The sequence below is a fragment of the Verrucomicrobiota bacterium genome (genome assembly GCA_016200005.1).
Lineage (GTDB): Bacteria > Verrucomicrobiota > Verrucomicrobiia > Limisphaerales > PALSA-1396 > PALSA-1396.
In genome coordinates, this window is sequence record JACQFP010000022.1 from 173,015 (window position 1) to 288,357 (window position 115,343).

The following is a 115,343-nucleotide window of genomic DNA, read 5'->3' on the forward strand; positions in this document are numbered from 1 at the left end:
CGTGGCGATCGGCGTGATGTCGCCGGTCGAAGCACGGCAGGTCACCTGACTGCTCGCGTGTTCGCAAGCCAGAACATTTCCCGCCCGGTCATACGCCAGCCCATTCGCCATGTTCGACGGCTTGCGAAAAGTGGTGACACCATCCCGCTCCGACCAGCGCTGCAATTGGTCGCCCGCAATGTCGCTGAAAAGAAGAAGGTGCTCCTTGGGATGCCACAGTGGTCCTTCGGTAAAGCGAAAACCCGTGGCGATTTTCTCGAACCGAACTTCCGCGCCGACGACCGACGTGAAGCGTTGGTCCCGAATTTCAACGCTCACTGCGGTTTCCTTTCATCGGAGTGGGGTTCCAGTGCGGAGCGATGGGTTTGCTATTCGTAAACTTGCGAGCCGGGTTGAGCAGTCTTTTCCTTGACCGGGCGTTCCCGCACCATATTCTTCCCGTTGTATGACTCATAGAATGCGTTTCCAAATTTAGTTGCTAAGAGTCATAAAATGTTTCAACCCATATCTTAAATCCAAATAGAAAGGAAAACGCATTATGAATAGTCAGTTCCCGGAAATCAAGGTTGGCGGAGCGCCAGTGAATGCTAAGATGCACATCGAGGAGGGCACTGGTTTGGCGGTGTTCGGTGCATTCTTCTTCGCGATCATCGGAACGCTCTTCGGGATTCTTGTTTCGTACGGCATACTCCTCATTATCCTGCTCTTCTACCCATTGTTCGCATGGTACCTCCACAAAAAGGCAACGGCGCTGATCCACGGTTCAGGTATCCGCGTGAGTGAGACGCAATTTCCGATGATTCACCATTGTGTGAAAGACCTGGCTGATCGGCTTGGTCTCAAAAAAGTTGTCGATGTGTACATTGTCGAGGCAAACGTCGCTAATGCTGCGGCAGTGAAGTATGGCAAGAAGAACGTCGTCATTCTCACCGACCACCTGATTCACGGATGTCTTGCCGCCGGACATCCCAATGCGCTTGCGTTTGTCATCGGCCACGAACTCGCACACATTACCCTCAACCATAACGGCGTGTTTCGATCGTGGATGGCTCAACACATGAAAAAGCTCGGACGCCTCGACGAGTATTCCGCAGACTCAGTCGCCTCCGCATTGGTCGGTGAGAGGGAGGTGGCATTCCACGGTCTCTTGCTGCTTACCGTCGGCTACGCCTTGCTGCCGTATGTGGACCCGGAAAGCATTGTTCAGCAAGCCCAGGAGGTCGCTTCCAATAAGTACTCAAAGAAAGCTGAAAGGACACTGACGCATCCACTCCTTCTGAATCGGCTTCATCGAGTATTGCAAAAATAGAAAGAGGCCAACAGGCGAAGGCAGGCGACAGGATGGCATGACAAATCGTCAAGCTCACGCCATTCTGCTTCAACGGTGAGATCCGGAACAATTCCGCTTGGAACGGTCGCCAGAGTTCCAACCCAATAACGTTCTGGTTTCCCATTGTAGGTTCGCTGCGACCAGCCGAAAGCAATCCACATAATCACGGCAAACACAGCGATCAGGAAAACGCTCAACTCAAGAAGGATGCGTTTCTTCATAAAGCAGCGGGCTGGTTTCTCGCGTGGGTTTTAATGTAGTGGTAATGAAACACAATGACGCCCGAGAGAATGAAGAGGATTACATAGTAGATGCTGAACACCATTTCATTCCACACCGTGGGCGGGCCGGTCACCAGTTGAGCGAGCACATTCTGAATTATCAGCACGAGCCAGATGAGCCGGTAGGCGTGCGGAAAGACGTCGCCTTGATAACCTTTCGGCAGGGGACGCAGTCGAATGCGCACGGCCAACGCCACCAGAGTCAAGAGCATCAAGGGAGCGATGATGTTCCAAAGGACGCGTTCCCAATGATTTTCGTTTATGCCTTGAACGTAGATGTTGGCACATCCTCGGATGCCGTTCTTGATGGAGTTGCCCAGACCGATCACCAGTCCGGCGTAAGCGCCAAAGCGTTCGAGGTTCGGGCGTTCATTGGTCAATGGCGCGCCTTGTTGAACCGCTCGCTCAGTTTCGGAGAGCCTGCGGTTTGCAAGAAAGAAGGCGAGGCCGTAAGCGATCCCGATGCTGATGCCGCCGGAGGATTCCCAGCAGCGCCAAAAGTTAAAGCTCGCGTTCGGCCAGAGTCCGTGCGCCCATTTCCAGTTTTGAAACAGCGACCATCCCAACCCATTCACCACGCCAACGGTTGAAATGAGGGTCACGTTCTTCCAATCGCGACGGCAGATTTCATAAAGCAGGAAACCGAGGTAGAGACCAAGGTGCATAATCGCGGCACGGCAGTCGCCGATAAGCCGTCGAAGATTGGGGTTCGCTTGCAAGTCCGCGTATTGCGCGGTCATGGATTTGTACATCGGCAGGAAAATTTCCGGAAAGTGGTTGTAGAGAAACCTGGCCAGGTAGGCCATGCCGATGCCGCAGGCGATGCGGAGTCCCCACTGCCAGCAGCGGGTGGGACGTTGCGAGCCGCACCAGGCCAGCATACACGCGCCGAGACCAGCCCACGGCACGCCCGCGATGAACAGCCAGAGAAATCCATAAGCTCTCGCGATGTGGACGAATTCACCCTTCGCGGTGTTGGTCTGGAGATGGCCTTCAAAGAAACTCGGCCACTGCATCCAACCTCTCGCGCCGGAGATTCCAATGCCGATGGTGAGCGCGAGGATGATCCATCCCGATGTGTAGCGCCGGGATTGCTGCCCACTTGGATCGCGCGAAATGAACCACCAGGCCGTACCCCACGTCACTCCGGCGAAGATGCATCCCTTCATCGCGCCGAAACCGGAGCAACCGCGAATGGCCCAGGTCATCGCGCCCAAGGCGGCAAAGAGAATCGTGGGAAGGAAAAGGTCATGAGCCAGGTCGCGGCGATTGTTGTTGGTCATGGTTGAATCGTAACTTCAAGACAGAAACAGAATCAAACATCTTCGAATTGGAATGAAAAAGGAGCGCAGCCGCCTCGGCTGCATTTCGCCGCGCCCTCGCGGCGAAACCCACTGCGAAAAGCGCATCATTGGGTTGCGTTTTCGCAACCAAAGACCAACGACGAGGGCGTCGTGGGTTGCGCCCGTGGCGGGCGCGCTCCACAATCCGCATTTTTGCATTGCGGAAGGGGAATGCCTGATGCAAAAGGATGGCATGAACAAATCCATTTTAATCGTGGCCGGCCTGCTCGCGTTCGGACTCCGGGAAGCCAGGACAGAAACCAAGGTTGATTTCGCCAAGGACATTCAACCCATCTTGCAAAAATCATGCGTCGAGTGTCATGGGCCAGAGAAGCAAAAGGGCAAGCTGCGTCTCGATTCCAAGGAAGCCACGTTCAAGGGCGGCAAGGACGGCGCGGTCATCGAGCCGGGCAAGGCGGACAAGAGCGAGGTGTATCGCCGCATCAACCTGCCCGCGGGCGACGACGATGTGATGCCGAATAAAGGCGATCTGCTCACCAAGGCGCAGATCGAGTTGATCCGCGATTGGATCAATCAGGGCGCGGTGTGGCCCGACGGAGTTGTGATCGCGAGCATCCCTAAAAAAGAAGACAAGTCTTCAGAAGCGGCGGCGCCCGTGATCCCCAAACTCCCTGATTACAAACCTTCCGCCGCCGAGTTGAAAGCCATCACGAAGCTGGAGTCGATGGGCGTGGCCGTCCGACCCATCGCCATGAACGTGAACTGGCGGGAGGTCAATTTTCGCGCGCAAGGCGCCGACGTGGTGGAGAAGGCGCTCGTGCCGTTGAAGGATGTGTTGGGATTGGTTGATCTCAATCTCGGCGGCACGAAGATCAAGGACGCCGACCTGGCGAACATCAAGAGCTTGGTGAACCTGAACCGATTACATTTGGAGAACACACCGATTACAGACGCCGGTTTGGCGAATCTGAAAGGTTTGACCAATCTGAATTATCTCAATCTCTACGGCACGGCCGTCACCGACGCGGGTCTCAAGCAGCTCGAAGGGTTGACCAAATTGAAACATCTTTATCTGTGGCAGACCAAGACGACCGAGGCTGGCGTGGCGAACCTCAAGAAAACGTTGCCGAATGTTGATGTTTCCACCGGAGCAGAGTTCAAGGAAGTCGCGAAGAAAGAGGAAAAAAAAGAGGAAAAAAAGGATGAGAAGAAGGAAGAAAAGAAGTAAGCCAACGACTAATGCTGCAACGCCGTTTGAATGATTCGGCGGCATCTTGACCTCACCGAAATGGATGGAAACGCCACCCAAAGTCAAACCGGCGAAAAGTCTCCGGGTCGCTGGTCTGCTCAATTTGCTGCTGCCCGGCGCGGGGCAGTGTTATCTTGGTCAACGACTCTTTGGCCTGGTTCTGCTGGTACCGTTCATCGGCTGTTTTGCGGGGGCGCTGGGCATTTTTCTGATCGGCTTCAATCAGTATCTTGAACTGGCGTTGAACGGAAACATTTTGGAGGGGGATCGTCTCGAACGAATCGGCCTGGTCATGCATCCGCGCTGGTTGATCGGGCTGGCGGTTATGGGCGCGGTTCTCTACCTCGTTTCATTCATCGGGCTTTCTTTCGCGCCGCGAGAAAATACATCGGACAAGCCAGGCAACCGCTTGTCTTAGCGCGTCACCACTGCCCCTTCCAGCTCGAAGGGTAATTTTCGTGGCGCGCGCAGCGAGTTTGATGGCATGACGACCATCGGAGGATCAAAACCGGCGCTTTGCATCACTTCGGTGTTGGCGCCAGAAAGGACTTCGACTCCGTTGGCGAGTTCGGTGAGGAGGTTCTCGAGCCGGGTCCGCTGGGCTTGTTGTTCGGTGAGCCGTTCTTGAACGAACAGCAACGCGGCCTTGTAACTCTCGTTCCGGGTCGTTAACTCCTCGATTTCATCCGACAAGCAGGCAACCTGCGATCGGAGCGGAGCATAACTGGAATTGTCGCGCATCGCAGCGCGCACCCGCCGTCCAAGAGCGACGAGTTCCGCGATGTTGAGATTTCCCAAGTGTAATCTGATTCTGGCCATAAGTAGATTTTGTCTGGGTAGTTCATGGGACTTTACTGTCTCTCCGTACAACCATCGGGCATCTTACGGTTGCAAAAAATGAGGCGACCCGAAACCACGAACCCGGTGAGACATGGCCGTGAAAATGAAGTCGTGGCGTCGGTGAATCAAGAGAAACGTATTCACATCTTATTAACAACTTGCCAACAACTGTCTGTTGGCGGGAGCGGATGGCTAATAGTTATTTCCGCGACTGCACGAACGCCATCAGGTCGCGAAAATCCTGGAGGGTCATTCCTTTCTCCAATCCTTCCGGCATGAGCGAAACGTTGGAGGGCGTGTCCGAGACCACTTGCGCCGCCGGAATCCACACGCCTTTGCCGTCCGCCATGATCAGCGTTAACGATCCGTCCGGTCCCTGTCCCGGGCTGATGCCGTTGAAGGTCTGGTTGTCCTTCGTCTCAACCGTGTGCGACACAAACTGCGGCGCGATCTCTTGCGACGGATGCAGGATCGATTGCATGAGTCTTTCCCGATCTGCTCCGCGCGTGATGACCGACAAGTCCGGCCCAACCGCACCGCCGTGATCTTCAATCCGATGACACTTCGCGCAACCGACGACCGGACTAAAGAACACGCGACGACCTGCTTCAACATCACCGGGCTGTGCCAGTGCGCGTCGCCATTCGTCGTCGGACCTGGGTCTGTCCATCCCTTGTAGGCCGTGCAGAGCGAACTGCAACTGTTGGGTCGAATCGGTTTCACGTTGATCGTTGCGGATGGAGTCGAGTTTCTTTTCGAGCGCCGTGCGCACGCGAGACTCCGAAGCAGCCAGGCGCAACGCCCGCGCCGTTTCAACTCGCACAGCCGATGACGGATCGTCGAGCAACGGTGTGAGGGAAGCCACGTCTTGCGGCGATTGGCTGGCCATTGCAACAATCGCCTCGGCCCGCAACTCAGGTGGATTTTTGTTGTCGCGCGCAACCGCGTTCAAAACCGCTGCGACATTTGTATTCGTCGTCCCGGCAAGGCTTCTCACAGCTTCTATGCGCAGTTGGGTTTCGCCCTTGTGCGCCGGGTTGGTGAGCAAGTCGATGAATTGTCCTTCGTCCGGTTTCGTTTCCAGCTCGATGATCTGAATGCTCTGGCTTCCGTCAGTCCGGCTGCCGGTTGCGGGCAACGCGAACGAATTTGACCCGCCGACCGCAGGTTTTGCGCCGGTCAGAATTTGCGAGGCCGCCGTGTACGCGCGCAGCAACGAAGGCGAGACTGGACCAGCAGACAAAGCTGGATTCAGCCGGTTTGTCAGCGGCGACAGATTATCTTCCCCCGCCCAAATCAAGGCCATCAACCGGATCTGTTGATCCGGGTCGGCTAGATATTTGTCGAGTAACAGAATGGCGTCGCGGTACTTCGCCTGACGCAGCGCCAGCAATGCGCCGAGCCGGGTTTGCGGATTTCTGGAATCGAGCTCGCGCAAAAGCATTTCGCGATGCACGGGCTGGGCGAGCGTGCTGATTGCAGCGGAGCGAATGAACGGATCGCGGTCAGCCAACGCGCGAATTAGCTCGGAGAATTTCGCGTCGGCGCGAAGCAGGCGGTTCATTCGTTCACGGTCTGCGTTGTGAACGTCCTTGGACTTCTCGCTTGGTTTCGTCTTGATGTCCGCCTTGGTAGTCAACCGCCAGATACGTCCTTTCTGATGGACGGAGTAATTGCGATCCACCCAGTCTGTGAAATAAATGCTGCCGTCCGGTGCCGCGGCGATGGCAACGGGCCGAAACCATTCGTCGCCTTCGACCAGCGCTTCGCGGTCCGCCCGCAGCGAAGCGCCAAAGGGTGTTGTCCGAAAGAGTTCCAGCCGATGATCGCCCCAGGATGTGACCAGCAGCGCGTCGTGGTAATCAGCCGGCAGCCGCGCGTGCGCGCAATCGAGAATGCCCGACGGCGCTTCACCCGTGCCGGCGATCATTGGCAACGTACCGGGCAGTTCGCCGTTCCACGCCGTGAACGGATGCAGCCCGCTCCGCCCGTATCGAAACTTGAAACCGTAGTCGCCGTGTATCACCACGTCCAACAAACGACACGGCGGACGCGAGTCGGGATCGTTATCGACTGCGAGGAGAAAATCGTTCTTGTAAAACGCGAGCGCGAACGGATTCCAAAAGCCGGTGGCGACGTGTTGGAGCTTACTGCCATCGGGGCGACAACGAAAAACATTGCCGCCTTCGCCGCCTCCGGTGTGCGAATTGCCATCGCTTCCTTTGAGCGTGTATTCCACTCCGAGATTCTCGCCCATGCCGACGTAGAGCCAGCCGTCACTCGAAAAGGCGATTCCGCCGAGGCCGTTATGGGGATAATCACCGGGCGTTTTCATTTCGAGGATGGTCGTGCGCGACTCGCTGACCCCGTCACCGTCCTTTTCGTGCAACGCGATCACTCCGTTGCGATGCGTCAGATAAAGTTGGCCGTCCGGCGAGAATGCGAGATTCATCGCGTGGTGGAAACCGCCGGCGAAGATGGACGGTGCATTGCTCGTGGCGGTTGCCGGCTGAAACAGTTTCACGCGATCGAATTTCGGGCCGGGGTAATCGGCGGGTGGGAAGTGCGTGTGCGATTCGAGGACGAAGATGCGCCCGCGCTGATCAATCGCCAGTCCAACGGGCGTCATGATGTTCGGTTCAGAGGCGAACAAACTGATTTCGAGCCGAGAATCGTTGACCGTCGGCGTTTTGATTGGCGCGCCGAGGCTAAGGCTAGGTAACAAACAGGCCAACAGCGCTATAGCCAATGCGAACCGTCGCGGAGTCATACGCGAAGTATTAAGAAGACAGCGACGAATGTCGATGCTTTGGAGAGTCAGTCTATCGCTCTTGCTAAGACAAGTCGCATTGTGAATCACTTGTTTGCGAAGTCTCGAATACTGGCCACCCAATAAAGTGTCAGGGGCGTCATAATCATCAGGGCAATCAGCCAGAGCACTGCAACGTATGTTTCGACGACTCCCATCTCGTCAATGTCCAGCACCGCGTTGACGGCGCACAGCAAGCCGATAACCATCGCGGCTGCAAGCATCAATGCTCCGTCGAAAGTCACGGGGATGCTGCTGACACAAACGGCTGCTATAACCACGAGCATCGAAATCCAAAGTTCGCGTCGGTTTGCGGCGACAACCTTCATATGCGCGTCCAGTGCGGCAAAGCTGGACCAACATCGCGGCTAAATCAAGCTGACTGTCGAGCTTTCTCTCACAGAGTCCAGACCCGATTCGCGCCGTCTGCTTCACCCATGAACCCAGCCGCGTTCCACCAATATTTCCTGACCAGTGATCGCGCGGCTGGCATCACTTGCCAGAAACACCACCACGTTGGCGATTTCCTCCGGCTGAATCAGGTCAGGAATGGATTGGGATTTGCGAACGAATCGCTTGATGGCAGGCGTCACGAATTGCCGCAACTGGCGTTCGGTCATCACCCAGCCGGGCGAAACGGCGTTGACCCGAATGCGACGCGGGCCAAGTTCGCGCGCTACCGAACGCGTGAAGCCAATCACGCCTCCCTTTGTCGCCACGTAGGCGCTCATGTTGACGGGCGAGTTGCGAAACGTGATGGAAGCGAGATTGATAATTGAACCGCCCCGGGGCATGAACCGAACAGCTTCACGACAGGTCAGAAAGTAAGCGCGCAGGTTTCGCGCGAAGAGACGGTCCCAATTTGCCACCGATGTTTTCTCCAAGGCCATCCGCGGGTCTTTGGCCGCGTTGTTGATCAGCACATCGATGCGTTTCCAGCGCGCGCCGATTTGTTTGACCCAACGGCAGACTTCGTTTTCCTTCATCACATCGACTTTCTGGAAAACGATTTCGCCGCCCAACTCCTTCGCCAAAGCCCGGCCCGCCTTCACATCCACGTCACAAAAGCAAACCCGCGCGTCCTGTTCGTGAAAGGCGCGGACGATGGCTTCGCCGATGCCGTTCGCACCACCCGTCACGAGGACAATTTGATTTCCAAGTTCAGAATACTTCGCCATAGACGATTGGTTACGCCTGTTTGATTTCGTCGTCAGCAACATTCTTCTGGAGCGGACAACGGGTGGATGCTATGAAATCCAGCCATGACAAAAGTGTTTTATCCCGTCCAGCGATTGGCTTCCCGTTTTGCTTTCCTGATGTTGTTTGTCGGAATGTCAGCGTGCGCCCCCATGGAACTCGATGCCGCACAGAAACCGTTGAGGGGGCTTTTCCTCACCGGAGGCGGTTATCATGATTACGAAAAACTTGCTCCTTACTTGACCACCAACATCAGCCAGTTGGTCAATGTGTCGTTTGACGTGAGTTTCGATCTGAATGTTTTGAAAGATGAAAAGTTCGCGGATGCCTATGATGTCGTGGTTTATGACGTTTGTTTTGACGAGGCGGATTCCGCGCTGCTGGAGAACGCGCTCAAGGTCACGCGCGCCGGCAAGCCGACGGTCATGATTCATTGCGCGGTGCACGCCTTCCGCCGTTCCGACAAAGTTCGTGAATGGGAGAATTGCTGCGGCATGAGGTCCAAGGTGCACGATCCCTATCAAGCATTTGCCACGGAGAAACTTGATAAGAATCATCCGCTGATGAAGAACTTTCCCGACGATTGGAAAACTCCCGGCGACGAATTATATCAAACAATCGAATTGATTCAGGGTTCGCATCCTCTGTTGAAGGCAAAGAGTCCGCGTGACGGTCGCGAGCATATTGTCTGCTGGACGCATGATTATGGCAAAGGGCATGTTTTCGCCACGACGCTCGGTCATGACATGAAGACCGCGCAATCCCCGGACTATCTTCGTCTGCTCGCCAACGGAATTCTGTGGGCCTGCGACAAACTGGACAAGGACGGGAAACCTGCGGCAGGTTTTTCCGTGTCTAAATAATGGCGCTGAACCTTCGCTGTGACGCCACTCAGTCGTAACGATGCAGACACACGAACCCATCACCCATGAACCTGCACCCACCGACCCACCCCAGACCCCTCCCAAGAGGGGAACAATCCACCGTGCGCTGCTCCCCTCCTGGGAGGGGTCGGGGGTGGGTTCATGGGCCGATTCGCGTACTCTAGTTCATGGAATCTCACTCCGGCAGAGCGGAGAGTTGCCCAAGAGAATTATGAAAAGAATAAGCTTATACCAACAGTGGGTGAAGAGCGGTAGAATGAACGACCAGCCCCGTACCCGACCTTCGACCACCCGCTCCCCATCGGATGGGGAGAGGGACAGGGTGAGGGGCCGCTTGACTGGTTTTACCGACAATCACAGGCAATTGATATTATTCCTGTCGGTCCTTATGGCGCTGTTCTCGCTGAACTCGCTTCCACAAAACGTACTGGCCGCGCCGCGCAACATTGATGCTCCGTTTCTCGAATCGGAAATCATTTTCCCACTCGAACACTGGCACAACCATGGTTCCTGCATCGTCGAAGCGCCCAACGGCGATTTGATCGTGTGCTGGTTTCACGGTTCAGGTGAGCGCACAGCCGACGATGTGAAGATCGAAGGCGCGCGCAAACGCAAGGGCGCCAAGGCCTGGAGCAAACGCTTCACGATGGCCGACACGCCGGAGTTTCCCGACACCAACTGCTGCATGTTCGTTGACCCGCAAGGCCGCCTCTGGTTGCTCTGGCCCGCGATCCTCGCAAACCAATGGGAATCGGCTTTGATGCGCTACCGGATTTCGTCGGACTATCGTGGCGACGGCCCGCCGAAATGGAATGTCAATGAACTGATGCTGCTCAAACCCGGCAAGGAATTCGGCGACGCCGTGACCAACTACCTGCAACAAGCGGAGGAAAAGCTTTCATCGCAACCCGAAGCCGCTCGTCAGCGCATCCAGGCCTACTTCAACCGGATGCGCGAACGCACGAACGACAAACTTTCCAGACGCCTCGGCTGGTTTACGCGCGCCCATCCGTTCGTCCTCGATGGGAAACGATTGATCGTGCCGCTCTATTCCGATGGCTTTTCGTTTTCATTGATGGCTATCACGGATGACTGGGGCGCGACCTGGCACACGAGCGCGCCGTTGATCGGCGCGGGCAATATTCAACCCAGCATCGTGCAGCGCAAAGACGGTTCGCTTTACACGCTAATGCGCGACAACGGCCCGCCGCCCAAGCGTCTTCACCAAAGTGAATCGCATGATCGCGGCGAAACGTGGAGTCCGGTGACCGACAGCGAGCAGCCGAATCCCGGCTCCGGTGCGGAAATCAATTCGCTCAAGAACGGCCACTGGATTCTCATCAGCAACGACACCGAACGCGGACGCAACAGTCTGGCCGTGCAGATTTCTGACGACGAAGGCAAAACCTGGAAATGGAAACGCCATCTCGAATACGACCCGCCCGGACCGGACGCCGGTTCATTCCACTACCCGAGCATCATTCAAGCAAAGGATGGCACGCTGCACGCGAGCTACAGTTATTTTCTTGGCAAGAAGGAAGTCGGCAAAGACGCCGACGGCCAACCAGCGCGCAAATCGATCAAGCACGCACACTTCAACGAAGCGTGGGTGATGCGGGGCGACGCGCGCTGACCGCCACTTCGCCGGTCGCCGGAGCGCGGACAGCCTTGTCCGCGTGATGACTTCAAGCTTTCGAGAACTTGCGGACAAGGCTGTCCGCGCTCCGCAGCGACATGGGCACGATGCCCGGCAACGAGCCGTGGAGTTCTCCTCAAGAACGGGCTTGACGCCGGCCTTTCGAGGGGCGCAGGCTGCCGGGTAGAATCCTGTGTCAGCAGATACTCAGACGAACCTGGGACCTGCAATTTTCGCCACAACGCACTGGAGCGTCGTGCTGGCGGCGCAGGCGGCGCACACACCGCATGCGGCCGAAGCCTTGGAGCAACTTTGCCGGACCTATTGGTATCCCCTCTATGCCTACGTGCGGCGGGAGGGTTCCAGTGCCCCGGATGCCCAGGACCTGACGCAGGAATTCTTCGCCCGTTTGCTGCAGAAAAACTATCTCGCCCAGGTCGAACGCCAGAAAGGCAAGTTCCGCTCATTTCTCCTCGCGGCGTTGCGCCACTTTCTCGCCGATCAACGGGACCGCGCCCGGGCCGTGAAGCGCGGCGGCGGAGCCGACTGCCTTTCCCTGGACGCGCAAACCGCCGAAGAGCGCTATCGCCTCGAACCGGTGGACCGCATGGACGCCGAGAAAATCTACGAGCGCCGCTGGGCGATGACCTTGCTCGAGCAGGCGCTGACCCGGCTGCGCGACGAAAATGTCGCGGTGGGCAAAACCGAGCAGTTCGGGCGCTTGAAAGATTTCGTGGCGGGCGAAAGCGACGTCTCGTGTGGTGAGGCTGCCGCTCAACTGGGACTCACGGAGAGCGCGGTGAAATCCGTCCTGCACCGCCTCCGGCAGCGTTATCGCGAGTTGGTGCGCGAGGAGGTTGCGCACACCGTGGCTGACCCCGCACAGATTGACACCGAGCTTCGTTACCTGATCGCGGTGCTGAGCCAGTAAATTCGCGCGCAACTTTTCGTCCGATTTGCCTCTGTAAGAGAGTGAGGCGGCTGACTGAGTCGCCCAAACAGTTATGCCGAAGAACCGAACCTGTCCCAACTGCGGGCAGCCTTTGCCCGAAGACGCACTGGACGGAGTTTGCCCGGTGTGCTCGCTCCGCAGCGCGCTCAAGTTCGGCTCAAGCGTCGCCCCAACTGAAGTCCACCGTCAACCCTCAACCCTCAACCCTCAACCCTTCACCCGCGATTTCGGCGACTATGAACTCCTAGAGGAGATTGCGCGCGGCGGGATGGGCATCGTCTATAAGGCCCGCCAGAAAAGCCTCGACCGCATTGTCGCGCTCAAGCTGCTCCTGTTCGGACCGCAGGCCAGCCCGGAGTTCGCCAAACGCTTCCGCGCCGAAGCCGTCCTCGCCGCCAGCCTGCAACATCCCAACATCGTCGCCATCCACGAAGTCGGCGCGCACGAGGGCCAGCAATTCTTCGTCATGGACTACGTGGCGGGACCGAGCCTGGCCCAACTGGTCGGCCACCAGCCCTTGCCCGCCCGGCGCGCGGCCAGCTACCTGAAGACCGTTGCCGAAGCGATTCACTACGCCCACGAACGCGGCATCCTGCACCGCGACCTGAAGCCGTCGAACGTCCTCATTGATGCCAATGACCAGCCGCGCGTGACCGACTTCGGGCTGGCTAGGCAACTGACCGACTCTCAACTCTCAACTCTCAACCCTCAACTCACACTGTCCGGCCAGGTGCTCGGTTCGCCAAACTACATTCCCCCGGAGCAGGCGCTGGGCAAACGCGGCAAGGTCTCCCGGCAAAGTGACGTGTATGCGTTGGGCGCGATGTTGTATCACCTGCTGACGGGCCGGCCGCCGTTTCAGGGCGAAACGCTGACGGACACGTTGCAGCAGGTGCTGAACACCGAACCGCTCGCGCCGCGCCTGTTGAATCCCAGCGCGCCGCGGGACTTGGAAACGATTTGCCTGAAGTGCCTGGAGAAGGAGCCGGTGCGCCGGTATGCGACGGCTCAGGCGCTGGCGGATGAACTGGAGCGTTTTCTAAACGGCCATCCGGTGCTTGCGCGGCCCATCGGCCTTGCCGGCAAGGCGTGGCGCCGGTGTCGGCGGCAGCCGGTGCGGGCGGGGTTGGCCGCCGCCTTGGTCGTGGTGTTCGTGGCGGGAATCGCCGGTGTGCTCTGGCAATGGCGGCGGGCGGAACACAATGCCGAAGCGGAGGCTGTCCAGCGCCAGGCCGCCGTTGACGCCAGAGGCGATGCGGAGCACCGCGAATATGCCGCCAACATCGCTCTGGCGCAGGGCTTGATTCAGGCTCACCAGTTTGGTCGTGCACGGGACACTTTGCTGGCGCGCACACCGGAGTCTTATCGCGGTTGGGAATGGGGCTGGCTCCTGCGAAGCTGCAATCAAGACCTGATGACCCTGTCCGACAATCCCTCCCTTGGGATGACGGCGTCGTTCAGTCCGGACTCGCGATTCCTGGTTACGGCGAGTCTCCATCCGGTGATTTGGATTTGGGACCTCACGACCGGCAAAGCAATCCGCTCGCTCCGCGGCCACACCGGCGTCGCCGACATCACGCCGTTCAGCCCGGACGGCCGACACCTGTGTAGCTTCGGATGGGCGGGCGGCGACACGACGGTCCGGGTCTGGGAAATGGAAACAGGCCAGCCGGCGTTCGCGCCGCTGGTGCATCCAGACGCTGCCTTTTATGCCGCCTTCAGCCGGGACGGTCGGCGTTTGGTTACGGCTTGTGCTGATGGCCAGGTGCGCGTTTTCGACGCCGCGACCGGCGCGGACACCGGTTTAACCAACGACTATGGCGATGCGGTCTATTGCGCTGAGTTCAGCCCGGATGGCCGCCGAATCGCCTATGCCGGCGGCTCCCATTTGTGGACCGGGAGCCAGGACACCACGATCCGCATCTGGAATCTCCCCACCGGCGAGACCAGACGGTTGGTGGGTCATGCGCAGGAGGTTTCCTGCGTGGCTTGGAGTCCGGACGGCTCCCTGCTCGTCAGTTGTGGCTGGGAGGGAAAGATCAAGGTTTGGGACCCCGAGTCCGGACGCGAACTGCCACCCTTTGAGGCTTCGCCGAAACAACGCGTCATCCCCCACGTTGCGTTTAGCCCCGACGGTCGGCTCCTCGGCGCGGTGGGTGTGGATGATCCGCTTCCGACCGCGCGCGCGACCCTGTTCGATGTGCGGACGCGGCGGGTCGTGCGGGAGTTGGCCGGACATTCGCTGGTCGTTTTCAACATTCGTTTCAGCCCGGACGGCCAGTATGTCGCCACGGCATCGTTGGATCGCACGGTCAAAATCTGGCCGGTAGCTCCGCTGCCGCCCTTCGTCACCTTGGAAGGCCACGGCCAAACTGTCTGGGCGGCGGCGTTTTCACCGGATGGCCAGCGCGTCGCGACGGGCAGCCTCGACCAGACCGCCCGGATCTGGGACGCGAAGAACGGCGCCCTGCTGCGCACGTTCGTGGTTCGCTTCCCGGTGGTGAGCCTGGCTTTCAGTCACGACAGCAAGCGGCTGGCGACGGTCGGCCCGGACAACACCGCGTGCGTATGGGACGTTCAAACGCCCCCTGAAATCCGTAGCAGCCGACGTGAGGAGGCTCCAACTGAAAAATCCGAAATCCGAAATCCGAAATCCGAAACTGAACAGAGCCTCCTTACGTCGGCTGCTACGAGTACTGAACTCCTTCGCTTGCGCGGCCACACTCGCGCGGTGCTGAGCGTTGCGTGGAGCACGAACGACCAGTGGATCGCCACCGGCAGCAAGGACAAGACGGCCAGGATTTGGAACGCCAACACGGGCGCAGAACGCCTGACCTTGGCCGGGCACGAGGACGCAGTCCAGGCCGTGGCCTTCTCCCCCGACGGCAACACTCTGGCCACCGGCAGCGCCGACGGCACGGCGCGGCTTTGGTCCGTCTCGTCGGGCCAGCGCCTTCGTTTGCTCACCAACCACACCAACGAGGTTCTTTCTCTCGCCTTCAGTCCGGACGGCAATCTGCTCGCCACTGGCAGCGATGATAAGTCCGCACGGCTGTGGGACACCCGTACCGGCCAGCCAGTCCATGTCCTGTCCGGGCACATCAACGGTGTAACTTCGGTTGCCTTCAGCCCCGACGGGCAGCGGTTGGTCACCACGGCCAGCGGCACGGGACTCGATGCCAATATCACTCGCGATATGCGGGTCTTCTTCTGGGATGTGGCGTCGGGCCGCCAACTCCTCACTCTCCCGTCACACGACAATGCCGTCTATGCCGCGGCCTTCAGCCCGGACGGAAAGCGCCTGGTCACGGCCAGCGGCGACAATACCGCGCGCATTTGGACGGCGTTTCCCTGGCGATCCACCGATTACCCGGGCGATTCAAGTGTCGGCATGTCCACCCGGATTGAGGAGTTCAAACGCCAGTTTTGGCGAGCCGCGATTTCCACCCAAAAGGCGGCGGACGCCATCGGTCGCTCCTGGACGAACGGTTTCCGCGTCTATCAACACGCCCTTGGCGAGATGCATCTGCCACCGCCCGGCAGCAAGACCCAGCCGTTGTTCCCGATGCCCCCACGCCCGGCCCAAGCCAGCTCGAACCAGATTGATTTGACCGACGCCTACAACGTCGCGTTGAACGAGTCGTGGCAGGCCATCGGCAACCTGGCAGACGTGGACCGCGATTTGAGCGCATTGCCTGCGGGACTCCAGACCTTTGCCGGCGTGCCATTCGATGTCCGCGGCTTCGTCCAACTGTGCGGCCTCGCGCCCGATTCCGAACTCTATCCGGATCGGGTGGCCATCCCGGTGAAGCAAGTTTTCACACGCCTTCATGTGCTGCACGGAACGACCTGGTTCGAGCGGCAGGGTCGCGAGATCGGCGCCTTCGTGTTCCACTATGCCAACGGCGAGGTCACGGAACTGCCCATCGTGTTTGGAGAACACCTGCGGGGCGAGCATCCTCGCCACGATCCCAAGTCGGAATGTCCAAACGGCCAACTCGTGTGGGGGGCAGGGGCCTCCGCGGATCCTGCCGACAACCGCCCACGGCTTTACGTGACGACGTTCGTCAATCCCAACCCGGCATTGGAAGTCGTGCGGATTGATTATGTTTCCAAGTTGACGCGGTGCGGCCCTTTGCTGGTCGGGCTGACGGTCGAGTGACTCAAAGCCAACCATCAGTTAAACCATGAAAACAAACACAGCTCCAATGGCGATGTGGTGTTGGAGGTGTCGGTCTTTCGCGCACGGACCGGCCTTCAGCGTTCGTAGTCGCGGAGCGTTTCGGCCACAGTGTTTCCACTCCGGCTTCACCCTCATCGAATTACTCGTCGTCATCGCGATCATTGCCATTCTCGCTGCGCTGCTCTTGCCGGCGTTGCAGCGGGCCAAGGTCAAGGCGCAGGGCATCGCGTGTGTGAACAACCTCCGGCAGCTCCAGTCCTGCTGGGTGATGTACTGCCACGATAATGACGACGGGCTGCCGCCCAATACGCCGGTGACCACCAGTTATGCAAGTCGCGCCCCCTTGTCGTCCACGTCAAACTCGTGGGTGGCTGGCAATGCTTGGACGGACACCACCACCGATAACCTCCAACGCGGCCTTTTGTTCCGCTACAACAATTCGCCAGGCATTTATCGCTGCCCGGCCGACAAGTCCACCGTCCGCGACCAAGGCATCATCCTTCGCACCCGCAGTTATTCGATGAGCTGGTACATGAACCAGTGGCCCGATCCAGGCCAATTTTATTACCCTTACGATTGGCATCGGCTCAGTCAGATTCACAATCCAGGCCCGGCCCAGGCCCTCGTGTTCGTGGATGAGCACGAGAACACCATCCACTGCGGCATGTTCGCGCTCAACCACCCGGACTACTTGGATTTTTGGGGGGGCGTGTGGGCGTGGCTCGATTCCCCGGCCACGCGCCACGGCAACGCCGGCACGGTGAGCTTTGCCGATGGACATGCCGAAGTGTGGCATTGGAAGGAAGCGACGACGCTCAAGCCACCGAAGGCGAATCCCTGGCCGGATTTCAAACCCGCCGTGCCCAACACCGATCGTGACCTGGGCCGTTTCTTCCGCGCCCTTCCCGCAAAGGTGCCGATTCCGTGAGGTCGTGGCGTTGGTTGTCGCGAAGCGTTTGGACTGCGCCGATTCATCGGCGCTTTTGGTTACGGACATGGGGCGAGCCTGACAAGAAGCGAAAGCGGCGCTGAAGCGCACGCAGTCCAAACGCTGGCGCGCCATTGTCGGCCCCTTTCCCCGCCAGCCCCGTGCGATAGGGCTTGGCGACCGTGTCGGCGACAGGCGGACAGTTATCTCACGGGGCCAGCTTCCGCACTCCTCCTCTGGTTGGCTTCCGCAAGATTCTCGAAACTTTTCCGCACCTGTTTCCCGGATTTTCCTCTGTACGGAGTGGACGGCCGGGTGTTCCAGCCGTGACACCGGGGCCTCCCGGGCAGCGCCGCAGCGGACAACCGCAATGGCCTGCGGTCGAGGCTCCGGCGGCGTGGGACACCGATGGCTGGAAACCAAAAAGAAAGTCCATAACTATGAAAAAATCCGTATTCATTAGAGGGCTCGCTGCCCTCGCAGTCGCGCTGCTCGCATTGCTGCCGTGCAGCCTCCTGGCGGTCCCAATAGTCGTCAGTATCAACGACGTTCCCAACGGAGCGCCCGTGATCCAGGTGAACGGTGCCCCGAATGGATATGACGTGTACACTGGAGCGGGTATCGCCACCCCCGGTATCGAGGATGGGGCGCTGATAACTCTCATCGGCGTGGACCAGTCCGGCTTGATCCCTGATTGGGGCGGGCGCTTCGTGGTCCCAGAGGCACCGCTGTGGTTCCGCACGGCGGTTGATATTATCTGGGTCGGACACGACGAGGACGTCATCGGCAACGGAGATCTCCAAATCGGATTCAACAGCGCATTGCCGGGCACTTACTACTTCAATCCGGGGCTGATTAATCCCGCGACCGGCCTGCCTATCAACGAAGATGAAAACCTTGGCCTTGTGACCGATGAATGGGTCACGGTTTATGCAAACGACACGCTCGTTGTCAGATATAAACCGCACACGTACCGATTGCTTGCCCAAGTGGAACGCCCGTTTAAGATCGCCGGCCAGGTCAGCACCGTCATCCAACTCGATGGCAGCTTCGCATTTGACGCCTCCTCTGGCAGCAGTGTGGGGGTGTCCACCGCTGGTGGCAGCTTCACGGCAGCGGGGTCGGGGAATGCGTTTACGGGAGTGTGGAGCCTGACGGCGACTTCGGCCAACGGCGACCAGATTTCCGGGTACCACGTGCCGGGAAGCATCCCAGATGAGTTCCGCTTTACCAGCGGTACCGGTCGTTTCGCGGGCGTCTCCGGAGAGTTCACTTACGTGACATCAGTTCCATCAATAATCCCCAACCCCGACGGTTCGGCTACGCTGATCATCAGCTACAGCTACGAGGGCACCGGCACCATCACGTATTGATCCGTCCCCGCTTGGATTGCTGCGCCCGTCGGCTTCGGCGAATCCGAGGGTGCGCATCTCACGAGGGCCGCGGGCCTGCGCGAACGCCCAACATCGGAATGAAACACAGCGCGGCGGGGCACGCTTCGGCGAGCCCGCCGCGCTGTTCGTGGCGGTCAGCAAGGCGCGAACACAAGTCGGCGAGTTCGCGCCCGTTGGCTCCCGCAAAACCCTCAAAGATTTTCCGCACCTGTTTCCCGGATTTTCCTCTGTACAGAGTGGAAGCAGAGCGTTCAGTGCGAAAAGCCGGCTGCGCAAGGGCAAGCCAGGTCGCCGACGTGATGAAGGTCAGGAATGGCGCGTCCAGCAGCCCTTGAATCCGCCGGCGCTGAACGCAGGCAACCAACAAAAACACAAACGGAAGGTTCATCTGAACCTCAAACCAAAGAAAGGTTAACATAATGAAAACGATACTAAACAAGCTGCTGAAAGGCAGGATCACGCGTTGGGGATTCCTCGCCGTGCTGCTGATCGGCGCTGGGGCGACGGTGGGCTGGATGAACCAAAGGTGTTACCAACTGGGCGGCTCCTTCGTCGGCGGAGTGCAGGGGATCCAGTGGATCGAAATCGAAACACCCTTGGATTTGTACGGCCAAAAGGCGACGCTCCAAATCCAATTCCCGACTTGGCCTGCCGAACTCCAAGCCGCGCTGCTGACGCCCTTCGGTGCTGACACCCTGAGCGTAGGCGCTGGCGAGATGGCGATGACCGACCGGGATACCGCCAAGTTCACCTGGGTCGCGTACGCGGTCACGGATGCGCACCCGCAAGTGATCAAGGCGATCTGGCTCGTGAATGGGACACGGGAAATCACCGGCCCGAACAGCGCGATGTCAGCCGAGACGCTCCGCATCTATGCGCCGGAAGCCGATGGGAACCACGATGGGCTCCCGGACTCGACTGCCATGCCGCTGGCGACAGTGCCTTTCCCACCCGGTCTGAGTGTCCGCGTGCCCATCCTGCCATAGTGGATCGCTCGCAACTCAGCAAACGAGTTGCTGACGGCGAAACGATGGGGAGTCTGCGCCACCAAGTGGGACAGACTCCCTGTCCAGAGTGAACCCAATGCCGCAAGAACAACCACCCAAATTTCGACCTCATGAAAACAAAACCAAACCAATCCATGAACCTCAAGGTAGGGCGCGTCACTCCGTGCGCGCCGCAACTGGCAACCCACGCTCCGAACGGCGCGCACGGAGTGACGCGCCCTACCGACCCACGCAGTTCATGGCCGCGTTGCCCGCTCGCCGACCGTGGTTTTCTCCTCACGTCCGCGTTGTTTCTGGCCGCCGTCAGCATCTGCTTGGGCCAGCCCATCATCACCAACCAGCCCGCAACCCAGGCCACTGCTCCCGGCGCGAGCGTAACCTTCCAGGTCGGGGCGACGGGCACCGCGCCGCTCGTGTACCAGTGGCAGAAAAATCCGGGCAATGGTTTTTCCGACCTCGCGGACCGTACCAATGCCGCCCTGGTCCTGACGAACGTGCAGCCGTGGGACGCGTGTGACTATCGCGTGGTCATTACCAACATCACTGGTGCGAGAACCAGTGCCGTGGCCCGCCTTTATGTGATGCGGCCTGCACTGGTGACGACCAAAATGGTGGTCGACAACTTCGACGACGACCTGCTTACAGATTGGGAGGTGTTTGGCAGCGGCAGCTTCTTCAATACGAACCAGCAGTTGACCGTCCGCGGGTATTACCCGGGCGTACACACCGTGAACCATACGGACTCCCAGGTGTACGGAGGGCACTACACGACTTGGGCTGTTCCCAACGGCCAGACCAGGGAATGGCGGGTGGACCTGGTCCGCTTGGATGAGAACGCCACCAATACGGCGTTGCTGTTAGTCGGCACTACGAGCGGCCTGTATGCCGTCCACAAAAGCCGTGACTTCGTGTTCGTGTTGAAATGGCCAACTTCTGGCGGCGGCATTTGCATATTGGCTTGTGAAAGGGCAGCGGTCAGGAACACGAATGTCGTCCTGACTCTCGCGTTGACGCGGGTGCAACCGAATTTGCTGGTGACGGCCCGGGTGCTGGATAAGGCCAATCTCAACAACGTGCTGTATCAATGCACCGTCGTAGATACACCGAACGTTGACCCGACGATCAATGCCGCCCGGTTTCAAGCCGTTGACCGGTATGAACTGGCAGGATGTGGGTCCTGCTGATCTGGCGGGAGCGCCCTTCACGTCATTCCGGGTGGGCTTCGGCTTGTTTCAGTACACCGACGGCACGATGCCAGCGGCCGAGGCCATATTCGACAACCTTGAACTTTGGACATCGCTTCTGCCAGTGACGCGCTACGTGGACGTGAACAGCACCAACCCCACGCCGCCCTACACCAACTGGCTCACTGCGGCGACGAACATCCAGGACGCCGTGGACGCGGCGCTGGCAGGCGACGAGATCGTGGTGACCAACGGCACCTACGCCACTGGTGGGCGCGCGGTGGGAACGAACTTGCTGGTGAATCGCGTGGCAGTGGACAAGCCGCTCACGGTGTGGAGCGTCAACGGCCCGGAGTTGACGGTAATCAATGGTGACAGCACGGCTCGGTGCGTGTATCTGAGTGACGGCGCCAGCCTGTCCGGGTTCACCTTGACCCAGGGAGTGGCGGATAACGGCGGTGGGGTGCGGTGCGCATCCACAAACGCTTTTCTCGCGCACTTTGTGATTGCAGGCAACTCGGCTACCTTCGGCGGCGGGGCGTATGGGGGCACGCTTTACAATTGCACGCTGATGGACAACTCCGCCACCGACGGTGGCGGAGCGAAAGCCGCGACACTCAACAACTGCACCGTGGTGGACAACGTGGCCTGGGACTCAGGTGGTGGAGTCGCGAGTTCGACCTTGGCGAACTCCATCGTGGCCTACAACGCCGCCTGGACCGACCCTAATTACGCGGCCTCGACGTTGGATTACTGCTGCACCTCGCCGTTGCCCACCGGCGGGCGGGGCAACATCACACTCCCGCCGCAGTTTGTGCATTACCCCAACGGCAACCTGCGTCTGCAATCCAACTCCGCCTGCATCAACGCTGGCCACAACGCCTACGTTTCGAGCACTACGGACCTGGACGGCCTCCCGCGCATTGTCAGCGGCACGGTGGACATCGGCGCCTACGAGTTCCAAGGGCCCAGCTCGGTGATTTCCTACGCCTGGCTCCAGCGCTACGGCCTGCCCACCGACGGCTCGGCGGATGCCACCGACCCGGACGCCGACGGCCACACCAGCTGGCAGGAGTGGCGTTGCCAGACCGATCCCACCAACCCGCTCTCGGTGTTGCGCCTGCTCTCGGCGTCGCCCGCCGGCACGAACGTGACCGTGACTTGGCAGAGCGTGGCCGGGGTGAACTATTTCCTGGAGCGCAGCACGAATCTGTCCGCGACCCCGCCCTTCACCCTGCTGGCCCCGAATCTCCCCGGCCAACCCGGCACGATGACTTACACGGACACAAACGCCACGTCTTTGTCCCCGCTGTTCTACCGCGTGGGAGTTGGGCCGTAAATCCGAAATCCGAAGCCCGAAGGAAAACCGAAACCCGAAATCCGAAAAGGCAAGATCATGAAAACGAGAATGCACCTCCAACACAGTTGGCACGATGTCCCAATTGGCGCAAGCGAACGCAAGGAACACCTGAAGAAACGCCATCAGCTTGAGCTGTTCGTTGGTTTGGCCTCGGGAGTGTTGTTGGTAACCTGATTGTAGGGGCTGGCCATTGCGCTTCACTGTGGCCCGGAATTATTACGACCCCGACGCTTTATTTCGTCGCCGCCAGAGAGACAGAAATAATTTCCTTGTCGTTGCGGGCGTACATGCTGCGATTGGCAAAGGCGGGATGCGACCAGAGCACATCCCGACCGGCAGCGGTGTTGGTCGGTTCGAGCAGATGAGCACGGCTGATTTCCTCGTAACCTTTGGGACTGAGCTTGGCGATGATCAAATCTCCCTTTTCGTTGAAGAGGAAAAAGCGGTCGCCGTTTTTCACGAGGAAGGCGTTGGCCCAGCGCATTTCTTTTCCGTCCGGTGTTGTGGCTTTCAGGGTTTCCCACACGCGCTCACCGGTGTCGGCCTTCAAACAGCGCAGTTGACCGTAGCTGCACACGCCGTAGATGTAGCCGTCTTCCAGAAACGGCGTGCTCATTGTGGAATGGAGCGCATCCGTGTCCTTCTCGCTCACCTTCTTGCTGGCCCAAACTTCGGTGGCGGCCGGTTTGTTCGCATCCAACCGCAGCATGATCGAGCCGTTGTAAAAGCAGGTGAGGTAGAGCAGGTCGCCCATTTTTCGGGGCGTGGGGATGGTCATGCCGGAGCGGATCTTGCACGGATGTGACCAATAAACCATTCCGGTTTCCGGGTCTAACGAATTAACCGCTTCGGGATGCCAGACGACGAGCTGGCGTTTTCCGCCGGCTTCAAAAATCATTGGCGGACAATAGCCCGGCTCTTTGGCCGTGAGCGCGCGCCAGAGTTCCTTGCCGCTATCCTTGTCGAAGGCGACCGCTGTGCTGCCGTCGCCGCCAGCAAGACAGATCAGTTTGTTCCCGTCGAGCAACGGATGCGCGGAGAATCCCCACATCGGTGTCGGGATGCCGTAGTCCTTTTTGAAATCGTGCGACCAAAGGGGTTTTCCCGAAATCGCATCGAGGCAAAACAAATGTCCTTCTGTGCCAAGCGTATAAACTTTTCCGCCGCCAATGACCGGTGTGGCGCGCGGCCCGGCGGGATAACTCACGGTGTAGGGACAATCGTATTTGTGCTGCCAAAGAATCTTCCCGTCGGCTTCGTTCAGACAGAGCGTCCGTTCCGTGCCAGGAATTGTGCCGCGATCAAACGGATTGGCTGGATTGCTTGCGCCCTCGGCGAGTTGTCGGTCGGTGAGGTAAACTTTTCCGTTGGCGACTGCTGGCCCGGCGTAACCAGCTCCGATCGGAGTCCGCCACCGCACCGGCGGACCGTCGGCTGGAAGCTTCTCCATGATTCCAGTCTCGCGCCAAACTGCGTCGCGTTGTGGGCCAAGCCACTGCGGCCAATCATCCGCCAGCAGCGGATGAACGCAGAGAAAAACACCGATTACCAAAGACGAGCCGAGAAGTGATTTCAAATTAGAGTGCATGGATTTTGATGGTAGCAGTTCATTTTGTTTTCCTCCGACTTAGAGCGCTGAAATAGCATGATTAAGAAACCGCCCTCACCCAGGCCCTCCCCCCCCAGGAGAGGGAGAATCATTTGCCGCCTTTTGCCGAGATTGACGCGATGAGTTGTTCGATGCGTTTTGCGGCGAACAGAGGCTCGGCGGAAGTGGCAAGGAAAACGTTGACATGTTCAAGACGTGTGCCCGCGCTCACCCTCTCCATGGGGGAGAGGGCCGGGGTGAGGGCGAGCGTTCTTCAAAACGTTCTGCATTGTTTGTTAGAAATCGAAAACTAAATCCTGATCTTGCGAGGGTGTTGTTGGTTCGCTTCCCAATAAGTCTTTTTCAATTTGATGGCGGGATCATCCGCCGGCGGTTGAACGCGACCCTCGGCATCAATGGCGCGGGAAACCAACGTGTGGTCGCCGGGTTCGGGCTTTTGCCAGTCATGCGACCAGAAAGTCCAGGCGTATTTAGCGCGCTGCCTTTTATCGAGTTGCACGGTAATCCAATTGCCGTCGTCAATCTTTAACTCCACCTTCGCGAGTGGCGTGCCGTCCGTCCACGCCGCGCCGCTGACGCGCAGGTTGGCGTCGGCCCGGCGCACCACGCGGGCGACGATGGATTTCACGTCGATCGGGCCGACGCTCGTTTCGCGCCAGATGGTGCGGCCATCCTTTTCTTCACCGCGAATGGTCACGTATTCGCGGGCCATGTATTTGCTCATGTAACGGCGGTCCAGAACTTCAACGCGTGTCAGCCATTTCACCCAAGCAATGCCGAACCAGCCCGGAACAATGAGGCGCAGCGGAGCGCCATGCTCTTTGGGGAGCGGTTGGCCGTTCATCTCGTAAGCCAGCAACACTTCGTCATTGAGCGCATTTCGCAAGGCGAGACTTCGCGCAAAGTTTTGCGAATAATCTTGCTCGCGAATCTTTTCGACCTTTTCATCCGCGCCAAAGAAAACGACTTCGATGCCGCGCTTGTCCACACCGCATTCCGTCAAAAGTGGCGCCAGTGGCGTTCCCGTCCACCGAATGTTGGCGATGGCACCCATAAAGCCGGGATTCGAACTGTTCCCCGAACATTCCAAGGTCGCGATGATGCTCTTGCGTCGGCGCGATTTGATTTCGCTCAGCGAAAATGTCTTCGGTCGCTTTATCAGACCGCCGATTTCCAGACTCCATGCGTCCGTCTCAACCGGCGGCTGGCCGTAATGACTGACGGAAAAAGCCTGGACGTTGGGCGTGATCCAACTCGTGAGTTGTTCCCACTTCAACATCGGTCGCTTGGGATCAGCGGGCTGAACGTCAAGGAAGGGGATCAGCGTCTCAGCCACTTGCGGTTCGTCCGCTCCAAAGACCGACAGCGGGTTGTGCGCGAACCCCAGTGCTGCTGCGGCAACGCTGCTCTTGATCATTTCGCGACGGCTCAGGGAATTCACGGCGCAATGATGTCGTTGAGCACTGGAGTGTCAAGCATCTGTCCGCCGGGATTCGTCGGCTATTTCATGCCGCCGGCGAGAATGGTTTGAAAATGCGGCGGCTGTTCTTCGCGGGCGACGACGCTGATTTCAATCTTTTTGAAACCAACGTCCTCCAGCCAGCGATGCAAATCGCCTTCCGCAAAGCCAAGCCAGCGATCACCGTACAGTTCGCGTGCTTTGTCGAAGTTGTGTTTGAGCAGATCGAGAATCATGATCTGCCCGCCGCCGCGGAGAATCTTGTGCGCGCAACCTATCGCTTTGGCTGGATTGGCCGCATGATGCAACGCCTGGCTCAGGATCACCAGATCAACTGATTGCGGGTCGATGGGCGGGCTTTCGAGATCGCCCAATCTGAATTCGAGATTCTTCAACCCGTTCTTCTTCGCCTTATTCGCGCCGAAGGTCACCATCTTCTCCGAGTTATCGACGGCGATTACTTTTTTTGCGCGACGGGCGAGGAGTTCGCTCAACAGACCTTCGCCTGAACCGAGGTCCGCCACGACAATCGGCGGCAGAATCCGCAAAAGCAAATGCCCGAAGGCCTCCCACGAGCGGCCCGGCCCGTAGCTCCGGTCGAACCGCCCGGCCACCTGGTTGAAATAGACCTGCGCCTGTTCGTTGCGCCGGGTGAGAATGCGTTTGAGGTCGAGTTGATCGGCGGAATGCTCGGACATTTCCCGGGCGCCGCGCACGGCCAGTTGAATGAACTCGCGTGCCACGCCATCGGCCCGTTCGTTCAACTTGTAAAAAGTTCGTTTACCGTCGCGTCGTGATTGCACCAAACCCGATTCCTGCAGCAGGCCGAGGTGCGTGGAAATGCGCGACTGGCCCAATCGCGTGATTTCCTGAAGCTCGTTGACGGAGAGTTCGTCGCGCTCCAGCAGCGCCATGATGCGCAATCGTGTGGGGTCGGAGAGGGCGCGAAGGGATTTCAGTGTGGAGGACATGGTGTCAGTTTTTGTTTCGCGCGGTTCGCCGTTGCGTCCGCATTTCGGAAACAAGTTGCTCCAGCAACCCGGTCAATTCCTTTTGCCTGGACGATGACACGGACAAGTCATGGATCCGTCCGCGCACGACCTTGGGTTTGACCAGTTTGTGTTTCAGCATTGCGCGCAAGAAAAGCTGGTCCTTATTGCGCCAGGCCACGAGCTTACTCACAAATAAATCGTGCGGCTCCAGACACCACGCCGTTACCCCGCCGGTACGAGGCGTTCGGAATGGAATCAATCGTTCCATCCAGCCATCGGGCAGCGTGGCTAATCCGGGGTCAACACAGTCGAGATAAACTCCGTGCTTCCGATAAAATCGTGAACCGCGCCCCAATTGCTGACGCAGGAGACTCCACGTCTGCGGATGGCGTCGGGGATATAGATCGGCTTCGAGAGTCTTTGGAAATTCGCGTGGGATGCGCCGACAGACCGCGCGAAGCGATTGGCTTCCAAACAGAAAAAAATCCCGCTCACGCGCAACCGCCCCAGCTTCGCGCAACATGAGTTCCAGTTTACTTTTCGTCATATCGCGCCCATATCGCCTTACGCTCCCGTTCCGTCAGAATTCCGCAGAAAGGAGAAGATTGGCGCAGGCGATTCCCCTCCTCGTCCGGACGCGTCATGATGCGTAACACTGTGCTCCGGTCATACTCACGGAGGATTTGCTTCCATTCGCGCAACGATTGTGGACAGGCTCGATTCATCCGCTCCCAATGGGCAATGTTGCGGCGGGCGCGTTCGAAGAATTTAGGATCGCGGCGAATCTTGCGGGCCATCGCGCGGTGCAATGCCAAGTCCACCAGATCAATCCACTGGTGACTGCAGACTGGAGGCTGTTTTTGCTTGGCCTTTTGCATAAAATGACGTTGCCAGAGATACTTTGTTTTCTCAAGCCCGCAACCGTTGGCCCAACTTCACCCAACTTTTCTTCAGAAACCAGTTGACGCGCTTGCAAAGTGTTATATCATCCCATCTTGATACGTCAATATGACATTTTAACACATGAGTAAAAACTACATCTTCTCCTCGGAGTCCGTCGGCGAAGGCCATCCGGACAAAGTATGCGACACCATTTCTGACGCCGTGCTGGACGCGTGCCTCGCGCAGGACCCGCACAGCCGGGTGGCCTGTGAAACGTACGCCAAAAGCAATCTCGTCGTGGTCGGCGGCGAAATCACCACCAAGGCCAGGCTCGACTTCAATGCCATCGCCCGCCAGGCCATCCGCGACATCGGTTACACGCATGAGGATGATGTTTTCCACGCTGACCGCGTGCTCATTCTCAACGCCATCACTTCCCAAAGCGCGGACATCGCTCAAGGCGTGGATGCGCGCAAAGCCAAAGGCAAGGAAACCGCCGAACAAGGCGCCGGGGACCAGGGTTTGATGTTTGGTTATGCTTGCAATGAAACCCCTGAACTCATGCCTGCGCCGATCATGTATGCGCATCAACTCGGTCGTGCGCTGACGAAGATCCGCAAGAACGGCAAGGTGAAATGGCTTCGTCCCGATGCCAAGAGCCAGGTGTCGGTTCGCTATGTCAATGATCAACCGGTGGCCATCACCAATGTCGTCATCTCCACGCAACACAGCGCGGACGTGGACCACGCCACGATCAAGGAATTCTGCATCGAGGAAGTCGTCAAGAAGACGCTACCGAGAAATTTGCTGACGAAGGAGACCAAATACCTGATCAATCCCACCGGTCGCTTCGTCGTCGGCGGGCCTCAGGGCGACACCGGTTTGACCGGCCGCAAAATCATCGTGGACAGCTACGGCGGCATGGGCCGTCACGGCGGTGGCGCGTTCAGCGGGAAGGACCCCAGCAAGGTGGATCGCAGCGCCGCCTACATGGGCCGTTACGTGGCCAAGAACATCGTGGCCGCTGGACTCGCCACGAGCGCGGAAATTCAATTCGCTTACGCCATCGGCTATCCCGAACCGGTTTCCGTTTGTATCAACACGTTTGGAACGGGTGTGGTGAGCGACGAGGCAATAGAGAAGGCGGTGCTGGAGATTTTCAGCTTCAAGCCGGCGGCCATCATCAAGCAACTGAACCTGCTCCGCCCGATTTATTCCAAGACGACCAACTATGGCCATTTTGGAAAAGTGGACGACACCGACAGCATCACTTGGGAAAAAACGGACAAAACCGATGCGCTCCGAAAAGCAGTCACCCAAAACAAATCTCCCGTCGTCGCCGCCACTTTGAAACGAGCAGCCGCGCTCGTCTCGACTTCAAGCGCGCAAGCCTCCGCCTAACTCTCAACACTCAACTTTCAACTCTCAACCAAAATGGCAGCAATCAAACTTTCTCCCGCACGTCGCACCTTAACCAAAGCACCCGCCAAAAACGGCAATGGCGCGAGCAAACACGACTTCGCCGTCCGCGACCTCTCGCTCGCCGAGTGGGGACGCAAAACCATTGAGGTTTGCCAGCACGAGATGCCCGGCCTCATGTCCATCCGCAAAAAGTATGGCGTGAGCAAGCCGCTCAAGGGCGTCCGCGTCACCGGCTCGTTGCACATGACCATCGAGACGGCGATCCTCATCGAGACGCTTATTGAACTCGGCGCGTCGGTGCGTTGGGCGAGCTGCAACATCTTCTCCACGCAAGATCACGCCGCCGCCGCTGTTGCCAAGGCCGGTATTCCTGTCTTCGCGCACAAAGGCGAATCGCTCGAAGAGTATTGGGACTTCACCCTCGCCGCCCTCACGCATCCGGGCAACAAAGGACCGCAACTCATCGTGGACGATGGCGGCGACGCCACGCTCCTAATCCACAAAGGCTACGAACTCGAAAACGGCGACACCTGGGTCAACACGCCGAGCGACAACCACGAAGTCGCCGTCATCAAGGCGCTGTTGAAGAAGGTCGCAAAGGAACGCCCCGGTTTCTGGCACGAAGTCGTGAAGGACTGGAAAGGTGTTTCCGAAGAAACGACCACCGGCGTGCATCGCCTTTACCAGATGTTGGAGCAGGGCAAACTTCTCGTGCCCGCCATCAACGTCAACGACTCCGTCACCAAATCCAAGTTCGACAACCTCTACGGCTGCCGCGAATCGCTCGCCGACGGCATCAAGCGCGCCACCGACGTGATGATCGCCGGCAAAGTCGCGGTCGTCGCGGGCTACGGCGACGTCGGCAAGGGCTGCGCCCATTCGCTCCGCGGATTCGGCGCGCGCGTGATCGTCACCGAGATTGACCCCATCAACGCGCTGCAAGCCGCGATGGAAGGTTTCGAAGTCACCACGCTCGAAGACACGCTCGGCATCGGCGACATCTACGTGACGACCACCGGCAATTGCGACGTCATCACACTCGACCACATCCTCAAGATGAAGGACCAGGCCATCGTTTGTAACATCGGCCACTTCGACAACGAGATTCAGGTGGACAAGCTCAACACGTTGAAAGGCGTGAAGAACAAAATCGGTGTCTATCGTCTGCCCAAGAAACTGGACGAAGAAGTCGCGCGCCTGCACCTGGATCGCATCGGCGTGAAGCTGACCAAGCTCACGAAGAAACAAGCCGACTACCTCGGCGTGCCGCCCGAAGGGCCTTACAAGCCGGAGCACTATCGGTATTGAGCGCTAGTCAAATCTCAAAACACGAAAGGCGAACGGGAAACCGTTCGCCATTTTCATTTAAGAATTGTCCTTCAACACATTCACCTTCAGCCATTCGATGAACTCCACAGCACCCGCAAAGATTTTCATCGAAGCGTCCACAACTGGCAACCCCTTCAGTCCGGCACGTTTCAAAACGACTTCGTATTCGCTGCTCTTCCGATGAGCACTTCCTTTTGACCGGAGTTCCTGTAGCACGCGAAGCGGTCTGATTCGCAGGTCAGCATCACCGTATCCGGCCTCAATAAAGAACTGTTGCAAGCGATTCAGGCCACCGGGATTCGGGGCTTGCGCTCGAAGTGTCCCCTTGATTTTGTCTTCGTTCAGGGAATCGTTCAGCAGCTTCGCCAGAAGACCGTTTTGTTGATCGAACTCAGACTGACTTTCGTCAAGGCAAACGTGGACTTGAGCAAAAACATAACGATCCTCCTCCTCGGGTTCTCGCCACAACGGCCAACCGTATGCTTTTTGCCAAAGGTTGTTCACCATTGGATACAAATGTTTCAATTTCAAATCGGGCATCGTCGGATTTGCAAACCACGCCTTGATGTTGCGGCTGTAGAAGGTTTTGCTTACACCGCCGTCCGGAGCGACGTTGAAGGAACGCCAATGCAAGCGTTCAACTCCTGGAAGGTCTAGTCCGAGGTCTTTGAGGAAAACGATGACATACTTGGGATGATCATTGTCGATTCTCAAACCCCAAAGACCTCCACATCGGAGATATCCATCTTCGACAGAAAACTTGGTCGGCTCAGCGAAATACCGTGCCAAGACCCCTCGTCGGAAAAATACAGGTTGCAAGGCATGCCGCGCGTCTTTGTCAGCAGCCTTCGGATCAGAGGTTTGCGTGATGGCCGCACCTTGTTTGTTATATCCGACGATGAACGAAGGATAAGCTGAATGGTCCTCCTCGTAAGGGTCACGATATTCAACGGGACCGGGGCACAAAATGAGGGCCTTTCCAATTACTCGCGAGATGCACTTGCATTGATCGTCATGATGCCGGTCTTCATTTGCACTGAGATGCCAATGAAAAGTCGCGCCACGCCGTTCACTTCCAACTGACTTTAGACCGAGTTCGCTGAGGGAATACTGACACCAGTATGCACCGTCCCATTGCATAGCGAGATGCATCTGCTTTGCACGGAGAAAATCGACCAGAAAACGTAAATGAACCTCAACGCGTCCGTTGGCAACTCGAACCACCTCGTGTTCGACCCCATGAATATCAGAATGGAGAAAAACTCCACGTGCGGTGTCTTGGTAAAGATTGTGAAACAACCTAAACTCTTCAGCGATTTCAATCGTCGGCGATCTCAACCCCCAGAAATGACGTGCGTGAACCAAGGGTTGTGCGCCAGTTTCATTACCATCAGGCAGGTACGAGATTTCGCGCACTTTTTCTCCTGTTCGCCAATGCTCAACGCATTGTACCTGCGGATTAAAGTCAGACGCACGATAATCCCAACTCAACTCTTTGAGGAATCGCTCGTCACCAATCAGCGGCAACAGAAAGCAAAAAGTGTGAAAACCATTTTTGACATCTTCGCTCGAATAGACGCAGACAAATGCGGACGCCGTTGGGTTCTCAATAACCCTAATCTGCCGTAGCTGGAGTAATCGTTCGATTTCCTGTTGTTTAGTGGCCTCGTCCATCAAGACTTAAGTTCGGGCAGTCGGTGCAGAACTGCAAGGGGATTGCATGTCGCTTGCCCCACAATCCAGATTCAGCTTGGCCGAATTCGCCCTGCGTTGTAGCGTTGCGTCATGCGCAAAGCAAAGAAAGCCGCGTATCCGCTGACCCGACATCATTCCGTTCACATTCTCCGCGAGGAAGCGCAATCGGCTGGCATCCGCTCAACGACGATTGGCAATTACCTGGACGCGATCATCTGCGGCGATGCGGAGTCCACGTTGCGCGCGTTGCCGCACGAATCGGTCAACGCGATTGTCACGAGTCCGCCTTACTACCAGCAGCGGGATTACGGCGCGGGGTTGCAAATTGGAAACGAGCCTGCGCCGGAAGTTTATGTGCAGAAGCTGACGGGCGTTTTCCGCGAATGTTTCCGCGTGCTGGCGAAGGACGGCACGTTGTGGCTGAACCTCGGGGACAAATACAAGGACGGGCGGTTGCTGGGAATGCCGTGGCGCGTTGTGTTTGCGATGGAAAGCATCGGCTGGATTCTTCGGTCGGACATCATCTGGCATAAAACCAACGCCATGCCCGCTTCGATCAAGAACCGTCCGACGACGGATCACGAATACATTTTCATGTTTTCCAAGTCGCCGGATTATTTCTACAACGCCGACGCGATTCGCGAGCCGCACGTCACGTTCACGGAGAAAAGCCGGATGATGGGCGGACGCGGGCATTTCGGAAAACGCGGCGGAACGCCGGAGCAAGGCAAGAACGGCGGCAATCCCAATCTCCACAACGCGCGCTGGGATCAGGCGTTTCATCCGCTGGGCAGAAACAAGCGGACCGTCTGGCAGATTCCCTTGTCGAAATTCCCCGAGGCGCATTTTGCCGTGTTCCCGGAAAAGCTGGTTGAGACTTGCATCCTGGCTGCGACGAAGCCAAACGATTTGGTGCTCGACCCGTTCGCCGGAAGTGGAACGGTGGCAATCGTTGCGCAACAGTTCGGGCGGCACTTCGTCGGAATTGATTGCAGCGAGGACTACTGCGCCCTCGCCAAGAAGCGGCTCGAAAAAAGCCAACTGGCCTTTGGTCTGGTCTGAATCAAGCGAACCGTTTGAAAAACGGAATCAGCTTTTCCACTTCCTTTTCGAGCATCGGTTCGATGGCTTCGATCTGATTGGGATTGGCGCGAAGATAAATCCAATACTCGCACTTGAGGGTCTTCAGGTCTCCACCCCACGACTCGGCAATTATGACAGGCACGCACTCGTAGCCATTCTCATGCGCCACGGAAATCGCCTTGAAAATATCCCGCGTGAACAGATTGGCGTGACCTCCGCCCATTGTTTCGCGCGTCTTGACCGGCACAAGAATCGTCCGCTTCTTGCCAATGATTTGCACGTCGAACGTTTCCTCGTTGATTCGCTTTTCGCCGACGCCGATTTCAAGCCGAACGGAACGTCTCTCGAAGACTTTTCGGAACGCCCCGCGAACCAACTCCTCGAATTTCGTCCCTTTGAGCGCCCGGCGACTTCCCTCAAGCCGCGCCAGCATCACTTCGGACAACGCCGGCCACGACCAACTCTCTGCCTGCGGAAATAACGGCCCGACGAACTTGCGTAACTGGTTCAAGAGGTTTGCGCGCTTTTCATCCAAGGATTCGCCCTGAACTGAAGTCAGGAGAGGTTGAAGCCGTTGAGCCGGCGCGTCCCGCAACATCCAGGCGAGGAAATACCACTTTGCCGTCGCGTCTTTGTAAGGTCTGGCCAAACCATCAAACAATTGAACTTCACTCTGCCTAGCCAGGTAGTCTTTGATGACCTTCGTCGCCTTCGCACCCGACGGCTCATTGATGAAGTCGTGTACGTCTTGATAACCGTGCTGCTTCAAATACACGCAGAAGTCCTCGTAGAATTTTTGATTCTGCCGGACGATGGCCACCAAATCTTGCAGCCGCAGGTTTTCAATTATGAAACCCATTTTCGGGATTATCTCCATCGCACCAGCAAAGTCGAGTTTTGAGAATTTGATTTAGCCGATTCACCAAGACGGCTGGCGCACGTTGAAGAATGACCGCACGACACGTCGGTTGCGTTGACAGGAGTTTTATTTGAACGAACCGGCGGTTGGGATTGAATTCATTTTGCCGAACGAGCGGAAAGTTTTTTCCAAAGTTGGCATCATCGAAATTGCGATGAGCCGACAACACACCGTCGGAGAATTTATGTCATGTCGAGGACCGTCGTTTGTAGGAAACCGGCTTGGACGAATGTCTCTTTCGCGCAACTGGAGCACCGGCTGTTTCCGCCAACACCAACACGCCTTGCGACGGCGTTGCTGGTTTGTGGACGTTCCCGTTTCGTGGCGACGGTTGCGCAACTTGGAAAACGTCGCGGCGGAGGTCGGCGGTTTTGCCGTGGAGAATCGCGGCGTGGGCGGTTTTGAGTTCGGCGTCGCTGACGGCTTCGGCGAAGAAGCGGAAGGAGGACGCAGCGAGGTAATCGAGGCGTTCTTCAAAGGCGAGCCATTTGCGGCCTTCGCACTCGGCCACGTGACCGGTGGTGTTCGAGCCGGCAAAGATGTCCAGCACGAGGTCGCCCGGTTCGGTGAGGAAGCGGATGAAGAACTCCGGCAGTTTCGCCGGGAAGCGGGCGGGATGGCCTTTCACGCCGATGGTTTTGCAGCCGCGCAGGTAGCTGCCGTTGGATTCCGAATTCGAGATTTGCAGGAGGTTGGGCGGAATCGCGCCACCGTTGTCTTTGGCGAAGGCTTTGCCGATGTCGTGGCCGGACGGGCGTTTCTTCGGCGTGTAAAAGCCTTCCGGGTCTTCGAGCAGTTTCTTCATCCGGTCGCTGTATTCGGCGAGCACCTTGGTCACGTTGGCTTTGGGCCAGCGGGTTTTGCCGAACCACCAGACGGTGTTGACCGCGTCCTTCGCGCGGAGCTTCCGTTTGTTGACCCATTCAATGGGGCTGGGCAGCTTGGACGGGTTGAACCAGTAGAAATCTTCGGCGAGGTGGAAGCCGAGTTCGTCGCAGAAATGAATCGGGACGCGGAAGTTGTAGAGGCTGCGCGTGGGCGAGCCGGGTTCGTAAGCGCCGCCGAGGTCGAGAACGAAGCTGCCGTCGTCTTTGAGCTTGCGATGAACGAACCGGGCGAATTGCGCGAGCCAGGCCACATACTCGGCCTGAGCTTTGTTGCCGTATTCCTTTTCGCGCTGAAGGGCGAAGGGCGGACTGGTGAGAACGAGGTTGACGCTGGAATCGGGCAGCGCGGCGAGCAGGTCAAGCGAATCGCCGCGATACGCCGCACCCCAGTTGGTGAGGTATGCGGGCGCATGTTTTTCCAACAACATAAAGCTACTTTAAGTCTGTAGATGTAAAGTCGTCAATTTCGATAACGTGCCGCAGATGAAAGCCAAGCCATCCGCTCGACGTATCTTCGCCGAAAATCTGCGCAAGGCAAGACTGGCGAAAGGACTTTCGCAGGAAGATTTGGCGGAGTTGGCAAACCTCCATCGCACTTACGTCGGCTCGGTCGAACGGGCGGAACGAAATGTTTCAATAGACAACATGGAGCGTCTGGCCGCTGCCGTGGGTATTTCACTCTCTTCGCTGGTGCAGGAGGGCAAGCGATGAAGCCGCATCCCGACACGGTGGAACTCGAACGGCTGTTTCCGTACATCCGCGAGTATCAGGCGCTCGCTTCGAAGCACGGCATCGGCGACATCTTCCAGGACAACGGTGGAAAGCTCTGCAACTCTTGTTGGTCACAGGACTCAAATGTCTCGGCAGTCGAGAGGGCAATGATGCGCTTGATGAGCAGGGCAAGGAATACGAACTCAAGTCGGTGAACGTCCTGTTGACGCAAAGTTTTTCGACCCACCATCACATGAACCCTGTCATTCTTGCCAAGTATCGACAGGTGGATTGGCTGCTGGCCATTTACGAAGGCATAGAACTGCAAAAGATTTATCGAATGAAGCCGGCGACGTTAGAGCCGTACTTCTCAAATTGGGAAAAGAAATGGCACGAATCGGGAGGCAAAGACATCAACAATCCGAAAATTCCCGTGAAGTTTGTAGTCCAACACGGAGAAATGATTTATCAGAAAACCGGGTGATTGATTTCTGGGTGAGCAACAGCTTCACCAACCAATGCCTCGCGCAACTGGACCTCTGGGCCAACCGCGCCACCAACAAGGCCGGCGTCTATCGTCTGCCCAAAAAACTGGACGAAGAAGTCGCCCGCCTGCACCTCGACCGCATCGGTGTGAAGCTGACCAAGCTCACGAAGAAACAAGCCGATTACCTCGGCGTGCCCGCGGAAGGACCTTACAAGCCGGAGCATTACCGGTATTGAAAAATGTGTCGCACTCTAACGAGTGCTGCTGCCGAAACTCGAGAGGCGAACGGGCAACCGTTCGCCTTTTTTCTAAGCGCAAAGCAGAGGTTGAGGCGCGAGGACGTAAAGATGCCCGGCGAGGCAGGTGCTTATTGACTCAGCACTTCCACCGCATCGCCCGCGCGCACGATGCCCTCGACCAGTACAGCAGCGTACACGCCGGCCATGCCTTGGTGGGCCTGCGCGACACGCTTCAAAACGGCTGGATTCGATTCGCCCGTCTCGGGATCCAACGTAATCATCGCGCAACGCGCGTCGCGCTGGAGAAGGGAAACCACCGCTCGGGAGCCGATCCGCAGCGAACGGCCAATGTAACCGTCCTCCGCAAAACCGCCGGGCGCGTTCAAGTCCAGGTAGATGTTCGCCCGGAAACGCCGCGCATCCACGGTCGCGCCTATTTCATCACCAAGCTGCCGCGCCGTTTGCAGCGAGAGGAGCGATACGGGCCGGCAATCGGTGATCGCCCGGTCGGATCGCATCAGCGTCAACTCCGGCGCGCCGGGGAGGCCATCACGTATCGCGTGGAGCAGCGCCGGGTCGTCAATTGCCAGCCTCCGACCGGTTGGCAATTCGACGTCCACCATGAAATCCGTCGCGTCCGTGGGCGCGGGAGTCAGGCCCACTCCGGGAGCGAGATTTTCCGCTTCGGCCAGATTCGCGGGCTGTGCGGCTTTTTCGGGATGGCGGAAGCGCGGACTGCAGGCCAGAAGTTTGCGTTGCTCGCGGGCCGTAAGATAGGGGAATCCTTTGGGAGCAATCGAACTGCGAATCGCAAAGACGCGGTCGCCATGAATTCCGGCGAAACCGAGGAACGCTTCGCGCAACGACTCGCCGCGCATGCTCTTGACGGGGTAACGCCAAAGACTGGCCACTCTTCCGATGATGCTCATGGTGATGAAGGGTTTGGGGTTGGTTCTCGTTGCGGCGATTGAAGCGACCATACGCGGTTCGCGAAGCTTGTGACAAGCGCGGATTCGAGTGATCACGCACGACCACATTGTCAGGATGATGAGCCAGGATTACGTTTGCCTGCGCTTCGCACGCAGCGGCGCCAAGTTGACCAAGCTCACCAAGAAACAAGCCGATTACCTCGGCGTGCCGCCCGAAGGGCCATGCAAGCCGGAGCACTATCGCTACTGAGCGGATTCAAATTTAAAACACCAAAGGCGAATGGGAAAATCGTTCGCCTTTTTATTTGAAGCAATGCACGATTCATCAGCCATGAAAACCAAAAACATTCAACACACAGTGCTGATTCGTGCCACGCCCAAAGCGGTCTATGACGCACTGATGAACCAGAAGAAACACACGCGATTCACCGGCGAACCCGCCCGGATTCGCGCGAAAGCGGGCGCGGCCTTCACCTGTTACGACGGTTACATCAACGGCATGACGCTGGCACTTGCACCGGGCCGGTGCATTGTTCAGGCGTGGCGCTCGCGCGACTGGCCGCCCGAACACTATTCCATCGTCACGTTCGCGCTTGCCAGCATAGCTGGCGGTCGGACGCAACTTCGCTTCACGCAAGTGGGCGTGCCGGCCGGGGATTACGCCCGGAAATACCAAGGCTGGCGGACTCATTATTGGCAACCGCTCAAACGATTCTTGGAGAAGTGATTTTCAATCTTTGTGCTGACTTTGAAGCAGTCGCCCGGTTTGAATTCGCTGGCCACGAGTTTCCTCGCGCCGGCCTCCAGGTTTCCGGCTAAGTTGTCCTTGAACGGGGTCTGAAGCCGTGGGAGATTTTCCACCATGAACGCAATTAAAGTAGATGACGCGCATCGAATCCAGTTGGCCGTGCTCGCGCCGGGTGATTCGTATGAGCCGGAAATCGTCAGTGCCGACGAAATCACACTTCGCCGCGTACCTCAAGCGTCCATCAGCGTGTCACGGCCGACACTGGTCAAGGTGGAGAAGCGGGGGGCTACTCCGTGAGCGTTTCCGATCAGCCGATCTTGTCAGAAGCCATCAAAGAAGCCCTCGCTGAGTTTCCATGAAACATCTCCTGGACGTGAACGTCTTGCTGGCGGCGATCTGGGTACAGCATCCGCAACCATTGTCCTCCACGATGTCTTCGGGTATGAATGCGGCCAACAACATTTCCATCCAATGAAAAACATGAAACATTTCGCCACTCTGTTGACGCTGTTGACCTTCGCGCTCGGCAACCAGATCCGCGCCGCGGATTGGGTTGTCTATGAAGGCAAGGCCGGTCCCGGCAAAGGCAAACACATCGTCTTTCTCGCCGGTGATGAGGAGTATCGCTCGGAAGAAGGACTGCCGCAGCTCGCCAAAATTCTCGCGGTGCGCCACGGCTTCAAATGCACTGTCCTGTTCTCCCTCAACCCCGCCGACGGCACCATCGATCCCAACAACTCAAGCAACATCCCCGGCATCGAAGCGCTCGACAGCGCCGATTTATGTGTGATGCTGCTCCGCTTCCGCGAATTGCCGGACGACAAGATGAAACACTTCGTCGATTTCCTGAACGCCGGCAAACCGATCCTCGCGTTGCGCACGTCCACGCACGCGTTTGCGTACGCCAAGAATAAGCAGAGCCGCTACGCCAAATACGATTGGCAAAGCAAGGAGTGGCCGGGCGGGTTCGGCCAACAGGTGCTCGGCGACACCTGGATCAGTCACCACGGCAATCACGGCAAGGAGAGCACGCGCGGCATCATCAACGAGGCGATGAAGAATCATCCCATCCTCAAAGGCGTTGATGACATCTGGGGACCGACTGACGTTTATGGCATCACACACCTGCCCGTTGACGCCAAAGTTCTCGTTTACGGTCAAGTGCTCGATGGTATGAAACAAACCGACAAGCCGGTGGTAGGCAAAAAGAATGAACCGATGATGCCGCTGGTCTGGATTCGCAACTATGTCGGCGAGAGTGGCAAATCGAACAAAATCATTTGCACGACGATGGGAGCATCGGTTGATCTTGAAAGCGAAGGTCTGCGTCGTCTGCTCGTCAACGCCTGTTACTGGGGACTTGGCCTCGACGAAAAAATTCCCGCGAAGAACAACGTCGATTACGTCGGTGAATACAAACCGACACCCTTCGGTTTCGGCAAATTCACTAAGGGCGTCAAGCCCGCCGACCACGAATTGAAGTGACGGCTTTCTGCCGCATCCAAAACGGCGCGTTGCCACACAAACAAAAAGAGGCTGCATGGGATACGCATCCGTATTTATCTTCGCCAGCTATGGAAACCTCTGAATCCATCCTGTGTCCGTTTTGCGGCCAGCGAAGCGAACTGGTCATCGATACCAGCGTCACTTCGCAGCAGTTCACGACCGATTGCGAGGTTTGTTGCCGTCCGTTCGAAGTCATCGCGGAGTGCGAACCGGGCAAAATTCTGAGCTTGGATGTCAGCGGAAACTAAGCGAGAATTCGCCTGCTGAAATTATGAACACAAACACCATTCTCTGGATTTACATCATCCTGCTCGTTGCGGGCGGCATGGTCGGCTATCTCAAAGCCGGCAGCAAAGCGTCCATCCTAACCTCCGTCATTTTCGCGGCCCTGTTGATCCTGTGTACCATCAGAGGATTCCTCGATCCCAAATTTGGCAACACGCTGGCCGACATTATCCTGGCGGTCTTGCTGGTCTTCTTCGGATTACGCTTATCCAAGTCGAGGAAATTCATGCCCAATGGAATGATGCTGATCCTGACCTTGGCGACGCTGGCGCTGAGGCATTTGAAATTCTAACCACCCTCCCGGGCGCAACTGTTCTGCGTCCAGCCGTCTCGTGGCGCAAACTTCGCTCCCCATCTGGCAAATCCATTCTGACATTGTCGGCACGTTGCGCGACGGCAACCGCCTGGTTCTGGTGGCACCCACGGGCTCCGGCAAAACCACTCAAGTGCCGCAAATGTTGCTGGATGCGGCGTTGGCCGGCCCCAAGAAAATCGTTGTGTTGCAACCGCGCCGGGTTGCCGCCCGCACCGTGGCGGCGCGCGTCGCCTGGGAACGCGGATGCAAACTCGGCGAGGAAGTCGGCTACCAGATTCGTTTTGATGACCAAACCAGTCTCGGCACACGCATCTGCTACGTCACTGAAGGAATTCTGCTCCGCTGGTTGCAGGATGACCGCACGCTATCGGAGGTTGGCATCGTGCTCTTTGACGAATTTCACGAACGAAACTTGCTGAGCGACGTCGCGCTCGCCCTCGTCAAACATCTTCAGCAGACACAGCGGCCAGATTTGAAAATGGCTGTCATGTCCGCCACCCTCGATGCCGAGCCCGTGGCCGGGTACTTGAATGAATGTCCCATCCTCATTTCCGAAGGGCAAAGTTTTCCCGTCGAAGTCCGCTACTTGGATCACCACGACGACCGACCCGTTACGGAGCAGGCAGCCGACGCCGTCGAGCGCATCGTCAATTCCGGTGCGCCCGGTGACGTTCTTGTGTTCATGCCCGGCATGGGCGAAATCAACGCCACGATCAATGCGCTTCGCGCCGCGCACACGCACGAGCGACTCGCGCTGATTCCGCTGCACGGTGATCTGCCGGCCGAAGAACAAGACCTGGCTTTCGCTCCCAATCCACTCCGCAAGGTCGTTGTTGCCACGAACGTCGCTGAAACTTCGGTGACCATCGACGGCATTCGTCATGTCGTGGACAGCGGGATTGCGCGTGTGGCTCGTTACGATCCGGAACGCGGCATCGGCACATTATTCATTGAGGAGATCAGCCGCGCTTCCGCCGATCAACGCGAAGGCCGCGCCGGTCGCACGGCGCCGGGGACGTGTTATCGGCTGTGGACCGAGAGCGGTCAGTTGAACCGACCTGAACGCAACACGCCGGAAATCCAGCGCAGCGATCTGGCGGAAGTGGTGTTGCTGCTCCACTCGCTGGGCATCAAGCGCGCGGCTGAATTTGACTGGCTCGACAAGCCTGACCCGCAAGCGGTGGAGCGGGCGGAGAAATTGTTGCTGACGTTGGGCGCTCTCGAATCGGTAGCCGCCGACGTGAGTCGGCGGGTGAAGTCTCAAAGTGACTCGCGCTCTCACGAGCGCGGCTACGATTCGGCAGGCGACCTCACGCCAATCGGCCGGCAAATGTTGAAACTTCCGATGCATCCGCGTTACTCGCGGATGTTGGTCGAGGCCTCGCAACGCGGTTGCTTGCCCGCCGCTGCGTTGTGTGCAGCGCTGGTGAGCGGACGTGATTTGCTGATGCGGGTTGGTCGCGACGACAAACACATCGCCGAGGCGCGGGAACTGTTTGAGGCAAGCGCCGAATCGGATTTTTACACGCTGATGCGGGCATATCAGTTCGCGAAGAAAAACAATTTCAGCGTGGAGACGTGCCGTCGTTACGGCATCCACGCGCAAACCGCGCGGCAAATCGAGCAGACGTATCAGCAGATTGTGCAGATTGCGGAGAGGCAAGGGTTGGTTGGCCGTCCCAATGCAGAACAGCAACAAACACCCCTCACCCGGCCTTCGGCCACCCTCTCCCCTTCGGAATGGGAGAGGAGCGGGGTGAGGGGGCCGCCGGACCGTGCCAACGTCGCAACTTCGGACGACGCTTTGCTCCGCTGCCTCATGGCCGGATTCATCGATCAACTCTGCATCCGCCGCAGCCAGGGAACGCTGGAATGTGATCTTACTGAAGAGCGGCACGGCACATTGATGCGGGAAAGTGTGGTGCAAAACGCCACTTTGTTTGTGGCGGCGACGATTCGCGAAGTGCCGTCGCGCACTTCGGAGAATCTTACGCTGCTGGGCCTGGCCAGCGCCGTGAAGCGCGAGTGGATCGAAGAGATGTTCCCGCAACACCTTTCCACGCAGATCGAGCATCTGTTCGATCGGACGCACAAGCGCGTCGCCGCGGTGAAGCTGGTGCGCTTCCAGGACCTGGTTATTCACCATGAACATCAACGTGAGGTTGATCCGGTTGCGTCGGGCCGCTGTCTGGCCGAGGCGTATCGCAAAGGTTATTTTGAACTGCCGCTGTTCAACCATGACGTGAAGCAATTTGTGGCGCGGGTGAATTTGGTTTGCGTGGTTTCGCCGGAACTGGATTTTCCGCCGTTCGATGACGCGGCAGTTCTGAAATGCTTAACCAGGGCGTTTGACGGCTTGACGCTCGTGAAGGAAGCGCAGGCCACGCCGCTGCGCGATGTCTTCCGGGAACATCTCGCCAAGGAACAACTCGGCTGGCTGGATGAATTGATGCCGCTGGCGATTCCGTGGCCGGACGGGAGGAAGATCAAGCTGCTTTACGCGGAGGATGCGCGCGACGAAAACGGCGAGCCAAATTCGCCGGAGATTCAGGTGAAGTTGCAGGAATGTTTTCAACTGAAAGAGCACCCGCACATCTGCGAAGGGAAATTGCCCGTGAAACTCTGGCTGTGCGGGCCGGACGGCAAACGGATTGAGTCCACGTTCAACTGGCCGGCTTTCAAGACGAACAGTTATCCGAAACTGAAATCAGGTTTGCAGAAGAAATATCCGGGCGTGGCGTGGTTGTAGTGAAAAGATCTGTGAGTTAGTGTTTCACCGCCAAGGATACCAGAACTCCTACGACAATAATGAACACAACTGATAAGACGATCCACCAGAAGTAGGAATGCAGCGAACTACTCCCCTTGTTTTTCCGTTGCTCAAAATAATCAATCCAACTGCCGTCGCCACCGTTTTTCCGTATTTCTTCGTAGAGCGTGGTGGTGTGAGTGTCAGTTGCGCCGCGCTCTTTCATAAACTTAGTAAACTCCCGCTTAAAGTTCGGCGATTCATCTGTCGTAACTCCTTGGAGGTCGGTAATGCTTGGGATGTGCCTACAGTAGCAGCATGGCTCGTCGTGTTTAGCATAAATCCATTGTTTGCATTTCGGACAGACTCGCGTCGGCATTGAGTCCCAAGCATGGGGATTCCTGGGAGAAGCATGTGCATTTATAGGAGAACCAACGCGTGTTGGTTCTCGGTTTAATGTGCGAGTCTTTTGCTGGAAATTGCTTCGAGATAAAACATCCTGTGAACTCTGGATTCCGAGAGCCGAGCCGCACCAATTACAATAATTACCACTTGTCGTCTTATGACAACTGGGGCAAACGACCCCCCTGCCTTGCGCTTCGATATTCTTTAAGCTCTGTGCTGCCTCCGCTGCACTATTGGACGCATCCAGAATTTTCTTAGCTACAAGTAATTGCTGAAACCAGAACATATATTGGTAGTGCTAATTTGGGATACATTTCCGCCGAAACGGGGTTTTAATCAAGCCCAAACTCCCATCCTGATTACGTGGCGGCGTTAGCCGATCGGTTCGTCTTCACGGCATCTCCACGCGGTAACGGTAGTAATCCGCAACCTGCCATTCCTTCTCGCTGAACTCACCATAACGGGTGAAAAAGATAACCAGGTCGCCGGTTTCGCGGTCCTGGTAAAACCGGAAGTTGGAGTGCTGCACGCGCGGCGAGTCGTTGAAGTTCCGTTCGTCAATGGCGAAGATGGTGTCGCGCTTCAACGCAAAGGGTTCTTCCTGCACCTCCACGACGACCAGCGGTGAGCGCGGCCAGTTGCCATTCGGTCTTTCGCCACGCAGCGCGAGGTTTCCCATCCAGTAGAGTTTGCCGTTCTTGATGGAGCGAAACAGCGCCGAGCCGTTGGCGCCAGATTCGATGGGGTCGCCACCCGTGGCCGGCAGCGGCACTGGCGCCGACCACGTCTGGCCCTCGTCGCTGGAGAAGCTGAGCCATTTGTAGCCGGGCTTTTCCCGGAACGCGCTGTTGTCGCCGCGACAAACGGCGGCAATGCGGCCATCGGCGAGTTGAGTGATGGCGTTTTCGTCGAGGCCGCGCGAACTCATTTCGGGGTTGATGTTCAGCGCTTTTCCGAGTCGCCAGTCGAGACCACCGCGCGAATTGTATTCGCCGATGACGGTTACGGCTTCATCCACCGGCGCCCAGGTGCTTTTGTAGTGAACGGCTTTGCCGTCGGCATCGACGGTCTTTCTCATGCCGGGAAACAGGAGACGACCGTGTGAAGTTTTAAGCGGGAAGGTAAAACTCATGGCCGGCGTGCGTTGTCCGGGAAAACTGAGTTCGCGCCGCTCGGTCCATTTCCGTTTCTTCGGATCATAGATGTTCAGCTCGAGACCGTAGTCGGTGTCCACGTTCAGTTTGTCCTTCGGATAAAGCGTCTTGTCGATGAGCACAATGAGCTTGTCGGTGTCAGGATCGAAGAACGCCGCTGGTTCGGCGTAACGAATTCTGCCTTCGGGAACGACGCTGCTCTTCCATCGCACTTCGGCTTTCGCCCAGGTATTGCCGTTGTCAGCGCTCAGGCTGATGGCGTAATCGTCGTAGCCGTCCGAGTAATCCTCCCAACCGTTGCAGTGCATGAGAATTGGTTTGGTCTTGCTGACGTAGGTAACAAAGCCGGTGGCAGCGGGTCGTTTGTCACGGCAACGAATGAAAACCTCCTTGGAGAGGACTTTCATGCGGCCACTGGGCTTGGAGTTTTCGAAGTAGGGCGCGGGGAAGGTTTTTGCCCTGGGTCGAGGTTTTGTTTCCTGAGCGTGGACTTGGACTGTCGGAGTTGCGGTGACCCATAAAGCAAGTGTGATCAAAGCAACCGCGCGCAGCACTCGAGACGACGCGCGTTGGGATTCACTCTTTAGCGTGCCGCCGGAGCAAGCTGAAGCTTGAACGCCAACAGGATCCTTCGCAACCGCGTGGCGGTGTGTCCATGACAACGTCCAGATGGGTGCCTCAACAAGTGCCCTGATCTTCGATGATTTCATTGGATTGACAAATGCATGGTTCAGGTTTGGACGGAAGCATCGTAACATCACGCGGGGGTCAACCTGAAGCAAAACCGCAAATAAGAATCTGCCGGAAAAGCGTATCCGCTCATGACTTCCCGCCCGCCGCCCCTTCGTTCAAACTTTGCGGCATCGCTGCGCTTCAACGTTCCCATGCTTTCACGGTTTCAACGCCGGCACATCCCGCCGATCCAATCTCATGCTGGCTGCGTGTGCGCGGCACAAACGGCAGAAGGTTTCTTCGGGCAGGCTCAACCGGCGTCCCGCGAGCCAGATGAGGACCCAGGGTCGCCTCAGCGGCTGCGACCCCAGCGGGCGCATTTTTAACGTCCCGCGAACCAGCTCTCGACCGACCGTCCAGGGCGCCAACACCGACACGCCTAGGTTCAGCTTCACTAGTTCTTTGATTGCTTCGATGCTGGCAATCTCCATCACCGTGCTGGGCACGATGTCAAGACGACGGAAGAATTCCTCCACCAGGCGGGCGGTGAAACTGTGGCGTTGATAGAGAATGAGCGGTTGAGTGCGCAAACCTTCAGCCGTGATGGGCCGGCCGGCAGCCCACGGATGCGAGGGGGCACACACAAACATCAACTCATCCCGGAAGATCGAGCGTGCTTCCAATCCTGCGAGACTATCCGGCGCGACGCCCAAAGCCAGATCCACCTTGTTCGCGCGGACCAGCTCCACCATCTCCGGCATGTCACCTGATTCGATCTGTAGTTCGAGTTGGGCATTGGATTTTTTTATTTCGCGAATCACGCCCGGCAGAATGTGCTGGCAGGCCGAGGCGGCGGCACCGATGCGCAAGCGTGTTTGTCCCCATTTGCCGAGTCGCTTGAGCGCCTCCGCTGCCGCCTCCAGCGCCGCCAATGGCGGACTGACTTGCGCGAGAAGTTGTTCTCCGGCCTGGTTCAGCAACATCTTCTTGCCGGCGCGCTCGAATAGCCGGCAACCCAATTCCGTTTCCAGCGACTTGATCGCGTGGCTGATCGCCGAAGGCGTCAGGTGGGCTTTACGCGCGGCGGTGACGAGGCTGCCGCTCTCCGCGACGGCGCAAAACATTTTCAGAAGTCTCGTTTCCATCAGGTGACGCGCTTGGGTCAAACGTAACGTTCAAAGTCGAATTTCATTCTTGTAAAGCGGGTCAAGGTTACAAGCTTTAACATGCTTTTGACCACGCCGATTCACCAGCTTCGTTGTCTGGCGCGGATTTGAATTCGGCAGAATTTGCGCTATAGTGAGTCATGCACAAAGAAACCCTAGCCACCTTTAACGAGATGGACAAAGCCGTGCTCCTCAAAGAGTGTCTCGACAAGGCCGGTGTCCACGCCGAAATCTACGATGAATCAAAGTTGCAGAAGTTTTGGTTCATGTCGGAGTCGCTGGCCGGTAAGAAAATCCGCATCGACGAGAAGGATTTTGAAACCGCCAAACATGTTCTCGAAGGGTTGGATGCCAGAGAGGATGTGTTGCACGACTCAGTGCGTTGTCCGCAATGCAAATCGCCGCGCATCGAATACCCTCAGTTCACACGCAAATTCATCACGCCAACGCTGGTCGAGATTTTTTGCACGTTGCACCTGGTGGAGAAGGAATTTTATTGCATGGACTGCCATTTCACCTGGCCCAAGGAGGAGAAGCCGCTGCCGGATTTGGATGTGCTCGGCTGGCCGAGGAAAAGGTCCGAAACGACCGAATCAGCCCGCTGAAATTGGGGGTCTCAGTCAGGGACGTGTCTATGTGAGCCAACCGAATCGATCCTTCTTGGCGAAATACATTAATCCGAGAATCCGCATCTCCACCGTTAGAAAATACAGTCCAAGAAAACCGGAAATTATTGCTGGCACAATTGGCAGAGGGATCACAACGTCCAGCACTAGATCTCTGATGAACCCCACGCCGATGATTACTCCAAAAATCAGCCAGACAACGGCATATTCCAGCGGCACCCTTACGATGGCGGGCACGATATAAAGCGGATTCAAAGCTGCCACTGTGTCAAACATTGCCACCGCCAGAAAGCCCATCGGGAAATAAATACATCCTAGAATTACGGCAGGGATAATCGCCAAGGCCACTATATCTTGGCCACCGGTCGCCCAAATTGTCAGTCCGATGGCGGGACCAAAACAAACCAAAATCGTAGCGATGAATTGCAGCAAAGGCGCAATAATATCGCTGCCCCAGTCGGAAAATTCCGGCCAATCAGGCATAAGGTCCTCACCCAATGCCGAAGACGTAATGATTCGTCTCATGTAAGAAAACAAGTAACCAAAACCAAAGATGGTTATGATCAAAATTGCGACCAACCCGAACAGACCCGCAAAGCGAGCAAAGAATCTGGCGGAATCCATTCCAAAGTAAAACAACGTACCTGTAATCAACAAAATGATACCGTCTCCCTTAAATGGATATTTGAACGCATCCGGCAACAGGGCAAAGAAATTTCGTTTCAATGCGGGTCTGACAACCGCGTTTTGTTGCAACGGCACGCATTCGCTTCCGCAAGCACGGCAAAAATGGTGACTGACGTTGCCCACGCGGCGACTGCCAACGCAGAGAGAGCAAAAGTATCTGTTGCACTTGCGGCACATCCATTGCGCGGGGGATTTAATGTGTGACTTGCAGAAGACGGGGCCGGTGGGTGCGAGAGTTTCAAGAGGCGGTTCAGCTTCCACGGCTGGTTCGGCGGAAAGCGTCAGGCTCGTGGCGGTCAAGCGTGCCGGCTTCAACGGCACGGCTGCCGGTCGGGCCGGGGCGTCTGCGTCGAACAACATCTCGAATCCGCCGAGTCGGATGGTCTGGCCCGGTTTTAACAAGGCTTCGCGAACGGGTGACTGATCGACGAACGTGCCATTGGTCGAACCCAGGTCGGTAATCCTGGTGTCGCCGTCTGCGACCATGAACTGGCAGTGCGTGCCCGAAACGGAAGGGTCGTCCAGTTTGAATTCGGTGCCGGGCGCGCGGCCAAAGACATTCGAGCCAGGATGAAGTTGGATTTCCATGGCTTGGGCCGTTCCCGGGTTGATGAAGAGTCGCGGCATACGTTTCTGAATTTCCGGATGCTGATTGGTCAAATTCCTACCAGCCCCACCACCATTTGTCGATGTCAATGTTGGCGTTGTTTCTAAGCATTTCCATCTGCCGTCCCGTGGCCAACACGCGCTGAAAGATTTTGACCGTGACCCCGGTGTGGTCGCTCACCGATGATTCTTTCAATAATGTTCAACCGTCGCCTTATGGCCGGGAAACGCGGTGTTGTGGTCGAGCGCGTCCCGCATGGCTTGTTCCTTCTTCTGCCAGAGCGCGCCCTTCCACGTGCCTTCGTGTCCGCCGGGTGTTTGCGTTTTGCACTGGGCGAAATAGGCAAAATCAGTGTTGCGGTTCATTTTTCCGGACTGCGATTGCATCTTGATCGCGCGTTCGGAATTTACCTGGCACCCTTGAACGACAAACAGCGCGACCCAGAGGCCCGCGTAGAAAAACAATTTTCCGCACATAATAATTTGAGGCTGACGGTTAAAAAAGAGATATGAAAACGGCCCTGCGGCGTCAAGGTTTGTCTGGCTTGACGACCGAAATCACCATCGACTTCGGTTTCAAGTATTTGTTCGCCACGGTCTTCACGCCCTCTAATGTCACGGCCTCGTAATGAGCGTCTTCATTGTCGCAGTGGGCGTAGCCCAGCCCGTAGAGTTCATCCAGCGCGGTAGTCATGGCGAAGCCGCCCAAGTCTTGCCGCGCGATTTTCTTTTGGCCGATGATTTTGGCCTTCGCGCGTTTCAGTTCTTCCTCCGTCAATCCTTCAGCGCGCAATAGCGCCGCCTCCTTTAATAATTCCTGCTCGACCTGCCTGACTTTGGCCGGCTCGGTGCCGACGTAGAACGCAAAATAACCAGGAACAAGCCCAAGGAAATTCTGCGCGCCGACGTAATAGGCCAGTCCAAGCTTCTCCCGGATGCGGAGAAACAGCCGTGAGCCGAGGTCGCTGCATGCCTCCTGCAACAGTTCAAGCGCGTAACGGTTGGAATCGTGGACGGTCGCGCCGGTAAATCCGATCAGCAACACGGCTTGCTTCTTGTCGCGGGTTTCGGTGACACGTTTGATTTCTTTGAGCGGTTTGGCTTTGGGAGATTCACCTGACGTGGTGTCACCCTTTTTCCATTTGCCGAGAAGTTTTTCGACGGCGACTTTGACGTCGGAGGTTTTCACGTCGCCATAGATGGCGAGCACGGAGTTGTTGGGTCTGACCAGCTTTTCGTGAAACGCGCGCAGGTCGTTGGCCTTGATTTTTTGGACACTCTCTTCGGTGCCGAGTGAATCGAGGCCGTAACTAACCTGGCCGAAAAGCGCGCGGCGCATCGCCTTGGCCCCGCTTTGAAGCAAATTGTCGCGCTGCGCCTTGATGCCGGCCAGTTGAATCTGGCGCTCACGTTCGAGGGCAGACGCGGGAAACGTCGGGTTCAGCAGCACATCCGTCAAAAGCTTCAAACCCATGACGAAATCCTCGCTCAATACTTCTGCGTTCACGCCGAAACTGTTGTTGCCGCCGTAAGTGTCGATGCTGCCGCCGAGCGTTTCGATCTCGGTTGCGATGTCTTCGGCCGAGCGCGTCTTAGTGCCCTTGAGGAGCAACTTGCCGGTCAGTTGGGTCAGGCCATTATTCGCCGGTGTTTCAGCCAGCACGCCGCCTTTGAAGACGGCGCGAAATTCCACGAACGGGAGGCGATGATTTTCCTTAACGAGCAACCGCAAGCCGTTGGAGAGTTCGAACTTTTTAATCGCATTCTCGGTGGATGATTCAACAGCTTCCGTTGGCTTGGGCGCGGTGCCGGTGGGCAACAGCGCGTAGAGCGTGCGGTTTTCGGCGGTAAGATATTCGCGGGCGACGCGTTGAAGATCGGAGGGGGTGAGGCGTTTCACAGCCGCGAGATAGCGTTCGGAAAAATTCAGATCATTGGCCGCGAGCCAGTTGCCACCGAGGTCCTGCGCCTGGCCGGTCATGGTCTTGCGGGTCGCGAGTGTGCCGGCGGTGAATTGCTTGACGGCTTTGGAAAGTTCCTTGGCGGAGACCGGCTTCGCCTTCATCTTCTCTAATTCCGCCTGCATGGCATCACGGGCGGCGCTGAATTTGTCCGCGTCAACCAGCGCGCTCATGCCAAACAGGCCGGGGTCGCCGGGATTATAAGTCCAGGCGTCCACTGAATTGACGAGGCCTTTCTTCTCGCGCACTTCCTGGTAAAGACGCGAACTACGGCCATTGCCGAGCAACGTGGCCAGCACGTCTAGCGCGGGAATGTCGGGATGCCGGATGTCTGGAATATGCCAGCTAAAATGAAAGTGGCCGAGTTCGATGGGCGCTTCTTCGATGACTTCGCGCGGCGCGGTTTGTTTCGGTTCTGCGGGAAGAACGGCAGGAGGCAGCGACCGGGCCTTGGATTTCTCGTAAGCCTGCTTGATCTGTCCGGCGATCTCGTCCGGCTTTATGTCGCCGGCGATGATGTAGAAAACATTGTTGGGAACATATTTCTCGCGGTAGTAAGTGAGAATATCATCCGGCTTGAGTTCATTGTAGATGTCTGGGTAGCCGATGACGGTGAACCGATACGGGCTTTTGGTGTAAGCGGTTTCGAACAATCGGCGACTGGAGCGGCGACCGGGATCGTCCTGGTTCATGTCCATTTCGCGGAGGATGACTTGTTTCTCCTTGGCCATTTCGTCGGCGGGCAGGGTGGCGTGCTGCATGATGTCGCACAAAATATCGATGGCGACCTTTGCGCCGGTGTTCGGTACGTCGATGTGATAAACCGTGCGGTCAAATGAAGTGTACGCGTTCATGTAACCACCGGCGTCCTGCACTTCCTGGTCGATCCGGCTGCCGGGCCGTGTGGTCGTGCCCTTGAAGAGCATGTGTTCGAGCACGTGCGACATACCGGCGCCGAGCCACTTGCCCTCATTGACGCTGCCGGCTTTGCACCAGGCTTGTGCGGAAACTACCGGCGCGCTGTGATCTTCGCGGATAATTATGGTGAGGCCATTGTCGAGTGTGGTGACGCGCACGCCGGATGGCGTGGCGGGAATGGTGGACTTGTTTTCCGTGGCTTTCAAGGCAGAGGTGATCATAAGAACAAACTAGGGCCGGTTGGCAAAGCGAAACACATTCCTAGGCCACGCCATCAAGCCTGCGTCGGTTTGCTGTCGGAAATCCGAGCCGGTCGGCTGTCGAGTTTGGGCGCGACTTTCTTTTCCGTCGGCAAGAAAGGTAAGTGGAACGCCTCCTTGAAATCGTAACCGCCTTTGAAGTCATCGCGGCTGTCCGTCTCCGTCTTGGCCAGCAACCCGCTCTCCACCATGTTGAAAACAATTTCACCGAAATCTTCGCACGTGCGCACGCCCCATTCTTCGAAGACGGTGAGCGCCATCGGACCGAATTCGGTCAAGGCAAACTCACGGATGCCCGCCAGCAACGCCTGACCGGTCACATGCTGGATTTTGTCCTTTGTAACTTTGCCGGATTTCTTTTGTGTGTACGCCAGCGCCTCGCGCAAGAAGTTGTAGGCGTCGCGATGGTAGCGCGGGTCGTGGGCGACAATTTTTTCCAGGACTTCCTCGAAGGTTGGAATTTGCATGAGTGTCAGGGGTTGGCTGATTGATTCATGGAGGTTGGCGGATGCGCGGCACGGTACGCCTTGACGGCCCAGCCGGTCAACAAAAGGCCGAGCACGACGCACAACACCAACTGCTCTTGTCTGGTCAAATGAATCACCGGCGCAGCTTAGCGCAACCGTTGGACGATGGCAATGCTGACGAACTTGCCATCATACCAGCCTCAAAGTAGGTTGATTCCATGCCGAACAAGTCGCACCGAGGCTTTGCACTCGCGCTGATCCCAGCCCTTCTGCTCGCCATTGGCGTCGTAACCTCGCCCGCCGCCCTCGTCCTTGACGATCCGCTTCAAGGCTCCACATTGGGAACGCAGTCGGGTGGAGCGTTTGTGACTGACGGGTGGCAAGTCACAGGCCAGACGGACACGATTTATTGGCACGTGCCGACCATCACCAACGGGGCGGCCGAATTTGATGTGCGCGGTCTGTATCCGGACGAATGCCGCTCAGGCATGGCGGACAAGGTCGAACTGTTCCACATGTACGATTACACATTCAACAACGCCGACATCAATTACGCGCCCGGCTATCGCGACGACCCGTTCAAACATTTCATCCGCAAGACCGATTGCCTCGACACCGGCAGAGTGAACTCGATGGAAGTCGTTTGGCAAATCTCGCCCAACTTCACAGAACCGGATACGGCACAACTATCGTGGGACCCGAACACGACCTATCACTTCCGCGAAGAGTGGGGACCGGACGGCGCGGGTAACGCCGTGCTGAAGGTTTATCGTGACGGCGCGTTGCTGCTGACGACTTCAGTGCCCGGCACCTGGAATCCTGTGGGGCACAGTGTGCGCATCGCGGCCAGTCCTCGTCGCGCAGCGGACTTCGGCGCGCCGATTGACGCCGTTTTCGGCAACGTGAAGGTGTGGAATTTGTCGAGCGGCGCGCCCGGCGCGCCGACGGTCACGCAACCAACGAACGACGCGACGGTGCACTCGACGGTGGTGTTCATTCAATGGAGCGGTGACCCACACACGCTCTACGAGGTGCGGATCAATCGCGCCAACGATCCTGACTCCGCCATTGAGTGGGACTCCGGCGAAGTCAGTTCGGACCGCAACTTCGCGTGGACTGGGTCGCTCCAAGATCAATCCACGTACTTTGTTTTCGTACGGCTGAGCGATTCGAGCAGTTGGGGACCGTGGAGCGGGAACGGGCGCGTGTTTCATGTCGATACTACAGCAGTTCCGGATGGAGCGAATCTGGTGCAGGTCAACGGGAAATCGTTACGTGACAACAACGGGCCGTTCCTCGGCCTTGGCGCGTCATATTTTCAAGCGCTGCGTCGCGCGAAGTACGACCGCACCCGATTGAACAGCGATCTGGCGCTGCTGGCTTCGAAGGGTTTCAACTACGTGCGCATCCTTAGCATGGTGAATTGGGATGGGCTGGAGATTGCGCCCGTGAGTTTCACCAACAGCGCCGGGCATTTCGTTGCCGGTTGGCCCGATTATTGGCAACAGTTTCGCGACGTGCTCGATCTCGTGTCGGGCAACGGATTGCGCGCCGAGGTTACCGTCTTTGCCGATGCGCAGTATGTCATGCCGAGCAAAACTGCGCGACAGGCTCACCTCGACGGTATTCTGGCGAACATCACCGGTCGGGAGCATAAAATAGCTCACCTCGAAGTCGCGAACGAAGCGTGGCAGAATGGTTTTCCCGGTTCGCAAGGCGTCAGCGACCTGCGTGAGTTCGCTCAATACCTCGCCGACCACACGACTGTGCCGGTGGCCATCACGTCCAACGATGACACCAGCAATTCCGGCATCGCTTCACTTTACAGCGGCAGCGCGGCGGATTTGGCGACGGTGCATTTCAGCCGGGACACGGGCACGATTGAAGGCGGCTGGCTGCCGGTACGGGATTGTTATCGCGCGGGCAATTTGTCGGGCGTGCCACCGGTTACAAGTAACGAGCCAATCGGCGCCGGCTCGTCCGTCAGCACGGAGACTGATCCCATCAAGTTATGCGCCGCGGCGGTGTTCGCCTACATTGCGAATCTGCCGGCCTACGTTTACCACTCGCGCGCGGGCGTTTTCGGTTATGTGAATTGTTGTCCACCCTCGGGCGGCGAAGTGCGGTTCGAGGACACGGCTGGAATCAATGCGTATCAGTTTCTCCGCCAGATTTTGCCGCCAGACCTGGCGAGTTGGGTGCGCAACGACGGCTTGGAATCGAGCGCGCCCTTCACCGTTTTTTGCAACGGGCAGGCGAACAAGTATTGGCCGGACGTGAGCAGCCCCAGCAGCGGTTGCGACCGCAACATCGGCAGCGCGAAGGGCAAGGAGTTTGTGTGCTTCCCAATGGGAATCCTTGGCGGTGGCGTCACGCTGCAAGCGCGGCGGCCGGTGTCATTCCAGGTCCTAAATCCTTTGACTGGAGCGGTCGTTTACAACTATGCACTTGGCACCGGCAGCCAGGTGACACTGCCGCAAGGTCCGGGCGCTTACCTTCTCAAGGGCACTTTTCTGGACGTGGACAATCCGTGCCATCCGTGGACGCAATTCCTGGACGGTTCCAGCCTGCCCGCTTCGCCCTGGCAACCCTACCAGGGAGGCGTGGGCGGAGGGACTCTCATTGTAAATTTTCTCGACCCGGACAGCGGAGCAACAAACCAGGCACTGCGGATCAATTCCGGATCAGGTGTCAACGAGTGGTTCGTTGGCGCGTTTCCCACGGACGAATGGGCGGTCGGGGCGCGCTTCCGGCTCGCGGCTTACAGTCCCGCGGGCAGAGAGGACCTGTTGTGTTTGACCACCTACTCGACATCCATGTCTCCGGGGCCGGCGCCCGCCATCACGCTCGTGGATGGACGTTACAAACTCTGGAACTACGTGAGCGCGAATACCGAGATCATGGACCTCGGCGCCGTGGACGCGAAATTCCACACCGTTTACATCGGGGCGCGGAAAGACGGGAAAGTGATGTTGTGGTGGGACGGCAAGCTGGCTTTTGACGGCATGGCACCGCTGGTCAATCCGTTCAGTGGATATGTCGAATGGGGCAGCGGCTCGTGGCAGTATGACGCGACGACCACCGTGGACTTCGACTGGATTGTTTATGGCGACATTTGCAACCTCCCGCAATTGCTGAAAGTTAAACTCACTGGAAACAACCTTGTGCTCTCCTGGCCAACCAACGCGCTTGGTTTCGCGCTTCAGTCAACCACCAGCCTTTCATCGCCCAACTGGACGAACGTTACGAATACCGTCGGGGTCGTCAATTCCAACAATATGGTTACTAACGGGCTAACGGGATTTAGCCGGTACTTCCGTTTGCAACGATAGTCCGCTCGTCGGAATCGTGAGTCACGAGACTCGGTGTTCCCCCACAGCGACAACGCCTCGACTAACTTGCCTCGATGAAGCGGCTACCCTTCTCGACTAATTTCGCGATACAGCCAGGCACGGGCGTGGGTCCAGTAATACTTGGCGGTGCGCGGGGAAATGCCGAGCACTTCCGCTGCTTCCTCGTTCGTCATGCCGACGAAGTAACGCAGCTTCACCAGTTCCGCTTCGACTTTGTATTCGGCGGCAAGCTTGTCGAGCGCCTCGTTGACGGCGAGCAACTGGTCGTCATCGCTTGGAGACGCGAGATCCACTTTTGCAACGTCCACGCGCTGCTGATCGCCGCCGTGGCGGATGGCACGCTTGCGCCGGGCGCGTTCGATGAGAATGCGCCGCATGGCCTCGGCGGCGGCGGCGAAGAAGTGAGCGCGGCCATCCCACTTTTGATTTTCGTTGCCGACCAGGCGCAGCCAGGCTTCGTGAACGAGCGCGGTGGGTTGCAAGGTTTGTCCCGCCGCTTCGTTCGCCATCTTGTGCGCGGCCAGGCGTCTTAGCTCTTCATAGACCAGCGGCAGCAATTGATCCGCGGCCGTGGGATCGCCTTGTTGGGCTGCCTCAAGGATGCGCGTTACGTCGCTCACATGCTCCAGAATAGCGGAGAAAAAATCGGCGACAACCCGAAACAGTCAAAGAACTCGTAGCAGCCGACGTAAGGCTCATTCTGAAAATGCGGAGTGCGAAATGCGAAACGCAGAATGAAGTCAGAGCCTCGTTACCTCGGCTGCTACAATCTTAACTTTTTCACGGTTGCACCGTGCGGTAGAAGGCGGCGCCGGGCGGCGGGGAGGTTTCGTGATATTCGAGGAGGCCGGAGGCGGGCGCGGAGTTCGTGACGAGGGCGGACCACGGGCCGGTCACGCTGGGGGCGCGTTGCAATTGGTAGGTGACATTGGAGCGACCTGCGATGTTGATGAAGAAGCCGCTATTACCGTCCGGTACGAGAGTGAGCGTAGGTGGCGGGCCGAAGCCGGTGAAGATGTAGGCTGCGCCGGACTCAGAGGCACTGTTGTTGCTCTGGTCGCCGTTGACCCCGGTGGCGTTGCTGGAGTCACCCCAAGCCCCGACCACCACCGTGTCGCCCGACACCGCTCCAGCGTAGAACAGTCCGCTGCCGTTGGAGGCTTTGAGATACGCCTGCTGGGTCCAGGTTGTCCCGTTGCGCACAAAGACGTAGGCCGCGCCGGAGTTTTGGACGCTGTTGTCGCTCTGGTTGCCGTTCACTCCGCTGGCGTTGCTGTCCTCCGAATACGCCCCGATCACCACCGTGTCGCCCGATACCGACACCGGATCGCCGAAGTTGTCACCTGCATCGGTGTTGGAAGCTTTGAGATACGCCTGTTGGGTCCAGGTGGTCCCGCTGCGCACGAAGACGTAGGCCGCGCCGGAGTCTGTGGCGCCGTTGTCGCTCTGGTTGCCATTCACCCCGGTGGCGCTGCTGTCCTCCCCGTTCGCTCCGATCACCACCGTGTCGCCTGACACCGCTACCGAAACACCAAACCGATCACCACTGTACGGGTCGTAAGGGGGATTGCCTTCTGCGTTCGAAGCTTTGAGATATGCCTGCTGGCTCCAGGTTGTTCCATTGCGCACAAAGACGTAGGCTGCGCCGGATTGCGGCGCGTTATTGTCGCTCTGGTTGCCATTGACCACGGTGGCGCTGCTGGCTTCCCCATCCGCCCCAATCACCACCGTGTCGCCCGACACTGCCACCGAGATGCCGAAGCGGTCACCCGCCTCCGCGTTGGAGGCTTTGAGATAGGCCTGCTGGGTCCAGGTCGTGCCGTTGCGCACGAAGACGTAGGCCGCGCCGGAGTTATTCGCGCTGTTGTTGCTCCCGACGCCGTCCACCCCGGTGGCGTTACTGGCCTCTCCAAGTGCCCCAACCACCACTGTATCGCCCGACACCGACACCGATGAACCGAACCTGTAGAAAACATTGTTCGCGACGGTGGTGGAGGCTTTGAGATAGGCCTGCTGGCTCCAGGTCGTTCCGTTGCGCACGAAGACATAGGCTGCGCCGGCATACCAGACGCTGTTGTTGCTCTGGTCGCCGTTCACCCCAGTGGCATTGCTGCCTTCCGCCGGCGCCCCGACCACCACCGTGTCGCCCGACACCGCAACTGAACTGCCGAAACCGTCACGCAGGCCGGTATTGGAGGCTTTGAGATAGGCTTGCTGGGTCCAAGTTGTCCCGCTGCGCACGAAGACGTAGGCCGCGCCGGAACTATAAGCGCTGTTGTCGCTCTGATCACCGTCCACCCCGGTGGCGTTGCTGGATTCGTAATACGCCCCGACCACAACCGTGTCGCCCGACACCGCAACCGAACCGCCGAAGTCGTCATACGCACCGGTGTTGGAGGCTTTGAGATAGGCTTGCTGGGCGATGGGGTCAATGGTCAGCGGGTAGCGCGCGCCGCGTTCGTCAATGGCGAGACGGAGAACGGCCGTCGTCTCAATCAATCCGCCCGTAGCAGCCGACGTGAGTCGGCTCTGACCTTGCTGCGAGAAAGAATGAGCGGACTCACGTCCGCTGCTACCTGGTGCTGGCTCGAAGTGCGCGGGAAGTTTCCGCCCGTCGGCATCGCGCACGGTCAACTCCGAGTAGGTCAGGGCTGCCGCGCCTTGCGCATCCACGAAGCGCACGCCGCGTCCGTCCGCCTGCACTTCCGGACGCAACCCGCCGCGCACCGCGAGGGTGAAGGTGAGGGGAGTCAGTTCCTCGCCCGTAGCAGCCGACGTGAGTCGGCTCTGATCTTCCGGCCTTTCAGAATGAGCGGACTGACGTCCGCTGCTACGCGCCTCAAGGAGAACGGGTCGCTCGCGCACGGTGAAGCCGTGTTCCAAGCCGTGCCGGTCGTTCACGAACCATTCCTGCAACGTGGCACCCCAATCGTAAGTCACGCGTGGGCCGACCGTGTTCACGTGGGGATTGCCGCTGACGGCGCGTTCACTGCCGGCGAAACCGTAGCTCTGGAGTTCCAATCCCCATTGCCAGGTCCCCGTTGCCATGCTCTCCGTAGCAGCCGACGTGAGAAGGCTCTGATCAATTTCGGATTTCGGGTTTCGGGTTTCGGATTTTTCAGAGTGAGCCTCCTCACGTCGGCTGCTACGAGGCTCAGGCTGAACAATGAACCCACGGCCATCAAAGCGGGTCTGCCATTGCTGGCCGGGATTGCGCGCCTGATACCCGCCGTCCACGGCGAAGGCGGCGTGGCGCTGCTGCTCATATTGCTGGCGGATGCTGGACCACTCCGGCGCGCTCAGACCCTCCGGCACGGCGTCGGGCGAGGCGAGCTTTTGCGGGCGACCCGATTGAGTGGGCGCGGCCCAGACCGTTGGTGAAAGGAGCGTCGCCACCAGCAGCGCGGCGCCGACCAACGGAGCAGACAGTTTTGTGTTCATATTTCGTTTACGGTGAGCGGAGGCGGTAGAAACGGGCGTGATAATTCTTCCACTGGGGATCGCTGAAATAGGACCAGCCGTCCGTGAGGGTGTTGGTGCCCACCGGAGACCAGATGGGATTGGCCAGGTTCGTGCAGGCTTCCACCACCACGTCGATGTTCGCTGCCCAGGAGATGATGAAACCGAACACGTTTGTCTTCACGCCAAAGCTGGGACCGCTGGTTAGTATCAGCGGGTACGGAAGCAACCATAGCGCGGTCGGAATGCCGCCAAACGTCGAGTCCCAACCCGTGGTTCCCGGCAAGTAATAGACGGTCGCATTGTCGGTACCGTTGAACACAGACGAACCAAGGTTGGGGGAGTTACCTTGGAAATAGACTCCTGTCAGGCTGGTGCAGCCAGCGAACGCCACGTCCCCGATACTGGTGACGCTGTTTGGGATTGTGACACTGGCCAGGCTGGTGCAGTCTGCGAACGCCACGTCCCCGATACTGGTGACGCTGTTGGGGATTGTGACACTGATCAGGCTAGTGCATCCTTCGAACATGTAGTCCCCGATGTTGGTGACGCCAGTGCCTATCGTAGCGCTGGTCAAGCTGGTGCAGTAATAGAACGCATAGTTCCCAATGCTCGTAACGCTGTCGGGGATCGTGACGCTGGTCAGGCTGGTGCAGTTTTGGAACGCATAGTACCCGATGCTGGTGACACTATTGCCGATCGTGACGCTGATCAGGCTGGTGCAGCTATAGAACGCTTGTCCCCCAATGCTGGTGACGCCATTGCCGATCGTGACGCTGGTCAGGCTGCTGCACCAAGCGAACGCAACGTTTCCCATGTTGGTGACGCTGTCGGGGATCGTGACGCTGGTCAGGCTGCTGCATTGTTGGAACGCATTGTTCCCGATGCTGGTGACGCTGTTGCCGATTGTGACGCTGATCAGGCTGGTGCAGGCCATGAAAGCCTGGTCTCCGATGCTGGTGACGCTGTCGGGGATCGTGACGTTGGTCAGGTTGGTGCAGCCAACGAACGCCCCGCCCCCGATGCTGGTGACGCTGTTGGGGATCGTGATGCTGGTCAGGCTCCTGCAGCCACCGAACACCCCGCCCCCGATGTTGGTGACGCCGTTGGGGATCGTAACGTTGGTCAGGCTGGTGCAGTCACGGAACGCCCCTTGCCCGATGCTGGTAACGCTGCTGGGGATCGTGACGCTGGTCAGGCCGCTGCAGCCAGAGAACGCTTGGCCTCCGATGCTGGTGACGCTGTTGGGGATCGTGTAGTCACTTCCGGCTTTGCCCGCCGGGTATTGGATGAGCGTGGTCTGGCTTTTGTCGAACAAGACCCCATCCACACTGGTATAGGCTGAATTGGCTGCACCCACCGTGATTGCCGTCAGGCTAGGGCAACTAGAGAACGTCCCCTCCCCGACGTTGGTGACGCTGTTGGGGATTGTGACGCTGGTCAGGCGGCAGTAAGCGAACGCAGAATCCCCGATGCTGGTGACGTTGGTGCCTATCGTGACGCTGGTCAGGGCGTAGCAGTATAAGAACGCAGAGTTCCCGATGTTGGTGACGCTGTTGGGGATGGTGGCGCTGGTCAGGTTGCAGGATACGAACGCATCTTGCCCAATGCTGGTGACGCTGTTGCCGATCGTGACGTTGGTTAGGAGGTTGCAGAAACCGAAGGTAACATTCTCGATGCTGGTGACGCTGTTGGGGATCGTTACCCTGGTCAGGCCGCAGTGATAGAACGCCCCGCCCCCGATGCTGGTGACGTTGGTGCCGATCGTGACGCTGGTCAGGTAGCTGCAGAAATAGAACGCAGAGTCCCCGATGTTGGTGACGCTGTTGGGGATCGTGACGCTGTTCAGGCTGCTGCAGGAATCGAACGCCCCGCCCCCGATGCTGGTGACGGGCAGGCCAGTGATCGTGCTGGGAATGGTTACCACCCCGGCGAGACAGGAGGGGTACGTGATGGTGATCGCGCCGTTATTGGTTTCGTAACTGTATTGGGCTTTCACCACGGCGGGCAGCGTCAACAGTGACAGCACGGCCAGCAGTCTGATGGCGCCGCCGGTCCTTAAACGCAGCCAGACAAGTACAGCGTCGCGGGAGGCGAACTTTTGCGGGCGGCCCGATTCGGTCGGAGTGGGCGCGGCCAGCGCAACCATTGCGAGGGCTGATACCATGCGATTCCGGTTGTTCATACTTTCTTTCGTTGATTGATTTTTCGGTCCTCTGGCCGCTTGCCTTGGAGAAGCTTCCGCCAAGGCAGGTCGCGTTTGATTCGCTCACGGCCCGACTTGCTTGCGGACGATCCAATGAGACGACGGCGAGGTGGACGGGAAGAATGCCCCTCCGCAGACATACACGCAGCCGGCGGCATCGCACGCGACCGCCATCGCGAACCCGGAATGCCAAGGGCCGAAATCCTCCACCATGGCCCAAGTCGCGCCTTGGTTCGTGCCTTTCTCGACGATCCAACGGGGATAGCCCAAGATGTCGGTCACGCGGCCCACGGCATAGAGGTTGCCCGCGGGGTCAGCGTCGAGTCCGTAAAGCCAGCCTCCCGTGAGCGTGGCGTCCATCGGAATGATCGGCAGCGTGGTCCATCGGGTGCCGCCATTGGTCCCCTTGCGGACGACCCAGTTGTAAGTGGTGGTGCTGATGGCGTTCCTGCCTTTGCCGGTCGTGACGGTGATATTGGCAAATCCCCCGACGTAGAGGTTGCCAGTCCAGTCGGCGCAAAGGGCCTCCACGTTGCCGCCACTGAAGCCGGGCGGCGAGTAGCTGTCCACGGTCGTCCACGTCGCTCCGCCGTTGAGGCTCTTTTTAACCACGCCCCACGCGCCCTCCTCGGAATCGGCGGTGAAGAGTCCTGCCGAGGCACCCAGGATGCCCCGCACGCCCCCATTCTCATTCCAGGCGATCCAGGTTGCTCCGGCGTCGCTGCTCTTCAGGATGGTCGAGTGGCCGGGCAGCCTCACGCTCACATAAATGGCACCCGAAGCATCCGCCGCAAATCCAGGAGTCCCGGCGTTCGCGAGCCCGCCAACAATGTACGGGATGGCGACATCCAGGGCGGTGCCCCAGGTCGCTCCGCCATCGGCACTCTTGCGCACAATCAATCGGCTGCTATCCTGGGAGCCGAGGCCAGTCATGCCCACCGCGTAGAGATTTTGCGCCGGGTCAAGGCCGATGGCGGTGTATACGACGGAGTGGTTGGTGGGATTGGGGTTAACGTAATCCTCGATGGTGGTCCAAGTTGCGCCCTGGTCGCTGCTGCGTCGCACGATCGCGACTCGATAGCCAACCAAGCCATTATAGCCCATGCCCGCGACATAAATGTTGCCTTGAGCATCCACCGCTATGGCGTTGGCCTGCGCGTTTTTGTCGGCAACATATTGGAAGTCATCCACCGTCTGCCAGGTTTGGGCAAGGGTGGTGTGGGTGAATAAAGCGAGCGTGCCCGCCAGGGCCAGCCGCGTGGAGAGGAGTGTTTTCATGGTTTTGTTTGATGTGTTGATTTGGCTTCATCAAGTAATGCGAAGTTCAGGAGCGAAAAGGGCAAAGAAAGTTTGGCGGGCGGTGGATCGTTGAAGCGTCAAGCGGGGAAAACGGTGGATTGCAAGCGTCAGCAGGCAATTAAAGAAGTCTCAAGCCGCGCAGCCGCCGACGTGAGGAGGCGGATTTCCTGGGCAATCCACTGCGCTCTCGCCGCCTCCACACGTCGGCGGCTACTTTTTGAGCGGGGCGCGGCCCTACGGACCGCCGGTCTTTTTCCCGGCTTCGGTTTTATCAAACCCGGCCAGCTTTTGCTTCCATTCGGCGGCTTGATCAGCCCGGCCCGTGACTTCGTAAAGCTGCACCAGACGTTGAACAGTTTCCTTGAGACGCGCTTTGGTAATGATGGGGTCCTGGCCCTCCCGCATTTTCATTCCTTCGTAACCCGAGAGCAGCAGCGGCTCGGCTTCAGCGATTTTTTTCTGACCCAGCAGGCTGCCACCGAGCAGGCTCCGGGCGTTGAACGTCTGCCAGTCGTTGGGAAGTTTCCTTTCGCAGATGGCCAGGCACTCGCGGGCCAGCGGTTCGGCTTCAAACATCTTTCCTTGCTGACAGAGCACCTCGGCCAATTTTTGCAGCGTTTCAACCGTGTTAGGATGTTCGTCGCCCAGCACTTTTCTCTCGCTCGTCAGCGCTTCGCGGTACGCGCTTTCGGCCTCGGTCAGCTTACCTTCTTTTCGAAGCACATCGCCCAAGTTATTCAGCGAGCCGCTTGTGTAAGGGCTGTCATTGCCCCGCAACCTCCTCCCCATCGCCAGCGCGTCGCGATAACAAGTTTCGGCTTCAGACAGTTTGCCTTGGGCACTGAGTCCGTCAGCAAGATTGTGAACTGAGAGGGCGGTCAGTACATGCTCATTACCGAACCACCTGCGTCGCATTGCGAGTGCCTCACGGTACATGGGTTCGGCTTCAGCCGGTTTGCCGTTCCTAAGAAACACGTCGGCTAAACCGGTGAGCGAACTAGCTATCGCGGGATGATCGTTACCCAACAATTTCTTCCGTATCGTCAACGCCTCGCGATGCAGAGCTTCGGCTTCAGTCAGCTTCATTTGGTCCCAAAGCACGTAACCCAGGGCCTCTAGCGAATCGGCCACCGCTGTGTGCATGTTGCCGAGCACTTTCCTGCGTATCGCCAGCGCCGCGCGGTCCATCGCTTCGGCCTTATCATACTCGGCAAGCTGATAGTAAACTCCGCCGATCGTGCTTCGTAACTCCGCTTCGACCTCCGGCTGGTTGGTGAGGTCCCTGCCCACCCGCTCGGCCGTCTTGTCCAGGATCTCGCGCAGCATCGTCGTGTCGCGCCCCAAAGCCACCGAGGGGCCAATCCCTTTCAGCATGTCTTTGAGAAACTCGGCGACTTGTTTGCTCTTGGCGGCTTCGGCCAGCGCGTGTTGATGTTCGAAGCGCTCTTTGAGGAACAGCCAGGTCGAGACGCCGAGGCCAAAGATCAACGCGGCCGCCACCGCGCTCGTGGCGGCGACGGCGATTTTGTTGCGGCGAACGAGTTTCTGGAAACGGTAGGCCGCGCTCGGCGGCCGGGCCACGACGGGTTCGTTGTTCAGATGACGCTCGATGTCACGCGCCAAGCCGTTGGCTGTTTCGTAACGACGCGTGCGGTCCTTCTCCAGGCACTTCATCGCGATCCAATCCAAATCAGTTGAGAGAGATTTGAGTTGAGAGTTGAGCGTAGAGGCGGGGGCTTCGCCCCGCTCAACTCTCAACTTGCTTAACCTCTCAACTACCGTGGAGGGCTTTGGTGGCTCTTTCTCGCGAATGGTGCGGCGCATTTCGTCCAGACCGGCGGCGAGCAGTTCCTTCTGATCGAATGGCGTGCGGCCCGTGAGCAGTTCGTAGAGCAGCACGCCCAGGCTGTAGATGTCGCTGCGCGTGTCAATGTCCAGACTGGTCATCACCGCTTGCTCGGGACTCATGTAAGCCGGTGTGCCGATGAATTGCTCGAACGCGGTGAAGAGCGTGTGGTCGGTCAGCCGCCCCTGCGTGGCCTTGGCGATGCCGAAGTCAATCACCTTGGGCACGGGCACGCCGTCGTTGACGGTGACGAGGATGTTCGAGGGCTTGATGTCGCGGTGAATGACGCCCTTCTGGTGCGCGTGCTGGATGGCCTGACAAACCTGGATGAAGAGCTTGAGGCGGTCCGCGGTGGAAAGCTGGTTCTCGTCGCAGAACTCGGTGATCTTGATGCCGCGCACCAGTTCCATGACAAAGTAGGGGCGGCCGAGGGGAAGTGGAGAGTTGAGAGTTGAAAGTTGAGAGATGGCGTCCCCCTCACCCCGTCCCTCTCCCCCAGTGGGGGCGAGGGTGTCCGCAGGACGGGTGCGGGGGCGCTCGGTTGATCCGGCATCGAAAACCTTGGCGATGTTCGGATGGTCCATGAGCGCCAGTGCCTGCCGCTCGACCTCGAAGCGGGCGATGACTTGCTTGGTGTCCATGCCAAGCTTGATGACCTTGAGCGCCACGCGGCGGCGGACCGGTTCTTCCTGTTCGGCCATGTAAACCACGCCGCATCCGCCTTCGCCGATTTGCTGGAGCAATTTGTAGCGCCCAATTTTGTCGCCAGGCTTTTCGGTGAGCGGAATGTTGGCGGTTCGTTTGAAATCGAAGCCTGCCGGCGAGACTTCCAGGAAACTGTCCGCTTGCTCGTGAGCTTGGAGCAGGGCATCAACCTGCTGGCGCAACGCCGGGTCGCCCGCGCAGGCTTGATCCAGATAGGCCGCGCGCTCCACCGGGTGGAACTCCAAGGCGGCGTTCAGAATGGCCACTTCAGGATTGGGCTGCTCGCTCATGGTGACATTCAACTGTCTATCACTTAATGCGAAAAAGAGAAGTCGAAAGGACGAAGAATTTGGAGGAGCACCGATCTCCAGATTGGAGCGAAGAAGAGTTGGAGTTGAAGCTTTAGCTTGTTCCACCAACCCGGCGCGAGCCGACAAGCTGAAGCTTGAACTCCAACGGGCCGCTACGCCACGGCGATGTTCACCAACTTCTTCGGCACGACGATGATTTTCTTGATCGTTTTGCCGACAATGAATTGTTGCACTTTCTCGGATGCGAGGGCGGAGGATTCGAGTGTGGCATTGTCGGCGTCGGCGGGGACTTTGATCACGTCGCGGAGCTTGCCGTTGACTTGCACGGGAATCTCCAAAGTGTCTTCGACCAGCAACGCCGGATCGAATTTGGGCCAGGAGGCGTAGGCAAGACTGGTTGAGGGTTGAGAGTTGAGAGTTGAGAGTCTCGACCACAGTTCTTCTGTAAGATGCGGCGCAAACGGCGCGAGCAACTGCAAAAAAGTCCGGAGAACGGAAACAGGTTTTATCTCCCACGTCATCGCTTCGTTCACGAACACCATCATGGCGGAGATGGCGGTGTTGAAGCGCATTCCATCGAGGTCTTCGGTGACCTTCTTGATGCAGGCGTGCAGCGTCTTCAACTGTGCGGGCGTGGGCGCAATATCGCGAATCGCCGGACTCAACTTGATCAGGTGCAGCAGTTCTTTGGGTGTTTGCGGTGCTTGGGTATTTGCCTCCGTTTCCGCCTGTTCGAACTCCGTCTCGCTTTGCTCGTCCACGAACAAGCGCCAGACGCGACCGAGGAACTTGTAAACGCCGGCGACGCCCATGGTGCTCCACGGTTTGGTGTCTTGGAGCGGGCCCATGAACATTTCGTAAAGCCGGAACGCGTCCGCGCCGAATTCCGCCACCATGTCGTCGGGATTCACGACGTTGCCGCGCGACTTGGCCATCTTTTGGCCGTCTTCGCCGAGGATAAGGCCCTGGTTGACGAGTTTGAAAAACGGCTCGGGCGTCGAGACGTGGCCGAGGTCGAACAAGACCTTGTGCCAAAAGCGGGCGTAAAGCAGGTGCAACACCGCGTGCTCGGTGCCGCCCACATATAAATCAACTCCTGGCGTCGTTGATTTAGTTGAGAGTTGAGAGTTGAGAGTTGAGAGTTCGGAAGCGCCCATCCAATAATTCTCGGCTTCCTTGCCGACAAACGACTGCGCATTCTTCGTGTCGAGGTAGCGGAGATAATACCAGCATGAGCCGGCCCATTGGGGCATGGTGTTGGTCTCGCGCGTCGAGCCGTCCGGCAGATTCACCCAATCCTTCGCGCGGGCGAGTGGCGGTTCGCCGGTGGCGGTGGGTTTGTAGTCCGTGAGCGACGGCGGCAGTACGGGCAACGCGGATTCCGGCAATGCCTCGTGATAAAGATTCCCGCTCGCATCGCGCTTCCAGACAATCGGGAACGGCTCGCCCCAGTAACGCTGCCGGCTGAAGAGCCAATCGCGGAGTTTGTAGTTGATGGTGCGTTTGCCGAGGCCTTTCGCTTCGAGCCAGTCGGTGATTTTCTTTTTGGCTTCGGCGGTGGGAAGGCCGGTGATGGAGATTTCCGGGCCGGTCGAGTTTACCGAAGTGCCGTCGTCAACGAAGCCGCGCCAATCTGTTTTGGGATCGGGCGGCTGAACAACTTGGACGATGGGCAAATTGAATTGCGTGGCGAACTCGAAGTCGCGAGTGTCATGCGCGGGCACAGCCATGATTGCGCCTGTGCCGTAGCTGGCGAGAACGTAGTCGGCTATCCAAATGGGAATCTTCTCGCCGCTTACAGGATTGATGGCGTAAGCGCCGGTGAATACGCCGGTTTTTTCCTTCGCCAGTTCAGTGCGTTCCAAGTCGCTTTTGACCGAGGCCGTCCAGCGATAGAGCGTGATCGCGTCATGAGGGTCCTTGTACGTACCTGTCCATTCTCGTGGAATTCCTAGAGGCCACTCCATTGGGCCGACGCCAACCTTAAGCCATTCCTCGATGAGAGGGTGCTCTGGCGCCAATACGACGTAGGTGGCACCGAACAAAGTGTCTGGCCGCGTCGTGAACACTCGTATTTGTTTGCTTTGCTGCGACCCATGAAATGCCCAGCCGAACGTGTCAAACAGCACCTCCGCGCCTTCGCTCCGCCCAATCCAGTTCCGCTGCATTTCCTTGAGCGAATCGCTCCAGTCAATTGTATCGAGGTCGGTCAGCAAACGCTCGGCGTAGGCGGTGATGCGGAGCATCCATTGGCGCATCGGTTTGCGCACGACGGGATGGCCACCGACTTCGCTCTTGCCGTCCACGACTTCTTCGTTGGCCAGCACCGTGCCGAGCGCAGGACACCACCACACCGGCGCGTCGGTCACGTAGGCGAGACGGTGAGAATTAATAACATCACGGCGCATCTTTACCGCTTTCAACTCCAATCGCCTCACTTCTTCGTCAAACTGTCCCGAATGTTTTGAATTGTCCTCAGGTTCAGAAAAAGTGGGCAACTGTTGAACCAACGTTTCAATAGGTTCTGCCTTCCTGGTTTTCGGATTGAACCACGAGTTGTAGAGCTTGAGAAAAATCCACTGCGTCCACTTGAAATAATCCGGGTCGGTCGTGGCCAGTTCGCGCGTCCAGTCGTAGCTGAAGCCGAGGCTTTGGATCTGGCGCTTGAAGGTGGCAATGTTTTCCTCGGTGGTCTGGCGCGGATGCTGGCCGGTCTTGATGGCGTATTGCTCGGCGGGCAGGCCGAAGGCGTCCCAGCCCATCGGATGCAACACGTGCAGGCCGCAGGCGCGTTTGTAGCGCGAGAGGATGTCCGTGGCGGTGTAGCCTTCCGGATGGCCGACGTGCAATCCGGCGCCGCTGGGGTAGGGAAACATGTCGAGGATGTAAAACTTGGGCGGGAGTTGCGTCGCATCGACTTTGCCTTGCAACTTGTGACGCTGCGCGAATGGATGCGACGCGGGGATTTCATCGCCCGGATTGAAGGCGCGGAAAGCTTGTTGCTCGTCCCAGACGGTTTGCCATTTCGGCTCAATCAAATGAAACGGATATTGTCGGCGACCCGATGACATAAGCGCGGGATATTGCGGAAACCGGAGAGGCAGGGCAATGGCAGAATTCACCATCGCGGGGAATCAACGTGACGGGGCGAAGTTACAATCAGAGAAAAGTGAATCGTAACTGGTGATTGGTGAGCGACGGAGTTCGCTGAGATCGGATTGTCCTTTTCAATTGCGCAGAACATCGGTGGCCGCTGCGGGGCGCGGAGAAGAGCAAATGCTCTCTGGGTTACTCCGCGCCCGCGTTCGTTAGAAGTATCTTCGGTCGCCTTAGTTGAGTGGCAAGTTCTGGCCGCGGATTTCACCGCCAGGGTAATTGGTTGTATGGATGTTGGCGTAGGTCAGGCCCGAAACCAAATAGAACAATTGCTGCACGGTCAAAGCCTGCGTGCCGGACAGTGTGCCCGAAGTGCCAGACGTACCGCTCAACGCGAAAAGCACACCCGCTGCGTGAGTGGTATCAGCAGGTCCATGAATGTGAAAGGCGGTTGCGGCGGACAGAAGGTTCGTATAGCTGATGTTGTAGGTCAGGACGCTGTTCACGAGGTTCATCAAGCCCGATCCCGTGCCCGGAGTTACCGTGGGAGTTGGGGCCTCGGAAGCCCCGTTCATGTTCACGCCAAGCTGGAACGGGTAGATCTGACCGCGGATTTCGCCGCCGGGGTAATTGGTGTTGTGGATGTTGATGTACGTCACGCCACGCAGAAGGTGGTTCAACTGAGTGGGCGTCAGGGATAGAGATCCTGAAATTGTTCCGGAAGGGCCGCTTGGCGTGCTGAGTGGAACCAGCACATTCGTCGATTGAGTAGTGTCGGCGGGACCGTGGATATGGGCGGCGGTTGCCGGCCCGGCCAGCCCGGAGTAGCTGATGTCGTAAAGCAACTGGCTGCCGATGAACGTCAGCGAACCGCTCCCGGTGGCGCTGGTGGTCACCGGCGGGACTTCAGACGCGCCATTCAGAGTGACGGTGGTGTGGAGCGGCACGATCTGGCCGCGAATTTCTCCACCCGGGTTGTTGGTGTTGTGAATATTAAGGTACGTCATTCCATTGACGATGGCGGCGATCTGGTCTGTTGTCAGCAGCTTCGTCCCAGCGATAGTGCCTTCGGTTGCCGCGGGGACGGTCAGTGGGATTAAAACGCCGGCGGTATTGGTGGGACTGGCCAAACCGTGAATGTGCGCCGCGGTGGCGGGCGCAGATAATCCCGAAAAGTTGACATTATAGGTCAGGTTGCTGCCTTCGAGCGCCAGGGTGCCGATCGCGGTCGCCGGGGTGACGACTGCGGGAACTTCGGATGCGCCATCCATATATGCCGTAAACGCCACCACCGTGTTGGTCACCTGGTTTTGCAGACGGAAGAAACCAGCTTGGGTGTCCTTGGCGATGGCGGTGTTGCTGCTGAGAGTGGTGAGCACATTGACCCAGTTGGAGTCGGTCAGGCTCGTTTTTTTCTGCAACAGATATGGTGCATTGCCGCCGTCCCAATTGATAGCTGCAGCGAGTCCTTTGTCCGTGACATTGGTAAAGGTTTGTGCGGTCGCCGCTTCCCGTAACAGCAAAGCGGCCGTCAGACCGAGAGCAAGTGCGCTGGCGTGGCTGAACGGGTTTCTCCCGCCCGTGGCAGACTTGATCCTTGGGCGACCTTGAAGGCGCGTACACAACGATATTATGTTCATTTCTTTCTCCAGTTATTTTGGTTCAAAGTTTGGGCTTCTTGCGAAAATGTGATGTGCGAATAAGCGAAAGGTTCCCAGGAAAAGAAATCCGGCCTTTGGCAACGGTTGTTTGCTGTTTCCAGTGGAACCCACGAACCCTGCGAAGCCAAATCCGAAACTCGAAATCCCAATTGCCGCTGGCGACCGAGGTGAGCAACCTCCGGTCTGGGACGGGCGTTGCGCGGCGCAAACAGGGCTTTGAGGTCAGAGCCCTCACCGAGTCGGGCGTTCGGATTTCCTTCAGACCAGCACCGGTGCCACCGAAAACAGCGAACCGACTCGTTTCCCGTCATACCAGGCTTTGCTGTAAGCCGAACCAGCCGACTGCCTTGACTTGAAGGTGGCGCAAGGTCTTTTCACCCTGGTAATATTTCTGTGGGCCGACGTGCGGTTTGTTGTTAAAAAGGAGTCTTGAATAGGGCCGGGGATGTTGGGCTAATCTTTGACATCCGCACCGTCGGCGCTTAAATAAAGAGTAAGCATGACCCATTCGACACGACAGCAAACCGAGAGTGACCGGGCCACATGAAGACAGCAATCAGAGCGCAAACGACGATTGACACGGCGGAGCGTCTTGGCCGGCGGGGTTTTACGCTGGTTGAACTCCTGGTGGTGGTGGCGGTGATTGGCATCCTGGCGGCGTTGTTGATGCCGGCCTTGTCCCGGTCAAAAGCCAAAGCGCACGCCATCTTCTGTCTCAACAACACGAAGCAACTCACGCTGGCATGGTTGATTTACGCCGATGATCACAACGACCAGCTCCCCTACAACCTCGGCGGCGACGTCGCCCGCAAAACGGTTGCCGAAAAGAACAATTTGAACTGGGTGAATGACATCATGAGTTGGGAGTTGGATGCGGACAACACCAATGCCGCCTTGATTGCGGACGCGAGTTTGGGACCGTACGCCAACAAGGTGGTCGGCATTTACCGGTGTCCGTCTGACAATGTTCTCAGTGATATTCAGCGGGCGGCGGGGTGGAGAGGACGCGTGCGGAGCTATTCGATGAACGCCATGGTGGGAAATGCGGGCGAGCTTTCGCCATCAGGCGTGAATCAGAACAACCCCGATTACGAGCAGTTCTTCACGCTATCGTCGATCCCGCAGGCGGCGCAGATTTTTGTGTTTCTGGATGAGCACCCCGACAGCATCAACGACGGTTACTTCATCAACCAAGCCTACAAGTGGGAATGGACTGATCTGCCCGCTTCTTATCACAACGGGGCGGGTTGCTTTTCGTTCGCCGACGGACATTCCGAGACGCATCGCTGGCGCTTCGACAGCACGAAACGCCCCGCCCGCCCGGACGCGGCCCAGTTGCCGATCGCCATACCCAAGAGCGACTGGGGCGACATCGACTGGGTCACCGACCACATGAGCGTGGAACGATAGGACGACCGCCGTGCTGACGCTCAGAGGTATTTCCGGATAAAATCCTCATCACCGAATCCGCCCAGAACATAAACCTTGTCACCCGAGCTCCAACTGGCGGTCATGAGTCGGTTGACCTTGGCGATGCGCGGTTGGTTTTCGGGCGGCGCGTCCGGCAGGGAGGAACGGTCCACAACAAAAAGGAACAGGTCGCTCTTCTGGCCGGGGGCAAGCGATTTGCCGGACAGAAAACAGATCATGGCGACACGTTTATCCTGCCATCGAAGAACCCCGCAGCCTGCCACAGGTGTGGCTTGTAACGCCCTGGGCAGTACATAATTGGTGGGCGCCAGATTTTCCGCCAGATGCAACCGGACTTGATTCAGGTCGTTCGTTTCCAAAGTCATCGCGTAAGGCCGCAACACCGTGCGCACCATCCGGCTGCTAAATACGGAAAGACCGTCGCGTCCGCGAGGTTGAGACCAAAACAGGGAAAGGCCGATCAACAGGACGATGGCAGCGGCAGCCGCGAGCACAGCCGGCTGTTGCCACCAAATGATTTTGCGCGTCGGCGGACATTCGGCCAGGATTTGCTCCTTCAAAGCTTCGGGAACGGAAATCTGTTTGAGCTTTTCGCGAATGACCGCCTGGAGAGCGCAATGGGTCGCAAACCAGCTTTTCAATTCCGGGTCGCGTTGCGCCAGCCCCAACGCCTCGGTCAGGTCGGGATCGCCCCCATCGTCAATGCCGGGGCGATAAATCATCAGGATTTCTCTGGCTTGCTGATTATTCACGGGGTTCGTTTCTCGATCGCCGGGTCAGGGCAACTTCGTTGGTTAAGAGTTGTTGCAGTTGAGCCATGCCACGGGCCATCCTTGATTTGACGGTACCCAGCGGCACTTCCAGAATCGCGGCAATTTCCTTGTACGAGTAATCCTCCAGATAAAACAACGCGAGCGGGGCCTGGAAGATTTCGTCGGTCTGGGCCAGTGAGCGGAGCACTTGTGTCGAGTCCATTTGATTCACGGTCGCCGGCGAGATGGTGGGCAACTCGGCGTTCACCTGACTGAGCTCGTAATGCGGAAAACGCGTCTGTTTGCGACGCGTTTCCAGGAACTCGCGATACAAGGTGGTAAACAACCAGGTCTTCACTTTTGATTCATCGCGCAGTTGATGGCCCTTTGTGGCCCAGACATAAAATGTTTGTTGAACCAGATCACAAGCGTCGGCTTCCGTCCGCGTGAGACTGAAAGCGAACTGGTAGAGCGACTCATAAAAGCGCGCCACGAGAGTTTCAAAGTTTAAGCCAGCAGCCATACATGGCCGTCAACGATAAGAGCCATCAACGTCGGAATTGTTCCCACGCCTCTGCCCCAATCGGACAACCCAACCAGTCTGCCATCAACTCGACGCCCAAACGAGATCAAAAATTTCGACCTGCCCGGGAACTAAAGCTTCTTCGCGACCATCTCAAAGCAGGATGGACTGGCGGCTAGGGGGGAGTGCTCCCGTCCGAGCCGTAGTTCTTGTTTCGGTTATGAAATTGAGAAGGCGTTCAATGTGGGTGAGATCGTGTTCGAACAGAAGCGGAGTCGGCGTGCGGTCGTTTCATTCCACGCACGCCCGACGAGCCGCGAGGGGGAACGGCTTGCGGGCGCGGAGTCGCTCTGTACATGGTTCCGTGATCCGGCAGCTACGCGCAGAGGGAACGGGCGCACTCAAACAAATTGGGATCACCGGATGGCAGGCGCACTCGTGGATCAAGCCGTTGCGGAACCTTTGAGCCACTTCAGGTGCATCCCACGGAGCGCAGAGAGGTCGCCGTCCGGCGGGAGTCCCAATTCAGTTCCCGAAAAGCAGCAGGCTTGAAATTCCATTGCCGACATCTAAACTCACCGGGTATTATCAGAGCACGGATCCAAATGACTACGGGTTGCAAATCGTCTGCTCATGGGACGCTTCGCCCTCCAGAGCCGAGTTGGCTCTTGCCTTCCACTGGAGCAAGAACTACAGCGTCGCACCCACTTAAACCGGGAGACGCCGCATGAATCTCAAGGATCGCTGTGTGCCCTGGCTCGTGTTGCTTGTGACCACCGCGAGCGCTGGTTTCATGCTGATGTCCTGTTCGACGGTCGAGCGCACGGTGATGGCGCCGCCGGAAATTCCCGGGGCGACTTATGTGGGCAACCAAACCTGCGCGGACTGCCACACGAACATTTCCCGGCGATTTCCCGGCAGCGCTCATGCGCGTGTGCATCTGGAGACGGCGCAACTGGCTGGCGGCACGGGTTGTGAATCCTGCCACGGGCCGGGCAGCAAGCACGTGGCGGCGGGAGGCGGGCGCGGCGTGTTCGTCGTCAATCCGCGCCAGGACGCGGCGGCGTGTTTCCAATGTCACCTGGAGACGCACGCCGAGTTCAATCTCCCGCAGCACCATCCCGTGATTGAGAACCGGATGAATTGTGTGCAATGCCACGATCCGCACGGCAGCGACATTTTCAAACCGGCCGGCGGTCTGGCGATGGCCCGCTTGAACGAGAGTTGCGCGCCCTGTCACCGCGAACAAACGCGTCCGTTTGTTTTTGAACACGAGGCACTGCGGGAAGGTTGCACCGTCTGCCACAGCCCGCACGGTTCGATCAACCGCAAGCTGCTGGTTGCGCCCGACTCGAATTTGTGCCTGCGCTGCCATGCGCAGGTACAAGGGAGTCAAAGCGAAATCTACATCGGAAAAGTCAAACACACGCTGCTGTTGCGACAGGGAACCTGCTGGACTTCGGGTTGCCACACGGCGGTGCACGGGTCGAACGTTCACCCAAAAATGTTTTATTGAAGGGGATGCGAAATGCGTCGCGATAACCAACAGACCCAGCATTGGAGTTCAGCCTTCCGGCTGCTTTGGGCGCGGAGCACGCTGAAGCGTGAACTCCAACATCACCTCACGCATCACGCATCACGCATCACGTTCTCCATTTGTGCGGGATGCCTGTCCCTGACAGCGGCGGAGATCGACCCAACCAAACTGCCGCCATCAGCGAAGCTGCAAGTCGAGTTCGACCGCGACATCAAGCCCATCTTTGAAAAATCCTGCCTGCGTTGTCACGGTCCGGAAAAGCCCAAGAGCCATTTCCGTCTGGACAACCGCGAAGCCGCGCTCCAAGGCGGCGACAACAACAAGGACGACATTATTCCAGGCGACAGCGTGAAGAGCCGGCTCATCCAAAATGTAGCGCGGCTGGTGGAGGACATGGAAATGCCGCCGCCGGGCAAAGGCGAGCCGCTCAACCCCGCGCAAATCGGACTGTTGCGCGCATGGATTGATCAAGGTGCCAGTTGGCCGGAGCCGTTCCCGGTGGAGGAACGCAGCTTTGTTTTCGCGCCGACGTTGCGGTGGATTCACGTCGAAGGCAACGAGAAGAAGTTCCGCGAAAACGAGGGGATGAAAGAAGGCTGGGCGACCGGCATCGAAGAGTTTCAGTTGAAAGAGCAACTCGACAACGGCAGGACATTCACGGCGAGGGGCCGCGCGCTCTTTCAGGATCAGGATTATCAGTTGAACCTGAAATTGGAGAAACGGGAGGTCGGATTCATCAGCGGCGGATTCGAGCAATGGCGGAAATACTACGACGACACGGGTGCTTATTATCGCCCGTTTCAAGCGAAGCCTTCCTACGACCTGGATCGCAACTTGTTTTTGGACACCGGCCGCGCGTGGATTGATTTCGGGCTGACGTTGCCAGACTGGCCGCAAATGGTCTTGGGCTATGAGTATCAGTTCAAGGAGGGAACCAAATCGACGTTGCAGTGGGGGGATGTGAACGGGAAAAATATTTATCCAGCGGCCAAGGACATCGACGAGCACACGCATATTCTGAAATTCGATCTGACACAGGAATACCGGGACTGGCGGATCGAGGACAATGCGCGCGTCGAGATTTACGATTCCCGAACCCGCCGTGACAACGTGAATTCCTTCTCTTCGGGTCCTGGCCCGGACAGCGTGGTCAGTACGCGGGAAGGTTTCGAACACACCCAAGGCATGAACGCGCTGCGCCTGGAGCGACAGGTCAATGACTGGCTGTTTCTCTCCGGCGGTTACCTCTACTCGCGTCTGGATGGCAGTGCGTCGCTCAATCAGATGACGGTGGATGCCGCGGGAACACCGGTCATGGGCAATCTGACCCATGGTGGTTTTTGGTCGAGTGAGGAAATTCTGCTTCAGCGCGAAACCCACATCGTGAGCCTGGGCGGTTCATTGTTGCCCCTGGAAGGTTTCACGACGTCGCTCGGCCTGCAAACCGAATGGACGCAGCAGGAGGGCTTCGGCAATGTCAACCTGGATGAAGGCGACCCGTATCAACCGGACAACTTTGTGCATCCCGCGACGCTTCGATCGGACTTGGACAAACAGAAACTTTCGGGCGAGCTTTCGTTGCGCTTCTCCAAGATTCCGTGGACCGTGTTGTTCGCCGAGGCCCGCATCGACCACGAGAGCATCGGCCAGTTTGAGCGGGAACTCGGACAGCAGGAGGATCAGTTTGGGCCGCTGGACAGCGCCTTTTTGCGCGACACGGATTTCACCAACCTCAGCGGGGATTATCGCTTTGGTTTTAACACTTCGCCGTGGCGCTGGCTCAGTTTGAGCGCGCATTACCGGATTCAGGCCAGCGACAGTGACTACGATCATCGGCTGGATTTCAGCGACCCGCCAACGAACAGCATTCCGAACGAAGGTTATTCAGCTTTTATTCGTAATCGGAAAATCGACGGCGATGAGGTTCAAACCAAACTCGCGCTCAAGCCCGCCAAGTGGTTGAAGACGACCTTCACCTATAAATTGTTATCCACCGACTACCACACCACGACCGATCCCGTTTCCACCACGACCGCTGTGCCGGGCGGCGGAATCCAAGCGGGCAATTACGACGCCCATGTGTACAGTGTCAACGCCGCGCTCACGCCGTTTCAGCGACTTTACCTAGCCACGACCTTTTCCTACAGCGATACCCGGACATTGACCGCCCAACTCAGCGAGCCGTCGGTCGTTCCGTATCGCGGAGACGTGTACACAATCATTTCGTCAGCAACCTTCGCGCTGGACAAATCCACCGACCTGAATGCTGCGTATTCCTTTTCGCAGGCGAATTACGATCAGAACAATTATGCGTACGGACTTCCGTTGGGACTGAATTACGCCCGCCACGGAGTGATCGCCGGAGTGACCCGACGTTTGACGAGCAACCTCACGACCAATGTGCGTTACGCCTACTATCGGTACGACGAACCCAGTTCCGGTGGCGTGAATAATTACGCGGCGCATGGAGTGTTTGCGACGCTGACAATGAGGTGGCCGTGAATTTTTGCAACCGCGGTCCGATTAATGCCGCTCGGTAAATCCCCGTTGCAGTTAGAGTGTGGAAACTGTGGAAATAAAAATGTGAATTGGCTGAAGTTCATTTTCAGACTGTGTCTCCTCCTGGGCGGCGCGGCGGTCGCGTTGAGCCATGCGTCCGCGGACACGGTCACCTTGAGCCCGGTGGCGGACGCCGAAATCCGTCAGTTTTCTCCCACCAGCAATTTTGGCAGTGATGTGACAATGGTTCCGGGTGTCCTGGGCTTTACCGCCGGTCAGGAAATCAGGCGTGCCTTGCTTCGGTTTGATTTTGGCGGGCCAACAATCCCAGCCGGCGCCATCATCAATTCGGTCACGGTGAAGGTCAAAGTGGTCAAAGTGCCGTCCGGAGCGGCCAACTCCACGTTTGATCTGCGTCGGCTCCTGCAGTCGTGGAGCGAAGCTGGCGTCACGTGGAACTCTCGTTCCTCTCCCAACACACCCTGGCAGTTGCCCGGCGCCACGGGTGCGGCTGATTCAATTCCCTCGGCCAGTTCAACCGTATTCGTCACCGGGCGGGGCACGTACACATTCCCTTCCACGACGAGTTTGGTGAACGACATCCAGAGCTGGGTCAACAATCCGGGCACAAACTTCGGCTGGCTGCTCATCAGTGAAAATGAAACGACGGCCAAAACCGCCCGGCACTTCGGCACGCACGAAGATCCCAACAACACTCCGACCCTTGTCATTGATTTTTCGGTGCCGCCGGGTATTTCGGTTCAACCCCGGTCTCAGACCGTTTCCGAAGGCGACACGGTCACCAATACCGTTCAAGCCACGGGCACGCCGCCGCTGAGTTACCAGTGGCAATTCAACACCAATGACATTCCGGGTGCCACCAACAGCGTCCTGGTGTTGCCGAATGTTCAAACGAACGACACCGGCTTTTATACGGTCATCGTCCGCAACTCAGCCGGCTCGGTGGTGAGTCAGCCGGCCACACTAAATGTATTCCCGCGATCCGCGTTCCAGCCCATGGTAACAGTTATCAGCCCGGCCAACGGCGCGTTATTTCCGCTTAACTCCAACGTGCTGGTGGTTGCGGTAGCAACCGTCAGCGAACTGGCGAGCAACGCAACGATCACTCAGATGGAATTCTTCACCAACGGAATTTCCGTTGGCATCACCACCAACAATCCCGCGAGTCTGGTTCTGAGCAATCTCGCGGCGGGGGATTTCGATTTGACGGCGCACGCAACTGATTCGCAGGGCCATGTCGGCCTCTCCACCAATCCTGTGGCGATTCGTGTGCTGGCTCCTCCACTGCCACTTCTGGTTGCGCCGCCGTCCGGGGTACGGTTTGCGCTCGGCACAAACATTGCCGTGACCACCGCGATCTTGCCGCCGGCGTTGTCCGCTGACGTAGCGCGAGTCCAATTTTTCGCCAACGGGTCGTTCGTCGGCGAATCGTTGTCTGCGTCTTCCAATCTTTTCAGCATCCACTGGACGCCAACCGTGGAGCAAGACTATGTGCTGACCGCCGTCGCGACGGATATTCTGGGACAAACCGGAAGCTCTGCGCCGGTGACGAATCGGGTCCTGGTCTTCGAGTTCGTCAAACCAACCATCGCCATCACCAATTCACCGCCCAACTTCGCCCGTCTGATGTCGTCGCAGGTTTTTCTGTCCGGCACAGCGGATGACAATCAACATCTGGAATTCGTTGAACTGGTGGTCAACGGCGTGGTTGCGAAGGCCATCGGCACAACCAACTGGCAGGCGGAAATCACCCTGATACCGGGACCCAACACCATTCGGGTGCACAGCGTGGATTTCAACGGCAACGTATCTTTCGACGCCACCCGCTTTTTCTTTTATGTCGTCACCAGCCCGTTGCAGGTGGAAACGCGCGGCGCCGGAACGGTCACGCCGGACCTCACTCCCCGCCCGCTGGAAATCGGTCAGGTGTACACCCTCAGCGCCGTTCCCGATGTGGGCAGCGTGTTTGACGGTTGGGAGGCCGCCATCAACTCGATTTGGGAGAAGGTGGCCAATTCAAATAACGCGACCCTGAGTTTCGTGATGCAGTCCAACCTGACGTTGAGGGCGAATTTTATTTCCAATCCGTTTAGCTCCCTCCTGGGAACTTACGCCGGTCTGTTTTACGACCACGACACCAACACCATCGCACCGGAAAGTTCGGGCGTGTTCACCTTGCAAGTCGGCGGCCTGGGCGAATTCAGTGGGAAGCTGACAATCAACGGCGCGAGTTATTCCTACCGCGGTCGATTCAACAATCAGCGTCAGGCGACGCTGCCGGTCTTGCGCCGCCAGCTCGCCCCGGCGGTCTTGAATTTCTACTTTGATCCGGCTGACACCGCCGGCCAGATTCACGGCACCGTAACGGTGTTGATCAACGTCAATGTGACGAACGTTGTGGATGGCACCAACATCATCACGCTGACGAATATTCTTCGGACGGCGGAATTGTTGGGATACCGCAGTGTCTTTCAATTCTCATCGCCGCCCGCGCCCCAAGCCGGCGCGTACCCTTTTCATTTGGTGCGCGAAGACAACGCGCTCGAGGTCGGAACCGGCATGGCGAAAATCAATTCGTCAGGCCAGGTGCGCCTGCGTGGGAGTCTGGACGGACGCAAATTCAGTGCGGCGACTTCACTCGGGCAAAACGGTGATTGTCCCTTCTACGTCTCGCCGCGGGGCGGCAGCGAAACGGTGCTCGGCTGGTTGAATTTCACGAACGCACCGCCCGTTTCAGTCGCTGGCAAACTGTTTTGGATTGAATCCGGAGCCGGCGGCCCGCTCTTTCAGGTTGATGTTGTTCCCAGCCAGCCTTGATTCTTTGCCGGCGGACAACGCCACGAAGACGCGCCGGCTTGAAAACTTCGAAGAAGTCCGTTACACTCCTCGTGTCGCCAAACGATGAAACAATTCCTGATGCTGCTCCTCGCCGGTTTGGGCTGGTTTGGCGTGCTTGACGCTCAACGGGCGTTGAGTGCGACGGTGATCGTCAACATGAGCGGCTACCAGTTTGTCCCGCGCGATTTGACAATCAACGTCGGCGACACGGTGACCTGGACGAATCTGGACTTCACGACGCACGACACGGTGAGTGGCGTCAATGGCATTCCGAGCAATCCGCTCATTTGGAAAAGCCCGTTGTTCGGATTCGGTGGGAGATATTCCTTTACCTTCACCAACACACCCGTTGGAAAGCGCATTCCCTATTACTGCACGCCGCATTGGCGCACGTTTGGGATGATTGGATCGATCACGGTCGTCGTGCCGAACGCGCCACCGTTGGTTTCAATCGACAGTCCCACCAACGGCGCGTCGTTCATTGCGGGCGACGACGTGTTTGTCCAGGCGTTCGCCTCGGACAGCGATGGCACAGTCGCCCGTGTCGATCTTTCTGTGAATGGCAACTTGTTGCTCTCGCTTACCAATCCGCCTTACACCATGACGCTGACCAATATCGCCGTTGGCAGTTACTCACTGAGCGCGGTTGCGGTGGACAATCAAGGCGCGTCCTCCAGCCCCGCAGTCGTCAACTTTGGCGTGGGGCCGCCGGTGCCGCCCGCAATCATTTCCCAACCACAGAATCTTGTTGTTCGAGTCGGCGCGTCCAATGCTTTCGCCGTTGTTGCGACGGGCGTACCGCCGCCAACCTACCAATGGCGATTTGAGAACAACGATATTCCCGGCGCTACCAACTCCGTTTATCAAATCACCAATAGCCAGCCAACGGATGCCGGCACCTACTCCGTCATCGTCAGCAATCGCGCCGGCTTTACGAACAGTCAACCCGCGACGCTTCGCCTGGATTCGACGCCGCCCACATTCCTCCTCACCACTTCGCCGCCAAACTTCGACCGTCGCCGCTCGTCCCAAATCACCTTGGCCGGTACTGCCAACGACGACATTGGCTTGGCTCAAGTGGAACTTATCATCAACGGTGCGACCAACCTTGCCGTCGGCACCACCAACTGGGTGTTTACGAACGATTTGCCGGCCGGCCCCAACGCGATCCTTTTGCACAGTGTCGATCTGGCCGGCAATGTTTCGTCCGACGACTTCCGCTTTTTCACTTATGTTGTCGAGGCGCCACTGACCGTACGCACGAACGGGCCGGGGAGCGTCACGCCTGACCTCGATGACCGCGACCTGGAGATCGGACAGGTTTACGGCCTCAGAGCCGTTCCGGGTTTTGGATTTATTTTTGGTGGGTGGGAAGGCGTGGCCAATTCCAATTACGCGAGCGTTAATTTTGTGATGCAGTCCAATCTCGTTCTGACGGCCAATTTTATTTCCAATCCGTTCGCGACGATCAATGGGACTTACGCCGGGCTGTTCTATGACACCAACGGCGTTGCGTCGAAGAGTTCAGGATTCTTTTCACTGCACGTTGACGGCTTCGGCGCGTTCAGCGGCGGGCTGGTTGTCGATGGCGGTCGTTCCCTGTTTCGCGGCCGGTTCGATGCGCACGGCCATGTCAAAGTTCCGGTGCTGCGGCGGCAACTTGCTCCCGTGGTGCTCACCCTTAATCTCGATTTGAGCAATACAACCGGGCGAATGGATGGCCAGGTCACTGCCGGCCAATGGTCGGCTGAATTGCGAGGAGACCGCTGCGTATTCCCAGCGCTCGCCAGTTCCCCATTGCCGACCGGAGCGGGGCCGTTCCTGCTGCGACGCCATGACAACTCGATGGAAATCGCACGGGGCGTTGCGAAGATCAACCCATTCGGCCGCGTGCGCCTTCGCGGCAGTCTGAGCGATGGACCCAAGTTCAATATGACGACGTTCCTCACACCGAATGGCGATTGTCCTTTCTACGTTTCGCTCCAGGTCGGCAGCGAGACAATGATCGGCTGGCTGAATTTCGCGAACGTCTCGACTCCCGTTTACGGAACAAATCTGTTTTGGGTCAGTTCGGGAACCAACGGCTTCTCATTTCAGCTCGACGCTCTTTCCGCTCAACCCTGATTTGCTGTCCATGACAACGCTGATAATCGCCACGCGCAACGCCCACAAGGTCCAGGAAATCCGCGCCATTCTCGGCGAGAACCTCGATTACCTGACCCTGAGTGATTTTCCGAACGCACCCGCTGTTGTGGAAGATGCCGGCAGCTTTGCGGGCAACGCCACAAAGAAGGCAGCTCAACTCGCCCGATGGATTTCCAACTCACGCATCACGCATGGCGCATCACGCATCAACTTGCCCGCCTTCGTGCTGGCTGACGATTCCGGCCTGGAAGTGGACGCCCTCAACGGCGCGCCCGGCGTGCATTCAGCGCGGTTTGCCACCAACGGCGGCGCTGCCAATTCATCCGACGTGGCGAATAACACCAAACTGCTTGGCTTGCTCCAGAACGTTCCGACGGAGAAACGCGCCGCCCGCTTTCGCTGTGTGCTCGCGTTGACGCCAGTCCTCGAGCCTGCTGCTGGAACTGCCTCACCCGTTTGCAGCGCGGATGAATTTGAACTGAACACCGAATTGTTCGACGGCACGTGTGAAGGCCGAATTGGATTTTCGCCAAGCGGGCAGGGGGGATTCGGTTACGATCCGCTTTTCATTCCCGGAGGCCATCAACAGACCTTTGCTGAACTGGGCGAGAGCGTCAAAAACCAACTGAGCCACCGCGCGAAAGCACTGCTGAAACTGAAAATCCGATTGCATGCGAGATCGGTTGGCTGACGGATGGTTCGCAGTGACGATTGAACCCATCCCAACCGCTCCAAGCAGGGGAGCAATGCACGGTGGCTTGTTCCCCTCTTGGGAGGGGCCACGGGGTGGGTGAGTGGGTCGGCTGCGGCTTCATGAAGAGGGCACGGTGAGGTGGAGTGTGAACACGTGTTGGCAGACCTGATGAAGAAATCACTTCACTCCGTTCAAAAATCCACACGCAGCTTGGGCCGCAGCAACCCGTTCGTAGCAATCAGTTGGAAAGCATGTTCGCCACGAACTGCACGATGCCAGAATTCTCCGCCGGCGCATTCCAGGATCAACCCACCCGCGGCGATGTCCCACAACCGGATGTTCGCTTCGATGTAGGCATCGAATCGTCCGCTCGCCACATAGACCAAGGCCAACGCTGCCGATCCCATCGAACGCACCTTGTGCGTCCGACGGGCGAGTTGATTGAAAACCGGCAGCATCGTGTCCAGTGTCGCCTTACTCTTTGCGAAACCCATCACGACGATCGCTTCTTCGAGACGCCGACGGTCGCTGACTTTGATGATCCGTCCATTTAAACGCGCTGGCTGTCCGCGAATCGCCGTCCAGAGTTCATTGCAAAACGGATCATAGACAACGCCGGCGATGGTTTCGTGATGCGTGAACCGTGAAGCGTGATGCGTGGTGACCCCATGGGGTGAATTCCGCTCTTCGCGCTCCGCCCTCCTCGCCTGTAACGCGATGGACACGCAGGCGTGCGGAATCCCGCGGGCGAAATTGACCGTGCCATCAATCGGATCAACCACCCAGCGCTGCTCGGCGTTCAGATCGCCAACGACACCTTCCTCGCCGAGAATCGGGATGTTTGGGAAGGCCGTAAGCAGAATCTTCTCAATCAATTTCTGGCAACGAACATCGAGGGCAAGCCGGATGTCGTATCGCGTGGCCGCGTGAACTTCTTTGGTCCGATACCGGTGCTGACGCATCAACCCTCCGGCCGCGTGCGCCGCTTTGACGGCGCAGGCGAGGAACTTGTTTTGTTCGGTAAGTTTCATCCTGGTTTGGCGCGACCGACGAAATTCGCTCAACCTGCCAGGCTCTCCAAAGCCGTCTTGACGTGAACGAGTTTCGCCTGCCAGCCGGCGAGGCGTTGCTGATGTTCCAGGAGAACCTGGGGCGGAACTTTCTGGGTGAAGCCTGGGTTGGCGAGTTTCTGTTCTACCTTCACGATCTCGGCTTCATACTTTTCCTTCTCCTTCGTCAGACGGGCGCGTTCGGCTTCGACATCAACGAGTCCTTCCAGGGGCAGGAACAATTCGCCCATCGGCGTGTGCGCGGTGGGTGTGCCCTTCTTCGCGGCGTAGTTCTCGTTGATCTCGATGTTTTCGGCGTTCAACAGAATCCTGATGACTTCGCGGTCGTGCGGGAGAATTTCACGGCTCGGCTTGAGGACGAACTTTACTTTCTTACCGGACTGGATATTGCCGATGCGACGCAGGTTGCGTCCTTGCGTGACCACCTCGTATTTATCGTTGGCGAATTCGAGATAACAATCATCGAGCCCGTAGGCATCGCGGAACTCGCCTTCAAACGGCTTGGGCCAAGGCGCATTCATAATGGTCTGGCCGCCTTGACTCTCTGGCATGTCCTCGGCGTAACCCATTCCGTGCCACAACTCTTCCGTGATAAACGGTAGAAATGGATGGAACAACCGCAGCGTGTGCGAGAGCACAAAATCAATCACCGCGAGCGTGTTGGCCTTTCGCGCAGCATCGTTGCCCCTCACCCCGTCCCTCTCCCCATCGGATGGGGAGAGGGTGGCCGAAGGCCGGGTGAGGGGAGCTTCGGACAGTTGCCTGCTCAACACCGCTTTGCTCGCCTCGACATACCAATCGCAATACTCGCTCCAGAAGAAACGATAGAGCACTTGCACGGCAGCACTGAAATTGTATTCGGCCAGCGCGGTGGTGATTTCTCGGATGGCGTCGTTAAGCTTCAGCAGAATCCACTTGTCGTCGCTTGTGAGCAAGCGCGGGTCAATTTCACCCTGAATCTCGAATTCGGCGGACGAGGCGTCCGCCGCTGCGCCCGGGGCGGGCGCGCTCCCCTGCATTTGGCGGAAGCGGCAGGCGTTCCAGAGCTTGTTGCAGAAATTGCGGCCCAGTTCCACGTCCTTCTCGTCGAAGAGCACGTCCTGGCCGAGCGGCGCGCTGCGCATCGTGCCGAAACGAATCGCGTCCGCGCCGTACTTCGCGATCAGATCGAGCGGATCGGGCGAGTTGCCAAGGGACTTCGACATCTTGCGGCCCTGCTTGTCGCGGACGATGCCGGTGAAATAGACGTTGCGGAACGGCAGGTCGCCCATGAACTCGTAGCCTGCCATGATCATGCGCGCGACCCAGAAGAAAATAATTTCCGGCGCGGTGACGAGGTCGGTGGTCGGGTAGAAGGCTTGAAGTGTTGCGTTCTTGGAGTCTTGAGATTTGTCACCCGTCCAACCCATCGTGGCGAACGGCCAGAGCCAGGAACTGAACCACGTGTCGAGGACGTCTGGGTCTTGGGTGAAACCTGCCTGATCTAATTCTTTTGCCATGGAAGGATTCGTCGTCAGCGCGTGAAGAATAAATCCATCAGAAGTCTTTAGAACCTCGAAAGTAATTTCTGAAACTGTCACTGTTTTGCCGTGACGTTCTAACGTTTTTGAATCTGGGCTGACGCGAGGCTTTGACAATCGTTTGCCGTCAGGAATTTCAACTCCGCAAAGCACAAACGCATTCTCAACCATATTTTCACGAACGGGATGGTCACGAAAATTTGCACCATCAATCTTTAAACTCCACACCGGAATCCGATGCCCCCACCAAAGCTGGCGGCTGATGCACCAGTCCTGAATGTTCGTCAGCCAGTGGTCATAAACCTTCGCCCACCGCTGCGGGTGGAAACGCATTTTGCTGGGGAGCGCGCCCGCCCCGGGCGCAGCGGCGGACGCCCCGTCCGCCGCATCGTGGCGTACGGAAGAACCAGCCGTCGCCAAAGTCTCGACGCGCTCGGTGCTGCCCGCGAGGGCGCGGGCAGCGACGCCCGAGGCGGGCGTGCTCCCTTCCTGCTCCTCGCACGCCTTGGATTGCTCCACCGCCGGATACTTCAAAAACCATTGCTCGCTCAAGCGTGGCTCGATCGGCACACACGCGCGCTGACTGAAACCAATTTTGTTTTCGTACGGCTCCTCCTTCTCCAACGCGCCAAGTTCCTTGAGCTTTTCCACCGCGACTTTGCGCGCCTCGAAACGATCAAGACCCGCGAGGTCTTTGCCCGCCAGATCATTCATCGAACCGTTTGGATTCATGATGTCCACGGCGGCGAGCTTGTGGCGTTGGCCGATCTCGAAGTCGTTTTTGTCGTGCGCGGGTGTCACCTTGAGCACGCCCGTGCCGAACTCGAAGTCCACGTATTCGTCGCCGATGATCGGGATGAGCTTCTTCTCCATCGGTAATTCCGCCGGCAGCGGACGAATTGCGTGCTTGCCGATGAGGTGCGCGTAGCGCGGGTCTTTCGGATTCACCGCGATGGCGGTGTCGCCGGGAATCGTTTCCGGCCGCGTCGTGGCGATGGTGAGCCAGATTTTTCCATCTGGTCCGGGGAGCGCGCCCGCCGCGGGCGCAGTCGAATGCGCCCCGCGTTCGACATCGGGCGGCGCGAGAGTTCCGGTCAGCGGGGCGCTGACCGGTGCAGCCGGGGCGGCTGCGCTCCCCATTTCAACCTCGACTTTGAAGTAGTAGAGAAAACCTTTCTGCGATTCCATGTCCACCTCCTCGTCCGAGAGCGCGGTGAGTGATGCCGGACACCAGTTCACCATGCGTTTGCCGCGATAGATGAGGCCCTTCTTGTAAAGTTCGACGAAAACCTTTTGCACGCAGCGCGAATACTCCGGGTCCATCGTGAAGCGTTCGCGCGTCCAATCGCACGAGCAGCCGAGCTTCTTGAGTTGCTGGATGATGATGCCGCCGTGCTTTTCCTTCCACGCCCAAACGCGCTTGAGGAATTCCTCGCGCCCGAGATCATGCTTGGTTTTTCGTTCCTCCTTCTTGAGCGCCCTCTCGACCTGCACCTGCGTGGCGATGCCGGCGTGGTCCGTGCCGGGCAGCCAGAGGACTTCCTTGCCGTCCATCCGCGCCTTGCGGGCGAGGATGTCCTGGATGGTGTTGTTGAGCACGTGCCCCATGTGCAACACGCCGGTGACGTTCGGCGGCGGGATGACGATCGAATACGCCGGGCGCTTCTCGCTCACGCGCGCCGGGTCGGCGGTGAAGCAAGCGTTGCGCTGCCAGAAGTCATACCATTTGTCCTCGACGGACTGCGGTTCGTAGGCTTTGGGAATTTCTGCCATTTGCAAGCGCGAACGCTACCGAAATATTTTCCGTCGTGCAACTGTCGCGGCAACTTTTCAATGATGCATCGGTGCCGGACAACAACCCGGCGCGTCGCTGGAGAGCATCGGACTGACGTAAGGGATACCCAGTTCCATACCGCGAAGAATGAGGAGTGAGCCGAGAAGGAAGACGGTGACCGGTACTGCTTTGAGAAGTTTCAGCCGCAGGGAGAACGGAACAAGTTTTCCGGAGAGACTGATCGCGAGCATCATCGGAATCGTACCCACGCCGAACGCCAGCATGTAGAGCGCGCCATTGAGGAGATCGCCGGTGGCGGTCGCGCCTGCACCGGCGACATAGACGAGTCCGCAGGGCAGGAGGCCGTTCAACAAGCCGAGCACGAGCAGCGCGTCGGCAGAGCGGCGGCGCAGCAGAAAGCTCATGCCGGTTTTGACTTGGGTAACTAATGCGCCGATGGGCCGCCACAGAGCCAGTTTATGCGACGTGATCAGTCCGACCAGGAGTAGAACTCCAAGTGTAATCGACAGCCAACGTTGGATGCCGGCGAGCAAAAGCGTTTTGCCGAGCAGACCGAAGATCAAGCCGAGCATACAATAGGTAACGATCCGGCCAGTGTTGTAGGCGACGCGACCGACGAAGAAACTCGCCGCCCGATTTCCCGTTTGAGGCAATGCAAGCGCGAGCGGGCCGCACATGCCCGCGCAATGCAGGCTGCCAACCAGTCCGAGCATGAATGCTGTCAACAGTTCCATGGGTTCAATTCAGCATCACGCGCCGCGTTTCACGACGATGCTTTTGTCGGCGAAGTAATCCTGGCCTTGTGTGGTCCAATGCACGCGGACTTTCCAGAAGCCGGGCAGCAGCGAAGCCGCGTCCACGGTTTGTGATCCGCTGGCATCAATCTGGAGTTTCAATTCGCGGTCGCGGTCGGTGGCGGAGGGGCGATAGAGTTCGATGCGCCCGGACGTCACGCTCGACGTCTGACCAGCGGGCAGTGAAATGCTGATGCTTTGTTTCGCCGCATCGTAGGCTACGACAACCTGGTTGCTGAGCGGCGCAGTGCGGTTGAGTTGATCGAGCCGGCTTTGGAATTTGATCTCGTCCTCGTAATAGTTTGGCGTGATGAGATCGGTCTGATGTGTGCAGGCGATGGCGATCAGCGCCGCCGTGCCGCAGATGAAGATTACGAACGTGGCAATGATGGCGTGAGGCCAGAGGTTGCGGAGGGGAGCGGTGGAATGGTCAGTCGTGTTCATGTTTGTCGTCATGGTCGCGGTCGTCGCGCGGGCCGATGAAGGTGGTATAGATCGCTTCAATGTGTTTGCCGTTTGAGTAAACGCCGATGACCAGCGGAAGTTTGCCGTGCCGGATGAGTTTGGGATCGAGACCAATCAGCACGGAATTCTCCGCGAGTTGTTGCGGCGGTACGACGATGTGGCCGCCCATGACTTGCAATTCGCCTTTCACGTTTTCTAGTTTGAACTCGATGGGAATCTCCCGCGACGTTTTGTTCACAACCTTGACGGTGTAGAGGTTGCTCAGGTGACCGTCAGGCATCATCTGAAACATCGAACCAGGCGCGCGCAGCATCGTGGCTTCGACATCGGAGCGCGTGAAGACGAGCACCATCCACAACGCGATGAGGGCAAGCAGCACGATCGCGTAGCCGACGAGCCGCGGCGTGACGCGCAATCGTTCGCCACGCTCGATGCCGTTGAGTGACGCGAAGCGGATCAGGCCGCGCGGGCGCTTGATCTTGTCCATCACGTCGTCGCAGGCATCAATGCACGCGGTGCAGTTCACGCATTCCATTTGGGTGCCGTCGCGGATGTCAATGCCGGTCGGGCAGACGGTCACGCATTGATAACAGTCGATGCAGTCGCCGAAGCCGTCGTGCCGGCGTTGCATCGGCGGGACGTTGCGCCGGAGCGTGCCGCGTTTCTCGCCGCGCTTGTAATCGTACGCAACGACGATCGTGTTCTCGTCGAGCAACGTGGATTGCAACCGGCCATAAGGGCAGATGAAGGTGCAGGCCTGTTCGCGGAAGCGGGCGAAGATGCCATAGAACAACAGGGTGAACAGGATCATGAACGTCAGCCCGCTGAGATGATTCATCGGATCGTCGGCGATGATGTGGAACAACTGCTCCGTGCCGATGAAGTAAGCAAGCAGCGTGTTGCCGATGAGGAAAGACAGCGCGAAGAAGATCGCGTGCTTGCCGAGCTTCTTGATGATCTTGGTGGCGGTCCACGGCGCCTTGTTCAACGCGCGCTGTTCGTGGGCGTCGCCTTCGATAAAATATTCGATCTTGCGAAAGACCATTTCCATGAGCACGGTCTGCGGGCAGGTCCAACCGCACCAGAGCCGGCCGAACGCCGTCGTGAAGATCACAATGCCAACCAGAAACACCAGCATCGTGACTGCCGAAATGATCATGTCCTGCGGCCAGAAGATTTGTCCGAGGATGACGAACTTGCGCTCGAGGAAGTTGAGCAGGAGCAGCGGGTTGCCGTTGATCCTGACAAACGGGCCGATGAACATCACCGCCAGCAGCAGCCAACTTACCCAGGTGCGCGCGCGGGTGAAGCGGCCATGCGGCTTGCGCGGATAAATCCATACGCGATGCCCTTCCTGGTCGGCGGTCGCGAGATGGTCGCGATAATCCTTCCAGTCCACGGGTTTCACCGCCTCTTCAGGGAGCGGAGTCGGCACTGGCTTTTTTTCCGGCGGGGGCAGCATGGTCAATGCTCCAAATTCCAAGCTCCAAATTCCAGAGAAGCATCAAGCTTTGAATTCCAAATAACTCCGCTAAGCGGGACTATCGCTTTGCAGTTTGGTGCTTGGAATTTCTCTGGCGCTTGGATGTTGGTGCTTGGATATTTCATTCGAATTCACTGGGTCCGGTTTTTGTCGGCGCGAGATTTTCCGGCGGCTTCGGATTCGGCGGTTTCGTACCGCGGAACGTATAGATGAAACTCGCGACTTCATGGATCTGTTTAGGGTTGAGGGTTGTCTTCCAGGTGATCATGCCTTTCTCCGGCACGCCGTTCCAGATGGTTTTCACGTTGTCCACGAAGTTCGAACCGTGAATCCAGTAGTCGTCGCACAGGTTCGGGCCGACCAGTCCGCCGCCATCCGGTCGATGGCAAGGTGCGCAGAGCGTCATGAAGGTTTGGCGTCCAGCATTGAGCACGGCAGGTTCCTTGGACGGCTCGAGGCTGCCGATCGTGGATTCAAATTTCGTCATCGTAGCACTTTTGAGTTTCTCGCCGGCGGCCCGTTCTTCCTCATACTCGGCGGCGGAGAGCTTGCCGAGGTCGAATACGTGGTAGTAACTCAGATAGATAGCTGCGAAAATGATGGTGATGTAAAACAGCCACACCCACCAGCGCGGCAGCTTGTTGTCGAGCTCGCGGATGCCGTCGGCCTCGTGGTCGAGCAGCAGGGGATCGTTTTGGTCGTTCATAGGCTCAAGGTTTGCAATCGGATTCAGGTTTATTTTGGGGCGCGCTGTCTTCGAGCGGCAACTGGCTCATCGTGTTCAAGTGCGACTTCTTCATCCGCGCCGCCCAGACCAATACGCCGATGAAGAACGCGAAGAAAATGCTGATCGAGAGGACGCCATAGGCGCCCACTCCGCCGATGTGTTCGAGAACTTGTTTGATCATGGTTGCCTCATTTGGTTGTTGCCGAAGCCACCGGCGCAGGCGTGGCGGGCGCGGATTTGATGTCTTTGCCGAGCCGTTGCAGATACGCGATCAGCGCGATGACCTCACGATTCGTCTCGGTGTTTACCATGCCGGCTTTCAGGCCGAGCACGATCTGGCTGGCTTGCGCCGTCAGATCTTTCTGTGCCGCACCATTCTCATAGCCGGCGGGATAGGGCACGCCGATCTTGCGCAGTGCGCCGAGGCGCGAGGGCAATGAGGTCGTGTCGAGTCTTTGCGTCAACAGCCATGAATAGCGCGGCATGATCGAGCCGGGCGAAGTGCTGCGCGGATCGTCCATGTGATTGTAATGCCAGGCGTCGGGATACTTGCCGCCTTCGCGATGCAGGTCCGGCCCGGTGCGCTTCGAGCCCCAGAGAAATGGGTGATCGTAGATGTATTCGCCGGACTTCGAGTATTCGCCGTAGCGTTCGGTCTCGGAGCGGAACGGGCGCACCATCTGCGAGTGACAGCCGACGCAACCTTCGCGAATGTAGATGTCGCGACCCAAAACTTCGAGCGGTGTGTAGGGTTTCACCGACGAAATCGTCGGCACGTTTTCCTTGATGAGATACATCGGGATGATTTCGATCAATCCGCCAACGAGAACCGCGACCACTGCCAGCGCGGTGAACAACAACGGTTTGGCTTCGAGGAAGCGATGGCCTTTGTAGGGGCCATGTTCCATGGCGGAAGTTTTCTCCAGCGCGGGTGCGTGCGCCTCCTGATCTTCCACGAACTTGCCACTCCTGGCCGTGCGGTAGAGATTGAACGCCATCAACACCGCGCCGATGATGTAAAGCGAGCCACCGATGGCGCGCAACCGATACAGCGGCACAATCTGCAAAACCGTTTCCAGAAAGTTCGGATATTGCAGGAAGCCGTCCTGGTTGAATTGCTTCCACATCAAACCTTGCGTCACACCGCTGGCATACATCGGCACGACGTAGAAAATCATTCCCATGACCGCGATCCAGAAGTGATAGTTCGCGAGTTTGTTCGACCAGAGCTTGGTGTTGTAGAGCCGCGGGAACAGCCAATAGAGCACCGAGAAGGTGAGAAACCCGTTCCAACCGAGCGCGCCGGTGTGGACGTGCGCGATGGTCCAGTCGGTATAATGCGAAAGCGAGTTGATGCTCTTGATTGCGAGCGTCGGGCCTTCGAGTGTCGCCATGCCATAAGCGGTGACGGCGACGACCATGAATTTCAGCATTGGTTCGGTGCGAAGCTTGTCCCAGGCCCCGCGCAAGGTGAGCAAACCGTTCAACATGCCGCCCCAACTCGGCGCGATGAGCATCAATGAGAACACCATTCCCAGCGATTGCGCCCAGTCCGGCAATGCGGTGTAAAGCAAGTGGTGCGGCCCGGCCCAGATATAGATGAAAATCAGCGCCCAAAAATGAATGATCGAAAGCCGGTAACTGAACACCGGACGCTCCGCCGCTTTCGGCAGGAAATAATACATCAAGCCGAGATACGGCGTGGTGAGAAAGAACGCGACGGCGTTGTGGCCGTACCACCATTGCACGAGCGCATCCTGCACACCGGCATACATCGAGTAGCTCTTGAACAGGCTCGCAGGAATTTCCAGCGAGTTGATGATGTGCAGCACAGCGACCGTGAACGCCGTGGCAATGTAGAACCAGATCGCCACATACATGTGCTGCTCGCGGCGCTTGATGATCGTGCCCATCAGGTTCACGGTGAACGCGACCCACACGACCGCGATGGCGATGTCAATGGGCCATTCCAATTCCGCATACTCCTTGCTGGTGGTGAGCCCGAGCGGCAAGGTGATCGCCGCGCTGACAATGATCGCCTGCCAGCCCCAGAAGTTGAACCAGCTCAAGAAATCGCTGAACATGCGCGCCTTGCAGAGTCGTTGCAGCGAATAATAAATGCCCATGAACATACCGTTGCCGACGAAGGCGAAGATCACGGCGTTCGTGTGCAGCGGGCGCAATCGGCCGAACGTGGTGAATTGCAGGTTGAGGTTCAGGTCCGGCCAAAACAACTGGCACGCGATCAAGAGGCCTGCGCTGAAACCCACGAGTCCCCAGATGACCGTGGCGATGGCGAACGCGCGCACGATTCTGTTGTCGTATTTGAATGTTTCTACGTTTGAGTTCATAGGTTGTTGGAAATCATTTCTTCGGCTGGCTGTGTTCGGAGGCGAGAGAACGTCGCTGGTTTTTGTCCGGTTCCCCCTCACCCCGGCCCTCTCCCGCTGGGAGAGGGAGAATTGCTGTCAGGTTTTGGAGATGGCGTGAGTCGGAGATGGCCGGACGCGCGTTCGCCAAATCAGAAGCTCGCGCTTGCTGTTCCCTCTCCCGGCGGGAGAAGGTCAGGGTGAGGGGGAGTCGTGAATCGTGAGCGTGCTCAGGATTTACTCCGCCGGTTTCCTCCATCAGCACCCGCATCGAAGGCGTGAGCGTGTCCTCGTATTGACCGGAACGCACGGACCAGATGAAGCCAAAGAGAAATAGCGTCGCCATAACCAGGCTCGCGAGGATGAGAATCAGGATCACGCTCATGACACCGCCTCCGGAATCGAGCGACCGCCGAGCGCGCGGAACTCGCCGACGTTTGCAGAATGATTCTCCCTCTCCCTTTCGGAAAGGGAGAGGGACGGGGTGAGGGTTTGCTCTGAGTTGTCCGAAACAACACGATCCGCGAGAAGCCCGCTCCGTCGCGCCGCCCAAGTCGTCACGCCGCACGCAAACAAAACCACACTCGCCGAACTCAGCGGCATCAACACCGCGCAAGTGAGTGGCGAAAGCAATCCCGCCGCCGCGATGCTCACGCCAACGATGTTGTAGAGCGACGAAATGCCGAAGCTGATCCGCACAATCCATGCGCTGCGCCGGGCCAGAGTGAGAATTTCGAAAAGCTGCGGTACGTGTCCGGCATCGAGAATCACATCGCTCGCGGGCGAGAACGCGCCGATCTTCTCCACCACCGCCACGCCCACGTCGGCCTGCTTGAGCGCGCCCGCGTCGTTCAACCCGTCACCCACCATCATCACCGTCTTGCCGCATTCCTGCAGGCGACGAATAAAGCCGAGTTTGTCGAGCGGGCTTTGATTGAAATTCAACTTCGCGTCGTTGCCGAACAGCTCAAGGAAACACGCGCGCTCGCGTTCGTTGTCACCGGAAAGCAACGCCAGTTCGTAACGACCTGCCAGCCGGCGGATGAGTTGATCTGCCTCCGGCCGCAGCGAACTCGATAGCACGAACGCGCCGCGATGCCGGCCATCAATCGCCACGTGGACGACGCTGCCGCTTCCCTCGTAGCAGCCGACGTGAGGAGGCTCTGACTTAATGTCTTGGTAGGTGGAAGTTAGAGCCTCCTTACGTTGGCTGCTACCAAGCGCGCCGCGCGACTCCAGCCACACCCGCGAGCCAAGCCAGATTTCGCGTCCGTTGACCTGGCCTTCGATACCACAGCCGGGAGTTTCGAGAAACGAGCGCACTGGTTCAGGAAATAGCCTGCTCCCGAATGATTCGCTGATACGCACCGAGTGCGGATGTGTCGAGTGCCGGGTAAGTGAAAAAATGCAGGTCCGCTCCGCCTCGTTTAGCTCCGCGCCTTCAAACTTCACGGCCTTCGCGCCCGTCGAAGTGAGCGTGCCAGTCTTGTCGAAGACAATGGCGTCCACCAGCGCGAGACGTTCCAGCACAAGCGCGTTCTTGAGAAACACGCTGATCTGCGCGAGCCAGCGTTGCGCTGTGCCGAGCGTGAACGGCGCGGCCAACGCCAACGCACATGGACACGCAACGATCAGCACGGACGTGAATGCCTTGACACCGCGCGGCAAGTTGCCCGAGGCAATCCAAAAAGCCGCCACCGCTACCGCGATTGAAATCACGATCAGCGTGAAGCGGCGGCTGTAACGGTTTGTAAGCGTATTGAAGTCTTGATTGCGGTTTTTGCGGAACGTTTCGTGATTCCAGAGTGAAGTGAGATAGCTTTGCGAAACCGCCTTGAGCGTTTCGATTTCGATGGCCGAGCCGATCTGCTGGCCGCCCGCGTAAAGATGATCGCCCTCACTTCTAGCCACGGGTTCAGATTCGCCGGTGACGAAGCTGTAATCGATGAACGCCGGCCCGCTGATGAGTTTCGCATCGGCTGGAACCAATTCACCATTCCGGATGATGATGCGGTCACCGATCTGGAGTTGGGAGAGCGGGACACGTTCTTCAGTTTTGTTCTGACTCCTGCGCGTCACCGAGAGTGGGAAGAAAGATTTGTAATCGCGATCAAAGGCCATTCGCTCATAGGTCTTCGCTTGGAACATACGACCGCAGAGCAGAAAGAATATCAATCCCGTCAGCGAATCGCAGTAGCCTTCGCCAGTGCGTGTGATGATCTCGTAGGCGCTCTCGCCGTAAATCGCGGCGAGGCCAAGGGCGATGGGCACATCGAGCGTGAGAACGCGCTGACGCAGCGAGAGCAGTGCGGACTTCCAATAATCCGACGCGCTGAAAATCACAACCGGCAGCGCGAGCGCGAGACTGGCCCAGCCGAAGAGAGTTTTGAAATTGCCGCCGTTGAAGCTATTCAACCCAAAGTATTGTGGGATGCTGAACAGCATGATATTGCCGAACGCAAATCCCGCTATGCCGACTTGCAACCAGGCTCGCTTGCGGGCGGGGCCGCCTTTCGGCTTATCCAATTCGTCGAAGGTGAGCGTCGGCTCATAGCCGATGGACGCGAGCAGCGCCACCAGTTCGCTGAGTTTGAGTTTCCTCGTCGCGAACGTGATGGCGACTTCGCGTCGGGCGAAGTTGACTTGTGAACGGCCAACGGCGGGATGCAGCCGGAATAGATTTTCCAGCAACCACACGCAGGCGATGCAGTGAATGGCCGGCACGTGGAACGTGACCTTGCTTTGCTTGCCGTCCGTGAAATCCAGCAAGCGTTGCAGCAAAGCCAGCTCGTCGAGGTAAGCCCATTGCTCGCTGGGCGTGGTTTTCTGGATGCGCGCGCCGGGATTCCGCCTTAGATCGTAGTAGTGGCCGAGGCCAGTCTCGGTCAGCAGATCGTGAACCACCAGACAGCCGTTGCAGCAGAACAGTTTTTCATTCCTTGCGAACGAGTCGTCCCGACAACGCTGTCCGCAATGGAAGCACGCTGCCTTCTCCGACGATTCTCCGTCGCAGACGGTCGTGTTGATTCTATTCGCTGTTACCTTTGTCACATCACAAAACCATCGTTATTATTTCCAGAAGCGTGCTGAAATGAACGCGCCCTGACGCTCGGTTCATAACCAAGCCAGGTATCGTCAGGAGAAATCCTTCATCCGCTTGGGGAATAAAATGTGGCATTCGAGGCGAATGAACCAAACCTTCCTTGCCAAAAACTTGCCATATTTTGCGAACCAACTGGCGTCACGTCTGATGACGACCAATAGGGTGTGAATAGAGAAGAGGATGGCAACCGTGCGTTTCAACGGCGGCTAACGCTATGGAACGGATTGGATAAGGTTCCGACTTTACCAACGTTGCACCAACCGATATTCCATGCTGTCCACCAACGCTTGCAAGCTGGCTTCGATGATGTTCTCGCTCACACCGACCGTGCCCCACTCGCGTTTTCCGTCCGTGGATTGAATCAGCACTCGAGTTCGGGCCGCAGTCCCCGCGACGCCATCCAGGATGCGCACCTTGTAGTCGGTGAGCGAAACATTCTTGACCTTCGGAAAGGATTTGCTGAGCGCGAGGCGCAGCGCGGAGTCGAGCGCATTCACCGGCCCGTCGCCTTCCGCCACCTCGTGATGGACCTGCTTGCCGACCCGCACTCGTACCGTCGCTTCACAAACGGATTCCTTTACGTCGCGGCGCATCGAGACGTGATAGGTCTCCACTGTGAACAGCAGTTCCGGGTTGTGATCGAGCACGCCGCGAATCAGCAAGGCCAGTGACGCCTCGGCAGCTTCGTACTCGTAACCCTGCGACTCCAACTCCTTTACGCGCGTGGTGATCGTCTTCAACTCCGGCATGTCGGCCGTAAGCTTGAAGCCGAGTTCTGCCGCTTTCATCAGAATGTTGGTGCGTCCGGACATGTCACTGATCAGCACGCGGCGGAAATTGCCCACGCTCGCGGGGTCAATGTGCTCATAGCTCCTCGCGGCGCGGCCAATGGCGTGGACGTGCATCCCGCCTTTGTGTGCGAAGGCGGTTTGCCCGACCCACGGCCGGCGCGGGTCGTGCCGCACGTTGGCGATTTCGTCCACGAACTCGGAGAGTTCCTTCAACTTGGGCAAAGACTTCGCGGGCACGCCGGTTTTCTTTAGCTTGAAATGCACGAGCGGGATCACGCTGGTGAGACTGCAATTACCCGTGCGTTCGCCATAACCGTTGATCGTGCCTTGAACGTGCGTCGCGCCGGCCTCCAAACCGGCGAGCGCGTTGGCCACGCCGACGCCGATGTCGTCGTGAGTGTGGATGCCGAGGCGCGCCGTCAGCTTGTTCCTGGCCACGGCAGTGATGTGTGCGATCTCGGACGGCAGACAACCGCCATTCGTGTCGCAAAGGACGACACATTGCGCCCCGGCTTTTTCCGCAGCCTGCCAGGTGGCGAGGGCGTACTCCGGTTCATCCTTGTAGCCATCGAAACTGTGTTCCGCGTCGTAGATGACCACTTTGCCATGGTCCTTGAGATAGCGAATCGTATCGGCGATCATGGCTAGATTCTCGTCCGGTTTGGCGCGCAGGACTTCAGTGACGTGCAGCAGCCAGGTTTTGCCGACGATGGTGACGACCGGCGTGTTCGCCTCGAGCACCTGCCGCATCAAATCATCCTTCTCCACGGCCACGCCTTTGCGCCGGGTCATGCTGAAGGCAGCGATTCGGGCGGACTTCCATTTGCGTCGGGCGGCCTGCTTGAAGAATTCCAGGTCTTTGGGGTTTGATCCGGGCCAGCCGCCTTCAATGTAATGAACCCCAAAATCGTCCAGTTTGTCCGCAATGCTGAGCTTGTCCATCACCGAGAAATTGATGCCTTCGCCCTGACTGCCGTCGCGCAGGGTTGTATCGTATATTTCAACTTCGGGTTTCATGGTTGCCGCCGTAGCGGGAAGGGATTTCTACGATAGTCGGCCGGAGTTGGAAAGCTCAAACCGGGGAAAACATTCCGCTTGACGGCATCTGTTATTATTGTACGTTCTGAACAGACAGAAATAACAGAACACTATGAAGAAGCTCACACCGGTTCAACAAAAATTCATCCTTCACTGGGGCAAGATGGGGACGCAGTGGGGCATCAACCGCACGGTCGCCCAGATTCATGCGCTGCTTTACCTTTCGCCCAAACCGCTGAACGCCGAAGAGATTGCGGATACCCTGTCCGTGGCCCGTTCAAACGTCAGTTCGAGCCTGTGGGAGCTGCAAGGGTGGAGGATCGTCAAGACGGTTCATGTCCTGGGCGACCGGCGCGATCACTTTGAATCGGTAAAGGACGTTTGGGAGATGTTTCGCACTGTGCTGGACGAACGGAAACGGCGCGAGATCGATCCCACGCTGGCGATGCTGCAGGAATGTGTCACGGAAGCCGACAACACCAAACCAGCCGACGCTCACACGAAAGAGCGCCTGGCCGCATTGCTCGATTTCTTTGAAACCACGACGACGTGGTACTCGCAGATAGCCAAACTGCCGGTTAGCGCCACGATCAAGTTCATGCGGATGGGCGACAAGCTGCTCAAATTGCTGGGTGTTGGCTCGGACTGACGGCGGCTCATTGTTTTGGAAATTGATTTCTGTGAATGCTGAAATTACCGAAATAAGAGACGACCAAACCATCCGCGGTTGGATCTTCTATGATGCCGCTTTTGCGCTTTGTGTGCGTGGACGAGAGCGCGTTGGTCGGCTTTTTGAATCTCGCGGGTTTGAATGGGTGCCACTGCAAACGCCTGGGGTTGCGGTGCGGTTGGGGGTGCCGGCGTCCGCCTTCGAGACCCGCATGCACCTGCTCACGGTGGACGGTCGCGTGCTTCATAACGCGGACGCACTTGGTGTGCTTTGCCGGAGTGTGTGGTGGCTGTGGCCGTTGGGGTTTCTCCTGTTCGTGCCCGGGTTCCGGGAACTCGGGCGACTGGCCTATGATTGGTTTGCTCGCAACCGCTACTGCGTCGGCGGAGCATCTCTCGTGGACCGGAACCTGCGGGGTCGCGTCGAGTTCCTGGACTGGGCAGTCGCGCTTTTGCCGGTGATCTACGGATGGGCTGCTATCGCGGGAGGTGCGCTTTGAACGCCCTGATCCCCGCCGTTCACGCCGTCATGGCGCGGCGCATTCTCGTCAACTTCCGCGTGCGACCGGAGGTCATCACCGAATCGCTGCCGGACCCATTCCGGCCCAAGCTGGTCAACGGTTGGGCCATGGCAGGCATCTGTCTCATTCGCCTGGAAGACATGCGACCAGCCTGGATGCCGCGTTTGTGTGGTGTGGCATCCGAAAACGCCGCGCACCGCATCGCGGTGGAATGGACGGAGAACGGTCGCACGCGCGAGGGCGTTTTCATCCCGCGGCGCGATACCAATTCGCTGCTCAACCGCGTGGCTGGCGGCCGGTTGTTTCCCGGAATCCATCACCCGGCTGAGTTTTGCTGCGCGCAAAGCGGTAATCGGTTCAAAGTGGAGTTGCGCAGTCGGGACGGCAAGACGCGCGTAAATGTCGTGGCGCGACTGGCGGACGGTTGGCCGGCTGGCTCGGTGTTCGAATCGCTGGAGGAAGCGAGCGTTTTTTTCCGCAATGGCGGTTGCGGCTGGTCGCCATCGAGGAATTGTGCGCTTGAAGGCGTAGAGCTTCACACGGAGCACTGGGCGATGGACGCGCTCGCCGTCGAACAAGTCGAGTCGAGCTTCTTCGGCGATCGTCGTCGGTTTCCGCCGGGGTCGGTCGAGTTTGATTGCGCATTGTTGATGCGCTGCATCGGACACGAGTGGCGGGCGTTGGGCCGATTCGGAAAATCGCCGCGCTTCCGGTCGCACAGGCATCACGGGCCAGGCGGCGTCTTCGAAATGCCATGAATACCGCGCGTATCATTCTCGCAGGTGGATCGGGTTTTCTGGGCGGTGTATTGGCGAAACACTTTCATGCCTCCGGACAGGAAGCAGTGGTTCTGACGCGCACGCCGAAATCCGGCGCAAGTGTTGCGCGCGAGGTCGCATGGGACGGGGACACGCTCGGCGGATGGACGCGCGAACTGGAGGGCGCGGAGGCGGTGATCAATCTCGCCGGGCGTTCGGTGAACTGCCGCTACCACGCCCGCAATCGCCGTGAGATTCTCGAATCACGCATCCACTCAACACGCGTTCTGGGCGAGGCCATCGCTCAATGCGCCAAGCCACCGCGCGTCTGGCTCAATTTCAGTACGGCGACAATTCACAGGCACACGTACGGTCCAGCTTGGGATGAAGCAGGCGAGATCGGTGGTACGCCGGAAGCCAAGGATGAATTTTCCGTCGAAGTCGCGACCGCATGGGAACGTGTTTTTGCCGAAGCGAAAACACCCTCTACCCGCAAGCTCGCGCTCCGGAGTGCCATGGTGCTGGCGAACGCAAGGAACAGCGTCTTTCCGGTGCTGCGGCGGCTCGCGCGATTTGGGTTGGGAGGAAAAATGGGGAGTGGCAAGCAATTCGTTTCGTGGATTCATGAAACTGATTTCTGTCGTGCCGTCGAATGGCTGATCGACCATGACGATTTCATCGGACTGGTGAATTTGGCGTCGCCCAATCCAGTGCCGAACCACGAAATGATGCGAACCCTACGTGAAATTTGCGGCGTGCCGTTCGGATTGCCAGCGACGCTCTGGATGCTTGAGGTCGGCGCATTCTTTCTGCGAACGGAAACGGAGTTGATCATCAAGAGCCGGCGCGTCGTGCCGGGACGGTTGTTGGCCTCGGGCTTTGAGTTTTGTTATCCGCAGTTGCGTGAAGCGTTTGAGGATTTGATTGCCGAACGAGATCGGGACAATCGTGCATGAAATCATCCCTATGCGGCCTTCGGTCAGACTCTCTCCGTCGGATGGTGAAACGGACGGAAAGCCGAACCCTTTGAGTTACGCGGCGGGGCGGCGCATTTTGTCGCGACGTGGCGAGCCGTTGTTCGTTGCGGATTGGGAACGCGTGTTGATGATCCATTTTGAAGTGGACGCCGAAGAGTTGCAACGCGACGTGCCGTTTCAACTGGATTTGCGCGACGGCCGTGCGTTCGTCAGTCTTGTCGCATTCACGATGCGCGGGATGCGACCGCGTTTCGGAGGCCGGTTTGCGGCCTGGTTGTTCCGTCCCATCGCCACGCATCATTTTCTCAATGTGCGGACGTACGTGCGGCATGGCGACGAAGCGGGTATTCATTTTCTTGCCGAATGGTTGTCGAACTGGCTGGCCACACGCCTTGGCCCGGCTACGTTTGGTCTGCCGTATCGCTACGGGAGAATCTCCTACCAGAATGTCTGGTCGAGACGTCCTTTACGCGGGTTTGTGGAGGACGAAGAGACGGGCGCGAACCTTGGGTACGAGGCAAGGCTGTCAGACGATGCGGACAAGTTGTTGTTGCATATGCAACATGAAACTGTCCGCTTCAACGGCGGGGCGACATCCGGTGCTCCGAACTTTGCGCCGTGCTCAAGCGGCTCGCTGGACGAGTGGTTGATGGAACGTTACACGGCGTTCAATTGTGCGGCGGGCCGTCGCCGGTTCTTTAGAATCTGGCATCCGCCGTGGCGGCAATCGCCGGTCGAGCTAACCGTGCTGAACGATAGCCTGCTGACTTCAACCTGGCCTTGGTTCAAACACGCGCGGTTCGTGGGTGCGAATTTCTCGCCGGGCGTCCGCGATGTCTGGATGGGACGGCCGCAAAGATTGGTCAGCGGGGCGACGAAACGGCGTCGCGGCACGCTCAGCACTTTCTGTGAGATGTAAAGACCGGTGCGCATCATTGGGAGGAAGGGTGATCGCCGCGGACACAAATCTTGTAAACGCCACCTGACTTCCTCTAAGTTGAATCCATGAATCACGCCGCTCGCGTTTACAACGATGTCTTCGAGATGCTGCCCAGTGAACAGAATCCGACGCCGATGGTGCGCTTAAATCGTTTGAATCCATCGCCGGACTTTCAACTCTTCGCGAAGCTGGAATGGATGAACCCGTTTGGGTCGGTCAAGGACCGTGCGGCGTGGGCGATGTTGCGCGATCTGGAGGAGCGGAAGGAAGTCGGCAACAGTCGTGGCGTGGTGGAGCCGACGTCGGGCAACACGGGGATCAGCCTAGCGGCGATGGCGCGGGCGCGGGGTTATCACATGCGCGCCGTCGTGCCGAACAAGGTGCCGCTCGAAAAGAAAATCCTGTTGAAGATTGCAGGCGCGGACTTGGACGTTGTTTCCGACGAGCTTTGCCCGGCGCCCGGCTTGGGCGATGGTTCCATTAACATCGCCAAGACGCACGCGAAGGCGTCGAAGCACAAATACGCGATGCCGAATCAGTACGAGAGCCAGCAAAACGTGCTGGCGCATCTGACCACGACCGGCCCGGAAATCTGGCGGCAGACCCAGGGCAAGATCACTCATTTGTTTGTCTCGCTCGGTACCTGCGGCACGGTGACGGGCACGGGCCAGTTTTTGCGCGGGCAGAATCCTGATGTGAAGGTCATCGCCGTTCAACCGACCGAGGGTCACGACGTGCCGGGGTTGCGAAACATCAATCAGTTGAGTGTTTCAAAATTGTTCGATGCGTCGTTGATCGACGACATCCTGGAAGTTGATTTCAAACTGGCGTACACCCGGGCGCTGGAGTTATGTCAGAACGAGGGGTTGCTCGCCGGGCCGAGTTCCGGGTTGATTTTGGAAGGGGCGCGGAAAATAATTGAGCGTGACAAAAAGGGACTGGGTGTGATGATTTTTCCCGATAACATATTCAAATACACCTCGAACATGGTGAAACATATTCCCGACCTGTTGGCCGGGACGACAGCGTAGAAAAGAAATCGTATGGCAAGATATGCGCAAATGGAAGTGCTGGTCGAAACCGACTGGGTCAAGACGAACCTCGGCAAACCCGGCATCAAACTCACCGAAATCGACGTGGACACGAAAGCCTACGAGGCGGGACACATCCCCGGCGCCATCGGCTTTAACTGGCAGACGCAACTTCAGGATCAGGTCAAGCGCGACATCATCAGCAAGGAAGCGTTTGAGAAACTGGTGGGTGGCGCGGGCATTTCACCGAGCGACACCGTCATTGTTTATGGCGACAACAACAACTGGTTCGCCGCTTATGGCTTCTGGTTGTTCAAAATCTACGGGCACAAGGACGTGCGTCTGATGAATGGCGGGCGGGTGAAGTGGCTGAATGAATCCGACAAGCCAATGACCACCGACAAACCCAAGGTGACCCCCACACAATACAAAGCGGGCAAAGTCGATCTGAATTTGCGCGCGTTCGTGCCGCAAGTGTTTGAAGCGTCGAAGGGCGGTAACTGGAATCTGGTGGATGTGCGGAGTCCGGACGAGTTCACCGGCAAGGTGATCGCCCCGCCCGGCATGAGCGAGACCGCGCAACGCGGCGGTCACATTCCCGGCGCGAAGAGCATCCCGTGGAGCACAGCGGTCAACACGACGGACGGAACTTTCAAATCAGCCGATGAACTTCAGCGGATTTATCTGCAAGAGAAGGGCGTTGATCCGAAGAAGGACACGATTGCTTATTGCCGCATCGGTGAACGCAGCAGCCACACGTGGTTCGTGCTGAAATATCTCCTCGGCCTCAACAACGTGAAGAACTACGACGGCAGTTGGACGGAATATGGCAACCTCGTCGCCGCGCCGATTGAGAAAGGTTAAGCGGCGTCACGGCACACCGGACAACTTGGCATCGGCAGACCATACGTGTCGCAGTGCGGTGGTTTGGTTTAATCTCGAAAACCCGCGCTGTCGTCATTTTGGAACCCAAGGCACCGGTGACACTCTCGGGCCGCTGATATCGACTCCGGGCGAAACCCATGGTGAAGGCGACACTCGCGGCGGTTGGGGGCTGGGCGGCGGCACAGGTGGTTTTGGAGGTGTAATAGTGATCGGCATGCACGAGTGCAGTTCAAGTTGCAGCATTTCAATCGGCACCACTGGCTGCGTTGGTGGTCCACCGCGATCGAACGGGGACAAAGGATCGCTCCTGCGCACTTCTGTGTCAGTAGCCCCCGGCTCGTCGCAAAATACAACGGTGTCCTTGCCGTCCCCTGCGGTGACGGAGTAGAAAATCCCTTCGTGTTCCAACAGGCGTGAGACGAAAGACAAAGCCGCATCGTTATATTGAATGGCGTATTCACGCCTGGGATGGATAGAAGAAACCGGATTGTTGTCTGCGAAGGCAGTCGCTGCTTGGACAATGTCGGAATCGTTCCAAATCCGGGGGTCGTGATGAAGCCGGCTGATGGTTCGGCCGGTGCGCGGATCCAGGGCTCCGCCCAGGCTTGCCCACAAGGCGGAACCCGTGGGACGATAGGGTTCGGACTTTGCCTCATTCGCTTGATAGAACAGCATTTCCGGATCGAATCGCATGGCTTGGAAGAGATACGGATTGCCGATGGTTGAGCTTGCCATGGCACCACCGCCGCCGTTGAAGAATGATGGCAATCCAAAATCCAGATATTGATATTGCTCGACGATGTTGCCAACTGGATCCGTCACTTTCATCACGCTGCCAAGATCGTCTGGGTGCAGGAAGTAGTTCGAACCGCCGCGTTGCATCTGTGTGAGAGAACAAAACACAACTTCCGCGTCGTCATTGTCCACATAGACGTAACTGGCGACAGTGGTGTTGTCGGCGTTCTGTTCCTCGAGGACGGTCGCGTTGTCGTGGTAGAAACGCGTCGTTTCACCGTTGACAAATGATTCGATTCGCCGGCCCAGACAATCGTAGCGGTAAAGCGCATTGATGCCGGCACCGAAATCGTTGAAGCCGACGAGCTGATCGCGGCAATCGAAAAAGAAACGTCGTTGACCGCTGGCGGCGATGCTGAGGTTTCCATTCTCATCGTATTGGCGGAGATCGAACGGCGTTTGCGTGTATTGGTTCATCTGGAAATCCGCCGGCTGCGGTAAAGTCGGGTCCATGAGATAATTTCCCGGATCAATATTGCCGGTGACGCTGCGGCGATTGCCGAGGTCATCCAGATCGCAGGTGACAGGCTGACCGAAACTCACGCTTTGAACCAGGCGGTTGGCCGAATCATACGAATACGAGTGTTGTTCCGCCGGGTTCAACGGTGCTTGCGCGGCAATTCTGTTGTGCGTCGAGTCCCACGCGTAAAAACGCATGTCCAGCGGGACGTTCCCGGCGACGCGGACGTGGGCGATGCTGGACACGCGGCGGATGCCATCGTAACCCACGTTCATTCTCGTGCCGTTGCCGTAGTCGCGCTGTTCAAGGCGGGACGGGCCAATATACTTGTTGCTGGCAATCACGCCGCCGGCGTCCGAAACGACGGCGATGCGATTGAGCGAGTCGCAGGTATTGGTGATCGTGCGCCCGCCGGGATAGACCTGCTGAGTCTTGTTACCCACGCCGTCGTAGGTGGCCGAGTTGGTGCGCGTCGGACCGCCCGGCAATATCTGCTGGGTTTCAGTGACGATGCGCGACAAGGAATCGTAACTGCGCGTGACCAGCGAGTCATCGTCCAGCGCGCGCACCAAACGCGAGACGCCGTCGTATTGATACACTTCATTGGTGTTGCCTTGGATGGACGGGCCGCGGAGAACGGTTTTGTTGGTGATGCGATTCAGCGAATCGTAAGCGCGGGTGATGACGTTGCTGTTGGGGTCGGTATTGGTAACCAAGTTGAAGTGCGGATCATACACGCAATAATTCGTCGTCGTGTCAGGGTGCTCCGTGCGGATGCGGCGGTCGAGCGAATCGTAAGCATAAACCGTCCGGTTGGAATTGGCGTCAGTGACGCTTATGAGACGTGAGGAATCGTCCCAATCCTGGAGCGTGATAATGTTGTTGGTGACCGTACCCGCGCCGGTGCCAGTGTCGGTCATCGCGCGCGTGGTCCGAGTAAGCCGGCTCAGGCCATCGTAAGCGTAGCGGGTCGTGTTGCCGCGCGCGTCGGTGTCGAGCACAAGATTGTGGCGTGAATCGTACGACCAGCGGTTTGTGTTGTTGAGGTTATCCACGGAGCGGATGAGGCGGTCGAGATTATCGTAGGCGTAAGTCGTCACGAACGTCTGTTCGGGATCGCCCAAGTCGGACTTGTCCACATTGATTTTGCTCACGACACTCCCGTTGGCGTCGTAGGCGTAGGCGACAGTGTTGCTCTTGGCGTCGGTCACTTGCAGCAGGCGGTTGGCCATGTCATATCTCGCGAACATCTGATTAAAGAGATCGTCACTGAGAACGATGAACTGCGAGCAATCGTTGTAACCATACTGGGTCGTGGACTGCCCGTCTCCGATGGGAAGTTGCGTGGCGGTGTCGAAGAAGGATCGATCGCGCCGGATGAGCCGGTTCATCGCGTCGTACTGATACACTGTTTCCCTCAAACGCACATTGCCGGCGCTGCCGGGCGCATCGGTCGTCTCTCCGTCAGTGCGGTTGGTCACGATGTTGCCGTTCGCGTCATAGTGCGCGGTCGTCACGTTGCCCATTGCGTCGGTCGTTTGCGTCAGTCGATTGTAGCCGTCGTAGGTGTAATCCGTGACACGCGGCGTGCTTTCCAGTCCCTGGCTCATGCGGCGCATGCTGCCGTTGAGGTCGTAATCAAACTGTGTTGTGGACTGATCGGCACTGCCAGGTGCACGGATTTGACCGAAGGGCAGGTCGCGCTCGTCGTAGAGCATCTGGACGACGTTGTTGGAGTCCGCGCCGGACGTAGCCGCGCCGAAACGCACGAGCGTGCGGTTGCGGTTCGCGTCGTATTGGTATTGGGTGACGACGTCGTATCCGACTTCTTCCTCTTCCATGCGGGCGGTGAGAAAATTGAGACTGTCGTAGGCAAACGTCGTCGTGAGCGGCGAGCCGGGGCGGAGCGCGCCGGTTTCGTCTTTGTCCTCGATGTCCACGCGCACGAGATTGTTGTTCGCGTCGTAGAAATAATCGCGTTGATAGCGGACGCCGCTGCCGTTGGTCGTTTCGCGCGAGGTGCGGCGGACGATTTGATTGAGCGCGTTGACGGCGTAGAGCGTGTCATTAGTCCGGGGATCAACCCGGCGCACGAGATTGCCCACCGCGTCGTATTCGTAAGTGGTCGTGAGATTGAAACCGCCCGCATCCACCACCTGCTGCTGCAAGTAACCCGTTTGCGGGCCGGCGCTGTAGTAAGAATATTCATCCCGCCGCCGCGAGCCGCTGCCGTTGTCCGGTAGCACGTGGGCGGTGAGTTGGCCGGAGGAGTTGTATTCCCAATCTTCAATGACGGTTGCGATCCGGTTCGTCGCGTGAATCCGGTTGCCGCGCGAGTCGTAGGCGTATTGAATGAAGTTGCTGCGGGCGTCGGTGTGCTGCGTGCAATAAATGTTTTGGTTCCTCATGCCTTCCCGGCCATTAATTGATATTTCAACGGTATCGACGTAAACAATCCTGAAGCCGAGAAGCGGGATGTTTGGATCCGCCGGGGGCTCGCTTCCCTGCTGGAGTGTCGAGTGGTCGCCACCGGCTGCGTATGCTGCGTATGTGAATGTGATGTTGTTGTGATCGCGCAGATAAGACGAAAGCTGGTCGGGATTCCCGTCATTGTCGGTGTCCGCGTCCATTGCGAGCACGCCCGCGCGCGACGTGCCAAAGCCGGGAGCGTATTCGAATTGTTCGGAACGCACCGGCTGATCCCCGCCAAGGGGACCGGGCAACCGGTGCAACGCGCGCAGATTTCCGCGCAATCGCGGCGACGCGGAGGGATTGATCGCACTTTCGTAAACAAATTGCGTCTCGTTCGTGTTCGGATGAACCACACGCGTGGGCAGCGAATCGGCGTTCCATTCGATGCGCTTTTCGAAATATGGCGGGTCGCCCGGGCGCATCGGATTGATCGGGCGGTTCACCGATTCGGTCGTCGGTTGCGTCGGGTCGGCGCGGCCGGTGAAGGCGCGGTGCATCACCAGCCGGTTCAGGCCATCGTAATAATACTCCCGCACGTTGCCCACGCGGTCGTTGACGATGGCTTTCTTCAGCGCGCCATTGTTGGTCGGGCCGGGCGTCTGCGCGGCGTACTCGATTTTGATTTTCTCGTAGCTGAAGCCGACGCTTTCGCTTTCCAAATGGTCGAAATTCACATTCGTCGCGGTGAGCGTGGCCGCGTAACGATTGCTCAACCACGTCTGGCCAAGCGGGTCCGTGATGGTCAGCAGGTTGTGATTGAGCGCGTTGAGGGGTTGGCCTTTCGAGTAGGTGTAGCGATTGGTCTTGCCGCCGGGGAAATCATTGGCGTTCGGCGTGCCAGTCACGGCGGGCGAGATGGCCAGCTTCAAATCGCCGGGCGAACCGTCCGGGTCGGCATTCCCGTAGTACTCGTAGCGCACCTGCCGTCCGGTAAAATCGATGACCGCGCTGATGAAGCCGTTGCCGTCGTAACTCACCGTGTTCGTGCGGCCCAGCGTGTCAATCACCCGCACGAGCCGGCTCAAATCGTCGTATTGAAATTCCATCGCGTTGCCGTTGCGGTCGGTGCTGCGTCGGAGTTTACCCGGCGACGTTGGATGATCGAATGGATGGAATTCCCAAGTGCCTTTGTCCGCGAACATCAGTGTGAAAGCGTTGTTCGCGATTGAGCCTTCGCGGAAAAAGCTGTCGAGCGCGAACGTGCCATCGGGTTGCAGGAGGAAAACATCACGCCGCGAGTTGCCGTCGTGAACTTCAACGTGTGAACCGACACGGCGCGCGAAAATGTTGTATGAATAATCCCAGCCGTTGCCCTGCGCGGTGTCCGGCCCGACGCGCGACCGGTATTTGCGCGCCCAGATGAAATCCGGGCCACGACCGGAGATATGGAGATCCACCGACGCGAGCACAAATTCTCCGGAAAAACCATTGACGCCTCCACGACCGCTGACTGGCGGGACCGAAAACCACCAGATCTCGGATTCACCCATCGGAGTTCGGTCTGAAAACGCAGGTAAGGCCCACGGCATTTCCGGCGGAAACTCAAAAAGCGTCTGTTCGCCGTTTGGCATCAGCAACCGATAGAACCGCGTGCTGTCCAGCGGGTCGGGGTCGGCCCAATTCGCGGTGTTATCCTCGGCGATGATCGTTTCATTGGTTGTCCACGTTCCGGTCGCGAGATTGCTCCGGCTCTGGACCTCGTACGTGGTGCCGGGGGAAGCGTTCCAACTGAGAGTGACGTTGGCGCCGTGGTAGGCGATCGAGATGTGAGTCGTTGCTCGTGCGGTAGAGGTCAGGTGCAGTCCGATCATCGAAACCATCAAGACTAACAACCACGAAGTACTTCTACCGCTGGAACGAGCGCCGGGTGGGCGGCTGTTCATTTTTTGACCCTTTCATAAACAAGGTTGTGCGAGAATGCTTCCGAACTCGCCGGATGGTTGGCTGGTCGAAGGTCCAATTACCAAAACTTGGATCAAGGGTCAGTCAGAGCGGCTCATCTGACGAGAGTGTGGAAGTTGGTAGCATGATGACTTCCAGATTACAAGCCAAAACAATGTGAGAAAATATGGCGGCTGTTCAATGGATCATGGCAAATTGGCATGTCGATCGAGAAACGTTGAACGAAGCTTCGTCATTTCAATGTGGCGTCCATTGCCAAGCTCTTCGTGTCGGACTTCCTCGGGTGTTGACGCTTGAGACGGGTCCTCCGCTAAACATCAATCACCGGGCCTTGGTTGGGCGGTTTGTCGGGTTGCCGCTTTTTTCGAAGCGATACGACCAAGGCGACACAGCCGGTCCACGTGGGCAGCATGTCGAGCACGGGAATGAACTCGATGATGAATGTCGGTAACAGCAGTGGATGGAAACCGAGCAACGCTGTTGTCAAGATCATCGCAACCACATCAATCACCTGATCCACAAACGTCCAGCCAAACGGCCCGAGTAATAGCTGGAGGGCGTCTGCCGTGATCGCCACGGCATAGGCCAGGCGGATTCGTCTGCGTGTGAGTATCGGGGTTTGAAACATAACTGGGATCAAAGGATTGAGACGATCAACGACGGTCTTACCTTGGTGGTTGCCAATTCAAGTGCTTCTCCAAAAACTCATACGTCCCCATGCCATTGATGGTATGCGGGCCGTTGAACACTTCAAGTGCAGTGCGGTCGCCGATGCCGAGTTGATCGTAGAACCGCCGCACCTTCGCGTATTCGTAGGCGACCCATTCGTCCGGCGCGACGCCATCGCCGTGACCGCGCTCCACCATGAAGGGGCGAGGCGCAATCAACGCCGCCATCTCCGCGTAGTTGAAGGTGTGGCCGAGGTTGAATTCGACCATCTCGTATTCGCCGCTGAACATGTAGCTGTAGGGCGAGTCCACCGTCACGTTCTTCACAATCCATTCATTGAAATCGGCAGAGCAGATTGAAAGGCAGTAACGATCGAGCAACGACGGCACGCGCATTGCCGTCTTGCCGCCGTAGGACAATCCGTAGAAACCGATGCGCTTGGGGTCAACAAACGGTTGCTCAGAAAGCCAGTCCAGGATGCGGTCGTGCTGCGCGAGGATAACAGAGAAAAGCGATTTCTTCAGCGGGTTGGCCTTGCGCTGCAGCACGCGGAACTTGTCCTGCCCGCGATACGGATTGTGCGGAGCGAAAACAACGAATCCCTTTTCAGCCAATCGCGCGGAAAACGCCTTGTAGTAAGGGTAACCGCCGCCTTTCGGGTCTTCGCTGACCGTGTCGTCCGGCACGCCTTCCAATCCGTGCTGGCAAACAACCACCGGACGACGTTCGCCGGGTTTGATGTCCTTGGGCAACAATAAATATCCCCACGCATAAACATCGGGCCAGACATCGAGCACGACTTCGTAGGCGGTCCACTTAGAATTCTCGCGGAGTTTGCGACTGCGCGGATTGGCCGGCAGACTGGCGGCGGGAAACTTGCCGATGACCTCCTCCCAGAAATTAGTTTTCAATTCCTTGCTCGCCGACGCCCACTCGTCAGGCGAGCGAACTTTCGTCCAGTTCCAGAAAAATGAAGTGCGGACCCGCTCCGACTGGCGGAGAAGCCGCTGAGTGTGATCCTCCAACTGTTTGACCTGCCGTTGTTGTCGTTGCGCCGGATCAAAGTCCTTGCGTGCGTCAGCGGGAACAGTGGCGGACTCCTTGACCTGTTCAATCTTCAACCCCAACTGCTTCAGGAACGCTGTCAATGCCCGATCCGAACCCGGGCCGGTTGCCATCCCCTCGGTGCCGGTAATCAATTCCAACCGCACAAATTTTTCCCCACCGCTTTTCAACAACATTTTTGCCCGGTTAAACTCCACCTCGACCGATTCGTAATCGGGCGTTTTCAATTTACCGGGGGCGGCGCCGCCACGTCCGTCGTGTGGTTTCGGCGGCCCATCGACTTTGGGAACGATGCTGTGCTCGACGATCAAACTGCGCGGGGCGATGAGACTGGCGATTTCAGCGTCGCCGAATTCATGGAGGAGTCCAAACACGTTGCGGTAAATCGGTTCTTCCCAAAGATGCTGTCGCGAATCGAAGTAACCACTCACGAGCGTAGCATCAATACGTGTGTCCAGTGCCGCACTGTAAAACGCAATGAGGCCGCCCTCGGCGTAGCCAGCCACTCCGATGGGGAGCGAAGGCCCGCCGGAATTCTCATGGGCAAACCAATCGACAGCCGCCAATACCTTCTGCACTTCGTAACCAATGATGTGCCGCCCCATCTCGAAAGCCTGCCGGTAAATCCATTCGCGATGCGGTTGATTGGTGAAGCGTTTCAGCTTCTCACTTCCCGACGAGGTATCTTCGCGATTGATCAACGTCGGCACGAGCACCTGGCAGCCGCTCTCCGCCAGTCGTCGCGCGAATTGCCGCTCTCGCGCGATGTCCGGTGACAATCCCACCAGCATTTCTGGCGTTTGATCGGCGTCAGGAATGGCGACGACGCGAGCCAGCGGCGCGTTCTTGGGCTGCAGCAGCAACCCTTCGCCATAAACATTCTCAAACACCGGCCAGCGAACGGCGAACACCGTGAAGGCGTCGGTCTCGGCGAGCTTCAAGGGGCTTGTCGTGCTGCTGACGTATTCAAGCGCAATGACCGACAGGCGTGGATCAACCGCGCCGATGTATTTGCCAAAGCGCTCGCGATTCGGCTGGACTGATTTTTCATACACCTCGCGCGAGGAAAAATCGCGTTGCCATAGTTTCTGCCGCTCAACAATGGAGCGGTCAATCTCACGCATCAAGAATTTGTCGATGCCCGCCACCATCTGCGCGGAGAGATCACCTTCCATGGTGAGCGGTTGGGTTCCGGGCAGTGTGGTCGTTTCCTCCGCAAACAGTGTCCCTGGCAACAGGCTTGTCACCAGAATCAGCGAACTCAGGAAACATTTTGGGCTCATGGAACTCCAGAGACAGTATCTCCAAAGTCAGACCTGCGTCGAGTCCCGACTTTGATCGTGCAAATGGTGCACTAAGAATCAGGAAAGGACGTTTGACTGGTCAGGTCGCGAGTTTGTAACCGACCCCGTGCACGGTGAGTAGATGTCTTGGCTCACCGCTGTTGTCCCCCAGTTTTTTTCGCAGGGAAACGATTACCTGGTCCAGTGTGCGTGTCGTGCCGTAATAGTTGTAACCCCAAACCTCGCTCAACAACCGGTCGCGCGACAGGACCTCGCCGGGATGCGCGTGAAACAGTTGCAGCAGCTTCAACTCCTTTGCCGTCAATTCCTCGACGTTCCTGCCGCGCTTGAGTTGAAAAGTTTTCGAGTCAATCGTCGTCTCGCCGATATTGAATACCATGTCGCTTGCGGTCGAAGCCCCAACGTCCCGCGCGCCGCGCCGCAGCAGCGCGTGGATGCGCGCCAGCAATTCGCGCACACCGAACGGCTTGGTCACATGATCGTCCGCACCCAGTTCGAGGCCCACGACCTTGTCAATCTCCTGACCTTTGGCCGTGAGCATCAAAACCGGCGTGCCGATTTTTTTGGCGCGAAGCTGTTTGCAGATGTCGTAACCGCTCAGACCGGGGAGCATCACGTCCAGCACGATGAGCGACGGACGATGTTTGCCGACGGCTTCAACCGCGCGATCGCCGCGATTGCAAACCGCCACGTCGAAGGCTTCACTTTTCAGAATCTCTTCCAACCCCAGGAGAATGTGAGGATCATCTTCAACGACGAGAATCTTGGTCTTCATTTGCGGCTTAAATCGGCTTCAGCGGCACGCGTAACACAAAACAACTTCCTCCGCCTGCGCGCCGCTCGTAGGTCACATCCCCACCATGCGCCCGCGCCATCTGCCGCGCGAGCGTCAGCCCGAGGCCGGAGCCCTGGATGCCGCTCGCCAGCGAATCGTGGGCGCGATAGAAATTCTCAAAAATCTTTTCCTCGCAACCAGCCGGCACGCCCAACCCGCGATCCAGTACGCGCACTTCCGCGTAGGGCAGGGGAGTCTCGTGCCGAGCCGTCTCGATCTCGATCTGCTTGCTTTCGTTGGAATACTTCTCTGCGTTGGACAGCAGGTTCACGAGAATTTGCGCCAGGGCGTCGGCATCGCCGCGAACCTTGAGCGGCGCGTCACCGAGCCGGCGCTCGAGCGTGAAGCCGTTGTTCTCAAGGTGCGGCCGGTAGCTTTCCGCCGTCTCGCGAGCCACCTCGACGAGGTCGCAATCCCGGAAGTTGTATTTTTTCTCGCCGCGCTCGAGCCGGGCGAAGTCGAGCACGTTGTTGATGAGCCGCGTGAGCCGGGCGGCTTCCGCGGTGATGATGTGCAGATAGGAACGCTGCTTGGCCGGGTCGCTGATGCGCCCATCGGCGAGCAGCTCGGAAAACATGCGGATGGACGTTAGCGGTGTTTTCAGTTCATGCGAGACGTTGCTGACGAAATCGGTTTTCTGGCGCGCGAGCGTCACCTGGCGGTTGAGGTCGTTCACGATCAGCCAGCTTCCGACGATCATGGCGATAAGGAGCACGGCGATGAGCAGGCCCAGCGATATGCGGATCGTCAACGCCGTCTTTTTCAGTGCTTCGGGATTCATCAGATACGCCGCCACTTCCCAATGTGGCAACGCTTCGCCGATTTCGGTGGCCACAAAGGGATGTTTCAATGAGGTTTTGAACTGCTTACGAAAAGTTGAATCAATCGGCTCTGTTGACTTGATGCCGGAATGTAAATCCAAATGCATTGCAAGCCATGGATCCGACGTTGCGACGGGTTTCGCGTTGTCGTCGAGCACCACCAAACAAATCTCATCGGGTAGCGTGGGCAAAGTGGGATTGAACTTGGAGAAATTGTGAAGGCTATTCACACTTCTACCTTGCCCAGACATTATTATGTAGTTCGACTTGGCCTTGCTCTTCACCATCAGGCGAATAATGCTGGTGATGCTGTCCAAATCCACCTGCGCGCCGAAGACCAGTTGTGGATCGCGGGCCAGGCGATGCCAGAACATCAGGCGGAGCTTGTTTTGGACGAAGCGCGCCACGCTGCCGTCGTTCGCGTCGCCGATCAGTTGGCGGAACTCCGCTTCCGTGGACATAACCTTCGAAGCGTTGAACAGCGAGGGGTCCGGCTCGTTCTGGGCAGGGACCTGGGCCAACTGCTGCGCGGGATTCACTTTGCGCGACTGCGACTTGAGATTGGCGACGGGCGGGGAATAGTTCGTAACCTCTCCGCGCGCAGAATTGAGGCCGTAGCGGTTGGCGAATGATTGTTGTGCCTCGGCCTGCTGTTCGCCGCCGCGGAGGGCGATTTGGTTCTGGCCTTTGGTGTAGTTGTCATTCCAGTACACCTCCACGCTTTCGCGGTTGGCCAGGAAGCCGCCGTTGTCCAGACAGAACGACCGCGTCTCCGGTCGCGCGGTCGGCGAGGGACAAAGGAGGTTGCCGCCAAGCGTGACGCAGAAACCGACTTCAGCCAGCGGCCAGGCGGCGCGCAAGCGGTCGTCGAAGGTCGCCGCGGCGGCGCGGGGTTGCGGATTCGTCACAAGGTTCTCGACCAGCTCATTGAACTGCCGTTGCTGCTCGGTGAGGTAGTCGTTGATATCCTTGGCCAGCGCATCAGTCACCGCCTGGTAGAGCAAGGATTGCTGGCGCTCGACGACGAACTGCTGGTCGCGCAGGGTGCGCGCCGCCAGAAATGCGAGCAACACGCTCGGCACCAACACGGCGAGCACAAACAATAGTGCGACCTTTTTCATGGCTCGGTGACCATACTCAAACTTTTGACCGATTCCGTCCAGTCTGCGATTGAGCCACAGCTTGATTTGGCGTCGGCTTCAATCCTATTCGGTCTTTGAATTAATGTAGAGCAAGGCCATGAGCTTGTTGCGCTCGGTCCAGTCCAGTGCGGTCTTTCGCGTCGCACGTTGCAGGGCCGGTTCAGCAAATCGCCCGAGTCGCTTGAGTGCAATTTGCACACGCTCGCGCGCCTGGTTGTTCCCGCGGTTGACCTCGGTGAGTTGGGTGACGAGTTCAGCTTCCACGCGGGGCGCGATGATTTCAGCGCGTCCGATCATAACGCGTACCAATTCGCGCGGTTGAGGATCGAGTTTCATGGGCAAGGTTCGGTCTGTCCAGGCGCGCGGCAACACATACAAGACGCGCAAGCCTTCCTCAGCAAACCAGGAATCCTTCCAAGTGTTGACCATCGCGATGGCTTCACGCCGATACAAACCTGCCTTCACGAGAGACTCGACCATCGCGTTGCTGATTTGGCTCGCGATCCGGTCGAGCGGCAGGGTTTGGTTTTCCAAAGCAACTTGAACTGTTTGCTGCTCGCCGGGCTGAAGTTGATCGAGGTAAATGAACTGACCCTGGCGGCTTTGCACTTGCAAAAGGAAAAGATGCGTGAGCGTTTCTGCGCCAGAATTGGCCAGAGTGACTTCGTCGTTCGATTTCATTGTGACTCGCAGTGGCGTGGCAAAGCTTCCGACGCCACGATAAAAAAGAAATTTCTCGTGTTCGGGCATGGGATTGGTCGGCGAGAGCGAGTTCATGCGCACAAAGGCAGCATCGGTTTCACGCGCGGCGAAGTAATGACTGCCCGAAGCGTCGCCCGGCAACAATCCGGCGACATCG

87 protein-coding genes and 4 pseudogenes (2 of these 91 running past the window's edge) are annotated in these 115,343 nt (G+C 58.0%); 40 read left to right on the plus strand and 51 right to left on the minus strand.

What is annotated here, in order from left to right; translation table 11 throughout:
* On the minus strand, nucleotides 1–318 hold the 5' end (the start) of the coding sequence (locus tag HY298_07895; GenBank protein MBI3850197.1) for an SMP-30/gluconolactonase/LRE family protein. Its footprint begins 576 nt before the window's first position; the window shows 318 of its 894 coding nt (coding positions 1–318); it begins with the start codon at nucleotides 316–318; the stop codon falls past the left edge of the window.
* A gap of 220 nt (nucleotides 319–538) precedes the next feature.
* Between HY298_07895 and HY298_07900 the strand changes: the two genes are divergently transcribed.
* Nucleotides 539–1,309 carry a M48 family metalloprotease gene (locus HY298_07900; GenBank protein MBI3850198.1) on the plus strand — a complete coding sequence of 257 codons (771 nt, stop codon included), beginning with the start codon at nucleotides 539–541 and terminating at the stop codon, nucleotides 1,307–1,309.
* Here the strand turns inward: HY298_07900 and HY298_07905 are convergent.
* Entirely contained in the window at nucleotides 1,288–1,551 is a 264-nt protein-coding gene (locus tag HY298_07905; protein MBI3850199.1) for a hypothetical protein, read from the minus strand. The two genes, HY298_07900 and HY298_07905, sit on opposite strands and share 22 nt — an antisense overlap.
* A complete protein-coding gene (locus HY298_07910; GenBank protein MBI3850200.1) occupies nucleotides 1,548–2,894 on the minus strand; it encodes a hypothetical protein in 1,347 nt (448 codons plus the stop codon). The genes HY298_07905 and HY298_07910 overlap by 4 nt, the downstream gene beginning before the upstream one ends.
* 52 nt (nucleotides 2,895–2,946) lie before the next feature.
* Between HY298_07910 and HY298_07915 the strand changes: the two genes are divergently transcribed.
* Together HY298_07915 and HY298_07920 are read left to right on the plus strand one after the other, a co-directional pair.
* The gene (locus HY298_07915) at nucleotides 2,947–4,143 is read left to right on the plus strand and encodes a hypothetical protein (protein MBI3850201.1); all 1,197 of its coding nucleotides are present in this window, start codon (nucleotides 2,947–2,949) and stop codon (nucleotides 4,141–4,143) included.
* Nucleotides 4,144–4,189: 46 nt separating this feature from the next.
* A complete protein-coding gene (locus HY298_07920; GenBank protein ID MBI3850202.1) occupies nucleotides 4,190–4,582 on the plus strand; it encodes a hypothetical protein in 393 nt (130 codons plus the stop codon).
* Here the strand turns inward: HY298_07920 and HY298_07925 are convergent.
* From HY298_07925 to HY298_07940, 4 genes are all read right to left on the minus strand, one after another.
* Nucleotides 4,579–4,983 carry a hypothetical protein gene (locus HY298_07925; GenBank protein MBI3850203.1) on the minus strand — a complete coding sequence of 135 codons (405 nt, stop codon included), beginning with the start codon at nucleotides 4,981–4,983 and terminating at the stop codon, nucleotides 4,579–4,581. The genes HY298_07920 and HY298_07925 overlap by 4 nt on opposite strands.
* A 220-nt stretch (nucleotides 4,984–5,203) precedes the next feature.
* Entirely contained in the window at nucleotides 5,204–7,729 is a 2,526-nt protein-coding gene (locus HY298_07930) for a c-type cytochrome (protein MBI3850204.1), read from the minus strand.
* Nucleotides 7,730–7,860: 131 nt separating this feature from the next.
* Nucleotides 7,861–8,142, minus strand: coding sequence for a hypothetical protein (locus HY298_07935; protein MBI3850205.1), 282 nt, complete (start codon nucleotides 8,140–8,142; stop codon nucleotides 7,861–7,863).
* Between the two features lie 102 nt (nucleotides 8,143–8,244).
* Entirely contained in the window at nucleotides 8,245–8,991 is a 747-nt protein-coding gene (locus tag HY298_07940) for an SDR family oxidoreductase (protein MBI3850206.1), read from the minus strand.
* Between the two features lie 84 nt (nucleotides 8,992–9,075).
* On the opposite strand from HY298_07940, the gene HY298_07945 reads away from it, so the two are divergent.
* The 6 genes from HY298_07945 to HY298_07970 all read left to right on the plus strand — a co-directional run bounded on the left by HY298_07945 (nucleotide 9,076) and on the right by HY298_07970 (nucleotide 18,966).
* Nucleotides 9,076–9,873: a ThuA domain-containing protein gene (locus HY298_07945; GenBank protein MBI3850207.1), complete on the plus strand. Its 798-nt coding sequence runs from the start codon at nucleotides 9,076–9,078 to the stop codon at nucleotides 9,871–9,873.
* Nucleotides 9,874–10,282: 409 nt separating this feature from the next.
* Nucleotides 10,283–11,527: an exo-alpha-sialidase gene (locus HY298_07950; protein ID MBI3850208.1), complete on the plus strand. Its 1,245-nt coding sequence runs from the start codon at nucleotides 10,283–10,285 to the stop codon at nucleotides 11,525–11,527.
* Nucleotides 11,528–11,786: 259 nt separating this feature from the next.
* A complete protein-coding gene (locus HY298_07955) occupies nucleotides 11,787–12,461 on the plus strand; it encodes a sigma-70 family RNA polymerase sigma factor (GenBank protein ID MBI3850209.1) in 675 nt (224 codons plus the stop codon).
* Between the two features lie 73 nt (nucleotides 12,462–12,534).
* Nucleotides 12,535–16,644, plus strand: coding sequence for a protein kinase (locus tag HY298_07960; GenBank protein ID MBI3850210.1), 4,110 nt, complete (start codon nucleotides 12,535–12,537; stop codon nucleotides 16,642–16,644).
* Between the two features lie 25 nt (nucleotides 16,645–16,669).
* Complete coding sequence (locus tag HY298_07965; protein ID MBI3850211.1) at nucleotides 16,670–17,593, plus strand: prepilin-type N-terminal cleavage/methylation domain-containing protein; 924 nt, start codon at nucleotides 16,670–16,672, stop codon at nucleotides 17,591–17,593.
* 440 nt (nucleotides 17,594–18,033) lie between these two features.
* Nucleotides 18,034–18,966: a hypothetical protein gene (locus HY298_07970; GenBank protein ID MBI3850212.1), complete on the plus strand. Its 933-nt coding sequence runs from the start codon at nucleotides 18,034–18,036 to the stop codon at nucleotides 18,964–18,966.
* A gap of 58 nt (nucleotides 18,967–19,024) precedes the next feature.
* On the opposite strand, the gene HY298_07975 is transcribed toward HY298_07970, so the two are convergent.
* On the minus strand, nucleotides 19,025–19,405 hold the full coding sequence (locus HY298_07975) for a hypothetical protein (GenBank protein ID MBI3850213.1): 381 nt from the start codon (nucleotides 19,403–19,405) through the stop codon (nucleotides 19,025–19,027).
* A gap of 1 nt (nucleotide 19,406) precedes the next feature.
* On the opposite strand from HY298_07975, the gene HY298_07980 reads away from it, so the two are divergent.
* The 3 genes from HY298_07980 (at nucleotide 19,407) to HY298_07990 (ending at nucleotide 22,517) form a co-directional block, all read left to right on the plus strand.
* Nucleotides 19,407–19,973 (plus strand): hypothetical protein, encoded by a 567-nt coding sequence (locus tag HY298_07980; protein ID MBI3850214.1) that lies wholly within the window; start codon nucleotides 19,407–19,409, stop codon nucleotides 19,971–19,973.
* Nucleotides 19,974–20,104: 131 nt separating this feature from the next.
* Nucleotides 20,105–21,178, plus strand: coding sequence for an immunoglobulin domain-containing protein (locus HY298_07985; protein MBI3850215.1), 1,074 nt, complete (start codon nucleotides 20,105–20,107; stop codon nucleotides 21,176–21,178).
* Complete coding sequence (locus HY298_07990; protein ID MBI3850216.1) at nucleotides 21,105–22,517, plus strand: hypothetical protein; 1,413 nt, start codon at nucleotides 21,105–21,107, stop codon at nucleotides 22,515–22,517. Before HY298_07985 ends, HY298_07990 begins: the two co-directional genes overlap by 74 nt.
* Before the next feature lie 253 nt (nucleotides 22,518–22,770).
* On the opposite strand, the gene HY298_07995 is transcribed toward HY298_07990, so the two are convergent.
* From HY298_07995 to HY298_08015, 5 genes are all read right to left on the minus strand, one after another.
* Entirely contained in the window at nucleotides 22,771–24,126 is a 1,356-nt protein-coding gene (locus HY298_07995) for a PQQ-like beta-propeller repeat protein (GenBank protein ID MBI3850217.1), read from the minus strand.
* A gap of 310 nt (nucleotides 24,127–24,436) precedes the next feature.
* A complete protein-coding gene (locus HY298_08000; protein ID MBI3850218.1) occupies nucleotides 24,437–25,588 on the minus strand; it encodes a sulfite oxidase in 1,152 nt (383 codons plus the stop codon).
* A 59-nt stretch (nucleotides 25,589–25,647) separates the two neighbouring features.
* On the minus strand, nucleotides 25,648–26,577 hold the full coding sequence (locus HY298_08005) for a metalloregulator ArsR/SmtB family transcription factor (GenBank protein ID MBI3850219.1): 930 nt from the start codon (nucleotides 26,575–26,577) through the stop codon (nucleotides 25,648–25,650).
* A gap of 4 nt (nucleotides 26,578–26,581) precedes the next feature.
* Entirely contained in the window at nucleotides 26,582–27,145 is a 564-nt protein-coding gene (locus tag HY298_08010; GenBank protein ID MBI3850220.1) for a hypothetical protein, read from the minus strand.
* On the minus strand, nucleotides 27,132–27,476 hold the full coding sequence (locus HY298_08015) for a hypothetical protein (protein MBI3850221.1): 345 nt from the start codon (nucleotides 27,474–27,476) through the stop codon (nucleotides 27,132–27,134). The genes HY298_08010 and HY298_08015 overlap by 14 nt, the downstream gene beginning before the upstream one ends.
* Nucleotides 27,477–27,621: 145 nt before the next feature.
* On the opposite strand from HY298_08015, the gene HY298_08020 reads away from it, so the two are divergent.
* Complete coding sequence (locus HY298_08020) at nucleotides 27,622–28,881, plus strand: methionine adenosyltransferase (protein MBI3850222.1); 1,260 nt, start codon at nucleotides 27,622–27,624, stop codon at nucleotides 28,879–28,881.
* Nucleotides 28,882–28,914: 33 nt separating this feature from the next.
* Nucleotides 28,915–30,210, plus strand: coding sequence for an adenosylhomocysteinase (locus tag HY298_08025; GenBank protein MBI3850223.1), 1,296 nt, complete (start codon nucleotides 28,915–28,917; stop codon nucleotides 30,208–30,210).
* Nucleotides 30,211–30,267: 57 nt separating this feature from the next.
* Here HY298_08025 and HY298_08030 read toward each other — a convergent pair whose 3' ends face one another.
* Nucleotides 30,268–31,905, minus strand: a complete 1,638-nt coding sequence (locus tag HY298_08030; GenBank protein MBI3850224.1) for a hypothetical protein — start codon at nucleotides 31,903–31,905, stop codon at nucleotides 30,268–30,270.
* Between the two features lie 111 nt (nucleotides 31,906–32,016).
* Between HY298_08030 and HY298_08035 the strand changes: the two genes are divergently transcribed.
* Nucleotides 32,017–32,988: a site-specific DNA-methyltransferase gene (locus HY298_08035; protein MBI3850225.1), complete on the plus strand. Its 972-nt coding sequence runs from the start codon at nucleotides 32,017–32,019 to the stop codon at nucleotides 32,986–32,988.
* Nucleotide 32,989: 1 nt separating this feature from the next.
* Here the strand turns inward: HY298_08035 and HY298_08040 are convergent, their stop codons facing one another.
* Nucleotides 32,990–33,868 (minus strand): hypothetical protein, encoded by an 879-nt coding sequence (locus HY298_08040; protein MBI3850226.1) that lies wholly within the window; start codon nucleotides 33,866–33,868, stop codon nucleotides 32,990–32,992.
* Between the two features lie 247 nt (nucleotides 33,869–34,115).
* On the minus strand, nucleotides 34,116–35,243 hold the full coding sequence (locus HY298_08045) for a site-specific DNA-methyltransferase (GenBank protein ID MBI3850227.1): 1,128 nt from the start codon (nucleotides 35,241–35,243) through the stop codon (nucleotides 34,116–34,118).
* Between the two features lie 55 nt (nucleotides 35,244–35,298).
* Between HY298_08045 and HY298_08050 the strand changes: the two genes are divergently transcribed.
* From HY298_08050 to HY298_08060, 3 genes and pseudogenes are all read left to right on the plus strand, one after another.
* Nucleotides 35,299–35,526 carry a helix-turn-helix transcriptional regulator gene (locus HY298_08050; protein ID MBI3850228.1) on the plus strand — a complete coding sequence of 76 codons (228 nt, stop codon included), beginning with the start codon at nucleotides 35,299–35,301 and terminating at the stop codon, nucleotides 35,524–35,526.
* Nucleotides 35,523–36,010: pseudogene (locus HY298_08055) on the plus strand (restriction endonuclease). Before HY298_08050 ends, HY298_08055 begins: the two are co-directional and overlap by 4 nt.
* Before the next feature lie 5 nt (nucleotides 36,011–36,015).
* A pseudogene (locus tag HY298_08060) lies at nucleotides 36,016–36,249 on the plus strand (adenosylhomocysteinase).
* Nucleotides 36,250–36,380: 131 nt separating this feature from the next.
* On the opposite strand, the gene HY298_08065 reads toward HY298_08060, so the two are convergent.
* Nucleotides 36,381–37,181 carry an MOSC domain-containing protein gene (locus tag HY298_08065; protein MBI3850229.1) on the minus strand — a complete coding sequence of 267 codons (801 nt, stop codon included), beginning with the start codon at nucleotides 37,179–37,181 and terminating at the stop codon, nucleotides 36,381–36,383.
* A gap of 151 nt (nucleotides 37,182–37,332) precedes the next feature.
* Here HY298_08065 and HY298_08070 point away from each other — a divergent pair.
* The 7 genes and pseudogenes from HY298_08070 to HY298_08100 all read left to right on the plus strand — a co-directional run bounded on the left by HY298_08070 (nucleotide 37,333) and on the right by HY298_08100 (nucleotide 42,785).
* A pseudogene (locus tag HY298_08070) lies at nucleotides 37,333–37,431 on the plus strand (adenosylhomocysteinase).
* Between the two features lie 81 nt (nucleotides 37,432–37,512).
* The gene (locus HY298_08075; protein MBI3850230.1) at nucleotides 37,513–37,908 is read left to right on the plus strand and encodes an SRPBCC domain-containing protein; all 396 of its coding nucleotides are present in this window, start codon (nucleotides 37,513–37,515) and stop codon (nucleotides 37,906–37,908) included.
* A gap of 135 nt (nucleotides 37,909–38,043) precedes the next feature.
* On the plus strand, nucleotides 38,044–38,226 hold the full coding sequence (locus HY298_08080; protein MBI3850231.1) for a hypothetical protein: 183 nt from the start codon (nucleotides 38,044–38,046) through the stop codon (nucleotides 38,224–38,226).
* 183 nt (nucleotides 38,227–38,409) lie between these two features.
* Nucleotides 38,410–39,414, plus strand: a complete 1,005-nt coding sequence (locus HY298_08085; protein MBI3850232.1) for a ThuA domain-containing protein — start codon at nucleotides 38,410–38,412, stop codon at nucleotides 39,412–39,414.
* An 89-nt stretch (nucleotides 39,415–39,503) separates the two neighbouring features.
* On the plus strand, nucleotides 39,504–39,683 hold the full coding sequence (locus HY298_08090) for a CPXCG motif-containing cysteine-rich protein (protein ID MBI3850233.1): 180 nt from the start codon (nucleotides 39,504–39,506) through the stop codon (nucleotides 39,681–39,683).
* Nucleotides 39,684–39,706: 23 nt separating this feature from the next.
* Nucleotides 39,707–40,012: a TMEM14 family protein gene (locus tag HY298_08095; protein ID MBI3850234.1), complete on the plus strand. Its 306-nt coding sequence runs from the start codon at nucleotides 39,707–39,709 to the stop codon at nucleotides 40,010–40,012.
* Nucleotides 40,013–40,052: 40 nt separating this feature from the next.
* Nucleotides 40,053–42,785 (plus strand): ATP-dependent RNA helicase, encoded by a 2,733-nt coding sequence (locus HY298_08100; GenBank protein ID MBI3850235.1) that lies wholly within the window; start codon nucleotides 40,053–40,055, stop codon nucleotides 42,783–42,785.
* Between the two features lie 16 nt (nucleotides 42,786–42,801).
* On the opposite strand, the gene HY298_08105 is transcribed toward HY298_08100, so the two are convergent.
* The 3 genes from HY298_08105 to HY298_08115 form a co-directional block, all read right to left on the minus strand.
* Nucleotides 42,802–43,011 carry a hypothetical protein gene (locus HY298_08105; GenBank protein ID MBI3850236.1) on the minus strand — a complete coding sequence of 70 codons (210 nt, stop codon included), beginning with the start codon at nucleotides 43,009–43,011 and terminating at the stop codon, nucleotides 42,802–42,804.
* Between the two features lie 570 nt (nucleotides 43,012–43,581).
* On the minus strand, nucleotides 43,582–44,751 hold the full coding sequence (locus tag HY298_08110) for an exo-alpha-sialidase (GenBank protein ID MBI3850237.1): 1,170 nt from the start codon (nucleotides 44,749–44,751) through the stop codon (nucleotides 43,582–43,584).
* Nucleotides 44,752–45,234: 483 nt separating this feature from the next.
* Nucleotides 45,235–46,161, minus strand: coding sequence for a LysR family transcriptional regulator (locus HY298_08115; protein MBI3850238.1), 927 nt, complete (start codon nucleotides 46,159–46,161; stop codon nucleotides 45,235–45,237).
* Between the two features lie 161 nt (nucleotides 46,162–46,322).
* On the opposite strand from HY298_08115, the gene HY298_08120 reads away from it, so the two are divergent.
* Nucleotides 46,323–46,787, plus strand: coding sequence for a hypothetical protein (locus HY298_08120; GenBank protein ID MBI3850239.1), 465 nt, complete (start codon nucleotides 46,323–46,325; stop codon nucleotides 46,785–46,787).
* A 27-nt stretch (nucleotides 46,788–46,814) separates the two neighbouring features.
* Here HY298_08120 and HY298_08125 read toward each other — a convergent pair whose 3' ends face one another.
* The 4 genes from HY298_08125 to HY298_08140 all read right to left on the minus strand — a co-directional run bounded on the left by HY298_08125 (nucleotide 46,815) and on the right by HY298_08140 (nucleotide 51,707).
* On the minus strand, nucleotides 46,815–48,122 hold the full coding sequence (locus HY298_08125) for an FHA domain-containing protein (protein ID MBI3850240.1): 1,308 nt from the start codon (nucleotides 48,120–48,122) through the stop codon (nucleotides 46,815–46,817).
* 171 nt (nucleotides 48,123–48,293) lie between these two features.
* On the minus strand, nucleotides 48,294–48,578 hold the full coding sequence (locus HY298_08130) for a hypothetical protein (GenBank protein MBI3850241.1): 285 nt from the start codon (nucleotides 48,576–48,578) through the stop codon (nucleotides 48,294–48,296).
* A gap of 52 nt (nucleotides 48,579–48,630) precedes the next feature.
* Nucleotides 48,631–51,201, minus strand: a complete 2,571-nt coding sequence (locus HY298_08135; protein MBI3850242.1) for an insulinase family protein — start codon at nucleotides 51,199–51,201, stop codon at nucleotides 48,631–48,633.
* 53 nt (nucleotides 51,202–51,254) lie between these two features.
* Nucleotides 51,255–51,707 carry a hypothetical protein gene (locus HY298_08140; protein MBI3850243.1) on the minus strand — a complete coding sequence of 151 codons (453 nt, stop codon included), beginning with the start codon at nucleotides 51,705–51,707 and terminating at the stop codon, nucleotides 51,255–51,257.
* 218 nt (nucleotides 51,708–51,925) lie between these two features.
* Between HY298_08140 and HY298_08145 the strand changes: the two genes are divergently transcribed.
* On the plus strand, nucleotides 51,926–55,039 hold the full coding sequence (locus HY298_08145; protein ID MBI3850244.1) for a hypothetical protein: 3,114 nt from the start codon (nucleotides 51,926–51,928) through the stop codon (nucleotides 55,037–55,039).
* A gap of 83 nt (nucleotides 55,040–55,122) precedes the next feature.
* On the opposite strand, the gene HY298_08150 is transcribed toward HY298_08145, so the two are convergent.
* The 8 genes and pseudogenes from HY298_08150 to HY298_08185 all read right to left on the minus strand — a co-directional run bounded on the left by HY298_08150 (nucleotide 55,123) and on the right by HY298_08185 (nucleotide 69,622).
* Nucleotides 55,123–55,680 (minus strand): sigma-70 family RNA polymerase sigma factor, encoded by a 558-nt coding sequence (locus HY298_08150; protein ID MBI3850245.1) that lies wholly within the window; start codon nucleotides 55,678–55,680, stop codon nucleotides 55,123–55,125.
* Between the two features lie 160 nt (nucleotides 55,681–55,840).
* Nucleotides 55,841–58,108, minus strand: coding sequence for an FG-GAP repeat protein (locus HY298_08155; protein ID MBI3850246.1), 2,268 nt, complete (start codon nucleotides 58,106–58,108; stop codon nucleotides 55,841–55,843).
* A gap of 400 nt (nucleotides 58,109–58,508) precedes the next feature.
* Nucleotides 58,509–59,810 (minus strand): leucine-rich repeat domain-containing protein, encoded by a 1,302-nt coding sequence (locus HY298_08160; protein MBI3850247.1) that lies wholly within the window; start codon nucleotides 59,808–59,810, stop codon nucleotides 58,509–58,511.
* 72 nt (nucleotides 59,811–59,882) lie between these two features.
* Nucleotides 59,883–60,704, minus strand: a pseudogene (locus HY298_08165) (leucine-rich repeat domain-containing protein).
* An 84-nt stretch (nucleotides 60,705–60,788) separates the two neighbouring features.
* The gene (locus HY298_08170; protein MBI3850248.1) at nucleotides 60,789–62,003 is read right to left on the minus strand and encodes an exo-alpha-sialidase; all 1,215 of its coding nucleotides are present in this window, start codon (nucleotides 62,001–62,003) and stop codon (nucleotides 60,789–60,791) included.
* A gap of 255 nt (nucleotides 62,004–62,258) precedes the next feature.
* Nucleotides 62,259–64,865: a serine/threonine protein kinase gene (locus HY298_08175; GenBank protein MBI3850249.1), complete on the minus strand. Its 2,607-nt coding sequence runs from the start codon at nucleotides 64,863–64,865 to the stop codon at nucleotides 62,259–62,261.
* Nucleotides 64,866–65,038: 173 nt separating this feature from the next.
* Nucleotides 65,039–67,957 (minus strand): leucine--tRNA ligase, encoded by a 2,919-nt coding sequence (locus tag HY298_08180; protein MBI3850250.1) that lies wholly within the window; start codon nucleotides 67,955–67,957, stop codon nucleotides 65,039–65,041.
* Between the two features lie 258 nt (nucleotides 67,958–68,215).
* Nucleotides 68,216–69,622, minus strand: coding sequence for a CHRD domain-containing protein (locus HY298_08185; protein MBI3850251.1), 1,407 nt, complete (start codon nucleotides 69,620–69,622; stop codon nucleotides 68,216–68,218).
* A 564-nt stretch (nucleotides 69,623–70,186) separates the two neighbouring features.
* Between HY298_08185 and HY298_08190 the strand changes: the two genes are divergently transcribed.
* Nucleotides 70,187–71,053 carry a prepilin-type N-terminal cleavage/methylation domain-containing protein gene (locus tag HY298_08190; protein ID MBI3850252.1) on the plus strand — a complete coding sequence of 289 codons (867 nt, stop codon included), beginning with the start codon at nucleotides 70,187–70,189 and terminating at the stop codon, nucleotides 71,051–71,053.
* 20 nt (nucleotides 71,054–71,073) lie between these two features.
* Here HY298_08190 and HY298_08195 read toward each other — a convergent pair whose 3' ends face one another.
* Entirely contained in the window at nucleotides 71,074–71,826 is a 753-nt protein-coding gene (locus HY298_08195; protein MBI3850253.1) for a hypothetical protein, read from the minus strand.
* The gene (locus tag HY298_08200) at nucleotides 71,819–72,349 is read right to left on the minus strand and encodes an RNA polymerase sigma factor (GenBank protein MBI3850254.1); all 531 of its coding nucleotides are present in this window, start codon (nucleotides 72,347–72,349) and stop codon (nucleotides 71,819–71,821) included. Before HY298_08200 ends, HY298_08195 begins: the two co-directional genes overlap by 8 nt.
* 799 nt (nucleotides 72,350–73,148) lie before the next feature.
* Here HY298_08200 and HY298_08205 point away from each other — a divergent pair.
* The 5 genes from HY298_08205 to HY298_08225 all read left to right on the plus strand — a co-directional run bounded on the left by HY298_08205 (nucleotide 73,149) and on the right by HY298_08225 (nucleotide 82,080).
* The gene (locus HY298_08205; protein ID MBI3850255.1) at nucleotides 73,149–73,865 is read left to right on the plus strand and encodes a hypothetical protein; all 717 of its coding nucleotides are present in this window, start codon (nucleotides 73,149–73,151) and stop codon (nucleotides 73,863–73,865) included.
* A gap of 12 nt (nucleotides 73,866–73,877) precedes the next feature.
* Nucleotides 73,878–76,388 carry a hypothetical protein gene (locus HY298_08210; GenBank protein MBI3850256.1) on the plus strand — a complete coding sequence of 837 codons (2,511 nt, stop codon included), beginning with the start codon at nucleotides 73,878–73,880 and terminating at the stop codon, nucleotides 76,386–76,388.
* 81 nt (nucleotides 76,389–76,469) lie between these two features.
* On the plus strand, nucleotides 76,470–79,223 hold the full coding sequence (locus tag HY298_08215) for a DNRLRE domain-containing protein (GenBank protein MBI3850257.1): 2,754 nt from the start codon (nucleotides 76,470–76,472) through the stop codon (nucleotides 79,221–79,223).
* Nucleotides 79,224–79,307: 84 nt separating this feature from the next.
* Nucleotides 79,308–81,368 (plus strand): immunoglobulin domain-containing protein, encoded by a 2,061-nt coding sequence (locus HY298_08220; GenBank protein MBI3850258.1) that lies wholly within the window; start codon nucleotides 79,308–79,310, stop codon nucleotides 81,366–81,368.
* A gap of 10 nt (nucleotides 81,369–81,378) precedes the next feature.
* Nucleotides 81,379–82,080 carry a non-canonical purine NTP pyrophosphatase gene (locus HY298_08225; protein ID MBI3850259.1) on the plus strand — a complete coding sequence of 234 codons (702 nt, stop codon included), beginning with the start codon at nucleotides 81,379–81,381 and terminating at the stop codon, nucleotides 82,078–82,080.
* 194 nt (nucleotides 82,081–82,274) lie between these two features.
* Here the strand turns inward: HY298_08225 and HY298_08230 are convergent, their stop codons facing one another.
* The 11 genes from HY298_08230 to HY298_08280 all read right to left on the minus strand — a co-directional run bounded on the left by HY298_08230 (nucleotide 82,275) and on the right by HY298_08280 (nucleotide 97,217).
* The gene (locus tag HY298_08230) at nucleotides 82,275–83,114 is read right to left on the minus strand and encodes an inositol monophosphatase (GenBank protein ID MBI3850260.1); all 840 of its coding nucleotides are present in this window, start codon (nucleotides 83,112–83,114) and stop codon (nucleotides 82,275–82,277) included.
* Nucleotides 83,115–83,143: 29 nt separating this feature from the next.
* On the minus strand, nucleotides 83,144–86,446 hold the full coding sequence (locus HY298_08235) for a valine--tRNA ligase (protein ID MBI3850261.1): 3,303 nt from the start codon (nucleotides 86,444–86,446) through the stop codon (nucleotides 83,144–83,146).
* A gap of 57 nt (nucleotides 86,447–86,503) precedes the next feature.
* On the minus strand, nucleotides 86,504–87,202 hold the full coding sequence (locus HY298_08240; protein ID MBI3850262.1) for a sulfite exporter TauE/SafE family protein: 699 nt from the start codon (nucleotides 87,200–87,202) through the stop codon (nucleotides 86,504–86,506).
* A 15-nt stretch (nucleotides 87,203–87,217) separates the two neighbouring features.
* Nucleotides 87,218–87,706, minus strand: a complete 489-nt coding sequence (locus HY298_08245) for a FixH family protein (GenBank protein MBI3850263.1) — start codon at nucleotides 87,704–87,706, stop codon at nucleotides 87,218–87,220.
* Nucleotides 87,693–89,189, minus strand: a complete 1,497-nt coding sequence (gene ccoG / locus HY298_08250; protein ID MBI3850264.1) for a cytochrome c oxidase accessory protein CcoG — start codon at nucleotides 89,187–89,189, stop codon at nucleotides 87,693–87,695. The genes HY298_08245 and ccoG overlap by 14 nt, the downstream gene beginning before the upstream one ends.
* 142 nt (nucleotides 89,190–89,331) lie before the next feature.
* Nucleotides 89,332–89,916 carry a c-type cytochrome gene (locus tag HY298_08255; GenBank protein MBI3850265.1) on the minus strand — a complete coding sequence of 195 codons (585 nt, stop codon included), beginning with the start codon at nucleotides 89,914–89,916 and terminating at the stop codon, nucleotides 89,332–89,334.
* Between the two features lie 4 nt (nucleotides 89,917–89,920).
* On the minus strand, nucleotides 89,921–90,118 hold the full coding sequence (locus tag HY298_08260; GenBank protein MBI3850266.1) for a CcoQ/FixQ family Cbb3-type cytochrome c oxidase assembly chaperone: 198 nt from the start codon (nucleotides 90,116–90,118) through the stop codon (nucleotides 89,921–89,923).
* Between the two features lie 7 nt (nucleotides 90,119–90,125).
* A complete protein-coding gene (gene ccoN, locus HY298_08265) occupies nucleotides 90,126–92,288 on the minus strand; it encodes a cytochrome-c oxidase, cbb3-type subunit I (GenBank protein MBI3850267.1) in 2,163 nt (720 codons plus the stop codon).
* A 13-nt stretch (nucleotides 92,289–92,301) separates the two neighbouring features.
* A complete protein-coding gene (gene ccoS, locus HY298_08270; GenBank protein ID MBI3850268.1) occupies nucleotides 92,302–92,691 on the minus strand; it encodes a cbb3-type cytochrome oxidase assembly protein CcoS in 390 nt (129 codons plus the stop codon).
* The gene (locus tag HY298_08275) at nucleotides 92,688–95,357 is read right to left on the minus strand and encodes a heavy metal translocating P-type ATPase metal-binding domain-containing protein (GenBank protein ID MBI3850269.1); all 2,670 of its coding nucleotides are present in this window, start codon (nucleotides 95,355–95,357) and stop codon (nucleotides 92,688–92,690) included. The genes ccoS and HY298_08275 overlap by 4 nt, the downstream gene beginning before the upstream one ends.
* A 294-nt stretch (nucleotides 95,358–95,651) precedes the next feature.
* Nucleotides 95,652–97,217 (minus strand): citramalate synthase, encoded by a 1,566-nt coding sequence (locus tag HY298_08280; protein ID MBI3850270.1) that lies wholly within the window; start codon nucleotides 97,215–97,217, stop codon nucleotides 95,652–95,654.
* Nucleotides 97,218–97,401: 184 nt separating this feature from the next.
* Here HY298_08280 and HY298_08285 point away from each other — a divergent pair, with 184 nt between their 5' ends.
* The 7 genes from HY298_08285 to HY298_08315 all read left to right on the plus strand — a co-directional run bounded on the left by HY298_08285 (nucleotide 97,402) and on the right by HY298_08315 (nucleotide 102,998).
* A complete protein-coding gene (locus tag HY298_08285; protein MBI3850271.1) occupies nucleotides 97,402–97,887 on the plus strand; it encodes an ArsR family transcriptional regulator in 486 nt (161 codons plus the stop codon).
* Between the two features lie 31 nt (nucleotides 97,888–97,918).
* Nucleotides 97,919–98,407: a DUF393 domain-containing protein gene (locus HY298_08290; GenBank protein ID MBI3850272.1), complete on the plus strand. Its 489-nt coding sequence runs from the start codon at nucleotides 97,919–97,921 to the stop codon at nucleotides 98,405–98,407.
* Entirely contained in the window at nucleotides 98,377–99,186 is an 810-nt protein-coding gene (locus HY298_08295) for a DUF2071 domain-containing protein (GenBank protein MBI3850273.1), read from the plus strand. The genes HY298_08290 and HY298_08295 overlap by 31 nt, the downstream gene beginning before the upstream one ends.
* Nucleotides 99,183–100,142: a TIGR01777 family protein gene (locus tag HY298_08300; protein ID MBI3850274.1), complete on the plus strand. Its 960-nt coding sequence runs from the start codon at nucleotides 99,183–99,185 to the stop codon at nucleotides 100,140–100,142. Before HY298_08295 ends, HY298_08300 begins: the two co-directional genes overlap by 4 nt.
* A 10-nt stretch (nucleotides 100,143–100,152) precedes the next feature.
* Entirely contained in the window at nucleotides 100,153–101,082 is a 930-nt protein-coding gene (locus HY298_08305) for a DUF2071 domain-containing protein (GenBank protein ID MBI3850275.1), read from the plus strand.
* Between the two features lie 86 nt (nucleotides 101,083–101,168).
* Nucleotides 101,169–102,134 carry a cysteine synthase family protein gene (locus HY298_08310; GenBank protein MBI3850276.1) on the plus strand — a complete coding sequence of 322 codons (966 nt, stop codon included), beginning with the start codon at nucleotides 101,169–101,171 and terminating at the stop codon, nucleotides 102,132–102,134.
* 12 nt (nucleotides 102,135–102,146) lie between these two features.
* A complete protein-coding gene (locus HY298_08315) occupies nucleotides 102,147–102,998 on the plus strand; it encodes a sulfurtransferase (protein MBI3850277.1) in 852 nt (283 codons plus the stop codon).
* 93 nt (nucleotides 102,999–103,091) lie between these two features.
* Here HY298_08315 and HY298_08320 read toward each other — a convergent pair whose 3' ends face one another.
* The 6 genes from HY298_08320 to HY298_08345 all read right to left on the minus strand — a co-directional run.
* Entirely contained in the window at nucleotides 103,092–108,629 is a 5,538-nt protein-coding gene (locus HY298_08320) for a hypothetical protein (protein MBI3850278.1), read from the minus strand.
* Nucleotides 108,630–108,958: 329 nt separating this feature from the next.
* Complete coding sequence (locus HY298_08325; GenBank protein ID MBI3850279.1) at nucleotides 108,959–109,276, minus strand: hypothetical protein; 318 nt, start codon at nucleotides 109,274–109,276, stop codon at nucleotides 108,959–108,961.
* 37 nt (nucleotides 109,277–109,313) lie between these two features.
* Nucleotides 109,314–111,665 carry a dienelactone hydrolase family protein gene (locus tag HY298_08330; protein MBI3850280.1) on the minus strand — a complete coding sequence of 784 codons (2,352 nt, stop codon included), beginning with the start codon at nucleotides 111,663–111,665 and terminating at the stop codon, nucleotides 109,314–109,316.
* A gap of 100 nt (nucleotides 111,666–111,765) precedes the next feature.
* A complete protein-coding gene (locus tag HY298_08335; protein MBI3850281.1) occupies nucleotides 111,766–112,461 on the minus strand; it encodes a response regulator transcription factor in 696 nt (231 codons plus the stop codon).
* 7 nt (nucleotides 112,462–112,468) lie between these two features.
* A complete protein-coding gene (locus HY298_08340) occupies nucleotides 112,469–114,463 on the minus strand; it encodes a HAMP domain-containing histidine kinase (protein ID MBI3850282.1) in 1,995 nt (664 codons plus the stop codon).
* A gap of 84 nt (nucleotides 114,464–114,547) precedes the next feature.
* On the minus strand, nucleotides 114,548–115,343 hold the 3' portion of the coding sequence (locus tag HY298_08345) for a hypothetical protein (GenBank protein MBI3850283.1). Its footprint extends 608 nt past the window's final position; only the last 796 of its 1,404 coding nucleotides appear in the window; its start codon lies off the right edge, out of view; the stop codon is at nucleotides 114,548–114,550.

Excerpts from the sequence above, each read along its gene's own strand:
- HY298_07900 (MBI3850198.1), top strand. The coding sequence starts at position 539 with ATGAATAGTCAGTTCCCGGAAATCAAGGTTGGCGGAGCGCCAGTGAAT.
- HY298_07905 (MBI3850199.1), bottom strand. The coding sequence starts at position 1,551 with ATGAAGAAACGCATCCTTCTTGAGTTGAGCGTTTTCCTGATCGCTGTG.
- HY298_07910 (MBI3850200.1), bottom strand. The coding sequence starts at position 2,894 with ATGACCAACAACAATCGCCGCGACCTGGCTCATGACCTTTTCCTTCCC.
- HY298_07915 (MBI3850201.1), top strand. The coding sequence starts at position 2,947 with ATGAAAAAGGAGCGCAGCCGCCTCGGCTGCATTTCGCCGCGCCCTCGC.
- HY298_07925 (MBI3850203.1), bottom strand. The coding sequence starts at position 4,983 with ATGGCCAGAATCAGATTACACTTGGGAAATCTCAACATCGCGGAACTC.
- HY298_07935 (MBI3850205.1), bottom strand. The coding sequence starts at position 8,142 with ATGAAGGTTGTCGCCGCAAACCGACGCGAACTTTGGATTTCGATGCTC.
- HY298_07940 (MBI3850206.1), bottom strand. The coding sequence starts at position 8,991 with ATGGCGAAGTATTCTGAACTTGGAAATCAAATTGTCCTCGTGACGGGT.
- HY298_07945 (MBI3850207.1), top strand. The coding sequence starts at position 9,076 with ATGACAAAAGTGTTTTATCCCGTCCAGCGATTGGCTTCCCGTTTTGCT.
- HY298_07950 (MBI3850208.1), top strand. The coding sequence starts at position 10,283 with ATGGCGCTGTTCTCGCTGAACTCGCTTCCACAAAACGTACTGGCCGCG.
- HY298_07960 (MBI3850210.1), top strand. The coding sequence starts at position 12,535 with ATGCCGAAGAACCGAACCTGTCCCAACTGCGGGCAGCCTTTGCCCGAA.
- HY298_07965 (MBI3850211.1), top strand. The coding sequence starts at position 16,670 with ATGAAAACAAACACAGCTCCAATGGCGATGTGGTGTTGGAGGTGTCGG.
- HY298_07970 (MBI3850212.1), top strand. The coding sequence starts at position 18,034 with ATGAAAAAATCCGTATTCATTAGAGGGCTCGCTGCCCTCGCAGTCGCG.
- HY298_07975 (MBI3850213.1), bottom strand. The coding sequence starts at position 19,405 with ATGTTAACCTTTCTTTGGTTTGAGGTTCAGATGAACCTTCCGTTTGTG.
- HY298_07980 (MBI3850214.1), top strand. The coding sequence starts at position 19,407 with ATGAAAACGATACTAAACAAGCTGCTGAAAGGCAGGATCACGCGTTGG.
- HY298_07985 (MBI3850215.1), top strand. The coding sequence starts at position 20,105 with ATGAAAACAAAACCAAACCAATCCATGAACCTCAAGGTAGGGCGCGTC.
- HY298_07995 (MBI3850217.1), bottom strand. The coding sequence starts at position 24,126 with ATGCACTCTAATTTGAAATCACTTCTCGGCTCGTCTTTGGTAATCGGT.
- HY298_08005 (MBI3850219.1), bottom strand. The coding sequence starts at position 26,577 with ATGTCCTCCACACTGAAATCCCTTCGCGCCCTCTCCGACCCCACACGA.
- HY298_08010 (MBI3850220.1), bottom strand. The coding sequence starts at position 27,145 with ATGACGAAAAGTAAACTGGAACTCATGTTGCGCGAAGCTGGGGCGGTT.
- HY298_08015 (MBI3850221.1), bottom strand. The coding sequence starts at position 27,476 with ATGCAAAAGGCCAAGCAAAAACAGCCTCCAGTCTGCAGTCACCAGTGG.
- HY298_08020 (MBI3850222.1), top strand. The coding sequence starts at position 27,622 with ATGAGTAAAAACTACATCTTCTCCTCGGAGTCCGTCGGCGAAGGCCAT.
- HY298_08025 (MBI3850223.1), top strand. The coding sequence starts at position 28,915 with ATGGCAGCAATCAAACTTTCTCCCGCACGTCGCACCTTAACCAAAGCA.
- HY298_08030 (MBI3850224.1), bottom strand. The coding sequence starts at position 31,905 with ATGGACGAGGCCACTAAACAACAGGAAATCGAACGATTACTCCAGCTA.
- HY298_08035 (MBI3850225.1), top strand. The coding sequence starts at position 32,017 with ATGCGCAAAGCAAAGAAAGCCGCGTATCCGCTGACCCGACATCATTCC.
- HY298_08040 (MBI3850226.1), bottom strand. The coding sequence starts at position 33,868 with ATGGGTTTCATAATTGAAAACCTGCGGCTGCAAGATTTGGTGGCCATC.
- HY298_08045 (MBI3850227.1), bottom strand. The coding sequence starts at position 35,243 with ATGTTGTTGGAAAAACATGCGCCCGCATACCTCACCAACTGGGGTGCG.
- HY298_08050 (MBI3850228.1), top strand. The coding sequence starts at position 35,299 with ATGAAAGCCAAGCCATCCGCTCGACGTATCTTCGCCGAAAATCTGCGC.
- HY298_08065 (MBI3850229.1), bottom strand. The coding sequence starts at position 37,181 with ATGAGCATCATCGGAAGAGTGGCCAGTCTTTGGCGTTACCCCGTCAAG.
- HY298_08075 (MBI3850230.1), top strand. The coding sequence starts at position 37,513 with ATGAAAACCAAAAACATTCAACACACAGTGCTGATTCGTGCCACGCCC.
- HY298_08080 (MBI3850231.1), top strand. The coding sequence starts at position 38,044 with ATGAACGCAATTAAAGTAGATGACGCGCATCGAATCCAGTTGGCCGTG.
- HY298_08085 (MBI3850232.1), top strand. The coding sequence starts at position 38,410 with ATGAAACATTTCGCCACTCTGTTGACGCTGTTGACCTTCGCGCTCGGC.
- HY298_08090 (MBI3850233.1), top strand. The coding sequence starts at position 39,504 with ATGGAAACCTCTGAATCCATCCTGTGTCCGTTTTGCGGCCAGCGAAGC.
- HY298_08095 (MBI3850234.1), top strand. The coding sequence starts at position 39,707 with ATGAACACAAACACCATTCTCTGGATTTACATCATCCTGCTCGTTGCG.
- HY298_08105 (MBI3850236.1), bottom strand. The coding sequence starts at position 43,011 with ATGAAAGAGCGCGGCGCAACTGACACTCACACCACCACGCTCTACGAA.
- HY298_08110 (MBI3850237.1), bottom strand. The coding sequence starts at position 44,751 with ATGAAAGTCCTCTCCAAGGAGGTTTTCATTCGTTGCCGTGACAAACGA.
- HY298_08115 (MBI3850238.1), bottom strand. The coding sequence starts at position 46,161 with ATGGAAACGAGACTTCTGAAAATGTTTTGCGCCGTCGCGGAGAGCGGC.
- HY298_08120 (MBI3850239.1), top strand. The coding sequence starts at position 46,323 with ATGCACAAAGAAACCCTAGCCACCTTTAACGAGATGGACAAAGCCGTG.
- HY298_08125 (MBI3850240.1), bottom strand. The coding sequence starts at position 48,122 with ATGCCGCGACTCTTCATCAACCCGGGAACGGCCCAAGCCATGGAAATC.
- HY298_08130 (MBI3850241.1), bottom strand. The coding sequence starts at position 48,578 with ATGTGCGGAAAATTGTTTTTCTACGCGGGCCTCTGGGTCGCGCTGTTT.
- HY298_08135 (MBI3850242.1), bottom strand. The coding sequence starts at position 51,201 with ATGATCACCTCTGCCTTGAAAGCCACGGAAAACAAGTCCACCATTCCC.
- HY298_08140 (MBI3850243.1), bottom strand. The coding sequence starts at position 51,707 with ATGCAAATTCCAACCTTCGAGGAAGTCCTGGAAAAAATTGTCGCCCAC.
- HY298_08145 (MBI3850244.1), top strand. The coding sequence starts at position 51,926 with ATGCCGAACAAGTCGCACCGAGGCTTTGCACTCGCGCTGATCCCAGCC.
- HY298_08155 (MBI3850246.1), bottom strand. The coding sequence starts at position 58,108 with ATGGCAACGGGGACCTGGCAATGGGGATTGGAACTCCAGAGCTACGGT.
- HY298_08170 (MBI3850248.1), bottom strand. The coding sequence starts at position 62,003 with ATGAAAACACTCCTCTCCACGCGGCTGGCCCTGGCGGGCACGCTCGCT.
- HY298_08175 (MBI3850249.1), bottom strand. The coding sequence starts at position 64,865 with ATGAGCGAGCAGCCCAATCCTGAAGTGGCCATTCTGAACGCCGCCTTG.
- HY298_08180 (MBI3850250.1), bottom strand. The coding sequence starts at position 67,957 with ATGTCATCGGGTCGCCGACAATATCCGTTTCATTTGATTGAGCCGAAA.
- HY298_08185 (MBI3850251.1), bottom strand. The coding sequence starts at position 69,622 with ATGAACATAATATCGTTGTGTACGCGCCTTCAAGGTCGCCCAAGGATC.
- HY298_08190 (MBI3850252.1), top strand. The coding sequence starts at position 70,187 with ATGAAGACAGCAATCAGAGCGCAAACGACGATTGACACGGCGGAGCGT.
- HY298_08200 (MBI3850254.1), bottom strand. The coding sequence starts at position 72,349 with ATGGCTGCTGGCTTAAACTTTGAAACTCTCGTGGCGCGCTTTTATGAG.
- HY298_08205 (MBI3850255.1), top strand. The coding sequence starts at position 73,149 with ATGTCCTGTTCGACGGTCGAGCGCACGGTGATGGCGCCGCCGGAAATT.
- HY298_08210 (MBI3850256.1), top strand. The coding sequence starts at position 73,878 with ATGCGTCGCGATAACCAACAGACCCAGCATTGGAGTTCAGCCTTCCGG.
- HY298_08220 (MBI3850258.1), top strand. The coding sequence starts at position 79,308 with ATGAAACAATTCCTGATGCTGCTCCTCGCCGGTTTGGGCTGGTTTGGC.
- HY298_08225 (MBI3850259.1), top strand. The coding sequence starts at position 81,379 with ATGACAACGCTGATAATCGCCACGCGCAACGCCCACAAGGTCCAGGAA.
- HY298_08230 (MBI3850260.1), bottom strand. The coding sequence starts at position 83,114 with ATGAAACTTACCGAACAAAACAAGTTCCTCGCCTGCGCCGTCAAAGCG.
- HY298_08235 (MBI3850261.1), bottom strand. The coding sequence starts at position 86,446 with ATGGCAGAAATTCCCAAAGCCTACGAACCGCAGTCCGTCGAGGACAAA.
- HY298_08240 (MBI3850262.1), bottom strand. The coding sequence starts at position 87,202 with ATGGAACTGTTGACAGCATTCATGCTCGGACTGGTTGGCAGCCTGCAT.
- HY298_08245 (MBI3850263.1), bottom strand. The coding sequence starts at position 87,706 with ATGAACACGACTGACCATTCCACCGCTCCCCTCCGCAACCTCTGGCCT.
- ccoG (MBI3850264.1), bottom strand. The coding sequence starts at position 89,189 with ATGCTGCCCCCGCCGGAAAAAAAGCCAGTGCCGACTCCGCTCCCTGAA.
- HY298_08255 (MBI3850265.1), bottom strand. The coding sequence starts at position 89,916 with ATGAACGACCAAAACGATCCCCTGCTGCTCGACCACGAGGCCGACGGC.
- HY298_08260 (MBI3850266.1), bottom strand. The coding sequence starts at position 90,118 with ATGATCAAACAAGTTCTCGAACACATCGGCGGAGTGGGCGCCTATGGC.
- ccoN (MBI3850267.1), bottom strand. The coding sequence starts at position 92,288 with ATGAACTCAAACGTAGAAACATTCAAATACGACAACAGAATCGTGCGC.
- ccoS (MBI3850268.1), bottom strand. The coding sequence starts at position 92,691 with ATGAGCGTGATCCTGATTCTCATCCTCGCGAGCCTGGTTATGGCGACG.
- HY298_08280 (MBI3850270.1), bottom strand. The coding sequence starts at position 97,217 with ATGAAACCCGAAGTTGAAATATACGATACAACCCTGCGCGACGGCAGT.
- HY298_08285 (MBI3850271.1), top strand. The coding sequence starts at position 97,402 with ATGGGGACGCAGTGGGGCATCAACCGCACGGTCGCCCAGATTCATGCG.
- HY298_08295 (MBI3850273.1), top strand. The coding sequence starts at position 98,377 with ATGGGCTGCTATCGCGGGAGGTGCGCTTTGAACGCCCTGATCCCCGCC.
- HY298_08300 (MBI3850274.1), top strand. The coding sequence starts at position 99,183 with ATGAATACCGCGCGTATCATTCTCGCAGGTGGATCGGGTTTTCTGGGC.
- HY298_08305 (MBI3850275.1), top strand. The coding sequence starts at position 100,153 with ATGCGGCCTTCGGTCAGACTCTCTCCGTCGGATGGTGAAACGGACGGA.
- HY298_08310 (MBI3850276.1), top strand. The coding sequence starts at position 101,169 with ATGAATCACGCCGCTCGCGTTTACAACGATGTCTTCGAGATGCTGCCC.
- HY298_08315 (MBI3850277.1), top strand. The coding sequence starts at position 102,147 with ATGGCAAGATATGCGCAAATGGAAGTGCTGGTCGAAACCGACTGGGTC.
- HY298_08320 (MBI3850278.1), bottom strand. The coding sequence starts at position 108,629 with ATGAACAGCCGCCCACCCGGCGCTCGTTCCAGCGGTAGAAGTACTTCG.
- HY298_08325 (MBI3850279.1), bottom strand. The coding sequence starts at position 109,276 with ATGTTTCAAACCCCGATACTCACACGCAGACGAATCCGCCTGGCCTAT.
- HY298_08330 (MBI3850280.1), bottom strand. The coding sequence starts at position 111,665 with ATGAGCCCAAAATGTTTCCTGAGTTCGCTGATTCTGGTGACAAGCCTG.
- HY298_08335 (MBI3850281.1), bottom strand. The coding sequence starts at position 112,461 with ATGAAGACCAAGATTCTCGTCGTTGAAGATGATCCTCACATTCTCCTG.
- HY298_08340 (MBI3850282.1), bottom strand. The coding sequence starts at position 114,463 with ATGAAAAAGGTCGCACTATTGTTTGTGCTCGCCGTGTTGGTGCCGAGC.